The 115,343-nt window shown below is 74.3% G+C and carries 97 protein-coding genes and 2 pseudogenes (1 of these 99 running past the window's edge); 76 read left to right on the top strand and 23 right to left on the bottom strand.

Going from position 1 to position 115,343, the window contains the following annotated elements:
* On the bottom strand, nucleotides 1-577 hold the beginning of the coding sequence (locus AB0302_RS02160; RefSeq protein ID WP_319076170.1) for a DNA topoisomerase (ATP-hydrolyzing). The gene continues 2,039 nt to the left of window position 1, outside the view; 577 of the gene's 2,616 nt are visible here — the first part of the coding sequence; the start codon lies at nucleotides 575-577; its stop codon lies off the left edge, out of view.
* A 48-nt stretch (nucleotides 578-625) separates the two neighbouring features.
* Between AB0302_RS02160 and AB0302_RS02155 the strand changes: the two genes are divergently transcribed.
* Genes AB0302_RS02155 through AB0302_RS02145 form a run of 3 tightly spaced genes read left to right on the top strand, consistent with a single transcriptional unit; the run spans nucleotide 626 to nucleotide 5,293 of the window.
* Complete coding sequence (locus AB0302_RS02155; protein ID WP_366370392.1) at nucleotides 626-3,355, top strand: GNAT family N-acetyltransferase; 2,730 nt, start codon at nucleotides 626-628, stop codon at nucleotides 3,353-3,355.
* Between the two features lie 52 nt (nucleotides 3,356-3,407).
* Nucleotides 3,408-4,079 carry a DUF5998 family protein gene (locus AB0302_RS02150; protein WP_248115656.1) on the top strand — a complete coding sequence of 224 codons (672 nt, stop codon included), beginning with the start codon at nucleotides 3,408-3,410 and terminating at the stop codon, nucleotides 4,077-4,079.
* The gene (locus AB0302_RS02145) at nucleotides 4,076-5,293 is read left to right on the top strand and encodes a nucleotide pyrophosphatase/phosphodiesterase family protein (RefSeq protein ID WP_366370391.1); all 1,218 of its coding nucleotides are present in this window, start codon (nucleotides 4,076-4,078) and stop codon (nucleotides 5,291-5,293) included. The genes AB0302_RS02150 and AB0302_RS02145 overlap by 4 nt, the downstream gene beginning before the upstream one ends.
* A gap of 26 nt (nucleotides 5,294-5,319) precedes the next feature.
* On the opposite strand, the gene sepH is transcribed toward AB0302_RS02145, so the two are convergent.
* Nucleotides 5,320-7,056: a septation protein SepH gene (sepH, locus tag AB0302_RS02140; RefSeq protein WP_366370390.1), complete on the bottom strand. Its 1,737-nt coding sequence runs from the start codon at nucleotides 7,054-7,056 to the stop codon at nucleotides 5,320-5,322.
* Between the two features lie 291 nt (nucleotides 7,057-7,347).
* Here sepH and AB0302_RS02135 point away from each other — a divergent pair, with 291 nt between their 5' ends.
* Nucleotides 7,348-7,647 (top strand): DUF4193 domain-containing protein, encoded by a 300-nt coding sequence (locus AB0302_RS02135; protein ID WP_248115653.1) that lies wholly within the window; start codon nucleotides 7,348-7,350, stop codon nucleotides 7,645-7,647.
* A gap of 4 nt (nucleotides 7,648-7,651) precedes the next feature.
* Here the strand turns inward: AB0302_RS02135 and AB0302_RS02130 are convergent, their stop codons facing one another.
* Entirely contained in the window at nucleotides 7,652-8,179 is a 528-nt protein-coding gene (locus AB0302_RS02130) for a DUF3093 domain-containing protein (protein ID WP_319076176.1), read from the bottom strand.
* Between the two features lie 65 nt (nucleotides 8,180-8,244).
* Here AB0302_RS02130 and dut point away from each other — a divergent pair, with 65 nt between their 5' ends.
* Genes dut through AB0302_RS02110 form a run of 4 tightly spaced genes read left to right on the top strand, consistent with a single transcriptional unit; the run spans nucleotide 8,245 to nucleotide 10,587 of the window.
* On the top strand, nucleotides 8,245-8,751 hold the full coding sequence (gene dut / locus AB0302_RS02125; protein ID WP_248115651.1) for a dUTP diphosphatase: 507 nt from the start codon (nucleotides 8,245-8,247) through the stop codon (nucleotides 8,749-8,751).
* Nucleotides 8,748-9,524 (top strand): DUF3710 domain-containing protein, encoded by a 777-nt coding sequence (locus AB0302_RS02120; protein WP_366370389.1) that lies wholly within the window; start codon nucleotides 8,748-8,750, stop codon nucleotides 9,522-9,524. Before dut ends, AB0302_RS02120 begins: the two co-directional genes overlap by 4 nt.
* Nucleotides 9,521-9,844, top strand: coding sequence for a hypothetical protein (locus AB0302_RS02115; RefSeq protein ID WP_248115649.1), 324 nt, complete (start codon nucleotides 9,521-9,523; stop codon nucleotides 9,842-9,844). The genes AB0302_RS02120 and AB0302_RS02115 overlap by 4 nt, the downstream gene beginning before the upstream one ends.
* 14 nt (nucleotides 9,845-9,858) lie before the next feature.
* Entirely contained in the window at nucleotides 9,859-10,587 is a 729-nt protein-coding gene (locus tag AB0302_RS02110) for a DUF3159 domain-containing protein (protein WP_366370388.1), read from the top strand.
* On the opposite strand, the gene AB0302_RS02105 is transcribed toward AB0302_RS02110, so the two are convergent.
* Nucleotides 10,473-11,255, bottom strand: a complete 783-nt coding sequence (locus AB0302_RS02105; RefSeq protein WP_248115647.1) for a TrkA family potassium uptake protein — start codon at nucleotides 11,253-11,255, stop codon at nucleotides 10,473-10,475. The two genes, AB0302_RS02110 and AB0302_RS02105, sit on opposite strands and share 115 nt — an antisense overlap.
* Nucleotides 11,252-11,944: a TrkA family potassium uptake protein gene (locus AB0302_RS02100; protein WP_248115646.1), complete on the bottom strand. Its 693-nt coding sequence runs from the start codon at nucleotides 11,942-11,944 to the stop codon at nucleotides 11,252-11,254. The genes AB0302_RS02105 and AB0302_RS02100 overlap by 4 nt, the downstream gene beginning before the upstream one ends.
* Nucleotides 11,945-12,068: 124 nt before the next feature.
* Between AB0302_RS02100 and AB0302_RS02095 the strand changes: the two genes are divergently transcribed.
* The 7 genes from AB0302_RS02095 to AB0302_RS02065 all read left to right on the top strand — a co-directional run bounded on the left by AB0302_RS02095 (nucleotide 12,069) and on the right by AB0302_RS02065 (nucleotide 22,809).
* The gene (locus AB0302_RS02095) at nucleotides 12,069-14,051 is read left to right on the top strand and encodes an amino acid permease (RefSeq protein ID WP_366370387.1); all 1,983 of its coding nucleotides are present in this window, start codon (nucleotides 12,069-12,071) and stop codon (nucleotides 14,049-14,051) included.
* Between the two features lie 60 nt (nucleotides 14,052-14,111).
* Nucleotides 14,112-15,596, top strand: coding sequence for a TRAM domain-containing protein (locus AB0302_RS02090; protein ID WP_366370386.1), 1,485 nt, complete (start codon nucleotides 14,112-14,114; stop codon nucleotides 15,594-15,596).
* 254 nt (nucleotides 15,597-15,850) lie between these two features.
* On the top strand, nucleotides 15,851-18,553 hold the full coding sequence (gene acnA / locus AB0302_RS02085) for an aconitate hydratase AcnA (protein ID WP_366370385.1): 2,703 nt from the start codon (nucleotides 15,851-15,853) through the stop codon (nucleotides 18,551-18,553).
* Nucleotides 18,554-18,681: 128 nt separating this feature from the next.
* Nucleotides 18,682-20,748 (top strand): 1-deoxy-D-xylulose-5-phosphate synthase, encoded by a 2,067-nt coding sequence (gene dxs / locus AB0302_RS02080; RefSeq protein WP_366370384.1) that lies wholly within the window; start codon nucleotides 18,682-18,684, stop codon nucleotides 20,746-20,748.
* Nucleotides 20,749-20,806: 58 nt separating this feature from the next.
* Nucleotides 20,807-21,406, top strand: a complete 600-nt coding sequence (locus AB0302_RS02075) for a hypothetical protein (RefSeq protein WP_319074186.1) — start codon at nucleotides 20,807-20,809, stop codon at nucleotides 21,404-21,406.
* A gap of 3 nt (nucleotides 21,407-21,409) precedes the next feature.
* Nucleotides 21,410-22,384 (top strand): aldo/keto reductase, encoded by a 975-nt coding sequence (locus AB0302_RS02070; RefSeq protein ID WP_366370383.1) that lies wholly within the window; start codon nucleotides 21,410-21,412, stop codon nucleotides 22,382-22,384.
* A complete protein-coding gene (locus AB0302_RS02065) occupies nucleotides 22,384-22,809 on the top strand; it encodes a PLD nuclease N-terminal domain-containing protein (RefSeq protein WP_248115639.1) in 426 nt (141 codons plus the stop codon). Before AB0302_RS02070 ends, AB0302_RS02065 begins: the two co-directional genes overlap by 1 nt.
* A 45-nt stretch (nucleotides 22,810-22,854) precedes the next feature.
* Here the strand turns inward: AB0302_RS02065 and AB0302_RS02060 are convergent, their stop codons facing one another.
* Nucleotides 22,855-23,385: a Rieske (2Fe-2S) protein gene (locus tag AB0302_RS02060; protein ID WP_248115638.1), complete on the bottom strand. Its 531-nt coding sequence runs from the start codon at nucleotides 23,383-23,385 to the stop codon at nucleotides 22,855-22,857.
* A gap of 136 nt (nucleotides 23,386-23,521) precedes the next feature.
* Here AB0302_RS02060 and AB0302_RS02055 point away from each other — a divergent pair, with 136 nt between their 5' ends.
* Nucleotides 23,522-24,175, top strand: coding sequence for a hypothetical protein (locus AB0302_RS02055; RefSeq protein ID WP_366370382.1), 654 nt, complete (start codon nucleotides 23,522-23,524; stop codon nucleotides 24,173-24,175).
* A gap of 166 nt (nucleotides 24,176-24,341) precedes the next feature.
* Here AB0302_RS02055 and AB0302_RS02050 read toward each other — a convergent pair whose 3' ends face one another.
* Genes AB0302_RS02050 through msrB form a run of 5 tightly spaced genes read right to left on the bottom strand, consistent with a single transcriptional unit; the run spans nucleotide 24,342 to nucleotide 30,167 of the window.
* Nucleotides 24,342-26,525 (bottom strand): 3-hydroxyacyl-CoA dehydrogenase NAD-binding domain-containing protein, encoded by a 2,184-nt coding sequence (locus tag AB0302_RS02050; RefSeq protein ID WP_366370381.1) that lies wholly within the window; start codon nucleotides 26,523-26,525, stop codon nucleotides 24,342-24,344.
* 42 nt (nucleotides 26,526-26,567) lie between these two features.
* Entirely contained in the window at nucleotides 26,568-27,845 is a 1,278-nt protein-coding gene (locus AB0302_RS02045; protein WP_366370380.1) for a ribonuclease D, read from the bottom strand.
* Between the two features lie 23 nt (nucleotides 27,846-27,868).
* Complete coding sequence (locus AB0302_RS02040) at nucleotides 27,869-28,468, bottom strand: DUF3000 domain-containing protein (protein ID WP_319074197.1); 600 nt, start codon at nucleotides 28,466-28,468, stop codon at nucleotides 27,869-27,871.
* Between the two features lie 59 nt (nucleotides 28,469-28,527).
* Nucleotides 28,528-29,667 (bottom strand): beta-eliminating lyase-related protein, encoded by a 1,140-nt coding sequence (locus AB0302_RS02035; RefSeq protein ID WP_298711165.1) that lies wholly within the window; start codon nucleotides 29,665-29,667, stop codon nucleotides 28,528-28,530.
* Nucleotides 29,664-30,167 (bottom strand): peptide-methionine (R)-S-oxide reductase MsrB, encoded by a 504-nt coding sequence (msrB, locus tag AB0302_RS02030; protein ID WP_366370379.1) that lies wholly within the window; start codon nucleotides 30,165-30,167, stop codon nucleotides 29,664-29,666. Before msrB ends, AB0302_RS02035 begins: the two co-directional genes overlap by 4 nt.
* Nucleotides 30,168-30,266: 99 nt before the next feature.
* On the opposite strand from msrB, the gene AB0302_RS02025 reads away from it, so the two are divergent.
* Nucleotides 30,267-31,610: an alpha/beta fold hydrolase gene (locus AB0302_RS02025; RefSeq protein WP_298711161.1), complete on the top strand. Its 1,344-nt coding sequence runs from the start codon at nucleotides 30,267-30,269 to the stop codon at nucleotides 31,608-31,610.
* Between the two features lie 140 nt (nucleotides 31,611-31,750).
* Entirely contained in the window at nucleotides 31,751-32,110 is a 360-nt protein-coding gene (locus AB0302_RS02020) for a hypothetical protein (RefSeq protein ID WP_366370378.1), read from the top strand.
* 150 nt (nucleotides 32,111-32,260) lie between these two features.
* On the opposite strand, the gene AB0302_RS02015 is transcribed toward AB0302_RS02020, so the two are convergent.
* Nucleotides 32,261-34,345, bottom strand: a complete 2,085-nt coding sequence (locus AB0302_RS02015) for a M3 family metallopeptidase (RefSeq protein ID WP_366370377.1) — start codon at nucleotides 34,343-34,345, stop codon at nucleotides 32,261-32,263.
* Nucleotides 34,346-34,438: 93 nt separating this feature from the next.
* Here AB0302_RS02015 and AB0302_RS02010 point away from each other — a divergent pair, with 93 nt between their 5' ends.
* From AB0302_RS02010 to AB0302_RS01975, 8 genes are all read left to right on the top strand, one after another.
* Nucleotides 34,439-35,203, top strand: coding sequence for a YebC/PmpR family DNA-binding transcriptional regulator (locus AB0302_RS02010; RefSeq protein ID WP_366370376.1), 765 nt, complete (start codon nucleotides 34,439-34,441; stop codon nucleotides 35,201-35,203).
* 11 nt (nucleotides 35,204-35,214) lie between these two features.
* Complete coding sequence (gene ruvC / locus AB0302_RS02005; RefSeq protein WP_366370375.1) at nucleotides 35,215-35,880, top strand: crossover junction endodeoxyribonuclease RuvC; 666 nt, start codon at nucleotides 35,215-35,217, stop codon at nucleotides 35,878-35,880.
* A gap of 95 nt (nucleotides 35,881-35,975) precedes the next feature.
* A complete protein-coding gene (gene ruvA / locus AB0302_RS02000) occupies nucleotides 35,976-36,617 on the top strand; it encodes a Holliday junction branch migration protein RuvA (protein WP_366370374.1) in 642 nt (213 codons plus the stop codon).
* Nucleotides 36,618-36,619: 2 nt separating this feature from the next.
* Nucleotides 36,620-37,636, top strand: a complete 1,017-nt coding sequence (gene ruvB / locus AB0302_RS01995; RefSeq protein WP_248115625.1) for a Holliday junction branch migration DNA helicase RuvB — start codon at nucleotides 36,620-36,622, stop codon at nucleotides 37,634-37,636.
* Between the two features lie 66 nt (nucleotides 37,637-37,702).
* A complete protein-coding gene (yajC, locus tag AB0302_RS01990) occupies nucleotides 37,703-38,194 on the top strand; it encodes a preprotein translocase subunit YajC (protein ID WP_248115624.1) in 492 nt (163 codons plus the stop codon).
* A gap of 58 nt (nucleotides 38,195-38,252) precedes the next feature.
* Nucleotides 38,253-40,037 carry a protein translocase subunit SecD gene (secD, locus tag AB0302_RS01985; RefSeq protein WP_298711144.1) on the top strand — a complete coding sequence of 595 codons (1,785 nt, stop codon included), beginning with the start codon at nucleotides 38,253-38,255 and terminating at the stop codon, nucleotides 40,035-40,037.
* On the top strand, nucleotides 40,034-41,056 hold the full coding sequence (gene secF / locus AB0302_RS01980; RefSeq protein ID WP_366370373.1) for a protein translocase subunit SecF: 1,023 nt from the start codon (nucleotides 40,034-40,036) through the stop codon (nucleotides 41,054-41,056). The genes secD and secF overlap by 4 nt, the downstream gene beginning before the upstream one ends.
* A gap of 215 nt (nucleotides 41,057-41,271) precedes the next feature.
* Nucleotides 41,272-43,509, top strand: a complete 2,238-nt coding sequence (locus tag AB0302_RS01975) for a bifunctional (p)ppGpp synthetase/guanosine-3',5'-bis(diphosphate) 3'-pyrophosphohydrolase (RefSeq protein ID WP_366370436.1) — start codon at nucleotides 41,272-41,274, stop codon at nucleotides 43,507-43,509.
* 7 nt (nucleotides 43,510-43,516) lie between these two features.
* Here AB0302_RS01975 and AB0302_RS01970 read toward each other — a convergent pair whose 3' ends face one another.
* On the bottom strand, nucleotides 43,517-44,191 hold the full coding sequence (locus AB0302_RS01970; protein ID WP_366370372.1) for a hypothetical protein: 675 nt from the start codon (nucleotides 44,189-44,191) through the stop codon (nucleotides 43,517-43,519).
* Between the two features lie 102 nt (nucleotides 44,192-44,293).
* On the bottom strand, nucleotides 44,294-45,967 hold the full coding sequence (locus AB0302_RS01965) for a DUF349 domain-containing protein (RefSeq protein WP_366370371.1): 1,674 nt from the start codon (nucleotides 45,965-45,967) through the stop codon (nucleotides 44,294-44,296).
* A gap of 175 nt (nucleotides 45,968-46,142) precedes the next feature.
* Here AB0302_RS01965 and hisS point away from each other — a divergent pair, with 175 nt between their 5' ends.
* Together hisS and AB0302_RS01955 are read left to right on the top strand one after the other, a co-directional pair.
* Nucleotides 46,143-47,519, top strand: a complete 1,377-nt coding sequence (gene hisS, locus AB0302_RS01960; RefSeq protein ID WP_366370370.1) for a histidine--tRNA ligase — start codon at nucleotides 46,143-46,145, stop codon at nucleotides 47,517-47,519.
* A gap of 62 nt (nucleotides 47,520-47,581) precedes the next feature.
* Complete coding sequence (locus tag AB0302_RS01955; RefSeq protein WP_366370369.1) at nucleotides 47,582-47,755, top strand: hypothetical protein; 174 nt, start codon at nucleotides 47,582-47,584, stop codon at nucleotides 47,753-47,755.
* A 12-nt stretch (nucleotides 47,756-47,767) separates the two neighbouring features.
* On the opposite strand, the gene AB0302_RS01950 is transcribed toward AB0302_RS01955, so the two are convergent.
* Complete coding sequence (locus AB0302_RS01950) at nucleotides 47,768-49,060, bottom strand: APC family permease (protein WP_366370368.1); 1,293 nt, start codon at nucleotides 49,058-49,060, stop codon at nucleotides 47,768-47,770.
* A 165-nt stretch (nucleotides 49,061-49,225) separates the two neighbouring features.
* Here AB0302_RS01950 and aspS point away from each other — a divergent pair, with 165 nt between their 5' ends.
* A complete protein-coding gene (gene aspS / locus AB0302_RS01945) occupies nucleotides 49,226-51,052 on the top strand; it encodes an aspartate--tRNA ligase (RefSeq protein WP_366370367.1) in 1,827 nt (608 codons plus the stop codon).
* Between the two features lie 25 nt (nucleotides 51,053-51,077).
* Here the strand turns inward: aspS and dtd are convergent, their stop codons facing one another.
* Together dtd and AB0302_RS01935 are read right to left on the bottom strand one after the other, a co-directional pair.
* Nucleotides 51,078-51,548 carry a D-aminoacyl-tRNA deacylase gene (gene dtd / locus AB0302_RS01940; protein WP_248115616.1) on the bottom strand — a complete coding sequence of 157 codons (471 nt, stop codon included), beginning with the start codon at nucleotides 51,546-51,548 and terminating at the stop codon, nucleotides 51,078-51,080.
* A gap of 73 nt (nucleotides 51,549-51,621) precedes the next feature.
* Nucleotides 51,622-53,367: a choice-of-anchor I family protein gene (locus AB0302_RS01935; RefSeq protein WP_366370366.1), complete on the bottom strand. Its 1,746-nt coding sequence runs from the start codon at nucleotides 53,365-53,367 to the stop codon at nucleotides 51,622-51,624.
* Nucleotides 53,368-53,496: 129 nt separating this feature from the next.
* Between AB0302_RS01935 and AB0302_RS01930 the strand changes: the two genes are divergently transcribed.
* The 25 genes from AB0302_RS01930 to AB0302_RS01810 all read left to right on the top strand — a co-directional run bounded on the left by AB0302_RS01930 (nucleotide 53,497) and on the right by AB0302_RS01810 (nucleotide 82,044).
* Nucleotides 53,497-54,963: a replication-associated recombination protein A gene (locus AB0302_RS01930; RefSeq protein WP_366370365.1), complete on the top strand. Its 1,467-nt coding sequence runs from the start codon at nucleotides 53,497-53,499 to the stop codon at nucleotides 54,961-54,963.
* A gap of 252 nt (nucleotides 54,964-55,215) precedes the next feature.
* The gene (gene rpsD, locus AB0302_RS01925) at nucleotides 55,216-55,866 is read left to right on the top strand and encodes a 30S ribosomal protein S4 (protein ID WP_319074221.1); all 651 of its coding nucleotides are present in this window, start codon (nucleotides 55,216-55,218) and stop codon (nucleotides 55,864-55,866) included.
* 158 nt (nucleotides 55,867-56,024) lie between these two features.
* Complete coding sequence (locus tag AB0302_RS01920) at nucleotides 56,025-56,438, top strand: hypothetical protein (protein ID WP_319074222.1); 414 nt, start codon at nucleotides 56,025-56,027, stop codon at nucleotides 56,436-56,438.
* Complete coding sequence (gene alaS / locus AB0302_RS01915; protein ID WP_366370364.1) at nucleotides 56,435-59,146, top strand: alanine--tRNA ligase; 2,712 nt, start codon at nucleotides 56,435-56,437, stop codon at nucleotides 59,144-59,146. Before AB0302_RS01920 ends, alaS begins: the two co-directional genes overlap by 4 nt.
* Complete coding sequence (gene ruvX, locus AB0302_RS01910; RefSeq protein WP_248115610.1) at nucleotides 59,143-59,643, top strand: Holliday junction resolvase RuvX; 501 nt, start codon at nucleotides 59,143-59,145, stop codon at nucleotides 59,641-59,643. The genes alaS and ruvX overlap by 4 nt, the downstream gene beginning before the upstream one ends.
* Nucleotides 59,640-61,004 carry an endolytic transglycosylase MltG gene (locus AB0302_RS01905; RefSeq protein ID WP_366370363.1) on the top strand — a complete coding sequence of 455 codons (1,365 nt, stop codon included), beginning with the start codon at nucleotides 59,640-59,642 and terminating at the stop codon, nucleotides 61,002-61,004. The genes ruvX and AB0302_RS01905 overlap by 4 nt, the downstream gene beginning before the upstream one ends.
* Entirely contained in the window at nucleotides 61,001-61,945 is a 945-nt protein-coding gene (locus AB0302_RS01900; protein WP_366370362.1) for a shikimate dehydrogenase, read from the top strand. The genes AB0302_RS01905 and AB0302_RS01900 overlap by 4 nt, the downstream gene beginning before the upstream one ends.
* 81 nt (nucleotides 61,946-62,026) lie before the next feature.
* A complete protein-coding gene (gene aroC, locus AB0302_RS01895; protein WP_366370361.1) occupies nucleotides 62,027-63,262 on the top strand; it encodes a chorismate synthase in 1,236 nt (411 codons plus the stop codon).
* A gap of 76 nt (nucleotides 63,263-63,338) precedes the next feature.
* Entirely contained in the window at nucleotides 63,339-63,911 is a 573-nt protein-coding gene (locus tag AB0302_RS01890) for a shikimate kinase (RefSeq protein WP_366370360.1), read from the top strand.
* 17 nt (nucleotides 63,912-63,928) lie between these two features.
* Nucleotides 63,929-65,104 (top strand): 3-dehydroquinate synthase, encoded by a 1,176-nt coding sequence (gene aroB / locus AB0302_RS01885; protein ID WP_248115605.1) that lies wholly within the window; start codon nucleotides 63,929-63,931, stop codon nucleotides 65,102-65,104.
* 123 nt (nucleotides 65,105-65,227) lie between these two features.
* Nucleotides 65,228-65,791, top strand: a complete 564-nt coding sequence (gene efp / locus AB0302_RS01880) for an elongation factor P (protein ID WP_248115604.1) — start codon at nucleotides 65,228-65,230, stop codon at nucleotides 65,789-65,791.
* Entirely contained in the window at nucleotides 65,784-66,233 is a 450-nt protein-coding gene (nusB, locus tag AB0302_RS01875) for a transcription antitermination factor NusB (RefSeq protein ID WP_248115603.1), read from the top strand. The genes efp and nusB overlap by 8 nt, the downstream gene beginning before the upstream one ends.
* Nucleotides 66,234-66,404: 171 nt before the next feature.
* Nucleotides 66,405-67,022: a bifunctional pyr operon transcriptional regulator/uracil phosphoribosyltransferase PyrR gene (pyrR, locus tag AB0302_RS01870; RefSeq protein ID WP_319074232.1), complete on the top strand. Its 618-nt coding sequence runs from the start codon at nucleotides 66,405-66,407 to the stop codon at nucleotides 67,020-67,022.
* Nucleotides 67,023-67,025: 3 nt separating this feature from the next.
* Complete coding sequence (locus AB0302_RS01865) at nucleotides 67,026-68,048, top strand: aspartate carbamoyltransferase catalytic subunit (protein WP_366370359.1); 1,023 nt, start codon at nucleotides 67,026-67,028, stop codon at nucleotides 68,046-68,048.
* Entirely contained in the window at nucleotides 68,045-69,427 is a 1,383-nt protein-coding gene (locus AB0302_RS01860; RefSeq protein ID WP_366370358.1) for a dihydroorotase, read from the top strand. Before AB0302_RS01865 ends, AB0302_RS01860 begins: the two co-directional genes overlap by 4 nt.
* Nucleotides 69,424-70,068, top strand: coding sequence for a hypothetical protein (locus AB0302_RS01855; protein ID WP_366370357.1), 645 nt, complete (start codon nucleotides 69,424-69,426; stop codon nucleotides 70,066-70,068). Before AB0302_RS01860 ends, AB0302_RS01855 begins: the two co-directional genes overlap by 4 nt.
* A complete protein-coding gene (carA, locus tag AB0302_RS01850; RefSeq protein ID WP_298711088.1) occupies nucleotides 70,065-71,291 on the top strand; it encodes a glutamine-hydrolyzing carbamoyl-phosphate synthase small subunit in 1,227 nt (408 codons plus the stop codon). The genes AB0302_RS01855 and carA overlap by 4 nt, the downstream gene beginning before the upstream one ends.
* Before the next feature lie 3 nt (nucleotides 71,292-71,294).
* Nucleotides 71,295-74,597, top strand: a complete 3,303-nt coding sequence (carB, locus tag AB0302_RS01845) for a carbamoyl-phosphate synthase large subunit (protein WP_248115597.1) — start codon at nucleotides 71,295-71,297, stop codon at nucleotides 74,595-74,597.
* Nucleotides 74,594-75,481 carry an orotidine-5'-phosphate decarboxylase gene (pyrF, locus tag AB0302_RS01840; protein ID WP_366370356.1) on the top strand — a complete coding sequence of 296 codons (888 nt, stop codon included), beginning with the start codon at nucleotides 74,594-74,596 and terminating at the stop codon, nucleotides 75,479-75,481. Before carB ends, pyrF begins: the two co-directional genes overlap by 4 nt.
* A 136-nt stretch (nucleotides 75,482-75,617) precedes the next feature.
* Complete coding sequence (mihF, locus tag AB0302_RS01835; protein WP_248115596.1) at nucleotides 75,618-75,932, top strand: integration host factor, actinobacterial type; 315 nt, start codon at nucleotides 75,618-75,620, stop codon at nucleotides 75,930-75,932.
* 69 nt (nucleotides 75,933-76,001) lie between these two features.
* Nucleotides 76,002-76,646 (top strand): guanylate kinase, encoded by a 645-nt coding sequence (gene gmk, locus AB0302_RS01830; RefSeq protein ID WP_248115595.1) that lies wholly within the window; start codon nucleotides 76,002-76,004, stop codon nucleotides 76,644-76,646.
* Between the two features lie 62 nt (nucleotides 76,647-76,708).
* The gene (rpoZ, locus tag AB0302_RS01825; RefSeq protein ID WP_366370355.1) at nucleotides 76,709-77,179 is read left to right on the top strand and encodes a DNA-directed RNA polymerase subunit omega; all 471 of its coding nucleotides are present in this window, start codon (nucleotides 76,709-76,711) and stop codon (nucleotides 77,177-77,179) included.
* A 7-nt stretch (nucleotides 77,180-77,186) separates the two neighbouring features.
* Entirely contained in the window at nucleotides 77,187-78,479 is a 1,293-nt protein-coding gene (locus AB0302_RS01820; protein ID WP_366370354.1) for a bifunctional phosphopantothenoylcysteine decarboxylase/phosphopantothenate synthase, read from the top strand.
* A gap of 107 nt (nucleotides 78,480-78,586) precedes the next feature.
* Nucleotides 78,587-79,849 (top strand): methionine adenosyltransferase, encoded by a 1,263-nt coding sequence (metK, locus tag AB0302_RS01815; protein ID WP_366370353.1) that lies wholly within the window; start codon nucleotides 78,587-78,589, stop codon nucleotides 79,847-79,849.
* Nucleotides 79,850-79,947: 98 nt separating this feature from the next.
* Nucleotides 79,948-82,044: a primosomal protein N' gene (locus tag AB0302_RS01810; protein ID WP_366370352.1), complete on the top strand. Its 2,097-nt coding sequence runs from the start codon at nucleotides 79,948-79,950 to the stop codon at nucleotides 82,042-82,044.
* Nucleotides 82,045-82,089: 45 nt separating this feature from the next.
* On the opposite strand, the gene AB0302_RS01805 is transcribed toward AB0302_RS01810, so the two are convergent.
* Entirely contained in the window at nucleotides 82,090-83,145 is a 1,056-nt protein-coding gene (locus tag AB0302_RS01805) for an alpha/beta hydrolase (protein WP_366370351.1), read from the bottom strand.
* 165 nt (nucleotides 83,146-83,310) lie between these two features.
* Between AB0302_RS01805 and AB0302_RS01800 the strand changes: the two are divergent.
* The 8 genes and pseudogenes from AB0302_RS01800 to holA form a co-directional block, all read left to right on the top strand.
* Nucleotides 83,311-83,793: pseudogene (locus tag AB0302_RS01800) on the top strand (alkaline phosphatase PhoX); the annotation flags it as partial.
* Between the two features lie 22 nt (nucleotides 83,794-83,815).
* Nucleotides 83,816-84,487: an alkaline phosphatase PhoX gene (locus AB0302_RS01795; RefSeq protein WP_366370350.1), complete on the top strand. Its 672-nt coding sequence runs from the start codon at nucleotides 83,816-83,818 to the stop codon at nucleotides 84,485-84,487.
* A 65-nt stretch (nucleotides 84,488-84,552) separates the two neighbouring features.
* Nucleotides 84,553-86,052 (top strand): annotated as a pseudogene (glpK, locus tag AB0302_RS01790) (glycerol kinase GlpK); the annotation flags it as partial.
* A 1,563-nt stretch (nucleotides 86,053-87,615) separates the two neighbouring features.
* Nucleotides 87,616-90,120, top strand: coding sequence for a leucine--tRNA ligase (leuS, locus tag AB0302_RS01785; protein WP_366370349.1), 2,505 nt, complete (start codon nucleotides 87,616-87,618; stop codon nucleotides 90,118-90,120).
* A 54-nt stretch (nucleotides 90,121-90,174) separates the two neighbouring features.
* A complete protein-coding gene (locus tag AB0302_RS01780; protein WP_343281951.1) occupies nucleotides 90,175-91,137 on the top strand; it encodes a DegV family protein in 963 nt (320 codons plus the stop codon).
* 138 nt (nucleotides 91,138-91,275) lie between these two features.
* Entirely contained in the window at nucleotides 91,276-92,220 is a 945-nt protein-coding gene (locus AB0302_RS01775; RefSeq protein ID WP_366370348.1) for a ComEA family DNA-binding protein, read from the top strand.
* 4 nt (nucleotides 92,221-92,224) lie between these two features.
* Entirely contained in the window at nucleotides 92,225-94,822 is a 2,598-nt protein-coding gene (locus AB0302_RS01770) for a ComEC/Rec2 family competence protein (protein WP_366370347.1), read from the top strand.
* A 10-nt stretch (nucleotides 94,823-94,832) separates the two neighbouring features.
* Entirely contained in the window at nucleotides 94,833-95,852 is a 1,020-nt protein-coding gene (holA, locus tag AB0302_RS01765) for a DNA polymerase III subunit delta (RefSeq protein ID WP_366370346.1), read from the top strand.
* 86 nt (nucleotides 95,853-95,938) lie between these two features.
* On the opposite strand, the gene rpsT is transcribed toward holA, so the two are convergent.
* Entirely contained in the window at nucleotides 95,939-96,205 is a 267-nt protein-coding gene (rpsT, locus tag AB0302_RS01760) for a 30S ribosomal protein S20 (protein ID WP_248115583.1), read from the bottom strand.
* Between the two features lie 213 nt (nucleotides 96,206-96,418).
* On the bottom strand, nucleotides 96,419-97,186 hold the full coding sequence (locus tag AB0302_RS01755; RefSeq protein WP_366370345.1) for a type II toxin-antitoxin system PemK/MazF family toxin: 768 nt from the start codon (nucleotides 97,184-97,186) through the stop codon (nucleotides 96,419-96,421).
* Nucleotides 97,187-97,276: 90 nt separating this feature from the next.
* Between AB0302_RS01755 and lepA the strand changes: the two genes are divergently transcribed.
* Nucleotides 97,277-99,127 (top strand): translation elongation factor 4, encoded by a 1,851-nt coding sequence (lepA, locus tag AB0302_RS01750; protein ID WP_248115582.1) that lies wholly within the window; start codon nucleotides 97,277-97,279, stop codon nucleotides 99,125-99,127.
* A complete protein-coding gene (hemW, locus tag AB0302_RS01745) occupies nucleotides 99,128-100,417 on the top strand; it encodes a radical SAM family heme chaperone HemW (RefSeq protein ID WP_298985558.1) in 1,290 nt (429 codons plus the stop codon).
* A gap of 18 nt (nucleotides 100,418-100,435) precedes the next feature.
* On the opposite strand, the gene AB0302_RS01740 is transcribed toward hemW, so the two are convergent.
* Both AB0302_RS01740 and AB0302_RS01735 read right to left on the bottom strand, forming a co-directional pair.
* The gene (locus tag AB0302_RS01740; protein ID WP_298711033.1) at nucleotides 100,436-100,846 is read right to left on the bottom strand and encodes a DUF4870 domain-containing protein; all 411 of its coding nucleotides are present in this window, start codon (nucleotides 100,844-100,846) and stop codon (nucleotides 100,436-100,438) included.
* Between the two features lie 105 nt (nucleotides 100,847-100,951).
* Nucleotides 100,952-101,812, bottom strand: coding sequence for a DUF3097 domain-containing protein (locus AB0302_RS01735; RefSeq protein WP_319074257.1), 861 nt, complete (start codon nucleotides 101,810-101,812; stop codon nucleotides 100,952-100,954).
* Between the two features lie 78 nt (nucleotides 101,813-101,890).
* Between AB0302_RS01735 and hrcA the strand changes: the two genes are divergently transcribed.
* From hrcA to AB0302_RS01680, 11 genes are all read left to right on the top strand, one after another.
* A complete protein-coding gene (gene hrcA, locus AB0302_RS01730) occupies nucleotides 101,891-102,904 on the top strand; it encodes a heat-inducible transcriptional repressor HrcA (RefSeq protein WP_319074259.1) in 1,014 nt (337 codons plus the stop codon).
* 49 nt (nucleotides 102,905-102,953) lie between these two features.
* Nucleotides 102,954-104,081, top strand: coding sequence for a molecular chaperone DnaJ (dnaJ, locus tag AB0302_RS01725; protein ID WP_248115577.1), 1,128 nt, complete (start codon nucleotides 102,954-102,956; stop codon nucleotides 104,079-104,081).
* Complete coding sequence (locus AB0302_RS01720) at nucleotides 104,078-104,830, top strand: 16S rRNA (uracil(1498)-N(3))-methyltransferase (protein WP_248115576.1); 753 nt, start codon at nucleotides 104,078-104,080, stop codon at nucleotides 104,828-104,830. The genes dnaJ and AB0302_RS01720 overlap by 4 nt, the downstream gene beginning before the upstream one ends.
* A gap of 80 nt (nucleotides 104,831-104,910) precedes the next feature.
* Nucleotides 104,911-105,933 carry a PhoH family protein gene (locus AB0302_RS01715; RefSeq protein WP_366370343.1) on the top strand — a complete coding sequence of 341 codons (1,023 nt, stop codon included), beginning with the start codon at nucleotides 104,911-104,913 and terminating at the stop codon, nucleotides 105,931-105,933.
* A complete protein-coding gene (gene ybeY, locus AB0302_RS01710) occupies nucleotides 105,923-106,396 on the top strand; it encodes an rRNA maturation RNase YbeY (protein WP_298711020.1) in 474 nt (157 codons plus the stop codon). The genes AB0302_RS01715 and ybeY overlap by 11 nt, the downstream gene beginning before the upstream one ends.
* Before the next feature lie 11 nt (nucleotides 106,397-106,407).
* Nucleotides 106,408-107,742, top strand: a complete 1,335-nt coding sequence (locus tag AB0302_RS01705) for a hemolysin family protein (RefSeq protein WP_366370342.1) — start codon at nucleotides 106,408-106,410, stop codon at nucleotides 107,740-107,742.
* A gap of 72 nt (nucleotides 107,743-107,814) precedes the next feature.
* Nucleotides 107,815-108,777: a GTPase Era gene (era, locus tag AB0302_RS01700; protein WP_366370341.1), complete on the top strand. Its 963-nt coding sequence runs from the start codon at nucleotides 107,815-107,817 to the stop codon at nucleotides 108,775-108,777.
* 170 nt (nucleotides 108,778-108,947) lie between these two features.
* Nucleotides 108,948-109,340 (top strand): hypothetical protein, encoded by a 393-nt coding sequence (locus AB0302_RS01695; RefSeq protein WP_366370340.1) that lies wholly within the window; start codon nucleotides 108,948-108,950, stop codon nucleotides 109,338-109,340.
* A 145-nt stretch (nucleotides 109,341-109,485) separates the two neighbouring features.
* On the top strand, nucleotides 109,486-111,216 hold the full coding sequence (gene leuA, locus AB0302_RS01690) for a 2-isopropylmalate synthase (protein ID WP_366370339.1): 1,731 nt from the start codon (nucleotides 109,486-109,488) through the stop codon (nucleotides 111,214-111,216).
* 7 nt (nucleotides 111,217-111,223) lie between these two features.
* Nucleotides 111,224-112,063 (top strand): DNA repair protein RecO, encoded by an 840-nt coding sequence (gene recO / locus AB0302_RS01685; protein WP_366370338.1) that lies wholly within the window; start codon nucleotides 111,224-111,226, stop codon nucleotides 112,061-112,063.
* Nucleotides 112,060-112,881 carry an isoprenyl transferase gene (locus AB0302_RS01680; RefSeq protein ID WP_366370337.1) on the top strand — a complete coding sequence of 274 codons (822 nt, stop codon included), beginning with the start codon at nucleotides 112,060-112,062 and terminating at the stop codon, nucleotides 112,879-112,881. The genes recO and AB0302_RS01680 overlap by 4 nt, the downstream gene beginning before the upstream one ends.
* A gap of 10 nt (nucleotides 112,882-112,891) precedes the next feature.
* Here the strand turns inward: AB0302_RS01680 and AB0302_RS01675 are convergent, their stop codons facing one another.
* Nucleotides 112,892-113,956 carry an alpha/beta hydrolase gene (locus AB0302_RS01675; RefSeq protein ID WP_366370336.1) on the bottom strand — a complete coding sequence of 355 codons (1,065 nt, stop codon included), beginning with the start codon at nucleotides 113,954-113,956 and terminating at the stop codon, nucleotides 112,892-112,894.
* Between the two features lie 79 nt (nucleotides 113,957-114,035).
* On the opposite strand from AB0302_RS01675, the gene AB0302_RS01670 reads away from it, so the two are divergent.
* On the top strand, nucleotides 114,036-115,163 hold the full coding sequence (locus AB0302_RS01670) for a quinone-dependent dihydroorotate dehydrogenase (protein WP_366370335.1): 1,128 nt from the start codon (nucleotides 114,036-114,038) through the stop codon (nucleotides 115,161-115,163).
* The last annotated feature ends 180 nt before the right edge of the window (nucleotides 115,164-115,343 follow it).

Here is a 115,343-nt window from a genome sequence, read left to right as displayed (position 1 = left end):
CCACGGCGATGCCGGCCGCGCCGTTGACCAGCAGGTTCGGGTAGGCCGCGGGCAGCACCGCGGGCTGCTGGAACTGGTTGTCGTAGTTGGGGACGAAGTCCACGGTGTCCTCGTCGAGGTCCGCGGTGAGCGCGAGCGCCGCCGGGGCCATGCGGGCCTCCGTGTAGCGCGGCGCCGCGGGGCCGTCGTCGAGGGAGCCGAAGTTGCCGTGCCCGTCCACCACGGGCAGGCGCAGGGAGAACGGCTGCGCCAGGCGAACCATCGCGTCGTAGATGGCGGTGTCGCCGTGGGGGTGGAGCTTGCCCATCACCTCGCCCACCACGCGCGCGGACTTCACGTGCCCCTTCTCCGGGCGCAGGCCCATCTGGGACATCATGAAGAGGATGCGCCGCTGCACCGGCTTGAGGCCGTCGCGGGCGTCGGGGAGCGCGCGCGAGTAGATCACGGAGTACGCGTACTCGAGGAACGAGCTCTCCATCTCCTGCGCCACGTCGACGTCGACGATGTTCTCCTGCTCCAGCGGGAGGGGACGCGCGGCGTCCGGGTCGGCGGGACGGGAGCGGGACGAACGGGCCATGGCGGTGGGGGGATCCTCACGGGGTCGGTGATTGTCTACCCTGATCCTATGGGTGACACCGAGTCCGTCCGCGGATACCCGAGCCACTGGGAGGCCGACGTCGTGCTGCGCGACGGAGCCACGGCGCGACTGCGCCCCATCACGCCCGACGACGCCGCCGGGCTGCAGGACATGCACGCCCACCAGTCCGAGGCCTCCATCTACCTGCGGTACTTCACGTACAAGTCCGAGCTGTCGCGCAAGGACCTGGAGCGCTTCACGACGGTGGACCACCGGGACCGCGTGGCCTTCGTGATCACGCGCGGAGGGCAGATCCTGGGCATCGGCCGCTACGACCGCTTCCCGGGCACGGACGCCGCCGAGGTGGCGTTCAACATCTCCGACGCCGCCCAGGGCCGCGGCCTCGGCTCCATCCTCATGGAGCACCTGGCCGTCGCGGCCCGCGAGTTCGGCATCCGCCGCTTCACGGCGGAGGTCCTGCCGGAGAACCGCAAGATGCTCTCCGTCTTCCAGGAGTCCGGCTTCGAGGTGGCCCGCCACTTCGAGGACGGCGTGGTGGCCGTCGAGTTCCCCATCAACCCGACCGCCCGGTGGCGCGCCGTGGTGGAGTCCCGGGAGCACCGTGCCGAGGCCCGCAGCCTCGCCGAGCTCGTCGCGCCCGAGTCCGTGGCCGTCGTCGGGGCCTCCCGCGACCCGCAGTCCGTGGGCTCGATCGTGCTGCGTCACATCCTCGAGGCCGGCTACACGGGCACGGTGCACGCGGTGAACCACGCGGCGGAGCAGGTGCAGGGCATCGAGGCGCACGCCGCGCTCGCGGACGTCGGCGAGCCCGTCGAGCTCGTGGTCGTGGCCGTGCCCGCGGACGCGGTGGACGACGTCGTCGCCGACGCCGCCGCGATCGGCGCGAAGGGCCTGCTCGTGCTCACCTCCGGGTACGCCGACGCCGGCGCGGCCGGCCTGGAGGCGCAGCGCCGCCTCGTCTCCCGCGCTCGCGCCGAGGGCATGCGCGTGATCGGCCCCGCCTCCGCCGGGCTCGTCTGCACCGATCCGGCCGTGCGCCTCAACGCCTCGCCGTCGCCGGGGCTGGCGAGCCGTGGCCCGGTGGGCCTGTTCAGCCAGTCCGGCGCCGTGGGGGCCATGGTCTCGGCGGGCGTCAAGCGGCGCGGGATCGGCGTGTCCACCTCCCTGAGCGCGGGCAATCGGGCGGACGTCTCCGGCAATGACGCGATGCAGTTCTTCGAGGACGACCCGCACACCGCCGCCGTGGGCGTCTACCTGGAGTCCTTCGGCAACCCGCGCAAGTTCTCGCGGATCGCGCGGCGGCTCTCACGCACCAAGCCCGTGGTGGTGGTCCGCTCGGACGTGACCGGCCGATTCCTGCCCCCGGGCCATGAGACGCGCACCACGCAGGCGCCCGCGGGCGCCGTGGACTCGATGCTGGACCAGACCGGCGTCCTCGAGGCCTCCACCCACGACGACATGCTGGACGTGCTCATGGCCGTGGCCTCGCAGCCGCTGCCGACGGGCCGCCGGGTGGTGCTCGTGGCCGACTCCCTGGCCCTGGACCGCCTCACCCGCGACGCGGCCGCCGAGGCCGGGCTCGACGTGATCGAGACCCTGGGCCTGGGCGACCGCGAGAACGGCATCGCCCCGCTCGAGGAGCAGCTCGTCGCCTCGGTGGGCGCGGCCGTCGCCCACCCGGAGGCGGACGCCGTCGTGGTCGTCGGCCGCCTCGGGCTGCACCAGGGCGAGGACGAGCCCGAGGAGCTGGCCCGCGCCCTCGCGGAGATGACCGCGGGCGCGGCCGTGCCGGTGGCGGTGTGCCTCACGGACGTGGTCTCCCCGCGCTACTCCGCCGCCACCCTCGGTGCGTCCGGGCCGCTGCCCGACGACGCCGAGCCGGGCTCCCTCCAGGCCGGCGTGCCGTTCTACCCCTCGCCGCAGAAGGCCATGGCCGTGCTCGGCCGGCTGGCCGACTACGTGGACTGGCGGCGCGAGGAGGCGGGGGAGCCCCTCGAGCCCGCCGGCACGGACCTGCACGCGGCCGAGTCGCTCGTGGAGGCCGCGGCTGCCCGCGCGGCGGGCACGGAGCTCGTGCGCCTCACCCCGGAGGAGACGCAGGAGCTGCTGGGCCACTACGGGATCGACGTCCTGCCCTCCGTGCGCTTCTCCACTGCGGAGGAGGCCGTGGCCGCGGCCGAGGAGCTGGGCTTCCCCGTGGCGGTGAAGGCCGTGGACCCGCACCTGCGCCACCGCCTGGACCTCGGCGGCGTGCGCCTGAACGTGGTGGACGCGGACTCCCTGCGCCGCAACGTCCAGCAGATGCGCGGCGTCCTCGAGCCCTTCGGCGTCACCGAGCTGGAGGTGCAGTCCATGGCCCCGGCCGGGCAGGCGTGCATGGTCACGGCGCTCGAGGACCCGCTCCTGGGCCCGGTCGTCTCGTTCGGGATCGCCGGAGACGCCACGGACCTGCTGGGGGACTGGGTGCACCGCGTGCCGCCCCTGACGGACCGGGACGTGGCCCGCATGGTGCGCGCTCCCCGCGCGGCCGCCAAGCTGGAGGCCACGGGCGGGGTGCCCGCCGTGGACCTGGCCGCCCTCGAGGACCTCGTGGGGCGAGTCAGCGTGCTCAAGGACGACCTCCCGCAGGTCGCTCGCCTGCGCTTCGCTCCCGTGCTGGCCTCGCCCGAGGGCGTCACCGTGCTCCAGGCGGAGGTGGACGTGGCCAACGCCGCACGGCGCACGGACTCCGCGCGCCGCGCGCTGCGGGGTGACTGAGCGCGGCCCTGCGGACGGCGGCTCCCGCGGGCCTCGCCGTAGCATGGACCCCATGACCCCGCTGCGCAGGAATCACGACTCCGGCCACCAGGACCCCCGCCACGGGGGCCGTCCCGAGGGCCCTGACGCCCGCACCGGGCACCGCACCGTGGACGCGGCCGCCACCCTGGGCGGCTCCCTCGTGCGCGCCGGCTTCTACCCGGAGCTCGTGGCCCACGCGATCGCCCAGGAGCTCGAGGGGCGCGCCGTGCTGGCGCACCTGGTGCACGTGGACACGCACTTCGACTACGACGAGATCCACCGGCACATCACCGTGCTGGTCCTCGCCGCGGACGTGCTGCTCGCCGTCCACCTCGACGACCATGCCGCCGACCCGGAGGGCCAGGCCGTGCTGGCCCAGGTGTCCACCGAGCTGGTCCCGCTGACGGCGATCGCCTCCGTCCTGCTCACCACGGGCCACGCCGATCCGGCCCGCTTCCACCCCTCGGACCCGGTGGCCGAGGTGACGCTGGGCGTGCAGTGGGCCGGAGGCCAGCGCCTGGACCTGCAGCCGGCCGGCTGCGCCGATCCGCAGTGCGAGGAGGACCACGGCTACACCGGGACCGCAGCACGGGAGGACCTCGTGATCCGCGTGGCGGCCGACGCCGAGGGCCAGGCCGCCGTGGACGGCGCCGTCGTCTTCGCCCGCGCCCTGCGCCGCGCCCACCTCCGGGCGGCCGCGTGACGGGGGAGTCGGCCCCCACCTCCCCGCAGGCGCCGGGCGGCCCGGCCGTCCCCGCCGGCGTCGTCCCGCCCGAGCGTGCCCTGCGCTCCGTGCTGGTCTCCGCGGCGGCCGCCCTCGGGGTGGAGGGGATGACCAACGCGCTCGGCCTGCCGTCCACGCGGCGCGTCGTCGTGGCCCTCGTGGACGGGCTGGGCCGTGCCCATCTCCGGCGCTTCGGCGGACACGCGCCCACGCTCCGCGCGGCGATGGCGGACGGCGGACGCGTGCTCCAGGCGGCCGTGCCCACCACCACCGCCGCCTCGCTCACGAGCCTCGGCACGGGCCTGGAGGTCGGGGAGCACGGGATCGCCGGCTACGACGTCCTGGACCCGGAGCGCGGCGTGGTGGTCAACCAGCTCGGCGGCTGGGACGAGGCCACGGACCCGCTGGCCTGGCAGCCGCACGCCACCGTGCTCGAGCGCGCGGCCGCGGCCGGCGTGGACACGGTCACGGTCTCCTTGCCGGCCTTCGAGCACTCGGCGCTGACCCGCGCGGGCCTGCGCGGCGGCCGCTTCGTGGCGGGGAGGGGACTGCTCGCGCGCGCCCAGCACGCCGAGCGCGTCCTGAAGGACGCCCGCGAGCCCACCCTCGTGTACGTCTACGCGAACGAGCTGGACAAGGCCGGCCACCGCCACGGCGTGGGATCGCCGCAGTGGCTGCACGCCCTCGAGGAGGTCGACTCCGCCCTGCGCCGCCTCCTCGCGCGCGTCCCCGCGGGCACCGTGGTCCTCGCCACGGGCGACCACGGCATGGTGGACGTGCCCGCCTCCCGGCGCGTGGACTACGCCGCGCTCGACGACGGGGGCGCGCTGCTCGATCCCGCGCTGCTGGCCGGGGTGGCGCACACCGCGGGGGAGCCGCGTCTCGTGCAGCTGCACTTCCGCCCCGACGCGGACGAGGCGGTGCGCGAAAGCACCCGTGCCGCGTGGTTCGAGCGGTACGGGGCGCACGCCTGGGTGCTCACCCGGGAGGAGGCGGTGGCGGCCGGATGGTTCGGGGAGCGCGTGGAGGAGCGCGTCCGCGGCCGCATCGGGGACCTGCTGATCGCCGTCCACGGGGACCTCGCGCTCTACGACGGTCGCCGCGTGGAGCCGACCGCCTTCGCGATGGTCGGGCAGCACGGGGCGCCCACGCGCGCCGAGCGCGAGGTCCCGCTGCTGACCTGGGTGCCCTGAGCGGACCCGCCTCGGCGAGGCGCGGCTCAGTCGCCCTTGCGGCCGAAGACGATGTCGTCCCAGCTGGGCACCGACGCGCGGCGCGAGGCCGAGCGGGAGCGGGGCCGCGGCGTGGGGGCGGGCATCGCGGGACGGCCCGGGGCAGGGGTCGACTCCGGCGTTCCGGCGCTCGCCTCGGCCTCGATCTCTGCGGTCTCAGGCTCGGCGACCTCCGCGTCATCCCGGTCGTCGGCGACGTCGGCCGTGGCGGCGCGGACCTGGGCGACCTCGTCCTGGGCGCGGCTGACCTCGCGGTCCACCTCGGCCTCGGTCACCTCGGACGACGCGGCGTCGTGCGCCCCCGGTGCGCGGCGGGCGCCCGCCGCCTCCGCCGCGGGATCCGGGAGGGACGGGCGCAGGGGCGTCGGGGCCGCGGTCCGGCGCTCCGCCGCGTCGCGGGCGATCAGGTGGGCCAGGGCGTCGTCCGAGGCGACGTCCGCGCCCACGCGCTGCCCGCGGCGGGCCCGGAGGATCTCCAGGAGGTCGGCGTCGGGGTCGGCCGCGGGGGTGTGGGCGCCCAGCGGGGTCACCGCCGCCTCCGCGTCGTCCACCGGAGCGTCAGGACGGCGGCCCGCCGCCGCGGGGGCGTCCGCATCGGCGGCCTCGGCGTCGGTCTCGGAGGACGGGGTCCGCGGAGCCGGCGGCTCGGGGAACACGTCCCACGCCTCGGCATCGGAGAGCATCCGGGCCCACGCGTTCTGCGGGTCCAGGTGCCGCCCCACCGGGCGGAACGTCCACCGCGCGGGCGGCTCCTCCGTGGTGGGCCGGGTGCGCAGGCCGGTCGCCGCGAACTGCGCGGTCACGGTCCACTCCCCGGAGGGCTCGCGCCATGCGTCCCACTCGAGTCCGCCCGCGGGGGCGCCCAGCTCGCGCAGCCGATGCTCGGCGAGCTCGCCCAGGGTGCTGGGCCCGCCGTCCTCGATCGCATCGGTGTACAGATCGGGGCCGCCGACCCAGATCTCCGTGCCGCGCGCCTGCTGCGCCACGTAGCCGCGCTCCGCGAGGACGGGGAAGCCGTAGCTGCGGATGCGGGCGAAGGGGTTGCCGCTCTCGCGGGCCACCTGCTCCACCGAAGCGCCCGCACGGATGCGCTGCTGGATCTCCCGCGGCGAGAGCGGCGGGGCCTCCTGGGAGGCCGCGGCGCGCACGTCCTCCTGGTCGGCCAGGGGAGCGGTGGGCGTGCCGGACGCGGTGCGGCGCTCGCCCTGCGCGGCGGGGCGGACCGCGGAAGAGCGGGTCATGGAGGGGCGCGGCGCGGCGGGCTCGCCCGGCGTCAGACGCGCTTCCACGGGGGACGCGGCGGGCTCAGGGGAGCCCGTGAGGGCGGACGTGGCGGTGAGCGGGGCCGCAGACGGGGCGCCGGCGGTCGGCGGCAGGGGCGCGTGGGAGGCCGCCTCCGGCTGGAGGGGAGGCGTGATGCGCGGCGCCAGGGGGCTGGGGCCGGTGCGGCGGGGCGGCTGCGCCTCCTCCTCGGAATCGGGGCCGCCGGTGACCTCGTCGCCGGACGCGTCGTCGGGGCTCTGCTCGTCGGTGCCCTGCTCGTCCCCCCGCGGGGCGTCCTGCGCGGGCTGCTCCTGAGGCTCGGCGTCCTCCTGCTCCGTGCCCTCGAGCACGAGGCGGCGCAGGTAGACGGAGAGGGGGAGGGAGTGCTCCTGCCCGTCCGCGTCGGCCAGGCGCAGTGCCCGGCCGTCCTCGGTGGGTCCGGTCAGTCGCAGCTCTGCCATGGCGGTGGTCCCTCCCACATCGTTCTCGACCGGTCCGCGGCGTGTCCGCGGGCGCGGGCGAGGACGGCGCGGCCGGCGTCGGGCCTCTGCTGATCCTAGCGGTCCGGCCGCGGGGAGCCGCGGTGCGAGCGCGGCCCGCGGCCATTTGGTTCCCGGCGGCCCGTGGTGCACAATCTACGCGCAACGGCGCAGGATGACGGCGGGCGCTCCCCTCGGGGGTCCCGATCCGCTGCCCGCACCGGCATCGGTCCCGATGCCGTACCCCCACCAGCGGAGCGTGAGAACCACACCATGGCCACGGACTACGATGCCCCTCGCAAGAACGAGGAAGAGCTCGGCCAGAATTCCATCGAGGAGCTGAAGGCGCGTCGCACCGACACGCAGTCGGCCGTCGTGGACGAGGACGAGACCGAGGCGGCGGAGGGATTCGAGCTGCCGGGGGCGGACCTCTCCGGCGAGGAGCTCATGGTGCGGGTCCTGCCCGCGCAGTCCGACGAGTTCACGTGCGCCTCGTGCTTCCTGGTGCGCCACCGCTCGCAGGCCGCGCGCGAGAAGAACGGCGAGCTCTACTGCACCGACTGCGAGGGCTGAGCCCTCACCCGTCCTCGGCGGCCATGCGGCCGCCGAGGACCGCCACGAGCTCCTCCGGCCGGCGGGTGCTCGTGAGCCAGTACGGCGTCCGGTCCCGCTCGTCCGTGATCTGGACGCGCACGACGGGGGAGATCCACCCGCGCACCGTCACGTAGGCCAGTCCGTGCAGGTGCGGCCCGCGCTGCTGCCGCGCCGACTCGCCGCGATGTCCCGTCACCGCGCCGATGTGACGCCGCTCGATGCTCGCGCGGCCCACCTGCAGCGTCCGCTCGCGCACCGTGATCCGGGGGGTTCCGGTGATCAGCAGGAGTGCCTCGATCCCGAAGAAGACGGCCGCGGCGATCAGCCCCACGACGATGTCGATCGGCGCGAACACCAGGATGGCCAGTCCCGCGAGCATGAGGGCCACGATCCACACGCCCGGTGACGGGGAGAGCCGCTCCTCGTAGACCACCGGGTCCGGGCCGCCGGCCACCGCGGGGGCGGGCTCGGCGGAGAGGGGGCGGGCGGCGTCATCGTGGGGCTCCTGCATGTCCTCCAGCTTCCCACATCCGGCCGCCCGGGGGCCCCGACGCGGCTCGGGTAGAGTCCTGCCACGTGAGTGACCCCGCCGAGCTTCCCGTGCCCCTGCGCGTCCTCGATCCTGACCTGCCGCCCCCCGCGTACGCCCAGGACGGCGACGCCGGCGCGGACCTGCGCACCACGGTGGACGTGACGCTCGCCCCGGGGGAGCGGGCCCTCGTCCCCACCGGCGTGGCGATCGCGCTGCCCCAGGGGTACGCCGGCTTCGTGCACCCCCGCTCCGGCCTGGCGGTCCGCCACGGCCTGGGCGTCGTGAACGCCCCCGGCACCATCGACGCCGGGTACCGCGGCGAGATCATGGTGCCGCTCATCAACCACGATCCGGCGGAGCCCCTCACCCTGCACCGCGGGGACCGGGTGGCCCAGCTCGTGGTCCAGGCGGTGGTCCAGGCACGCTTCGAGCCGGTGGACGCCCTGCCGGACTCCGTGCGCGGCACGGCCGGATTCGGATCCACGGGCGGATTCGGCGCGGGCACCACCGCGCCGGCCGCCGACGTCGACACTCCCGGGAGGACCTCGTGATCTTCGGACGCAACCGCACCGCGCGCCACGAGCAGGTGACCCTGCCCGAGCATCTGCTCGACGAGCGCGACCTCGCCGTGGCCGCGGCCGCCGGCGACGCCGCCCGGGAGGCCGAGCGCGGCCCCCACGACGTGACGGCCCGCCCGTCCGCCATCGGGTACATCGACCTGGGCGCGCTGCGCGTGCGCGCCGTCCAGGGCATGAAGCTGCGGCTCGACCTCGAGGACGCCACGCGGCGCATCGTGGCCGTCACCGTGACCGTGGGCGGCTCCGCGCTGCAGATCCAGGCCTTCTCCGCGCCGCGCGCCGCCGGACTGTGGGACGACCTGCGCGCGGAGCTCGTGGACGCCCTGGGCTCCTCCCCGGGCGCCCACGTGCAGGAGCAGGTCGGCGCCTTCGGCCCCGAGCTGCTCACCCGCATCCCCGCCGAGATGCCGGACGGCTCGCCGGGCTGGAACGTGGCCCGCTTCGTGGGCGTGGACGGCCCCCGCTGGTTCGTGCGCGGCGTGTTCCACGGCGAGGCCGCCTTCCGGCCCGACGCCGCCGGACCGCTCGAGCAGGTCTTCTCCGACCTCGTCGTGGTCCGCGGCGAGGGGCCCCTGCCTCCCCGGGAGCTGCTGCCCCTGCACGCCCCGGCCAACGCCCAGCCCGTGCAGCGCCGCCGCCGTCCGGCCGAGGGCACCGAGACCGCACCGACGGCGCCGTCCGGCGAGCAGCCGGCCGGGGGCGCGCCCCTGCCGGAGCGCGGCCCGGAGATCACGGAGACCCGGTGAGCCCCGCGACCGCGCCGGTGGCGGTCCTGCCGCCTCCCGCCGGGATGGTGGACCGCCTCGGCGTGGTGGTCGCCGTGACCATCCCCGGCGCCGACGACGCCACCGTGTTCCGCGCGGAGCTCGCCACGCGGCTCCCGGAGCCCGGACGGGCCGAGCCGCTCGCCGTCATCCGGCTGGTGTGGCACGGGCGGCGTCGCGTGCCCGGCGTGATGCCGGGGGAGTGGCTGCGCATCCGCGGCCGCGTCGTGGAGATCGACGGCGTTCCCACGCTGCACAATCCCGAGTTCGACCTCGTGGACGGCCCGACGGCCGTCCGATGACGCAGGAGGCACCCATGAACCGGCCCGCGACCCGCCGCGACCCCGGCGCGCCGGACCCCGCCGCCGCCCTCGGCCGCGGCGCGAGGCTCGACGAGCACGGCCGCCTGGACCCCCTGGCCAGCGTCGGCGGCTGGCGGGGGATCGTGGAGGCGTCCCTGCCCACGTTCGTCTTCATGGTCGGGTACGTGCTCACCCAGCAGGTGTGGCCCTCGGGCGTGGCCGCCGCGGGCGTGGCCGTCCTCATGGGCGTGGTCCGGCTCGCGCAGCGCCAGTCGCCCGCGCAGGTCCTGGCCGGGCTCGTCGTCGTCGTGCTCTCGGTGGCGGTGGCCCTGACCACGGGGCAGGCCCGGGACTACTACCTCTGGGGCTTCATCACGAACGCCGGCTACGGCCTCGCGTTCCTCGTCTCGATCCTCGCGGGCTGGCCCGTGGTGGGCCTGATCCTCGGCCTCGTGCGCGGGGAGGGGACCGCTTGGCGTGCGGACCCCCGCCGCCGGCGCGCCTACGCGGCGGCCACGTGGGTGATGGTGGCCGTCTTCGCGCTGCGGCTGGGCGTGCAGGTGCCGCTCTACCTCGCGGACGCGGCGACGGCCCTGGGCGTGGCCCGTCTCGTGATGGGTCTGCCGCTCTACGCGCTGGGGCTCTGGCTGGCCTGGTCCGTGAGCGCGCCCTCGCCGGGCTCGCCCGAGGAGGAGCCCGGTCCGGCCGGCGCCGCCGCCGTCGACCCGGCGTCCTCACGCTGAGGCGCCGCGGCCTCCCCGACCAGGAGACGCCGCAGGGCCGTCTCGGCCGCGGCGGAGACGAGCAGGAACAGCTCGTCTCCGGCCTCGAGGACCTCATCCGGGGTGGCGGCGCGCGGCGTCCGGTCCCGCACGACGGCCACGAGCGGGGCCTCCGCCGGCCAGGACACCGTCCCGACGCGACGGCCGACGAGCCAGTGCGACGCCGGGACGCGGAACTCGGTGAGCGCCGTGCCGCCCGCCTCGAGGCGCAGCAGGCGCACGAGGTCGCCGGTCTCCACGGCCTCCTCCACGAGCGCCGTCATGATGGACGGGGTGGACACGGCCACGTCCACGCCCCAGGACTCGTCGAAGAGCCAGTCGTTGCGGGGGTTGTTCACGCGGGCGACGGTGCGCTGCACCCCGAACTCGCTGCGGCCGAGCAGGGAGACCACGAGGTTGGCGCGGTCGTCGCCCGTGGCGGCCACGAGGACGTCCGCCTCGAGCGCCCCGGCCTCGCCGAGCATGACGAGGTCGGTCGCGTCCCCCACGAGGGAGCGGGCACGGCCGACGTCGGCGCGCCGGACGACCTCCGGGCGCAGGTCCACCACGGTCACGGCGTGCCCGTGGGCGCACAGCTCCCGTGCGACCGAGGCGCCCACGGCGCCGGCCCCTGCGATGACGACCCTCATGACCGCTCCTCCTCGTCCTCGTCCGGCTCACGGGCCTCGCCCTGCAGTGCGGCCTCGACCGCGTCCCGCCGGTCCACGGGGTACACGCCGTGCACGACGTCGCCCTCCTGCAGGCGCTCTACGCCCGCCGGGAGCATCCCCTCGCCGAAGCGGGTCAGGTAGGCCACGCGGATCCCGGTCATCGACTCGACCTCGGCCAGGCGCCGCCCCCACCACGAGGGGTGGGGGACGAGCTCCGTGATGATCAGGCGGCCGGAGGGGTCGCGCTGCTCCGCGTCCGCGGCGCCGGCGGGCAGGAGGCGGTGCAGCACCTGCTCCGCGGTCCACTGGATGGAGGCCACCGTGGGCACGCCGAGGCGCTGGTACACCCGCGCGCGCTCGGCATCGTAGATGCGCGCCACCACGTGGTCCACGTGGAAGGTCTCGCGGGCCACGCGCGCGGCGATGATGTTGGTGCCGTCGTCCGCCGTCACGGCCGCCAGGCCCTGGGCCTTCTCGGTCCCGGCGCGGCGCAGCACGTCGCGGTCGAAGCCGATGCCCGCCACGAACTCGCCCGAGAAGTCCGCGGGGAGGCCGTCCTCCGCGCGGGCGTCCCGGTCCACCACGGCCACGGAGTGGCCCGCGGCGTCCAGGGTGGCCGCGAGGCGTGAACCCACGCGGCCGCCGCCGACGATGACGTAGTGAGCCATGGCCTGTTCGTCCCCTTCCGGATCGGTGCGGGCGGCGCCCGCCCGGGGACCATCCTCGCACCGCCCCGGGCGCCCGCGGGAACGGGCGGGGCATGGCGGTGCGGGGCGGGGGTACCGTGGTGCGGTGACGACGCTGTCAGCGACCCTCCGCCGGGCACTGCTGGGACGACCCGTGGCCTCCACGGACGCCGCCGCCCCGCGCATGCCCCGGTGGCGCGCCCTCCCCGTGACCTCCGCCAACGCGCTCTCCTCCCTGGCCTACGCCCCGGACGAGATCATCCTGACCCTCGTGGCCTCGGGCACCGCCGCCCTCGCGCTCGGGCCCCTCGTGGGCTGGGCCGTCGTCGCGGTCATGGTGCTCATCGTCGCCTCGTTCCGGGCTGCCGTGGTGGCGGTGCCGCACGGGGGCATCTACCGCATGGCGCGCACCAAGCTGGGACCGCGCGCCGGGGTGCTCGCCTCGGCCGCCCTCCTGCTGGACTTCGTCTTCACCGCCGCCGTGTCCCTCGCGGCCTTCGCCCACTACGCCGCCGCCCTCGTGCCCTCGCTCGCGGAGCACCGCATGGCGGTGGCGTGCACGGCCCTGGGCCTCGTGCTGCTCCTGGCCCTGCGCGGATCGGACCGTGGCCGGGGCCGGCGCATCCTGCCGCTCGTGGTGGCCGCCTTCGTGCTCCTGCTGGCGGGCATGGTGGGGGTGGGCCTGTGGCAGGACGCGGGGGGCACCCTGGGCCAGGCCGTGACCGCTGGACACACGGTGGACGGGTCCGGCGCCGGGCCCGTCGGCGCGGTGGCCACGGCCCTGCTGGCCCTGCGCGCCTTCAGCGCGGGCTCGGTCCTGCTCACGGGCGTGGAGGTCCCCGTCTCGGCCGCCCGCACGGTGGCGCATCCGGCCGTGCCCACCGTCCGCTGGCTCCTCACGATGATGGCCGCCGCCGTGGCGGCACTCACGGTCGGCGTCATGCACCTGGCCCACCGCACGGGCACCGTGGTGGCCCTGGACCCGGCCTCCCTGCGCGGCCCGGACGGCGCGCCGCTGCCCGAGGGCGCCGCGGCCCCGCCCGTGATCGCCCAGCTCGCGGCCGCCGTCTTCGGACCGGGGAGCCCGCTGGCCGTGCTCACCATCGCGGCCACCGCGCTCCTGCTGCTCTTCGCCGCGAAGTCCGCGTTCCGCTCCTTCCCGGCCCTGACCTCCCGGCTCGCCGACGACGGCTACCTCCCGCGGCAGATGCGCGTGCGCGGCGACCGCCTGGTCCACACGTGGGGCGTCGTGGCCCTCGGTGCCGCCGCGGCGATCCTGCTGCTCGTCTTCCGCGCCCAGACCGCCCTGCTCGTCCAGCTGTACGTGATCGGCGTCCTGCTGGCCTTCACGCTCGCCCAGACGGGGATGCTGCGGCTGTGGCGCCGCCGGCTCGCGCACACCCCGGGCACGCGCGCCCGCGCCGCGGTGCGCCTGCGCCTCGGCATCACCGCCGTCGCGCTGGGCGTCACCGCGCTCGCCGGCGTCGTCGTGCTCGTGACGCGCTTCACGCAGGGGGCGTGGGTGGCGCTGCTCACGATCGTCGTGGGTGCGCTGGTCATGGGCCGGATCCACCGGCACTACGCCGCGGTGGGCCGCGAGCTCACGCCGGACGCCCACGACGACGCCCGTGCCCTGCCCTCGAGGGTGCACGTCGTCGTCGTGGTCTCCACCCTGAACAGGCCGGCGCTGCGGGCCATCGCGTACGCCCGCGCGACCCGCCCCTCGTCCCTGGAGGCCGTGGTGGTGGACGCGGACCGCGCGGTGACGGAGCGGGTGATCGACGACTGGGACCGCGCCCGCATGCCGCTGCCGCTCACCGTGGTGGCCTCTCCCTATCGCGACACGGTGGTGCCGCTCGTGCGGCACCTGCGCGAGCGCCGGCGCCTCTCCCCGCGGGACCTGACCATGGTGTTCATCCCCGAGTACGTGGTGCGGCCGGGATGGCGGACGCTGCTGCACAACCGCACGGCCACGCGGCAGAAGAACCGCCTGCAGCGGGAGGCGGGAGTGATGGTGGGCTCGGTGCCGTGGCAGATCCGCGAGGGCGAAGAGCCGAGACCGCGTTCCGCGGCGAATCTGCGAGAATGATGGGACCAGTCGACGCCCGGTGCAAGGTCTGCGGCGCGCTGCTTCGCGAGAGGAGTCATCATGGCCGTCACTGACGCCACCACGGACATCACCGAGGTCGGGAGGATCATCGAGGTCGAGGCCGGGCAGATGGCGCACGGCGGCCACTGCGTCGCGCGCCACGAGGGACGTGTCGTGTTCGTCCGGCACGCGATGCCGGGGGAGAAGGTCAGGGTCGCCCTGACCGAGTGCGACCCGGGAGCGCGGTTCTGGCGCGGGGACGCCGTCGAGGTCCTTCGGCCCTCCGAGTTCCGCCGCATCCACCAGTGGAAGCTCGCGGACGTCATGCGCGCGCACGCCTCGGGCCGGCCCCCCGTGGGCGGCGCCGAGTTCGGCCACATCGTGGTGCCGCACCAGCGCCGCCTCAAGGCCCAGGTCTTCCGCGACACGGTCGCCCGGATCGCCGGCGTGACCCTCGACCCCGAGGTCTGCTTCGCGGGCGAGGAGGATGAGCCCACGGGCCAGCACTGGCGCACGCGCACCGCGTTCGCGGTGACCCCGCAGGGCCACATCGCGATGCATGCGCACCGCTCCACCACCCTCCTTCCCGTGCGCAACATGCCGCTGGGCGTGCCGGCCCTGGACGCCCTGGCCCTGTGGGACTGGGACTTCACGGGGGCGGCCCGCGTGGACGTGGCCACCCCGGCCAACGGCTCGCAGCCGCTGGTGCTCGTGACGCCCACCCCGCAGACCGCGGCGGACGAGGCCAAGCTCGGCCGACTGCGCACCCGCATCCGGCAGACCGCGAACGCCTCCGCCGTCCAGGTGTCCACCGGCCTCGCCATGCCCGGTCCCAAGCGCCACTCGCCCGTCACCGTGGAGCGCATCACGGGCCGCACGTGGGTCTCGGAGACCGTGAGGACGGAGCGCGGCGGCGAGCGCCGCTTCCGCGTCACGGGCGACGGCTTCTGGCAGGTCCACCAGCACGCTCCGGCCACCCTCGTGGACGCCGTGCTCGAGGACGCGCAGGCGCAGCCCGGCCAGATGGTGGCCGACCTCTACGCCGGCGCGGGGCTGTTCAGCGCCTTCCTCGCCGACGCGGTGGGCCCCGAGGGCCGCGTCTACTCCGTCGAGGCCTCGCGCGGCGCGTCGAAGGACGCCCGCCGGAACCTGCTCGGCGCCGAGCAGGCGATCGTGCTCAACGGCCCCACGGACAAGGTCCTGGGCAGCTGGCTCAAGCACCCGGAGCGCGCGGTGGCCGACGGCGGCCTGGCCGACGCGGCCGTGGACACCGTGGTGCTCGACCCGCCGCGCTCCGGCGCGGGCCGCAGGGCCGTGGAGCGGATCCTCGCCCTCCGCCCGGGCCGCATCGTGTACGTCTCGTGCGACCCGGCCTCCTTCGCGCGCGACCTCGCGTGGCTGCGCGAGGGCGGCTACGATGTGGAGCGCGCCCGCGTGTTCGACCTCTACCCGGACACCCACCACCTGGAGTCCGTGACCGTGCTGCGCCCGGCCGCGGACCTCGTGGCCGCGCCGGCCGTCGTGGAGACCCCCGCCGCCGAGTGACCCGCCGGACCCCACGGGGGCGTGCGACGACGGACGCCGTCGTCGCACGCCCCCGTCACGTCCGCGGCCGCAGTGTGTCGCCACACAGGGGAAGAGAGCCCCGGGGCGGGGCGGGCACGCGGTAGGCTGGGCGGCAGTGCGGCGCCTGTGATTCAGGTGACGGCCCTGTGAGGACCGTCACGGACGAGGACCCGGCGCCGACCCCCACTGGACGAGTGCCCGGGACGAACCCGGGCGGGAATAGGAGTCCTCCCGTGACCACTGTTGACAGCTTCGGGTCGAAGGGCGTCCTCGACGTCGCCGGCGCCGAGTACGAGATCTTCCGCCTCAACGCGGTGGAGGGCGCTGAGAAGCTGCCCTACTCCCTCAAGGTGCTGCTGGAGAACCTGCTGCGCACCGAGGACGGTGCCAACGTCACCGCCGAGCAGATCAGGGCCCTGGCCTCGTGGGATCCCTCCGCGCAGCCGGACACCGAGATCCAGTTCACCCCCGCCCGCGTCATCATGCAGGACTTCACCGGCGTGCCCTGCGTCGTGGACCTGGCCACCATGCGCGAGGCCATCAAGGACCTCGGCGGCGATCCCGCCCGCGTGAACCCGCTCTCCCCGGCCGAGCTGGTCATCGACCACTCGGTGCAGATCGACGTGTTCGGCAACGACCAGGCGGTCGAGCGCAACATGGAGATCGAGTACGAGCGCAACGGCGAGCGCTACAAGTTCCTGCGCTGGGGCCAGACCGCGTTCGACGACTTCAAGGTCGTCCCCCCGGGCATGGGGATCGTCCACCAGGTCAACATCGAGCACCTGGCCCGCACCGTCATGACCCGCGAGGTCGACGGCGTGCTGCGCGCCTACCCCGACTCCTGCGTCGGCACCGACTCGCACACCACCATGGTCAACGGCCTGGGCGTGCTGGGCTGGGGCGTGGGCGGCATCGAGGCCGAGGCCGCGATGCTCGGCCAGCCGGTCTCCATGCTCATCCCGCGCGTCGTGGGCTTCAAGCTGACCGGCTCCATCCCGGCCGGCGCCACCGCCACCGACGTGGTGCTGACGATCACCGAGATGCTGCGCCAGCACGGCGTGGTGGGCAAGTTCGTGGAGTTCTACGGCGAGGGCGTCGGCTCCGTGCCGCTGGCCAACCGCGCCACCATCGGCAACATGTCCCCGGAGTTCGGCTCCACGGCCGCGATCTTCCCGATCGACGACGTGACGCTCGAGTACCTGCGCCTCACCGGCCGCTCCGAGGAGCAGGTCGCCCTCGTGGAGGCCTACACCAAGGAGCAGGGGATGTGGCACGACCCCTCCACCGAGGTCGCCTACTCGGAGTACCTCGAGCTGGACCTCTCCACGGTGGTCCCCTCGATCTCCGGCCCCAAGCGCCCGCAGGACCGCATCGTCCTCTCCGACTCCAAGGAGACGTTCCGCAAGGACCTGCACAACTACGCCACGGACGACGAGGCAGGCGAGGGCCGTCCCTCCAAGCTCGTGGACGTGTCCATGGAGGACGGCCGCCGGTTCCAGCTGGACCACGGCGCCGTGTCGATCGCCTCGATCACCTCATGCACCAACACCTCGAACCCCTCCGTGATGATGGCCGCGGGCGTGCTGGCCCGCAACGCGCTGGCCAAGGGCCTGACCTCCAAGCCGTGGGTGAAGACCTCCGTGGCCCCGGGCTCCCGCGTCGTGACCGACTACTACGAGAAGTCGGGCCTGCGCGAGTCCCTCAACGGCCTCGGCTTCAACGTGGTCGGCTACGGCTGCACCACCTGCATCGGCAACTCGGGCCCGCTCGAGCAGGAGATCTCCGAGGCGATCCAGGAGAACGACCTCTCCGTGACCGCGGTGCTCTCCGGCAACCGCAACTTCGAGGGCCGCATCAACCCGGACGTGAAGATGAACTACCTCGCGTCCCCGCCGCTCGTGGTGGCCTACGCGCTGGCCGGCACCATGGACTTCGACTTCGAGAACGAGGCCCTGGGCCAGGACGCGGACGGCAACGACGTGTTCCTGAAGGACATCTGGCCGGACCCCACCGAGGTCCAGAAGATCATCGACGAGTCGATCGACACCGAGATGTTCACGAACCAGTACGGCACCATCTTCGACGGCGACGAGCGCTGGCAGTCCCTCGAGACCCCCACCGGCGACACGTTCGCCTGGGACGCGGCCTCCACCTACGTCCGCAAGCCCCCGTACTTCGAGGGCATGCAGGCGCAGCCGGAGCCGGTGGAGGACATCGCCGGTGCCCGCGTGCTGCTGAAGCTGGGCGACTCGGTCACCACCGACCACATCTCCCCGGCGGGCTCGTTCAAGTCGGACACCCCGGCGGGCCGCTACCTGCTGGAGAACGGCGTGGAGCGCAAGGACTTCAACTCGTACGGCTCGCGCCGCGGCAACCACGAGGTGATGATCCGCGGCACCTTCGCGAACATCCGCATCAAGAACCAGCTCCTGGACGGCATCGAGGGCGGCTTCACCCGCGACTTCTCCCAGGACGGCGCCCCGCAGGCCTACGTGTACGACGCGGCGCAGAACTACGCCGCCGCGGGCACCCCGCTGGTGGTGCTGGGCGGCAAGGAGTACGGCTCCGGCTCGTCCCGTGACTGGGCCGCGAAGGGCACCGCGCTCCTGGGCGTGAAGGCCGTCATCGCGGAGTCCTTCGAGCGCATCCACCGCTCGAACCTCATCGGCATGGGCGTGCTCCCGCTGCAGTTCCCGTCCGGCGAGTCCGCGGACTCCCTGGGCCTCTCCGGCACCGAGACCTTCGACATCGCCGGGGTGACGGAGCTCAACGAGGGCCACACGCCGAAGACCCTGAAGGTCACCGCCACCGGCGACGACGGCAAGGTCACCGAGTTCGACGCGGTCCTGCGCATCGACACCCCCGGTGAGGCCGACTACTACCGCAACGGCGGCATCCTGCAGTACGTGCTGCGCCAGATGGTCGCCAAGGCCTGATCCGCGCACGGGCCCCGTTCGCGGGGCCGCCCGACGCCGGCCCGTCGCCTCCCACGCGGAGGCGGCGGGCCGGCGTCGTCCTCGGCCTACGCGCCCGCGCGCGGGGAGCGGAGTACCCTGGACGGACTATGAACGAGCCGTCCCGCGCCAGCCGCCCCCAGGACACCGGTGCACCCCTGCTGCCCCAGATCACGTCTCCGGAGGCCCTCGAGGGCCTCTCCGAGGAGGAGCTGACGCGGCTGGCGGCGGAGATCCGCGCGTTCCTCATCGCCCACGTCTCCCAGACGGGCGGCCACCTCGGCCCCAACCTCGGCGTGGTGGAGCTGACGCTCGCCGTGCACCGCGTGTTCTCCTCCCCGCGGGACGCGGTCATCTTCGACACGGGCCACCAGTCCTACGTGCACAAGCTGCTCACGGGGCGCCAGGACTTCACCACGCTGCGGCAGCAGGGCGGCCTGTCCGGCTACGGCGACCGCGCCGAGTCCGAGCACGACGTCGTCGAGTCCTCGCACGCCTCCTCCTCCCTCTCCTGGGCCGACGGGATCGCCCGTGCGTGGTGGCAGACGGGCCAGCGGGACCGCACCGTGGTCGCGGTGATCGGGGACGGCGCCCTCACCGGCGGCATGGCCTGGGAGGCGATCAACAACATCGCCGGCGATCGCAACCGGCGCGTGGTGATCGTGGTGAACGACAACGGCCGCTCGTACGCCCCCACCGTGGGCGGCCTGGCCGACCACCTCGGCGGGCTGCGCCGCGGAGTGCTGGACAAGGTCCGCACGCACCGGCGCTACGAGCAGACCCTGGACTACATGAAGCGCCGCCTGCAGGAGGGCGGCACGGCGGGCCACCTCCTCTACCGCCCGCTGCACGCGGCGAAGAAGGGCCTCAAGGACCTCTGGGCGCCGCAGGGCCTGTTCGAGGACCTGGGCATGAAGTACATCGGCCCCGTCGACGGGCACGACGTGGAGGCCATGGAGGAGGCCCTCGAGGACGCCCGCGCCTACGGCGGACCCGTGATCGTGCACGCCATGACCGAGAAGGGCCACGGCTATGCGCCGGCCGTGGCGAACGAGGCGGACCAGTTCCACGCGATCGGCCGGATCGACCCGTCCACGGGCGAGCCCGTCACCTCCGACACGGCGCAGTCCTGGACCAACGTGTTCGGCGAGGAGATGGTGGACATCGCCCGCGAGCGCCCGGACGTCGTGGCCATCACGGCCGCCATGATGAACCCGGTGGGCCTGGCGCCCATGGCCCTGGAGTTCCCGGACCGCGTGTTCGACGTCGGCATCGCGGAGCAGCACGCCGTCACCTCCGCGGCGGGCATGGCCTTCGGCGGCCTGCACCCCGTGGTGGCCGTGTACGCCACGTTCCTCAACCGCGCGTTCGACCAGGTGCTCATGGACGTGGGCCTGCACCGCGCCGGGGTGACGTTCGTGCTGGACCGCGCCGGCGTGACCGGCCCGGACGGCCCGAGCCACCACGGCATGTGGGACCTCGCCCTGCTGCAGACCGTGCCGGGGCTGCGGATCGCGGCCCCGCGCGACGCCGAGACCCTGCGCGAGGAGCTGCGCGAGGCCGTGGCGGTGAGCGACGCGCCCACCGTGGTGCGCTTCGCGAAGGGCTCGGTGGGCGAGCCCGTGCGCGCCCTCGAGCGCCTCGAGGACGGCACGGACGTGCTCTCCCGGATCGGCCCGGCCGCCCACGAGGACGACGCCGACCGCGACGTGCTGATCGTGGCCGTCGGCGCGATGGCCGAGCTCGGGCTCGACGTCGCGCAGCGCCTGAGCCGCCAGGGCATCACCGCCACCGTCGTGGATCCCCGGTGGGTCCTGCCGGTGGCCGGGTCCGTGATCCGCCTGGCCGCGCGCCACCGGATCGTGGTGTGCCTCGAGGACGGCGTCCGCGCCGGCGGCGTGGGCTCCCGCATCCGCCAGGAGATGCGTGCCGCGGGCGTGGACACCGCCCTGAACGAGGTCGGCCTGCCCGTCGAGTTCCTCGCCCACGGCACGCGCGCCGAGGTGCTGGACCGCGTCGGCCTGACCGCCCAGCGCATCGCGCAGGACACCGTGGCCCAGGTGCTGGGCGCCAAGGTGCCGTATGCGCGGCCCGTGTCCGGCGCCGTGCCGGAGTCCGGCATGCCCGGCGTGGCCCCGTCCAGCCCCGAGGACGCGCGGCGCACGTCCGATCGCTGAGCGCCGGCCGCCGTCGTCGCCCTCCCCACCCACTGACCCCCGACGCCAGGAGCACCCCATGAGCATCGTCCGCCTGTACCGCGACGTCACCGCCGAGGACGGCACGCGCCGCTTCGAGTACCGCGAGGCGTGGTGCGAGCCCGGCTCCGGGCAGTTCACCGTGCACCACGGCCGCGTCGGCGCGGTCGGCACGGTGGGGGACCAGCCCGTGGCCGACGACGCCGAGGGCGAGGAGCTGCTGGCCGCCTTCGTGGCGCAGGGCCGCGAGGAGGGCTTCGCCGAGCTCGACGACGACGCCCTGACCACGCTGTCCGTGACCTACCGCCTGCGGGGGCGGACGAGCACGCCGATCGAGGCTCAGCACGCGGACGCCCTGCGCTCGGAGATCACCCACCAGCTCGCGTGGCGCGGTCTCGGCGACGTCGAGGACGTCGCGGAGGAGGAGGGCCGGCTCGTGCTCATCGTCCGCACGCCCCACGCCGCCAAGGCCGAGGCGGAGATCCCGGCCGCCGCCAAGCGCGCGCACGGCGTCCAGCCGAACAAGGTGGAGGTGCACCGCGGGGACCTGCGCCCGGCGGACGCCTCGGCCCGTGGTGAGGCGGACGCGGAGGCGGACGCCGACGTCGTGGACGCTGCGGCCGAGACCCGGGAGGCCTGAGCGATGCGCACCGTGCGACTGGGCCGCTCCGGCCTCACCGTCTCCGTGGTCGGGCTGGGCTGCAACAACCTGGGCCGTCCCGGCACCGCCACGATGGAGCAGGCGGGCACCGACGCCGTCGTCGGCGCCGCGCTGGATGCGGGCATCACCTTCTTCGACGTCGCCGACATCTACGGCGCCGAGCCCGGCCTCTCCGAGGAGCGCCTCGGCAGCGCCCTGGGCTCCCGCCGCGACGAGGTGGTGCTGGGCACCAAGTTCGGCATGGAGATGGGCGGGGCGAACGGGCCCGACGGCGGCGCCCGCGGTTCGCGCGCGTACATCGTCAGGGCGGTGGAGGCGTCGCTGCGCCGGCTCGGCACCGAGTGGATCGACCTGTACCAGTTCCACACGCCCGATCCCGGCACGCCGATCGACGAGACGCTGCGGGCGCTCGACGACCTCGTGCGGGCGGGCAAGGTCCGCTACGTCGGGCACTCGAACCGCACCGGCTGGCAGATCGCGCAGGCCGAGTACGTGGCGCGCGAGCTCGGCACCGAGCGGTTCGTCTCAGCGCAGAACCACTACAACCTCCTGGACCGCCGCGCCGAGCTGGAGGTCGTCCCCGCGGCCGCGGAGTTCGGCCTGGGCGTGCTGCCCTACTTCCCGCTGGCCAACGGCCTGCTGACGGGGAAGTACTCGCAGGGTGCGGCGCCCAAGGGCTCACGGCTCTCCCACGTGCGGCAGCACATGGTGGACGAGGCGGACCTGGAGCAGCTGGCCGCGTTCGGGGCGTTCGCGCGCGAGCACGGCATCACCGAGGTGCAGGCGGCCATCGGCTGGCTCGCCGCGCAGGGGCCGGTGGCGTCCGTGATCGCGGGGGCCACGCGTCCCGAGCAGGTCGCCGAGAACGCGAAGGCCTCCGACTGGGAGCCCACGGCCGAGGACCTCGCGGAGCTCGACGCGCTCTTCCCGGGCCCGGAGAAGGTGGCGCTGTTCTGATGCCCCTCGTGCCCTCGCCGGCCGAGATGGCCCTGGGGTGGAGCGTGTCCCTGACCGCGGGGGCGATCTGGGTGGGCGGGCTCGTCTCGCTCGCGCGCGGCCCCCTCGACCACCGGGCCCGCCTGCCGTGGGTCGTGTCCATGCTGATCCTGCCGGTGCTCGGGGCGCTCATCTGGTTCTGGTGGCGGCACCGCTACTACCCGGCGCGGCGGCGTGAGCAGCCCGGCTGGGACCCCAACCGGCGCGAGGTCGCGGCGCTGCCGCCGTCGCGGGGCAGCCGCACGCCCGCGCCCAGCCGGCGGGGCCGGCCCGATCCGTACGCCGGTCACGCCGCCCCGGAGGGACTGCTGCCGCGCCGACGCTTCGGCATGGAGGAGTTCGCCGCGCCGGCAGGCCCCGGGCGGGAGCGCGGCGACGACGTCTGATCTCCCAGGACTCGCCGCGCCGCTCGGTTCCGGGCGTGCGCGTGCTCAGAGCTTGACGACCACCTGGTCGCCGTCGATGGCGGCCTCGTAGTCCATGAGGGGCTGGCGCGCGGGGCCGCCGAAGGGCTTGCCGGTCTCCACGTCGAAGTGGGAGCCGTGGCACGGGCACGCGTAGGCCGTCCCCTCGGGGCGGTCCACCACCTGGAGCAGGCAGCCCTGGTGCGTGCACACGTTCGAGTACGCGGTCACCGTGGACTCGTCCACGCGGTGCATCAGCAGCGTGCGGCCCTCCACCTCCACGGACGTCGTGGCGCCCACGGGCAGCTCCGAGACGGCGAGGGCGGGCGTCCTGGCGGCGCCGACGTAGTGGTCCTGCGCCGTGTCCTCCGCGCGGATCTCATCCGTGCAGCCGGAGAGGACGAGGGAGCCGGCACCCACGGCGGCGACGGCGGCGCCGCGGCCGAGCACGGTGCGGCGGGTGGTGCCGGGCTGGGCGTCCTGGGGGGCGCAGTGGCCGCAGCAGCCGGTCTCGGCGGCGGGGGCGGGCTGGGAAGAGCGGGTGTCCTGCGTGGTCATACCCCCATTGTTCCACTCGGCGGACCGGGCGCCTCCCCGCGTGCGGTGCGCGGGGGAGGGTGAGAGGATCGTGAGTCGACCCGCCGTCGTCGTGCGTGAGAGCGCGGCGAGACCGACCGAGACCAGGAGACCCGCCGTGGCCGAGACCGCCCGCCCCGCCTTCGACCTGACCCCGTTCGAGCGCTGGGAGGCCGTGACCCTGCGCGGGGAGCACGTGGGCTTCCTGTTCCGGCGGCTCGCCGAGGGCGTGCTCACCTCCCGCATGGGCTTCGCCCCCACCGCGGTGCAGCGCGCGGCGACCCCGGACCTGCCGGAGCGGTTCTTCGCGCAGAGCCAGGTGGCCTTCACCGACGACGGGGCGACGTGGGTTTGGACGTCCTATGAGGACTCCGCCACGGAGCAGCGCGTGCGGATCGAGCGCGAGCGCGCGGGGCTGGGGGAGGACGTCGTGCCCTCCTACGCGGAGCACCTGCTGATGGGACCCGCGGCCGAGGCGGCGCTCACGTTCGTGCGGCTCGAGGAGGCATCCCCGCTGCAGGGGCCGGTGCGCATGCCGGAGGCGACGCTGCGGCCGGCCGGCGGCGATGCCGGTGCGGGGGCCGAGGGCGGCGTGCGGGTGGACGTGGTGAGCGAGGGCGTGGTGATCGGCTCGCATCACGTGCGCGAGGGCGCCGTGACGGCCTCGGACTGGGGTGGCGGGACGGCGTCCGCGCCGGTGGCCGGCAGGGACGAGGCGCTCGCCGGGCTGGGCGCGCAGCTGGTGACGTTCGCCGGACTGCCGGTGGAGTGAGGCGGGGCGGGCACCAGCGCCGCCAGGGGCATGACCTGCCACCCGGCCAGCGCCCATCCGACGCCGAACGTGCTCGCCCTCGTGCCGCCGCTGCCGCGGGAGCGGTACGCCGGCGGCCCCGCCACCCTTCCGCGGTGACGGGGCCGCCGGTGCCGGGATGCCGGCCTCAGCCGTGGAAGCGCGTCCCGTTGACCCGCTCGGACGCGCCCGAGTCGTCGAGGTACCGCGTGATGCCGCCCAGGTGCAGCGGCCAGCCGGCGCCCAGGATCATGCACAGGTCCACGTCCTCGGGGGCGGCCACCACCTTCTCCTCCAGCAGCAGGCCGATCTCCTCGGCCAGGGCGTCCTCCACGCGGTGCAGCAGCTCCTCGGCCGTCTGCGGGGCGTCGCCCTGCTCGAGCAGCGCGGCGGTCGCGGCCGGGATCTCCTCGCCCGTCGCGCCGGCGGCCTCCTCGCTCTCGGCGCCGCCGCGCACGTCCTTGGCCCAGATCGCCGTCTTGCCGGCGTCGATGAGGCGCTGGAGGTTCGCGGACACCGGGAAACGATCGGCCCCGAACGCCGTGTTCAAGGACTCCGAGACGTGCTGCGCCACGGGGATGCCCACCATCGCCAGGAGCGTGAACGGGGTCATCGGCAGGGCCAGCTCGTCCAGGGCGTGGTCGGCGGTGTGCGCGTCCGTGCCCGCGTCGAACGAGTTCTGCACCTCGCCCATCATCCGCAGCAGCACGCGGTTGACCACGAAGGCCGCCGCGTCGTTGACGAGCACGCCGGTCTTGCGGAGGCGGCGGGCCAGCTCGAACGCGGTGGCCACGGCCTCGTCCGAGGTCTCGGCCACGCGGACGATCTCGATGAGCGGCATCTGGGCCACCGGGTTGAAGAAGTGGAAGCCCACGAGGCGCTCCGGGTTCTGGAGCACCTCGGCCATCGCGGCCACGGACAGGCTGGAGGTGTTGGTCGCCAGGATCGCGTCCGGGCGCACGATGCCCTCCAGCTCGCGGAACACCGCGCGCTTGACCTCGAGCTCCTCGAACACGGCCTCGATGACGACGTCGGCGTCCGCGTAGACGGACTTGTCCGTGTCCGCGGTGATGAGCCCGGCGAGCGCCTCGCCCTGCTCCGCGCTCATCCGGCCCTTGGCCACCTGCTTCTCGATCTGCCCCTGCACGCCGGCGAGGCCGCGCTCGACGCGCTCGGCGTCCATGTCCGTCATCACGACGGGCACCCCGAGCTGCTGCGCGAACACCAGGGCCAGCTGACCGGCCATCAGGCCCGCACCGACCACGCCGACCTTGCGGACCTCGCGGGCCTGGTCCGCGCCGGGATCGCCCGCCGGCCTCTTCGCACGGCGCTGGACGACGTCCAGGAACGCGTACACGGTGCGGCGGAACTCGGGGGAGCCGATGAGCTCCTGGAGCGCCTCGGCCTCGTGCTCGGCCGACTCCTCGCGCGTGCGCGTGCGGGCACCGACGAACAGCCCCTCGATGTGGCGGCGCGCCGGGAGGTGGCGCCCCGGGCGCGAGGCCTGGAGCTGCTCGAGCGCCGCGAGCGCGCGCTCCCATGCTGCGTCGGAGACGTCGCGGCCGTGGTGCTCGGACTGCGCCTCCTCGGTCTGGCCCTCGCCCGTGAGGATGCGCGCGGCGAACGCCAGGCCGGCCTCCAGCAGGTCGCCCTCGGCCACCGCGTCCATGAGCCCCAGCTCGTACGCGGCCTTCGCGTCCAGGGTCCGGTTGTTGTCCAGCGGGTTCTTCACCAGGACGCCGACGGCGGCCTCGGGGCCGATCAGGTGCGGCACGCGCCACACGCCGGACCAGCCGGGCACGAGGCCCAGCCGGACCTCGGGCAGTCCGAAGCCCTTGGCGCCCGCGGCCACCACGCGGTGCTCGGCCGCGAGGGCGAGCTCGAGCCCGCCGCCGAGCGCCGTCCCGTTGACGAAGGCGAAGGTCCGGGCGGGGAACGCGTCGAGCCGGTCGTAGGCGGCGTGGCCGAGCCGGGCCAGGTCGCGGCCGATGCCCGCCTGCGGGTCCCCGGCGTCCTCGATGCCCGCGATCAGCGAGAGGTCGGCGCCGGCGGCGAAGGTGCCCTCCGTGCCGGTGACCGCCAGGGCCTGGATCTCGCCGGCCTCGGCCCGCGCGGCCTGGGCGTCCAGGGCGCGGGCGAGCCCCAGCAACGAGGCCGGGCCCAGCGTCGCCGGCCGCTTCGGGCCCTGGCCGTTGTCCAGGGTGAGGAGGGCGAGGGTGCCCACGCCGCCGGGCAGCGCGTGGTCGGTGACCTCGATGTGGGTGACGACCTCGTCCGGGGTGATTCCGGGCAGGTGGCCGAAGGCGTCCAGGGGAGCGGGGCGTTGTGTCATGGCTCTCACTCTAACCGTGACGCGCCGTCCCAGGAACGCCGCTCAGTCCTCCACGGGGTCCGGATCCAGCAGGGCCACGGTCAGGACCGCGGCCACGCTCTCCACCTGCCACGGCCGCGCCCCGCGCTCGCGGAGGGCGTCCTCCACGGACTCGGGGGTGAGCGGCGTGGGCGGCTCCCAGCAGATCCGGCGCAGCGTGTCCGGGGTGAGCAGGTTCTCGGTGGGCATGTCGAGCTGCTCCGCGCGGCGGGCCACGCGCGCCTTCGCGGTCTTGAGCCTCCGGTCGGCGAGCGGGTCGCGATCGCGCCACGCCCGCGGCGGCGGCGGGGCGTCCCCGCCGCGCACGTGCAGGGGCGGGGCTGCGCCGTCGGCGGCGTCCTCGAGCCCGGCGCGGATCGCGGCGATCCAGCGGGGCGCCTCCCGGGACGCGGAGCGGCCATGGAAGCCGGAGGTGTCCCGCAGCGCGGGGACTGTGCGGGGCTGCGCGGTGGCGGCGGCCACCAGCGAGCGGTCGGGGATGAGCCGGCCGGGGGCGACGTCCCGGTGTCGGGCCAGCTCCTCGCGGGCCTCCCACAGGCGGCGCAGCACGGCCAGCTGTGCGGGTCGGCGCAGGCTGTGCGAGCCGGAAGTGCGGCGCCACGGGTCCGTGCGCGGGGCGGGCGGGGGCGCCAGCCGGGCGGCCTCGAACTCCTGGCGCGCCCACTCCGTCTTGCCCTGCTCCTCCAGCAGCGCGGCGAGCGCGTCCCTCAGCGGCACGAGCAGCTCGACGTCGAGGGCCGCGTAGGCCAGCCAGCCCTCGGGCAGCGGCCGGGTGGACCAGTCCGCCGCCGAGTGCTCCTTGGCCAGGGTGACCCCGAGCATCGCCTCCAGGACGGCGGCCAGGCCCACGCGGGGCAGCCCGGCCAGGCGGGCGGCCAGCTCCGTGTCGAACAGGGCGTCCGGGCGCAGCCCCTGCTCGGCCAGGCAGGGCAGGTCCTGGCTGGCCGCGTGGAGGACCCACTCGACCCCGCTCAGGGCCTCGGCCAGCGGCTCCAGGCCGTCGAAGGCCTCCGGGTCCACGAGCCAGATGCCCGCGCCCGCGCGCTTGAGCTGCACGAGCATCGCGCGCTGGCCGTAGCGGATGCCGGAGGCGCGCTCGGCGTCCACGGCCACCGGTCCGGTGCCCGCCGCGATGGCGCGGGCGCAGGCCTCGAGCCCGGCGGGGGTGTCGGTCACATGCGGGGTCCCGTCCTCGGGCTCGGTGATGAGCCGGGGCGCGGGGGCCTCCCCGGCGGCCTCGTCGGGGGACGGCTGTCCCGGTGCGGACGCGGCCTGGGTCATGGAGTGCTCCTGCTGGTGGGTCGTCAGTGGGTGGGGTGGGGGAGAGCGGCGGACTCGGGCGGCAGGCCGGCGAAGGCGCAGATCATGTCCGACCACGCCTCCAGATGCGCCCCGAGATCCCGCCCGCTCGGGGTCCAGGAGGCGCGCAGCTCGATGTCCGTCACGTCCGGCTCGCCGGCCAGGGTGCCGAAGCTCTCCGCGAGCTGGCGCGTGGCCACGCCTCCGGCCTCGGTGTGCTCGGCGTGACGGGTCTCCAGGGCCTCCACGAGCCAGGTCCAGGCGACGGCGCCGGCGAGGTGGTCCGTGGCGACGTCGGGCTCCAGGCTCGCCCGGATGTACGTGACCGCGCGGAACCGGCCCCGCCACTGCGGCGAGCCGGCCGGATCGTGCAGGAGCACGAAGCGGCCCGTGGCCAGCACGGGGCCGGCCGGGTTCTCCGCGGCGACGTCCTCGCACACGTCCGCGGCCAGGGCCACGGCGTGCGGGGCGAGACCGGGCGGGGCCGGGATCTCGCGCAGGCGCACGGGGGTGCGGGGCCGGGCGTCGCGCAGTTCCGCGAGCGCCCGGCGGAACTCCGCGGGCACCTCGGCGCGCGCGGCGTGGGGCGCCCCGGTGACGGTCATGCCCGACAGCGTAGGCGGGCCGGTGCGCGTCGCGGCGCAGGGCGCGCCGTCGGCGGTCCTCAGCGCCGGGCCGCCAGGGCCTGGCCGAGCGCGTCCGTGAACCCGGCGACGTCCTCGCGGGAGGTGTCCCACGAGGTCATCCAGCGCACTTCGCCGGTGGCGGGGTTCCAGTCGTAGAACGGGTAACGGGCGCGCACCGCGTCGGCGGCGGCCGGGTCCAGGACGGCGAACACCGCGTTGGCCTCGGGCTGACGGGAGAGCTCCACCCCCTCGAGCGCGGACACGCGCTCGGCCAGCAGGCGGGCCATGGCGTTGGCGTGGTCCGCCAGGCGCACGCCGAGGTCGTCGGTGAGCAGGGCCAGCAGCTGCGCGGAGAGGTAGCGCTGCTTCGAGGCCAGCTGCATCGAGGACTTGCGCAGGTACCCCAGGGACATCTGCGCCGCGGAGTCCGCGTCGCGCTCGCGGCCCGGCACGTCGCGGTCGGTGATCATGGCCGCGGTGGCCACGGCATCCGGGTTCAGCACGACCACGGCCTCCGCGCCCAGCGCACCGTTCTTCGTGCCGCCGAAGGAGACCGCGTCCACGCCGGCGTCGGTGGTGAACTCCCGCAGGGGCACACCCAGGGCGGCGGCCGCGTTGCACAGGCGGGCGCCGTCCATGTAGACGCTCAGCCCGGCGGCGTGGGCGGCGTCGGCGAGCGCCCGCACCTCCTGCGCCGAGTACACGGTGCCGACCTCGGTGGCCTGGGCGATCTCCACCACGGCCGGCTGCACCGCGTGGACGAATCCGAAGGAGCCCAGCACGGGCGTGAGGAGCGCGGGGGTGAGCTTGCCGTCGTCGCCCGTGGGGACCGGGAGCAGGGAGAGCCCGCCGACCTGCACGGGGGCGCCGCCCTCGTCCGTGGCGATGTGCGCGTGGCTAGCGCACACCACCGCTCCCCACGGGGGCGTCAGGGCCCGCAGTGCGACGACGTTCGCGCCCGTGCCGTTGAACACCGGCAGCGCGAAGGCCCGCTCGCCGAAGGTCGCGCGGACGCGCTCCTGCAGCGCCGCCGTCACGGGGTCCTCGCCGTAGGCCCGCGCGTGGCCCGCGTCCGCGTCCAGCATGGCGGCCCACACGTCCGGATGGACGCCCGCGTAGTTGTCGGAGGCGAAGGCGCGCAGGTCGGCGGGCGACGTCGGCGCCCCCGGGGCGCTCACGCCGCGCCGCCCGGCGTGTCGGACGCGTCGGCGGAGGGCACGTCGGACGGGCTGAGGCGCAGCGAGATCGAGTTGATGCAGTAGCGCAGGTCCGTGGGCGTGCCGTAGCCCTCGCCCTGGAACACGTGGCCCATGTGGGAGCCGCACCCGGCGCAGCGCACCTCGATTCGCTGCATGCCGAGGGTCTCGTCCTTGATGTACTCCACGCGGTCCTCGGCCAGGGGTGCGAAGAAGGAGGGCCAGCCGCAGTGGGAGTCGAACTTCTCGTCCGAGCGGAACAGCTCCGCCCCGCACGCGCGGCACGCGTACACGCCCTGCACGTGGGAGTCCCAGTACTCGCCCGTGTAGGGGCGCTCCGTGCCGGCGCGGCGCAGGACCTGGAACTCCTCCGGGGTGAGGCGGCGCGCCCACTCCTCCTCGGTGAGGGCCGCGGTGTGCGGCGTCCCGGGCGGGGCGGCGTGGGGAGGGGTGTCCGGGGATGCGGTCTCGTGGGTGCTCATGGTCCGCACAACGCCCGCGCCGCTCGCCCTGTTCCCCGCCGGGCCGGCCGGATCGGCGCGGATTGGCCCGCCCGCGCGTGCGTGGTCGAGAATGCACTCATGGCCTCCTCCTGCCGCCGTCGCCCCCGCCGCCACCGGTCCCGCGCTCGCGGAGCCGTGCCCCTCGCGCAGCGCCTGGTGCGCCGAGGGGTGAAGGGCACCGTGCGCGGCTCCGTGGCGATCGCCGCGCCCATGGCGCGCTGGTCCCCGGTGGTGGGCAGCGTGGCCCTCTCCGGGGCGTTCGTCGTGGCCGGGGCCAGCTCCGCGCTCGCGGGCGTCTTCGCCCGCACGGTGGTGACGCCCGTCCGCCAGCACGCGGAGTCGACGGCGATCCTGGCCGTCGTGGACGGGGAGGACGGGCCCGAGGTCATCCTGCCGGCCGACGAGTACACCACCGTCCCCGGCACCTACTCGCTGACCTTCGACGGCGGCGCCGGCTGCGCGCGGATCGGTGCCATCACCTCGTTCGACCCGCGCGACGGCACGGTGCAGCGCGTCGTGGAGGAGGTCTACGCCGGCGAGCTGCGGGCCGCCGTGAAGGGGCGCTTCACCGCGTTCGTGTACCCCACCCCGGCCGATGCCGGACTCGAGGCCGCCGAGGTGCTCGTCCCCGTGCCGAACGGCTGCGCCCCGGCCTGGCGCGTGGACCCGGAGGCGGATCAGGACGCCCGGTCCGGCGAGGGGCTGTGGGCCGTGATGGTGCACGGCCGGGGCGCCCGCCGCAACGAGGGCATCCGCGCGGTGCCCACGGCGCAGCGACTCGGCATGACATCCCTGCTGATCTCCTACCGCAACGACGGCGACGCCCCCGACGCCCCGGACGCGCGCTACGGGCTCGGCACCACGGAGTGGGAGGACGTGGAGGCCGCCATCCGGTACGCGATGGAGCAGGGGGCCGAGGACGTCGTGCTGTTCGGCTGGTCGATGGGCGGGGCGGTGGCGCTGCAGTGTGTGGACCGCTCCGCGCTGGCCCCTCATGTGCGGGCCGTGGTGCTCACCGGCCCGGTGGTCGACTGGATGGACGTGCTCGAGCACCAGGCCAAGCTCAACCGCATCCCGGAGGCGATCGGCCTGCTGGGCCAGTGGCTGCTCTCCAATCGGGCCGGCCGGTTCGTCACCGGCCTCGCGGCCCCCGTGGACCTGAAGGCGATGGACTGGGTGACCCGCGCCGAGCAGGTGCGGGTGCCCACCTTGATCCTGCACTCCGAGGACGACGAGTACGTGCCCGTGGGCCCGTCCATGGACCTGGCCGAGCGCAACCCCGAGCTCGTGCGGTTCGTGCGGTTCCAGCGCGCCCGCCACACGCGCGAGCAGAACGTGGACCCCAAGAAGTGGGACACCACCGTGCGCGGCTGGCTGCGCGCGGTGCTCGGCGCGAGCCGGCCCGGCACCCGCCGCGTATGACGTCGTGGTGGAGGCGCCGGGAGCGAGTCGAGGCCCCGCTCGAGGTGTCACGAGGGGGGACGGAGGAGCTGTACGGCCACGCTCGGGAGGTGTGTCGTGGGTCGGCGCGGGTCTCACTCGCTGAACTCGCCGGCTCGGACATGATCGTGCTGGACCTTGTGCCCCACCGGAGGGACGCGGCGGAGATGCAGGTCTGCGGTGACCTCGCCGAGCCGGAGGGGACCGCTGTGATGGGACTGACGATCTCCGTGGACGGGTGTGCACGCTTCGAGATCGGCGTGGACGACGACGACCTGGACTTCGCACGGCAGGTGATCGACGCCGTCGTCGACGGCCGGGTGCGGATCAGGGAGGCGCCCGGGCGGTCGGAGACCACGCTGACACTGCGTGACGGATCGACTGTCGTGTCCCGCAGGTGGTCGCTGCCCGACGGCGGGCTGGTGCCGCGTCCAGGATGGAGGAGCCGTGCCGATGTCCGGGAGTGTGCGCCCTACCGGTGAGACCGGCCCGCGAGGCGACACCCTCCACCTGCGTTCGTGTCACGGCGGCGGTGTCCTGCCGATGGCCGGAGACCGGGCCGGAGACCGGGCCGGAACCGGGCCGGTTCCGGCCATCCTCATGACTGCTCGTCCCCGGTCACGGAGTCGCGCTCAGCCCTCGGTGAGCCCCCGGCGCCGCAGCAGCGGTTCCAGCTCCGCGTCCCGCCCGCGGAAGGCGCGGTAGGACTCGAGCAGGTCCCGCGTGTTGCCGCGCGCGAGCAGCTCCGCTGCGAAGCGCTCGCCGTTCTCCCGCGTGAGGCCGCCGTTCTCCCGGAACCACTCCACGGCGTCCGCGTCCAGCACCTCGGCCCACACGTACGAGTAGTACCCCGCCGCGTAGCCCGAGCCGAAGATGTGCTTGAAGTAGCCGGTGCCGTAGCGCGGGGGCACGAGGTCCGGGTCGATGCCCGCCTCCGTGAGGACCCTGCGCTCGAACGCCGCCGGATCCGCGGTGGCCGCGTCCACGGTCTCCTCCGTGAGGGTGTGCCACGCCCAGTCGATCAGCGTGGCGCCCAGGTACTCCACCGTGCGGTAGCCCTCGCCCCACAGGTCAGCGGCCTCGAGCTTCTCCAGGGTGCCGGCGGGCAGCTCCTCGCCGGTCTCCACGTGGCGCGCGTACGCGGCCAGGATCTGCGGCTCGCGGATCCACATCTCGTTCACCTGGCTCGGGAACTCCACGACGTCCCGCGGCACGGCCGTGCCGGTCAGCGAGGGGTACTCGCCCTCAGCCAGCAGGCCGTGCAGGGCGTGGCCGAACTCGTGGAACAGGGTGGTGGTCTCGTCCAGGGTCAGCAGCGCCGGGCGGCCCTCCGCCGGGGCGGGCACATTCATGGTGGTGAACACCACCGGCTTCTCGCCGAGGGCCTCGGACTTGTCCCGCACCGTGTGCATCCACGCGCCGCCCGACTTCGTGGCCCGGGCGAAGAAGTCGCCCACGAACAGGCCGACGGACTCGCCGCGCTCGCGGGCGACCTCCCAGACCCGCATGCCGGGGCGGTACAGGTGCCGCGCCAGCTCCGGGCGCTCGGTGAACGTGAGCCCGTACAGCACCCCCGCCGCGGCGAACACGCCCTGCGTGAGCACGCGGTCCAGCCCGAAGTACGGGCGCAGGGCCGCGGTGTCCACCGCGAACGCCTCCCGCGCGTGCCGCGCGGACAGGTGCGGCCAGTTCCACGGGGCCACCTCGGCCGCGCCGTCACCCGTGCCCGCGACGACGGCGGCGTCCCGGCGGGCGTTGGCCATGGCCCGCGGAGCCATGGCGGAGAGCAGCCCCTCCACCGCAGCCACGGACGGCGCCGAGCGGTCCTTGAGGGCCTGCTCCGCCCAGCACGAGGCGCCCAGCAGGCGGGCCTTGCGCAGCCGCAGCCGCACGATCTCCATCGCCAACGTCAGGGTCTCGTTCTCCCCCGACGCGCCGCGGCCCACAGAGGCCTCGAACACCTCCCGGCGCAGCGCCTCGTCCTCGAGGTCCGCCAGCCAGGGCTGGGAGGTGAACAGGGAGAGGGTCAGCAGCCACGGGCCCTCGCCCGCGGGGGCGTCCGCCGCGCGGTGCCCGGCCTCCACCGCGGCGGCCGCGGCGGCGTCGACGTCGTCCTGGCCGAGGCCCGCGAGGCGCTCGCGGTCCGTGACGAGCACGGCACGGGCGGCGGTGTCCGCGACGAGGCGGCGCGTGAAGGCGGAGGACGTGGAGGCGAGCTCGCCGTTGATGCGCTGCAGCTCCTCCCGCTCCGCGCCGCCCAGGTGGGCGCCGGCGACGTCGAGCCGCTGGCGGAGCACCTCGAGCAGGCGGGCGTCCTCGCCCGAGAGGGAGCCGGCGTCGATCGCGGCGACCCGCTCGGCCAGCCGCGGATCCAGCAGCAGGGCGTCCTCGTGCGCGGCGAGCTCGGGGGAGAGCTCCTGGGCCAGGGCCTGGCGGGCCTCTGTGCCGTCCGCGCTGACGAGCGTGAAGAACACGGCGGCGACGCGGCGCAGCAGGGCCCTGGAGAGCTCGAGCGCCCGCACGGTGTTCTCGAAGGTCGGGGCATCGGGGGAGGAGAGGATCGCCTCCACCTCGGCGCGCTGCTCCGCCATGCCCTGGCGGATGCCGGCGGCGAGGTCGGCGTCGGAGCACGCGGCGAAGTCGGGCAGCTCGTGGGGGAGGACCGAGGGGCTCAGCAGGGGGTGGCCCTCGGGGAGGGCGTCGGTGGGGGAGGTCATACGGGCACCCTACGACGGCGGCCGACGTCGGCGGGTGCGGGCCCGCTGGCTAGACTGGGCGGTCGAGCCAGCAGTCGAAGCCAGGAGGCGTGCATGTCCGGACATTCCAAGTGGGCCACCACCAAGCACAAGAAGGCCGTGATCGACCAGCGTCGCGCCAAAGCCTTCGCCAAGTACATCAAGGGCATCGAGGTCGCCGCCCGCGCCGGCGGCGCGGACATGTCCGGCAACCCGGCCCTGGACCTGGCCGTCAGCAAGGCCAAGAAGAACTCGGTCCCCAACGACAACATCGACCGCGCCATCAAGCGCGGCGCGGGCCTGACCGGCGAGGTCATCGACTACGTCGAGATCATGTACGAGGTGCGCGGCCCCCAGGGCTCCGCCCTGCTCGTGGAGTGCCTCACGGACAACAAGAACCGCGCCGCCTCCGAGGTGCGCGTGGCCGTGACCCGAAATGGCGGCACGATGGCCGACTCCGGCTCCGTCTCCTTCCTCTTCACGCGCAAGGGCGTCGTGCGCCTGCCGGCCGAGGGCAACACCGAGGACTCGCTCCTCGAGGCCATCCTCGAGGGCGGCGCGGACGCCGAGGAGGTCGTGGAGGCCGGGGAGGACTTCGAGATCGTCTCCGAGCCCTCCGACCTGCGCGCGGTGGCCGAGGCGCTCGACGCCGCCTCGGTCGAGTACGAGACCGACGAGGTCGAGTTCATCCCCACCATGAAGGTGCAGCTGGAGGACGCCAAGGGCGCCGGCACCTTCCTGCGGCTCGTGGACGCGCTCGAGGAGCTCGACGACGTGCAGAACGTCTACTCGAACGTCGACATCGCCCCCGAGATCCTCGCCCAGCTGGACGAGGACTGAGCAGCACCGCCGTGACGCGGCCCGCCGACGTCGTCCGGATCCTGGGGGTGGACCCCGGGCTCACCCGCTGCGGGATCGCCGTCGTGGACGTGGACGCCCGTCGTCGGGCCGCGCTCGTGCACGTGGAGGTCGTGGGCACCCCGCCCGGGACCTCCCTCGACCAGCGGCTGCTGCGGATCGACGAGGCCGTGACCCGCATCCTGGCGTGCCACCGGCCCGACCGCGCCGCCGTGGAGCGCATGTTCGCCAACAACAACACGCCCACCGTGCTCGGCACGGCCCAGGCGGCCGGCGTGGCGATCGCGGCGGCGGCGCGCGCCGGGATCCCGGTGGGGCTGCACACCCCCTCGGAGGTGAAGGCGGCGGTGACCGGCCACGGCGACGCGGGCAAGGAGCAGGTCACCACGATGGTCACCCGCATCCTCCGGCTCGACGCCCCGCCGCGGCCGGCCGACGCCGCCGACGCCCTCGCGCTGGCCATCGCCCACGGCTGGCGCGGCACCGCCCTCGGCCACGCGGCCGGGCAGACCGGCATGGACACGGCCGACATGGCCTCGCGGGCGGGACGATCGCGCTCCGCGGCCCGGGTCCTCCTGCCGACGCGGGCCGGGGAGATGACGGCGGCGCAGCGGGCGTGGCTCGCCGCGGAGCGCTCGACGGGCGGCAGGCGCCGCTGACCCCGCGCCCTCGCCGGGGGCCGGGCGGATGCCGGGATCGCGGGACGTTCGATGATATGTTCGAATGCGTCCCCCTCGACGTCGGAAGGCCCAGCATGATCGCGTCCCTGAGCGGCACCGTGGAGCACGTGGCGCTGGATCGCGCCGTCATCGCGACCGGCGGCGTGGGCGTGCTCTTCCACTCCACCCCGCAGACCCTCGCCACCCTGCACGAGGGCAGCCCCGGCCACGTCCAGACGCACCTCGTGGTCAAGGAGGACGCGCTGACCCTCTACGGCTTCGCCGACCGCCACGAGCGCGAGGTGTTCGAGGTGCTGATCGGCGCCAACGGGGTGGGCCCGCGCCTGGCCCTGGCCATCCTCGCGGTGCACCACCCGGAGGCCGTGCGTCGCGCCGTCACAGAGGAGGACGAGAAGGCCCTCACGCGCGTGCCGGGCATCGGCCCGAAGATGGCGCGGAAGATCATCGTGGAGCTCTCCGGTCGGCTGGCCCCCACGGGGGAGCAGGTCCCGGAGGAGGACGCCCCCGCCGCCGAGGAGGCCGCCGCGACCGCGTGGCACGCCGACGTCGTCGCGGCCATGGCGGGCCTGGGCTGGTCCGAGAAGGAGGCCGAGAAGGCCGTGGCCGCCACCGTCGCCGCCCGGCCGGAGCTCGAGGACTCCCGCGACGTCGCCGCGCTGCTGCGCGCCACCCTGCGCGACGTCGGCACCGCCGGCGCCGCACGCGGGGGCCGGTGAGCATGGCCGAGCGGCCCATGACCGCCCCTGAGGCGGACGCGGAGGAGCGCCGGCTCGAGGCGGCGCTGCGGCCGAAGCACCTCGACGAGTTCGTGGGGCAGATGCGCGTGCGCGAGCAGCTGGACCTCATGCTGGCCTCGGCCCGGCTGCGGGACCGCGCGGCGGACCACGTGCTCCTCTCCGGCCCGCCCGGCCTCGGCAAGACCACGCTGGCCATGATCGTGGCGGCGGAGATGAACGCCCCGCTGCGCCTGTCCTCCGGCCCGGCCATCCAGCACGCCGGCGACCTCGCGGCCATCCTCTCCTCGCTCACCGAGGGGGAGGTGCTCTTCCTCGACGAGATCCATCGGATGTCCCGGCCGGCCGAGGAGATGCTCTACATGGCCATGGAGGACTTCCGCGTGGACATCGTGGTGGGCAAGGGCGCCGGCGCCACCTCGATCCCGCTCGAGCTGCCGCCCTTCACGCTCGTGGGCGCCACCACCCGCGCGGGCCTGCTGCCCAGCCCCCTGCGGGACCGGTTCGGCTTCACCGGCCACCTCGAGTTCTACGCGGAGGAGGAGCTGGAGCGCGTGCTGCGCCGCTCCGCCCTGCTGCTGGACATGCGCGTGGACACGGACGGCTACCGGCAGATCGCCTCCCGCTCGCGCGGCACCCCGCGCATCGCCAACCGGCTGCTGCGCCGCGTGCGGGACTGGGCGCTCGTGAAGGGCCTGGAGTCCGTGGACGCCGAGGCCGCCTCGGCCGCCCTCACCATGTACGAGGTGGACGCCCGCGGGCTGGACCGCCTCGACCGCGCGGTGCTCACCGCGCTGTGCACCACGTTCGGCGGGGGGCCGGTGGGCCTGTCCACCCTGGCCACCGCGGTGGGCGAGGAGATGGAGACCGTGGAGACGGTGGCCGAGCCCTTCCTCATCCGCGAGGGGATGGTGGCCCGCACGCCGCGTGGCCGCGTCGCGCTGGCTGGAGCGTGGGAGCACCTGGGGCTGACGGCGCCGGCAGCCCCCGGCTCCGCCTGAGCGGCCCGGGCGGGGACGGCCCCTAGACTGGCCCGGACCCCGACCTCGACTGACGGAGCCCGACGCATGTCCTCGCTCGACCACGCCCTCCCCGCCCTGGCCCCCGCGGCGGCCGCACAGCCCGCCGGCGGCGGCTCCAGCATGTTCATGCTGCTCATGTTCGCGGCCCTGGCCGTGCTCATGTTCATCTCCATGCGCCGCGCGAAGAAGGTGCAGACGCAGCAGGCGGAGATGCGCCGCGGCCTCACCCCGGGCCAGGAGGTCATGACCACCTCCGGCATCTTCGGCCGCGTGGTGCGCCTCGACGAGTCCGAGCAGCGCGCGACCCTCGAGGTCGCCCCCGGGATCCGCATGGACTTCCACCTCCAGGGCATCGCCAGCGTCGTGGAGCCCACCGGCGTCGATGCCGCGGCCGACGGTCCCGTCCTCGCCGAGCCGACCGCCGCGCCGACCACCGACCCGCGCGTCGCTCCGGAGAGTGCCGCGTCCGGCTCCACGGCGGCCGACGTCGTGGACCCCGGCCACGAGGGCACCGCCCCGCGGACCGACCGCCCCTGAGACCCACCCGGCGGCCCGGTCACGGCCCGCCCCCGACGCGGACGGAAGCACCTGAAGCATGGCGAAGACATCCCCCACCGGCTCAGCTGCGCGCACCCTGGCCTGGCTGGCCGCCCTGGTCGTGGCGCTCACGGCGATCCTCGGCTTCGGCGTGGCCTCCGGCCAGGCGAGCTGGGCCCCGAAGCTGGCCCTGGACCTCGAGGGCGGCACGCAGATGGTGCTGGCCCCGCAGACCGCCTCCGGTGAGGAGGCCACCCCCGAGCAGCTCCAGCAGGCGGTGGAGATCATCCGCCAGCGCGTGGACGGCTCCGGCGTGGCCGAGGCCGAGGTGGCCACCCAGGGCGCCGAGAACGTCGTGGTCTCCCTCCCCGGCGTGCCCGACGACGAGACGCGCCGCCTCATCCAGGCCTCTGCGGACATGGTGTTCCGCCCCGTGCTGCAGGCCGCCCCCGGCGAGGCCACCCCCGAGGACCAGCTCATTCCCGTTGACCAGTTCCCGAAGCCCACCGCGGAGCCGACGGACGCCTACGACCCGAACCGGCTGACGCCCGAGCTCGCCGACGAGTTCCAACGCGCGGACTGCACCGTGCCCCGCGATCCCTCCGCCCCGGCCCAGCCCGCGGACCAGGCGATCGTGGCGTGCCAGCCGGCGGAGGAGACGGACGGCGGCATCGTCTCCCCGTCCGTGAAGTACCTCCTGGGCCCCGTGGTCATCCCCGGCACCCAGATCGACGGCGCCACCAACGGCATGGCCCAGGCGACGGGCGGCGTGTCCACGAACCAGTGGGTCGTGAACATCGACTTCGACGCCGAGGGCGCCAAGACCTTCGCCGAGGTCACGCAGCGCCTGACCCCGTACCCGGAGGGCGACCCGCGCAAGCAGTTCGCCATGGTCCTGGACGGCGAGGTCATCTCCGCGCCGCAGTCCAACGGCGTCATCACCAACGGCAGCGCGCAGATCAGCGGCGGCAGCATGACGGAGGAGTCCACCGCTCAGCTCGCCGAGCAGCTCAGCTACGGCTCGCTGCCCATCTCCTTCTCCATCGAGTCCGAACAGCAGATCTCTGCCACCCTCGGCCAGGACCAGCTGTTCTGGGGCCTGATCGCGGGCCTCATCGGCCTCGCCCTGGTGGCCGTCTACCAGCTCTTCCAGTACCGCGCCCTCGGCCTGCTGACGTTCGCCTCGATCGTGGTGGCCGGACTCCTGACCTACCTCGCCATCGCCATCCTCGGCTGGACGGACAACTACCGCCTCTCCCTGGCCGGCATCGCGGGCCTGATCGTGGCGATCGGCCTCACGGCCGACTCGTTCATCGTCTACTTCGAGCGCATCAAGGACGAGCTGCGCGCGGGCCGCACCGTGGACGTCGCCGTCCACGAGGGCTGGAAGCGCGCGAAGCGCACCATCGCCGCGTCGAAGGCCGTGAACCTGCTCGCCGCCGTCGTGCTCTACTTCGTGGCCGTGGGCAACGTCCGCGGCTTCGCCTTCACCCTGGGCCTGACCGCGATCGCCGACCTCATCGTGGTCTTCTGGTTCACCCACCCGATCATGCAGCTGCTCGCGCAGACCCGCTTCGTCGGCGGCGGGCACCGCATGTCCGGGCTGGACCCCTCGCTGCTGGGGGAGGAGCCGGCGCTGTACCAGGGCGCGGGCCGCCTCCGGGAGCCCCGGGTCGCCGCGCCGGGAACCTCCGCCGAGGAGGACGGCGCCCCCGCCTCGGGCGCGCACGCCGCCGCGTCCGTCCTCGCCGGCCCGTCCCGCGGGCGCCGCGGGGCGGCCCCCATGACCATCGCCGAACGCCGGCGCGCCGAGCGCGCCGCCGCACAGGAGGACACGCCGTGAACCGCTTCGCAGCCTGGGGCAACGACCTCTACTCGGGGCGGACCTCCTACCCCTTCGTCCAGCGCTGGGTACGCTGGTTCGCCCTCGCCGGGATCCTCCTGGCCCTCGCCGCGGGCCTGACCGCGCTGCGCGGCGGGTACAACCTCGGCATCGAGTTCAAGGGCGGCTCGGAGTTCACCGTCTCCTCCGCCCAGTCCACGGACGTGGAGCCCGGACGGCAGGCCGTCGCCGACGTGGTGCCGGACTCGGACCCCACGGTCACCGACATCGCGCCCGGCACCATGCGCGTGCAGACCGAACAGCTCGACGACGCGCAGACCCGCCAGGTGGCCGAGAACCTCCAGGGCGCCTACGGCGTGGGACAGGACCAGGTCACCTCCACGTTCGTCGGCCCGACATGGGGCCAGGCGGTCTCCCAGCAGGCGCTCATCGGCCTGATCGTGTTCGTGGTGCTGGTGACCCTGTTCATGGCCCTGTACTTCCGCACGTGGAAGATGTCGCTCGCCGCCGTGCTGGGCATGCTGTACGTGGTGGCCCTGACCGCCGGGATCTACGGGGCGACGGGGTTCGAGGTGACGCCCTCGGCGATCATCGGCTTCCTCACGATCCTCTCCTACGCGCTCTACGACACCGTGGTGGTCTTCGACAAGATCCGCGAGAACACGGCCACGGACCACGAGGACCCCCGCCGCACGTTCGCGCAGAACGTGAACCTGGCCGTGAACCAGACGCTCGTCCGCTCCATCACCACCTCGATCGTCGGCATCCTGCCCGTGGGCTCCATCCTGTTCATCGGCGCCGGACTGCTCGGGGCCGGCACGTTGCGGGACATCGCCCTGGCCCTGTTCGTGGGCATCATCGTGGGCACGCTCTCCACGCTCTTCATCCAGGCCCCGCTGTACGCGCTCCTGCGCCGCGGCGACGCGGACGTGCGGGCGCACGACGCGCGGGTGGGCGAGCTCTCCGCCGCCCGCGGCGCGGACGGCGAGGACGGCGAGGGGCGCGTCCCGGCGGTCTGATCCGCTGACGACGACCCGGGCGGGGGCGGGCGGGCACGGCGACGTGCCCTCCCGCCCCCGTCCCTCTGCCCGGGGTAGACTCGCCCATCATCCGCGGGCCGGGCCCGGTATCCGAAGGAGTCGCCGCCATGAGCGAGCAGCACCAGCACCCCGCCCCGGCCGGCCCGCCCCCGGCGCCGCAGACACCGCCCGCCGCGGCGCGGCCCCGCGGCCGCATGGCCCGCCTCACCGGCCGCCACGCCACCGAGTACTCGCCGCTGCTCGAGCCGCTCATGCGCACCGTGCGCCAGCGCGCCACCCGCGCCGAGCTCATGGAGATCGTGCGCGCCTTCGAGGTCGCGCAGCGCTGCCATGCGGGGCAGATGCGCCGTTCGGGGGACCCCTACATCACGCACCCCGTGGCCGTGGCCACCATCCTCGCCGAGATCGGCGTCACCGGCCCCACGCTCCTGGCGGCCCTGCTGCACGACACCGTGGAGGACACCGACTACTCGCTCGAGCAGCTGCGCCGGGACTTCGGCCCCGAGGTCGCGCTGCTCGTGGACGGCGTCACGAAGCTGGACAAGGTGACCTACGGGGCCGCCGCGCAGGCCGAGACCGTCCGCAAGATGGTCATCGCCATGGCGCAGGACGTGAACGTGCTGCTCATCAAGCTCGCGGACCGCCTGCACAACGCCCGCACGTGGCGCTATGTCTCACCCGCCTCGAGTGCCAAGAAGGCGCGGGAGACCCTGGACATCTACGCCCCGCTCGCGCACCGGCTCGGCATGAACACGGTGAAGTGGGAGCTCGAGGACCTCGCGTTCGCGGCTCTGAAGCCCAAGGTCTACGCGGAGCTCGTGCGCCTCGTGGGCGACCGCAATCCGGAGCGGGAGAAGCATCTCCAGTCCCTGCGCGGCGTGATCGAGGAGCAGCTGCGCGAGCAGCGCATCCGGGCCACCGTCACCGGGCGCCCCAAGCACTACTACTCGATCTACCAGAAGATGATCACGCGCGGGAAGGACTTCGACCAGATCCACGACCTCACGGGCATCCGCATCATCGTGGACACCGTGCGGGACTGCTACGCGGTGCTGGGCGTGATCCATGCGCGGTGGAACCCGATCCCGGGCCGGTTCAAGGACTACATCGCCGTCCCGAAGCTCAACATGTACCGCTCCCTCCACACCACCGTCATCGGCCCCGACGGCAAGCCCGTGGAGATCCAGATCCGCACGCTGGAGATGCACCGCCAGGCCGAGTACGGCGTGGCCGCGCACTGGCGGTACAAGGCCGGGGCGGCTGCGGCTGCCCAGGCCCCCGCGCAGGCCACGCCCGCGTGGCTGCGCTCCGTCATGGACTGGCAGAAGGACACGCGGGACCCGGACGAGTTCCTCTCCGCGCTGCGCACCCAGATCGGCGCCGACGAGGTCTACGTGTTCACGCCCAAGGGCGAGATCCGCTCCCTCCCGGCCGGGTCCACGCCGGTGGACTTCGCGTACGCCATCCACACCGACGTCGGCCACCGCACCATCGGCGCGCGCGTGAACGGCAAGCTCGTGCCGCTCTCCACCCCGCTCAGCCACGGGGACACCGTGGAGGTGTTCACCTCCAAGGCCGAGGACGCCGGCCCGAGCCGGGACTGGATGGGGTTCGTGGTCTCGCCGCGGGCCAGGTCCAAGATCCGCCACCACTTCGCCACCCAGCGCCGCGACGAGCAGGCCGAGCGCGGCCGCGAGGCCCTCACCCGACGCATGCGCCGGGCCGGCCTTGCCGTGCAGAAGGTGCTCGGCGGCGAGGAGATCGTCGGGGTCGCGGAGGAGATGGGCTACGCCGACCTGGACGGCCTCTTCGCCGCGGTGGGCGACGGGCATGTCTCCGCACAGGCCGTGTGCGAGCGGCTCGAGGAGCGCCTGGCCCCGCCCGCACCCCCCGCCGCGGAGCCGACCGCGGAGCTCCCCGTGGGCGAGGTCGACCTCGCAGCGCTCGTCCCCGCGCAGACGCGCCGCACCCCGCAGCGTGCCACCAACGACGCCGGCGTGCTCGTGGCCGGCGACGGCGGGGTGCTGGCGAAGCTGGCGCGGTGCTGCAACCCCGTTCCGCCGGACGAGGTGGACGGATTCGTCACGCGCGGCTCTGGCGTCTCCGTGCACCGGGCCGACTGCCGCAACCTGGCGACCATGCTGGGGCAGGAGCCCGAGCGCCGCGTGCCCGTGGAGTGGGCGCCTTCGCGGGACACCGTCTACCTCGTGGAGATCCAGGTGGAGGCGCTCGACCGCACGTCCCTGCTCTCGGACGTCACGCGCGTGCTCGCGGAGAACCACGTCAACATCCTCTCGGCGTCCGTGAACACCACGCGCGACCGCGTGGCCATGAGCCGGTTCGTCTTCGAGATGGGCGATCCCATGTACCTGAGCCACGTGGTCAACGCGGTGCGCCGGATCGACGGCGTGTTCGACGTCCACCGCACCTGAGCGCCCCTCACCCGGGCGCCTCCAGCGCAGTGAGCAGCGCCGCGAGGCGGGCCCGGGCGGCGACGACGCCCGCCCGCCGCGTGGGCCGAGCCAGTCGCTCGGTCAGCCCCGCCGTCCCGTGGCGGGCCATCACGTGCGCGGCGCGCCGCGCGTGGTCCGGGTCCCCGGTGAGCAGGAGGTCCTCCACGGTGCGGGCCGGCGTCGTCACGCGCGCCGGCCCGACCCGCATCACGTCCGCCTCGGCCTCGGCGTGCCCCTGCGGCCCCGCGGCCACGTCCGACTGCACGAGCGCCCACGGCAGGACCGTGCCGCCGGCGGGCAGGCGGTGGTAGTGCGCCACGGCCGCGTGGATCCGCGGGGGCGCCGGCCCGCCCGCGAGCACCCACGCCGCTGACGGACCCACCGCCGTCCAGCCGGCCGCCAGGATGGGGCCGGCCAGGAGCCAGAGGGCGGCGGCCCGTGTCTCCGCGTCGCGGGCCGCGCGGGACCGGCAGTAGACGCCCGGGAGGACCCGATCGATGGCGCCGCGGTGCACGAGCGCCTGCAGCTCCGCGTCGGTGAAGTGCTCCCCGGCCACAACGAGGTCCGTCGCGAGCCCGCGGCGGGCCGACGTCGGGAGGGCAGTGGCCGGCGGTGCGGCCGTCGGCGGCGCGGCGGGCGCAGGGGCGGGGGAGGTGCTCATGGCACCGAAGCGTGCCAGAGACGCCGCACCCCCGTTCGGCACCTGTGGACAGGTGCCGAACGGGGGTGCGGGAGCCGGCGTTCGGGGGACGCCGCGGAGGGGTCAGCGCAGCTCGGAGGCCGCGGCCTCGAGGGCCTGCTTCCACTGCAGGCGGGCGTCGAGGGCCTCCTGGGCCTTCGCGATGCCGCGCTGGTCGCCCTTGGCCTTGGCCTTCTCCAGGTCCGCCTCGAGGCCGGCGATGGTCTCCTCGAGCTGCGTCAGGGCCGAGCTGGTGCGGGCCTTGGTCTCCGGATCGGTGCGGCGCCAGTGCTCGGACTCGGCCTCCTTGACGGCGTCCTCGAGCTTGCGGAAGCCCTCCTCCATGCGGCGCATGTCGCCCCGCGGCACCTTGCCGGCCTCCTCCCAGCGGCCCCGCAGCGCATTGAGCGCGGCGCGGCCCGCCTTGAGGTCGGTGACGGGGAGCATCTTCTGGCCGTCGGCCAGGATCTGCTCCTTGACCTTCAGGTTGGCGGCGTATTCACGGTCGACCTCGGCGTCCACGGCCTTGCGGGCCGCGAAGAACACGTCCTGTGCGGCGCGGAAGCGGGCCCACAGGGCGTCGTCCTCCTTGCGGGAGGCGCGGGGGGCCTTCTTCCACTCGTCCATGAGGTCGCGGTACTTGCCGGCCGTCACGCCCCAGTCCGTGGAGGAGGAGAGCTCCTCCGCGCGGGCGATCAGCTTCTCCTTGACCTGCTTGGCCTCGGAGCTCGCCGCGTCGAGGCGCGAGAAGTGGGCGCGGCGGGTCTTGTCGAACGTGGTGCGGGCGGCACGGAAGCGCTTCCACAGGCCGTCCTCCACCGACTTGGACAGGCGCGGGCCGGCCTTCTGCGCGGCCTTCCACTCGTCGAACAGCTCGGCCATGCGCGCGGAGGCCTGCTTCCACGGCATCCGCTCCGCGGCGGTGCCGGCGTAGCCCTCGGCCTCGGCCACGATCGCCTCGCGGGCGGCCAGCTGCTCCGCCTGGGCGGCCTGGCGGGCCTCCTGCTCCGCGGCGCGGTAGTCGCCCAGGAGGGTGTCGAGGGCGGCGAGGCGGGTGCGCAGCGCGGCCATGTCGCCCACCATGTGGCGCTCGTCCACGGCGGAGGTCATCTGGCCCAGGGCCTTGCCCAGCTCGCCCGAGGGGGCCCCGGCGGCGATGCGCTGCTGGAACAGGGCCATCTGCGCGCGCACGTCGTCGTACTTGCGCACGAAGTAGCTGAGCGCTTCCTCGGTGGAGGCCTCCGGCACCTGGCCGACCGCGACCTCGTCCTCGCCGTCCAGCAGCGTGACGTGGCCGTCCTCGCTCACGCGGGCGAAGCGGGCGGCCTCGGCGATCGGCGTGGGGGGCACGGCGGGCGCGACGACGGCCGGGGCCTTGGCGGCGCGCGCCGGCTTCACGGCGGCGGGAGTGGCGGGGGCCTTGGGCGCCGCGGGGCGCATCGCGGCGGGGGAGGCCGGACCGGGGCGGGCGGCGGGCGCGGCCTGCTCGGCGGACGACTCCGCCGGGGCCTCCGCGGTGTCCTCGGCCGGCGCGGTGCCGTGCTCGGAGGCGTCGGGCACCACCACGGCCAGCGGCTGGGCCTCCGCGGGCACGGGGGGCTCCTCGGCGCTGGCTTCCTCGGCAGGAACGGCGTCCTGGTTCGGGGCGTCCTGCTCGGGGGTCTGGGGGGCGTCCTGCTCGGGCAGGGCGGCGGTCGCCTCGGCCTCGTCCTCGAGGGCGGGGGACTGCTGGTCGTCGGGCTGCTGCTGGTGGGTCACCGCTGGAACTCTCCCTGGATGCGCCGACGCGCACGCGGGGCGCGGGCCGGTCGGGATGGACACGAACGTCCCCAGCGTACCGGCCGCGTCGGCGGCCCCGACTAGAATGGGCCGGTGCTCGGGCTCGGTGCTCCGTTCCCGCCACCGCCCCTCACCGTCGTCGCGAAGGATTCCCATGTCCCGCAAGGCCTCCCTCTCCGGTTTCCACGAGTGGCTCCCTGCCGAGCGCCTCGTGGAGCAGCACGTGCTGGACACCCTGCGCCGGACCTTCGAGCTCCACGGGTTCGCCGGCATCGAGACCCGCGCCGTCGAGACCCTGGGCCAGCTGCTGCGCAAGGGCGAGATCGACAAGGAGGTCTACGCCGTCTCCCGCCTCGCCGAGGACGCCGAGGGCACCTCGGCCAAGGATCCGAACGACCCGAAGCGCCTGGCGCTGCACTTCGACCTCACCGTTCCGTTCGCGCGCTACGTGGTGGAGAACGCCGGCCACCTGGCCTTCCCGTTCCGCCGCTTCCAGATGCAGAAGGTCTGGCGCGGCGAGCGCCCCCAGGAGGGTCGCGCCCGCGAGTTCACGCAGGCGGACATCGACGTCGTGGGCGACGGCGAGCTCTCCCCGCGCTACGACGCCGACGTCGCGCTCGTGATGGCCGAGGCGCTCGGGGCCCTGCCGATCGGCGACTTCCTCATCCGCGTGAACAACCGCAAGCTCGCCGAGGGCTTCTACCGCGGCATCGGGCTCACCGACGCCGCGGGCGTGCTCCGCTCCATTGACAAGCTGGAGAAGATCGGCCCCGACGAGGTCGCCCGCCTGCTGCAGGAGGAGCTCGGCGCCACCGAGGAGCAGGCGCGCCAGGCCCTCGAGCTGGCCGCGATCCGTACCGAGGACACCTCCTTCGTCGAGCAGGTCCGCGCCCTCGGCGTGGAGGACGAGCTGCTCGAGGAGGGCCTGGCCGAGCTGGCCGACGTCGTGGGCACGCTGCACCGCCGCGCCCCCGGGCGCGCCGTCGCGGACCTCTCGATCGCGCGCGGCCTCGACTACTACACCGGCACCGTCTACGAGACCGTGCTCGTGGGCCACGAGCAGCTCGGCTCGATCTGCTCGGGCGGCCGCTACGACGCGCTGGCGTCGAAGGGGACCCGCGTCTTCCCGGGCGTGGGCCTCTCCATCGGCGTGACGCGCCTCGTGATGCGCATGCTCTCGCAGGAGATGGCCGTGGCCTCACGCTCCGTGCCGACCGCCGTGTACGTCGCACTCACCCAGGACGCGGACTGGTCGGAGGCGCAGGACGTGGCCGCGCTGCTGCGCGAGCGGGGCATCCCGGCCGAGGTCGCCGTGAGCGCGGAGAAGTTCGGCAAGCAGATCAAGTACGCCGACCGCCGCGGCATCCCCTACGTGTGGTTCATGGGTCGCGACGACGCCGGCACCCGCACCCACGAGGTCAAGGACATCCGCTCCGGCGAGCAGACCGCGGCCGACCCGGCCGACTGGACCCCGTCCGCCGAGGACCTGCTGCCGCAGATCACGCGCGCGGAGGACGTCGACCCCGCCTGACCGATGCCCGTCCGACCCGCCTGTCCGTGAGGCGAGTCACGGCCGGCGCCGAGGATGCCACCATGGAGCTGCCCACCGCCGTCCTGACCCTCCTCACCGCCGGGGAGCCGAACCCGCTGGTCCCGCAGCCGTACGAGATCACCGTGCTGGTGCTCGGCGGGCTGCTGGCGGGCCCGGTGGATGGCATCGCCGCGGCTCGCCAGGAGCGTCGTCGCCGACGGCCCGCATCGGCCTGACGGCCTCCGGCCTCAGCGCGGGGGCCGGTCCCGCCCGGCCAGCACGAAGGCGCGTCCGCCCACGCCGATGAGGAAGACCGCGAGCATCGCCACCACGGACAGAGGCGGCAGGGTGAACGCCAGGACCAGGCACAGCACGAGGCCCAGCACGTTCACGGCCCGCGGGACCCGCAGCGGGCGGGGGAGCGCGGCGTCCCTGCCGTCCTCGCCGCCGCGCAGGGTGAGCGCCGCGAGGTTGGCCACGGCGTAGTAGACCAGCACGCCGAAGGAGCTGAAGCCCACCACGGTGAGGATGTCGGTGGTGAGCACCAGCAGGATCACGGCCATCGCGACGGCCAGCTGGCCGACCCACGGCGTGCCGGTGCGCTCGTGCACGCGGGCCAGCGGCCGCGGCAGGTCGGACTCCCGGGCCATCGCCAGGGCCGTGCGGGAGATGCCGGTGAGCAGGTTGAGCATCGCGCCCGCGCTGGCCAGGCCGGCGGCGACGAGGGCGAGCCAGCCCCATCCGGAGCCCAGGGTGACCTCGAGTGCCTCGCGCACGGGCGCCGGGGAGAGCGCCAGGCCCCTCGGGCCGAGCGCGGCGAGGAGCCCGAGCGTCACGAGCGTGTAGAGGCCGACGGTCAGGCCCAGGGCGATCAGGATGGCCCGCGGGATGGTCTGCCGCGGGTCGATGACCTCCTCTCCCATCGTCGCCACGCGGGCGTAGCCGGCGAACGCGAAGAACAGCACGCCCGCGCCCATGAGCACGCCCGCCATGGGGGCGTCCCCGAGGCCGCCCGCCACGTCGCCCGCGCCGCGATCGTCGAGGGCCAGCCCGGCCGCCGTCGTGAGGGCGAGCACCGCCACCACGGGCACGAGGATGGCCATGGTGGCCTGCGCGGTGCGGGTCACGCCCGCCATGGCCACGCCCGTGAGGACGACGACGGCGGCCACGCCCGCCAGGCGCGCGGCCAGGGGCTGGTCCGGGAAGAGGTAGAGGCCGACCGTCGCCGCCATGGCGGCCACCGAGGCCGTCTTGCCCGTGACGAAGCCCCAGCCGGCGAGGAAGCCGGCGAGGGGGTGCAGCTGCCGGCGGCCGTACACGTAGGTGCCGCCGGACTCGGGGTGCACCGTGGCCAGCTGGGCGGTGGAGAGCGCGTTGCACAGCGCGGTGAGCACGGCCAGGCCGAGTGCCGCGAAGAGCAGCCCCGGATGCCCGCCCGTGAGGGCGGCCGCGAGGCCGATGGCGGTGAAGACGCCCGCACCGATCATGGAGCCGAGGCCGATGGCGATGGCATGGGGCAGGGTCAGGCGGCGCTGCAGCACGGGGCCTCCTGGTCAGAGGGGACGGTGGTGGCCTGGCGCCGGCGGGCGGCCAGTAGACTCGCGTGCGACGGTCCGCGCGCGTGTCCCCCAGGGATACCACGGCGGACCGACCATCACATGAACCCCGCACCTCGTCCGGCGGACACCGGACGGAGAGGACACCCCGTGCTGCGCACCCACCACCTCGGCGAGCTCAACGCCTCGCTCATCGGCCAGACCGTCACCGTCACCGGCTGGGTGGCGAAGCGGCGTGACCACGGCGGCGTGGCCTTCGTGGACCTGCGCGACGCGTCCGGCCGCGCCCAGGTCGTGGTGCGGGACGAGGCCGACTTCGACCCGCTGCGCAACGAGTGGGTCCTGCAGGTCACCGGCACCGTGGAGCGCCGCCCCGAGGGCAACGAGAACGCGAACCTCGCCTCGGGCGAGGTCGAGCTGATCGCCGAGGACGTCACCGTGCTCAACACCGCGGCCGCCCTGCCGTTCCAGGTGGACGAGCACGTGGAGGTCGGCGAGGAGGCGCGCCTGCGCCACCGCTACCTTGACCTGCGCCGCCCGCAGCCGAGCCGCATCATGCGCCTGCGCTCCGAGGCCAACCGCACGGCCCGCGAGCTGCTGCACGGCGAGGGCTTCACCGAGGTGGAGACCCCCACGCTGACCCGCTCGACGCCGGAGGGCGCCCGCGACTTCCTCGTCCCCGCCCGCCTCGCGCCCGGCTCCTGGTACGCCCTGCCCCAGTCCCCGCAGCTGTTCAAGCAGCTGCTGCAGGTCGGCGGGATCGAGAAGTACTACCAGATCGCCCGCTGCTACCGCGACGAGGACTTCCGCGCCGACCGCCAGCCCGAGTTCACCCAGCTGGACATCGAGGCCTCGTTCGTGGAGCAGGACGACGTTATCGCCCTCGGCGAGAAGATCGTGCAGGCCCTGTGGGGCCTCGTGGGCGTCGAGGTCCAGACCCCGATCCGCCGCATGACGTACGCCGAGGCCATGGAGAAGTACGGCTCGGACAAGCCGGACCTGCGCTTCGGCCTCGAGCTGACCGACCTCACCGCGTACTTCAAGGACACGCCCTTCCGCGTGTTCCAGAACGAGTACGTGGGCGCCGTCGTGATGCCCGGCGGCGCCTCCCAGGCCCGCCGCACGCTCGACGCCTGGCAGGAGTGGGCCAAGCAGCGCGGTGCCAAGGGCCTGGCCTACGTGCTCGTCCAGGAGGACGGCTCGCTGACCGGCCCGGTCTCCAAGAACATCACCGACGAGGAGAAGGCCGGCCTTGCCGCCGCCGTCGGGGCCGAGCCCGGCGACTGCGTGTTCTTCGCCGCCGGCTCCGCCAAGGAGGCCCGCGCGCTGCTCGGCGCGGCCCGCGTGGAGATCGGCCGCCGCTGCGAGCTCTTCACGGACGCCGGCAACGGCGTCGAGGCCAAAGACGCCGACTGGGCGTTCGTGTGGGTCGTCGACGCCCCCATGTTCGAGCCCGCCGCCGACGCGGTCGCCTCGGGCGACGTGGCCGTGGGCTCCGGCACGTGGACCGCCGTGCACCACGCCTTCACCTCGCCCAAGCCGGAGTTCGCGGACACGTTCGACACCGACCCGGGCTCGGCCCTGGCCTACGCGTACGACATCGTCTGCAACGGCAACGAGATCGGCGGCGGCTCCATCCGCATCCACCAGCAGGAGATGCAGAAGCGCGTCTTCCAGGTGATGGGCCTGTCCGAGGAGGACGCCCAGGAGAAGTTCGGCTTCCTGCTCGAGGGCTTCAAGTACGGAGCCCCGCCGCACGGCGGCATCGCCTTCGGCTGGGACCGCGTGGTGGCGCTGCTGGCCGGCACCGAGTCGATCCGCGAGGTCATCGCCTTCCCGAAGACCGGTGGCGGCTTCGACCCGCTGACCGCCGCCCCGGCGCCGATCACGCCGCAGCAGCGCAAGGAGGCCGGTGTGGACGCGAAGCCGGAGCCGAAGAAGGCCGAGGGCGAGAAGGCCGAGGCGCCCCAGGCCTGACCCTCGGGCCGCGGCGGGGGCGTCGTCAGCCTCGCCGCGGCCCCGCCAGGTCGTCGGTGTCCACGATCAGCGTGAAGGGCCCGTCGTTCACGAGGGCCACGTCCATCTGCGCGCCGAACACGCCGCGCTCCACGTGCACGCCCTCCGCCTCCAGCCCGGCCAGGAAGCGCTCGTACAGCGGCTCCGCCTGATCGCCGCGCGCCGCCCTCGTCCAGGACGGGCGGCGGCCCTTGCGGACGTCCCCGTGGAGGGTGAACTGGCTGACCACGAGGGCCGGCGCGGCGGCGGACACCAGGGACTCCTCGCCGTCGAGCATGCGCAGGTGCGCCACCTTCGCGGCGAGAGCGTCCGCCTCGGCGGGTCCGTCCTCGGTGCTCACTCCCAGCAGGACCATGAGCCCGGGCGCCGCGAGCCCGCCGACCACCTCGCGGGTGCCGGCCTCGGCGTCGACCACGGTCACGGACGCGGAACGGGCGCGCTGCAGGACGGCTCTCATGGGGCCATTGTGCCCCGTGCCGTTCCGCGGCGCGCCCGTCCGGGTCGCGTCGGGGCCATGCCCCGTCAGCGCATCACTTCACGCGGGTGGGGTTCACCTCGTACACGGTGGTGGAGCCGGAGACCTCGTTGGCCACGATCAGCAGCGCCACGCCCGAGGGGGACTCGTGCGCGGGCACGAAGGTCAGGCCCTCGGCACCCATGTCGCCCAGGCCGGCCTCGGCGTCGTCGCCCTCGGCGTCCCAGTTGCGCTCGTTGACGTAGTCCACGTAGGTGGCCTGCGTCGGGTTCGTGATGTCGAAGACCATCACGCCGCCGATGCGCTCCAGGCCCACGAACGCGTAGGTGCGGCCCTGGATCCGGCCCACGACGACGGACTCGGGCTCGACGCCCTTGTCGTCGGAGCGGGAGTCGAACGAGGGGGTCTCGTCGTTGTTCGCGTTGAACGCCCACTCGGGCAGCTCGCCGGCCTCGATGAGCGCGGCGATCTGCTCCTCGATCATGCCGGCGGAGTCGAAGAGCCGCTCGCCGTCCGCGGTGTAGATGGAGAAGGAGCGGCCGCCGAAGGCGTGCAGCTGGGAGTAGCACTCGCGCTCGGCGTCGTAGCCGAGGTCCGTGATGACGTTGAGGCGGCCCAGGGCGCCCTTCTTCTGCAGGGCCTTCGCGTCCGGGTACTCGGCCTTGCACAGCTCGAGGTCCTTCACCCGCTCGGCGTCCACGAAGTCGCCCCACTCGCGGGAGTCGCCCTCGTTGGCGGAGACCACGAGGTCCTGCCCGCGCCAGCGGTAGGAGTCGATGCCGTCGGGCATCGGCACGCCCATCACGGGCCAGTTCTGCAGGGTGATCGCGTCGTCGTCGTTGGAGACGTCGAGGACGCCGTCCTGGGACCAGTCGGTGAGCTGGAGGGCCCAGAAGTCCTCGATGGACGCGGACTTCAGGTCGATCGCGACGATCGCATTGGCCTCCTGGATCGAGACGTAGGCGGTGCGGCCGGTGTCGCCGATGGTGACGTACTCGGGCTCGAGGTTGCGGGCCACGTAGCCGGCCTCCTCCTGGCCCTCCGGAACCTGCACGTCCGGGCCGAACACGCGGACGCCCTCGGGCAGCGCGGCGCCCTCGTCGTAGGCGCGAAAGTCCACGGTGCGCACGTCGTCCTGGGACAGGCGGGAGAACTGCTGGACGTTCTTCGGCACGGAGATCACGGAGATCGTGCCCTCCGGGTCCACGGAGAAGTCGTCGGCGGGCTCGCCCTCGTTGGCGACCACGGCGTACTCGCCGTTCGGGGAGAAGGCGATGGAGTCCGGCAGGGCGCCCGCGCGGACGCCGCCGAGGTACTCCAGGGTCTCGGTGTCGAAGAACACGACCCAGCCGAGGCCGGTCTTGTCCGTGGCCTCCACGGCCACGGCCATCACGCCGCCGGACACGGCCACGGAGTTCACCGTGGCACCCTCGTCCGTGATGGAGCCGTCGGCGGTGGCCAGGCCCTCGGCGGAGAGGACGGTCTCCGCGGTCGGGGCGCCGTCGGCGCCGACGCGCAGCACGTCGATCGCGCCCTTCTCCGCGTTGACCACGAACAGGCGGCCGGTGGTGGGGTCGAAGGCCGGGATCTCGGCGGCGGACTCGCCGAACACACCGGTCTCGTGCGTGCCGGCGGGGGTCAGCTCGACGGACCTGCCGGCCGCGTCGCCGGACGCGACGGCCGCGGAGCGCCCGTGGGCCTTCGCGTGGGCGGGCGGGGCGGCGGCGGTCATCGGGGCGACGACGGCGGCGGACAGGGCGACGACGGAGGTCGCCGCGGCGAGGCGGTGCAGGGTGCGCATGGGGCTCCTGTGCTGGGGTGCGGGGGTGCCCCTGAGATCTATGCCATGCGGGTGAACCGCGGGTGACCCCGCGCTGACGCCCACCTCTCCACGGGGTGACCGGCACGGGGGAGGCCTACGCTGGAGGGGATGGACGACCTCTTCTCCGCCGCGCTCACCCCCGACGACGACCCCGGCCCCGCCGGGACGGTCGCCGGGACGCACCCGTCCGCGCCGCTGGCGGTGCGCATGCGGCCGCGCTCCCTCGACGAGGTCCTGGGCCAGCGTCACCTGCTCCACGCCGGCTCGCCGCTGCGCAAGCTCGCCCAGCCGGACCCCGCCTCGCAGGCCGCGGGCCCGAGCTCGGTGATCCTGTACGGGCCGCCCGGGATCGGGAAGACGACGCTCGCGCACGTGATCGCGCGCGGCGAGGGGCGCACCTTCACGGAGCTCTCCGCCATCACCGCGGGCGTGAAGGACGTGCGCCAGGTGATGGAGCAGGCCCTGCGCGAGCGCGACCTCTACGGCCGCACCACCGTCCTGTTCCTGGACGAGATCCACCGGTTCACGAAGGCGCAGCAGGACGCGCTGCTGCCCGGTGTGGAGAACCGCTGGGTCGTGCTCGTGGCCGCCACCACGGAGAACCCGAGCTTCTCGGTGATCGCGCCGCTGCTCTCGCGGTCGCTCCTGCTGACGCTGCGGCCGCTCACCGCGGAGGACATCGTGGGGCTCGTGGACCGGGCGGTGGCGGACGAGCGCGGGCTCAACGGCGCGGTCGCCCTCACGGACGAGGCCCGGGAGTACATCGTGCGCATGGCCGCCGGCGACGCCCGACGGGCCCTCACGGTGCTGGAGGCGGCCGCCGGCGTCGGACTGGACCGGGCGCGCGACGACCGCCCTGCGGCCGAGGGGGCGGATCCCGCGGAGGCGGACGGCGAACCGTCCACCGGGGGAGAGGGCGCCGAGGCCGGGACGCCCGTGACCGTGACCGCGGAGGACGCCGCGCAGGCGATGGACCACTCGGTCCAGCGCTATGACAAGGACGGCGACCAGCACTACGACGTGATCTCCGCGTTCATCAAGTCGATCCGCGGCTCGGACGTGGACGCGGCGCTGCACTACCTCGCGCGGATGCTCGAGGCGGGGGAGGACCCGCGGTTCATCGCCCGGCGGCTCGTGATCTCTGCCTCCGAGGACGTCGGGATGGCCGACCCCACCGCGCTGCAGACCGCCGTGGCCGCCGCCCAGGCGGTGCAGCTGATCGGCATGCCGGAGGGGCGGATCATCCTCGCGCAGGCCGTGACGCACCTGGCCACGGCGCCGAAGTCGAACGCCTCCTACACGGCGATCAACGAGGCGATCGCGGACGTGCGCGCGGGCCACGGCGGGCTCGTTCCGCCGCCGCTGCGGGACGCCCACTACGCCGGCGCGGCGGACCTCGGCCACGGGAAGGGGTACGTGTACAGCCACGATGAGCCGCACGCCGTCGCCCGCCAGCAGTACCCGCCGGACCCGCTCGTGGGCAAGGACTACTACCGGCCCAAGCCCATCGGCCATGAGAAGCGGCTCGTGGACCAGGTGGCGGCCCTGCGGCGCATCGTCCGCGGGCAGGACTGAGCCCACGGCTCTGGTAGGGTTGACCGGTCTGGCAGGCGCTGCGCCGCAGACTGATCCCCCCGCGCCGATCGGCGGGCACCCCGTGTGCCTGCGCTCCGGCGCGGACCGCGCAGCGCATCAGTGGATGACGGGCGGCGGCACGCCCCTCAGCTCTCCGGAGGATCACGCGGAGGCCAGGTTCCACGCCCTCACCGTCGCCCGCGCCCGCGCGGGTGCTTGACGGGGCGCGGAGACAAACCCGAACCGTGTCGCATGTCAAGGAAAGAAGGGACCACCATGAGTGGCAACCTGCGCACCCGCCGCACCGTGCGGCACTCCCGCGCTCTGGGCATCGCCCTGACCCCCAAGGCCGAGAAGTACATGGAGCGCCGTCCGTACGGCCCCGGTCAGCACGGCCGCGCCCGCAAGAAGCAGGACTCCGACTACGCGGTGCGTCTGAAGGAGAAGCAGCGTCTGCGCGCGCAGTACAACATCCGCGAGGCCCAGATGCGCCGCTACTTCGAGGAGGCCAAGCGCACCGCCGGCCTGACCGGTGAGAACCTGGTCGAGCTCCTCGAGATGCGCCTCGACGCCCTCGTGCTGCGCTCCGGCTTCGCCCGCACCATCCAGGCCGCCCGCCAGCTCGTCGTGCACCGCCACATCATGGTGGACGGCAAGCGCGTCGACATCCCCTCCTTCCGCGTGAAGCCGGGCCAGATGATCCACGTGCACGAGCGCTCCGAGAAGATGGTCCCCTTCCAGCTGGCCGCCGCCGGCGCCCACCAGCAGGTCCTGCCCACCACCCCGGGCTACCTGACCGTGGAGATCGAGAAGCTCCAGGCCACCCTCTCCCGTCGCCCCAAGCGCTCCGAGGTCCCCGTGACCTGCGAGGAGCAGCTCGTGGTCGAGTACTACGCGCGCTGATCCCTCTCCTCCGGGACCCGTCCCGGACGACGACGCCGCGCGCGTCCCGCAGGCCCGGTCACCTCGTCGAGGTGCCGGGCCTGCGACGTCCCCGGCTCCGTCCGCGCGTCCCGGTAGGGTGAACCCGGTATCCGCACGCTCCCGAAGGAGGGCCAGCCATGCTCCGCTCGCTGCTGCTGTTGACCGCCGGCTCCGCCGCGGGGTGGTACGCCCACCGCGCGTTCGGCCCGCTCGTCGAGCCCGACGCCGCCCGCCCCTCCGCCGCGCACGGCGCCCCCGACCTGGGGCGCCGCTTCGCCCAGCGCGCCGGGATCGACCCGGACACGATCGCCCAGGACCTCGGCCAGGCGGCCGGCGACGCCGCGGCCACGGCCCTCGCCGAGGGCGTGAACCGCTTCACCGAGCGCCTCAAGACGGACGCCCCGCCGTGGGTCTCCGCCCTCGCCACGCGCGCCACCGTCATCGCGGGGGAGACGCTGGACACGCCGTCGTCGTCCGCGCCGCCCGCACGTGCGCCCCGCACCACCGCCTCCCCGTCCACCACCACCATCTCGAAGGACCCCACCGCATGAAGTCGCAGGAGATCGCACGCCGCTGGACGGCCTACTTCGAGCAGCAGGGCCACCGCCCGGTGCCCTCGGCCTCGCTGGTGTCCCCGGACCCGTCGCTGCTCTTCACCGTGGCTGGCATGGTGCCCTTCATCCCCTACTTCCTGGGCGAGCAGACCCCGCCGGCGCCGCGCGCCGTGTCCGTGCAGAAGTGCATCCGCACCGCGGACATCGAGGAGGTCGGCAAGACCGTCCGCCACGGCACGTTCTTCCAGATGTGCGGCAACTTCTCCTTCGGCGACTACTTCAAGGAGAAGGCCATCCCCCTGGCCTGGGAGCTCCTGACGTCCTCCGTGGACGAGGGCGGCTTCGGCCTGGACCCGGACCGGCTGTGGGTCACGGTGTACGAGGAGGACGACGAGGCCGCCCGTATCTGGCGCGAGGAGGTCGGCGTGCCCGCCGAGCGCATCCAGCGCATGGGCAAGGACGACAACTACTGGAACACGGGCCAGCCCGGCCCCGGCGGCCCGTGCTCCGAGATCTTCTACGACCGCGGCCCCGCGTACGGCGCCGAGGGCGGCCCGGAGGCGGACGACACCCGCTACATCGAGATCTGGAACCTCGTGTTCATGCAGTACCGGCTCTCCGCGGTGCGCTCGAAGGACGACTTCGACGTGGCCGGCGAGCTGCAGAACAAGAACATCGACACCGGCCTCGGCCTCGAGCGCCTCGCGATGATCCTCCAGGGCGTGGAGAACATGTACGAGACGGACCAGGTCCGCCCCGTTCTCGACCGCGCCGCGCAGCTGGCCGGCCGGGACTACACCTCCACCGAGGATCCCGCGGACCCGCACTACGAGGACGACGTGCGCCTGCGCATGGTGGCCGACCACGTGCGCTCCTCCCTCATGCTGATCGGCGACGGCGTTCGCCCAGGCAATGAGGGCCGTGGCTACGTGCTGCGCCGCCTCATCCGCCGCGTGGTCCGCGCCCTGCGCCTGATGGGCGTCACCGAGCCCGTGTTCCCCGAGCTGCTGCCCGTCTCCCGCGATGCCATGAAGGGCGTCTACCCGGTGGTGGCGGACGAGTTCGACCGCATCTCCCGCATCGCCTATGCCGAGGAGAAGGCGTTCCTGCGCACCATCGCCGCGGGCACCGCGCGCCTGGACGCCGCCGTCGGCGCCGCGAAGACGGGCGGGACGGGCATCGGGGGCGCGGACGCCTTCGAGCTGCACGACACCTACGGCTTCCCGATCGAGCTGACCCTCGAGATCGCCGAGGAGGCCGGCGTCGCCGTCGACGAGGCGGGCTTCCGCACCCTGATGACCGAGCAGCGCGACCGCGCCCGCGCGGACGCCAAGGCCAAGAAGTCCGGCCACACGGACACCGCCGTGTACCAGCGCCTGCGCTCCGAGGGCCAGACCCACTTCACGGGCTACACCGAGCACACCACCGAGTCCGTGATCCGCGGGCTGCTCTCCGACGGGGCCGAGGTCCCCTCGGCGGCAGCGGGCACCGAGCTCGAGCTGGTCCTGGACGCCACCCCGTTCTACGCCGAGTCCGGCGGCCAGGCGGCCGACACCGGCCTCATCACCGGCGACGGCTTCCGCCTCGAGGTCCTCGACGTCCAGGCGCCCGTCAAGGGCCTCTCGGTGCACAGGGTCAGGGTGCTCGAGGGCGAGGTGCCCGTGGGCGCCGAGGCGCTCGGCCAGATCGACCTGCAGCGCCGCCTCGACGGCGAGAAGGCGCACTCGGGCACGCACCTCGTGCACGCCGCCCTGCACCAGGTCCTGGGCCCCGACGCCACGCAGTCCGGCTCCTTCAACAAGGAGGGCTACCTGCGCTTCGACTTCCGCTGGGCGGAGTCCGTCTCGGCGGGCGCACGCTCGGAGATCGAGGACGTCGTCAACATCGCCATCCGGGACGACCACCAGGTCCTCACCCAGGAGATGGGCATCGAGGAGGCCCGCGCGCTCGGCGCCATGAGCCTCTTCGGCGAGAAGTACGGGGACCGCGTGCGTGTCGTCGAGATCGACGGCGCCTGGTCCCGCGAGCTGTGCGGCGGCACCCACGTGGGCCGCACCGCGCAGATCGGCTCTCTGACCCTGCTCGGCGAGCAGTCGGTCGGCTCGGGCAACCGCCGCGTCGAGGCGCTCGTGGGCCTGGACTCCTTCCGCCACCTGGCCACCGAGCGCACCCTCGTCTCGGACCTCTCGGAGATGTTCAAGGCCCCGGCCGACCAGCTCAAGGACCGCATCTCCGCCACGATGGACCGCCTCAAGGCGGCCGAGAAGCAGATCGCCGACCTCCAGGCGAAGCAGCTGCAGGCGCAGGCGGGCCAGCTCGCCGCGGGCGCGCAGGACGTCACGACGACGGCCGGCACGGCGGTGCGGGTCCTCACCCACCACGCCGGCGAGGTGGCGGGCGACCAGCTGCGCACCCTCGTGCTCGACCTGCGCTCGCGCATCGAGTCCGCCGGCGGCAACGCGGCCGGCACCCCCGTGCTCGTCGCGCTCACCGGTGAGGCGAAGGGACGCCCGCTCGTCGTCGTCGCCACCAACGAGGCCGCCCGCGCGGCGGGCCTCAAGGCCGGCGCCATGGTCAAGACCGCCACGCGCGTGCTCGGCGGCGGGGGCGGCGGCAAGGACGACGTGGCCCAGGGTGGCGGTCAGGACGCCTCCGCCGTGGCCGCGGCCCTCGACGCTGTGCGGGCGGCGGTGGCCGCGGCGTGAGCTCGTGGGAGGTGCGCCGCGGGCGCGCGATCGGGGTGGACGTCGGCCGCGCGCGCGTCGGCGTCGCCTCGTCCGACCCGGACGGCCTCCTCGCCACCCCCGTGGCCACGCTGCGGCGGGACGCGAGGCACGGCCGTGACCTCGGCGAGCTCGTGCGCCACGTGGACGAGCACGAGGCCGTGGTGGTGTACGTGGGGCTGCCGGTCAACCTGCGCGGGGAGCACACGCCGTCCACGCAGGACGCCCTCGACTACGCGGCGCGCCTCGAGCGCGCCCTCGGCGCCGCGGGCCGTCCGGTCCCCGTCCACCTCGTGGACGAGCGCCTCTCCACGGTCACAGCCCAGGCGGGCCTGCGCAGCGCCGGCCGCACCGTGAAGGACAGCCGGTCGGTGATCGACCAGGCGGCGGCCGTCGCCATCCTGCAGGCGGCCATCGACGAGCAGCGCCGCACGGGCGCCTGGGCCGGGCAGCCGGCCACGACGGAGGAGACGCCGTGAACGAGACACGCCGGGGCTACGACCACGACCCGGAGGACGACGATCTCGACGTGTTCGGCTTCGTGGAGCACGAGGACCTCACCGCGGACCTCTCGGACGCCGAGGAGCCCGGCGAGCCGGAGCCCGCGCCCGCCCCGCCGCCGGTCCGCGGGGGCGCCCTCGCGGGCACACTGGGACGGCTGCGCGCCGGACGCTCCCCGCGCCGGGCTGGAGCCGTGGATCGCGGGCGGGGGTCGCGCGCCGCGGGCCCGTCCGTCGTCGGCGGCACCGCACGGCGCCCCGTCATGAACGGCTCGGCCCGCGCGGCCGGCACGGGACGGGGGGACCGGCGGCGCCGCGGCCGGGTGGTCCTGCTCGCCGTGGCGGCGGCCCTCGTGGTCGTGGCCGCACTGGCGCTGCGCTCCATGCTCGCCGGGGCGGACCACGCCGAGGCCTCGGGCGAGGAGGTCACGTTCACCGTCCGCCCGGGGGAGTCCCTGCAGTCCGTGGCGGAGCGCCTGGACGAGAAGGGCATCGTCGGCTCGGCCTCGGCGCTGCGGCGCGAGGCCGAGGAGTCGGGCGAACGGCCCATCGGTGCCGGCGACTTCGTGCTGCGCGAGCGCATGCCCGCCGCCGACGCCCTCGCCGTGCTGCAGGGCCGGGACCAGGGCGCCGTGCACTACGTGCTCGTCAACCGCGGCCAGTGGCTCACGGAGACGCTGGACGCCCTCGTGGAGTCCACGGGCCACTCCCGCGAGGAGTTCGACGCCGCGGCCAGCGATCCGCAGCGGTACGGCGTCCCCGAGGGGGCCGACTCGCTCGAGGGGTGGCTCGACCCGGGGGAGTACCGGATCTCCGTGGACTCGACCCCGGAGCAGATTCTGGACAGGCTCGTGCGCCCGCGCCTCGAGTTCCTCGACGAGCAGGGGGTGAGCGACGCCGACGAGCGGATGCGCGTGGTCACCCTGGCCTCCCTCCTCGAGGCCGAGGCCCTGCCACGGGACTACGCGCGGGTCGCGGGCATCATCGAGAACCGGCTCGCGCCGGACAACACGGAGACCCACGGCCTGCTGCAGATCGACTCGGCCGTCAACTACGGGCTTGAGGCGCGCAGCCTCCAGTTCACCAAGGCCCAGCGCGCCGACTCGTCCAACCCCTACAACACCTACCAGCACCGGGGTCTGCCGCCGGGGCCGATCGGCATGCCCTCCGACGCCGCGGTGGAGGCCGCCGTGCACCCCGAGCCGTCCGAGGACTACTACTGGGTGACCACCGACATCGCCACGGGGCACACCGAGTTCTCGAAGACGTACGAGGAGCACCGCGCCCACCAGCGCGAGTTCCAGAAGTACTGCGCCTCCAACCCGGACGTGTGCGGGTGAGCGCCGCCCCGGCGCCCCCGGGGGTCCGCCTGCGCGCCGGCGTGATCGGCCGCCCGATCGCGCACTCGCTCTCCCCGACGCTGCACGGGGCCGCCTACGCGGCCCTCGGCCTGCCCGTGGTCTACGACCGCCACGACCTCGGCCCGGACGAGCTGCCCGCCTTCGTGCGGGACCGCCTCGGGAGGGCCTCCGGGGCGACGGGATCCGGCGCCGCCGACCCCGGGGAGGACTGGCTGGGCGTCTCCGTCACCATGCCGCTCAAGACGGCGGTGGTCTCCGAGGCCGACGTCCTGACGGACCGGGTGCGCCTGCTGGGCGTGGCGAACACGCTCGTGCGCGACCACCCGGACCATCCGGGCGCCCTGCTGGCCCACAACACGGACGTCGACGGGGTGGTCGGTGCCCTGCGCACCGCAGGGCTGGACCCCGCCGCCCGCGGCGGTGCCATGGGTGTGCTCGGCAACGGCGGCACCGCGGCCGCCGCGGTGCTGGCCGCGTGGCAGCTCGGCGCCGACGCCGTCGCGTTCGGCGTGCGGGAACCGTCCCGCGCCGCGGACGTCGCAGACCTCGCGGCCGGGCTCGGGCTCCGGGTGGAGGTCATGGCACAGGCCGAGCTCCTGGCCCTGGCCCCGGACCTGCGCGCGCTCGTCGCCACCCTGCCGCCCCGCGCCGCCGACCCCCTCGCCCCGTGCCTCCCCGAGGGCGGGGCGCTGCCGCCCCTGCTGGACGCCGCGTACGACCCGTGGCCCTCCGCCCTCGCCCACGCGTGGTCCGGCCACGGAGGGGCGGTCGTGTCCGGCGTCGCGATGCTGCTGCACCAGGGCGTGGAGCAGGTGCGCCTCTTCACCGCTCGGCCCCGCCGGGAGGCCGGTGCGCCGGAGCCGGACTGGGCCGCGGTCACGGCCGCGGCCGCCCGGGCACTCGGCGTGGCCGGGGCCTGACCCGCCGCCGGCACGGCCCGCGGGCGACGCCGCCGGTCACATCCGGCGGCGGCGCCCCGCCTGCGTGAGAGGATCGTCGGCATGGTGCGCTGGTTGACAGCGGGAGAGTCTCACGGCCCCGCCCTGACAGGAATCCTCGAAGGTCTCCCCGCCGGGATCCCGGTGACGACGGAGGCGATCGCGGACGCGCTCGCGCGCCGTCGCCTCGGCTACGGCCGCGGCGCGCGGATGTCGTTCGAGCAGGACGCCGTCACCGTGCTCGGCGGCGTGCGGCACGGCCTGACGCTGGGCTCGCCCGTGGCGATCCAGGTGGCCAACACCGAGTGGCCCAAGTGGGAGAAGGTGATGGCGGCCGATCCCGTGCCGGCCGAGGAGCTCGCGGGGCTCGCGCGCAACGCGAAGCTGACCCGCCCGCGTCCCGGCCACGCCGACCTCACCGGCATGCAGAAGTACGGCTTCGACGACGCCCGCCCCCTGCTGGAGCGCGCCTCGGCCCGCGAGACCGCCGCGCGCGTGGCCCTCGGCACCGTGGCCCGCTCGTTCCTCGCCGAGCTCGGCGTGCGGATCGTCTCGCACACCGTCGCGTTCGGAGCGGCCACCCTGCCCGCGGACCACGCCTTCCCCGTGCCCGAGGACGAGGCCCGGCTCGACGCCGACCCCGTCCGCTGCCTCGACCCGGAGACCTCGGCCGCGATGGTGGCCGAGGTGGACGCGGCGCACAAGGAGGGGGAGACCCTCGGCGGCGTCGTGGAGGTCCTGGCCTATGGCGTGCCGATCGGCCTCGGCTCGCACGTGCACGGGGACCGTCGGCTCGACGCGCGTCTGGCCGGCGCCCTCATGGGCATCCAGGCCATCAAGGGCGTCCAGGTGGGCGACGGCTTCGCCACCGCCTCCCGCCGCGGCTCGGCGGCCCATGACGGGATCGCCCGCGGCGACGGCGGCCGACCGCGTCGCACGAGCGACCGCGCCGGCGGCATCGAGGCCGGCATGTCCACGGGCGAGGTGCTGCGCGTGAGCGCGGCGATGAAGCCCATCGCCACCGTCCCGCGCGCGCTGCCGACCGTGGACGTGGCCACCGGCGCCGAGACCACGGCGCACCACCAGCGCTCGGACGTCGCGGCGGTGCCCGCCGCGGGCATCGTCGCCGAGGCCATGGTCGCGCTCGTGCTGGCCGATGCCGTGATGGAGAAGTTCGGCGGCGACTCGCTCGGGGAGACCCGGCGCAACCTGGAGGCCTTCACGGCCGCGATCCCCGCGCTGCCCGAGCCTGCGGGGGACGCCCCCGCCGACGGCCCCATGGGCGACCCCCTCCCGTGAGGCCCGCGCCGTGACGGCCGCCTGCCCGGCGACCCACCCCGTCCCGGGGCCCTGCACGGCTCGGCCGTGGGACGCGATGGCCGGCGCCCTCGAGGCGCGGCTCGCCGCGTCGGCCAGGGCGGGGGAGGACGCCGGCACGCGGCGCGGCCTCGTGCTCGTGGGGCCCATGGGCGCGGGGAAGACCACCGTCGGGCGCGCCCTGGCCGAGGCCACGGGGCTGGCGTTCGTGGACTCCGACGACCTCCTCGTGCAGGTCCACGGACCCATCCCCGCCTTCTTCGCCGAGCACGGCGAGCGGGCGTTCCGGGCCGAGGAGGCACGGGTGATCGAGCACGTCCTGAGCCGCGCCGTGCCGTGCGTCCTGGCCAGCGGCGGCGGCGCCGTGCTCTCGCCCGGGACGCGGTCGCTGCTCTCCCGCCCCGAGGTCGCGGTCGTGTACCTGCGCGTGACGGAGGCCGAGGCGCTGCGCCGGCTCGACAGCGGTGCCGGGCGCCCCGTGCTCGCGGGGGACCCGGCCGGCACGTGGAGCCGGGTCCTGGCGGAGCGCGATCCCCTCTACCACGAGGTCGCCGACCTCGTGGTGGACACCACGTCAGATCCGGCCCGCGAGCTCGCCTGGCGTATCGTGGAGGGGATCTGCCCCCGCTGAAGGAATGAGACCCACCCATGACCGAGCGACATCCGGACCCGTCCGAGCTCGATCCCGCCGGTGAGCCGGGAGCCGACGCGCCCGGCGCCGACCGCCCCGAGGACGCCACCGTCATCCCGGTGGGCGGCGGCCACGAGAACGCCGCCCAGGGGGGCTACGACGTCGTCGTGGGCCGTGGCCTGCTCGCTCGCCTGCCCGACATCCTGGGCCCCGGCGTGCAGCGGGTGCTGGTGGTCCACCCCCGCGCCCTGCGGGCGACGGGCGACGTCGTGAAGACGGACCTCGAGGCCAGCGGCCTCACGGCCCTGACCGCCGAGATCCCGGACGCCGAGGAGGGCAAGCACCTCCAGGTGGCGGGCTTCTGCTGGCAGGTCCTGGGCCAGAACGACTTCACCCGCTCGGACGCGATCGTCTCCGTGGGCGGCGGCGCCGTCTCCGACCTGGCGGGCTTCGTGGCCGCGACGTGGCTGCGCGGCGTGCGCGTGGTGCACATGCCCACCACCCTGCTGGGCATGGTGGACGCCGCCGTGGGCGGCAAGACCGGCATCAACACCGCCGAGGGCAAGAACCTCGTCGGCGCGTTCCACTCGCCCGCCGGCGTGCTGGCGGACCTCGACACCCTCCTGACGCTGCCGGCCAACGAGCTCATCTCGGGCCTGGCGGAGGTGGTCAAGTGCGGGTTCATCGCGGACCCGGCGATCCTCGAGCTGATCGAGGAGGACCCGGCCCAGGCGCAGAACCCCCACTCGCCGCGCCTGCGGGAGCTGATCGAGCGCGCCATCCGGGTCAAGGCCGAGGTGGTCTCCCGGGACCTGCGCGAGTCCGGTCCGCGGGAGGCCCTCAACTACGGGCACACCATGGGCCACGCGATCGAGCACGCCGAGCGCTACCAGTGGCGCCACGGCGCAGCCGTGTCCGTCGGCCTCGTGTTCGCGGCCGAGCTGGCCCGCTCCCTGGGCCGGCTGGACGACGCCACCGCGGACCGCCACTGGGCCGTGCTGCAGTCCCTGGGCCTGCCGGTGTCCTACCGCGGCGACCGCTGGCAGACCCTCCTCGAGGGCATCCGCCGGGACAAGAAGAACCGCGGGGACCAGCTGCGCTTCGTCCTGCTCGACGGGCTGGCCAGCCCCGTGACGGTGGACGTCCCGGACGCCTCGCTGCTCTTCGCGGCGTACCAGGAGATCGCGGAGTGAGGCGGCCCCGCCCCTCCTGCAGGACGGGCCGGGGGCGTGCACTGCGTAGACTGGCACGCGCAATCAACGACTGAGAAGACCGGCGGGCCGCTGCGCGCCCGCCCCAGGCACCGGGAGACCTTCGTGGCAACGACCAATGACATCAAGAACGGCTCCGTCCTGAAGCTGGAGGGCCAGCTCTGGAACGTCATCGAGTTCCAGCACGTGAAGCCCGGCAAGGGCGGGGCGTTCGTGCGCACCAAGATGCGCAACATCACCAGCGGCAAGGTCGTGGACAAGACCTTCAACGCGGGCACCAAGGTGGAGTTCGCCATCGTGGACCGCTCGGACTACCAGTACCTGTACCAGGACGGCGCGGACTACGTGTTCATGGACACGAAGACCTACGACCAGATCACCGTCCCGGCCGCCGTGGTGGGCGACGCCGCGAAGTACATGCTCGAGAACACCCAGGTGGTCATCGCCCTCAACGAGGGCACCCCGCTGTACCTCGAGATGCCGGCGTCCGTGGTCCTGGAGATCACCTACACCGAGCCGGGCCTGCAGGGCGACCGCTCCTCCGCGGGCACCAAGCCCGCCACCGTGGAGACCGGTGCCGAGATCCAGGTCCCGCTGTTCGTGGAGCAGGGCACCCGCGTCAAGGTGGACACCCGCAACGGCGACTACCTGGGCCGCGTCAATGACTGATGCCGCCTCCGCCCCCGGCGCCAAGCGGGGGACCACGGCGCGCAGCCGCTCCCGGCAGCGGGCGGTGGAGATCCTCTTCGAGGCCGAGCAGCGCGGGACCACCGTGCTCCAGGGCATCGAGACCCGGCGCTCCCAGACCGACCTGCAGGTGAACGCCTACACGCAGCTGCTCGTCGAGGGCGTCATCGCCGACCAGGAGCGCCTGGACGAGGCCCTGACCTCGTACTCCCGCGGCTGGAGCCTGGACCGCATGCCCGCCGTGGACCGCGCGATCCTGCGCGTGGGCGCGTGGGAGCTGCTGTTCCAGGACGACGTGCCGGACGCCGTCGCCGTGTCCGAGGCCGTGGCCCTGGCCGCGCAGCTCTCCACGGACGACTCCCCGGAGTTCGTCAACGGCCTCCTCGGCCGTCTCCAGCAGGTGAAGCCGACGCTGCTCGCCTGAGCGGGACGCGGATCACACCCGACGCGAGGCCCGCGCGGGACGTCATCGGGCGTCCCGCGCAGGCCCCACTGGTAGAGTCGGACTCGCCCGCGGACGGTGCCCCCGACCGTCGGACACACCCCTTTCGCATCCTTTAACGACCGTCCTGTGAGGCGGGGAAGGAGGCGCCGGATGGGACGAGCTCCCACCGCACCTCGTGCTGCCCGGACCGTGCTGACCGCGGCCGAGATCGACCGGGCCCTGACCCGGATCGCCCATGAGATCCTCGAGTCCAACAAGGGCGCGGACTCCCTCGTGCTGATGGGGATCCCGCGCCGCGGCGTCCCGCTGGCGCACCGCCTGGGCACCGTGCTGCACCGCATCGACCCGGGCTTCGACCCCGAGGCCTGCGTCGGCGAGGTGGACGTCACCCTGTACCGGGACGACCTGCGCCGCAGCGCAGCCCGCACCCCGGCCCCCACGCGCCTGCCCGCCCACCCCCTCGACGACGCCGTCGTCGTGCTCGTGGACGACGTCCTCTTCTCCGGGCGCACCGTCCGCGCCGCGCTCGACGCGATCGCCGACCTGGGCCGCCCCGCCGCCGTCCGGCTCGCCGTCCTCGTGGACCGCGGGCACCGCGAGCTGCCGATCCGGGCAGACTTCGTGGGAAAGAACCTTCCGACCTCCACCGCCGAGCGCGTGCAGGTCCGCCTCACGGAGGTGGACGGCCCCGCGGGCACCGGGGAGGTCGTCGAAGACACCGTGAGCATCGCCGACGCCCCGTCCGCGCCCGCCGGCAAGGAGGCCTGAGCCGTGCGCCACCTGCTCTCCACCGCCGACCTCAGCCGCGAAGACGCCCTCGCCGTGCTGGACACCGCCGAGGAGATGGCGGCCGTCAACGAGCGCGAGGTCAAGAAGCTGCCCGCCCTGCGCGGCCGCACCGTGGTGAACCTCTTCTTCGAGGACTCCACCCGGACGCGCATCTCCTTCGAGGCGGCCGCCAAGCGCCTCTCGGCGGACGTGATCAACTTCTCCGCGAAGGGCTCCTCCGTCTCCAAGGGCGAGTCCCTCAAGGACACCGTCCAGACGCTCGAGGCGATCGGCGCGGACGCGATCGTCATGCGCCACTGGTCCTCCGGCGCGGCCCGTCAGCTGGCCGACTCCGGCTGGGTCGGCTCGGCCGTGGTGAACGCCGGCGACGGCACCCACGAGCACCCCACGCAGGCGCTGCTGGACGCCTTCACGCTGCGCCGCCACCTGGCCGCCGAGACCGGCGCGGCGCCCACGGGCACCGACCTGGCCGGCATGCACGTGGTGATCGTGGGGGACATCCTGCACTCCCGCGTGGCCCGCTCCAACGTCTGGCTCCTGACGACGCTGGGGGCGGAGGTCACCCTCGCCGCGCCGCCCACCCTCCTGCCCGTCGGCGTGGACGCGTGGCCGTGCCGCGTCACCTACTCGCTGGACGAGGCCCTCGCCGCCGCCCCCGACGCCGTCATGATGCTGCGCGTGCAGGCCGAGCGCATGGGCGGCGCGTTCTTCCCGTCCGCGGGGGAGTACACCCGTTCGTGGGGCCTGACCGCGGACCGGTTCGCGCGGCTCTCCGCCCAGCGCGGCGGCCGCCTCGCGCAGCCGCTCGTGATGCACCCGGGGCCGATGAACCGGGGCCTCGAGATCTGCCCCGCGGCGGCCGACTCGCCCCGCAACACGGCCCTCGAGCAGGTGGCCAACGGCGTGTCCGTGCGCATGGCCGTCCTGCACCTGGTCCTCAACCACGACGATCCCGGCCGGCCCTCCGCCGCGCCCGCCCAGCCCCTCCAGGAGGTCCGCCCGTGAGCGCTCCCGTCACCCGCCCCGCCCCCGTGCTGCTGCGCGGCGCCGCCCTCGCCTCCGGAGAGAGCGCCGACGTCCTCGTGGTGGACGGCCTGGTCGCCGCCGTCGGCCCGGACGTGTCCGCCCACCCGGCCGCCGGCGCCGCCGAGGTGCTCGACTGCACCGGCCTGATCGTCCTGCCCGGGCTCGTGGACCTCCACACCCACCTGCGTCAGCCCGGCAAGGAGGACGCGGAGACCGTGGAGACCGGCACCCGCGCCGCCGCGATGGGCGGCTTCACCTCCGTGCACGCCATGGCCAACTCGACCCCCACCGCGGACACCGCGGGCGTCGTCGAGCAGGTCTGGCGCCTGGGCCGCGACGCCGGCTGGTGCGACGTGCACCCCGTGGGCGCCGTGACCGTGGGCCTGGCCGGCGAGGCCCTCGCCGACCTCGGCGCGATGGCCGACTCCCAGGCCCGCGTGCGGATGTTCTCCGACGACGGCATGTGCGTGCACGACGCCGTGCTCATGCGCCGCGCGCTCGAGTACGTGAAGTCCTTCGGCGGGTTCGTGGCCCAGCACGCCCAGGAGCCCAAGCTCACCGCCGGCGCCCAGATGAACGAGTCCGAGCTCTCCGGGATCCTCGGCCTGCCCGGCTGGCCCGCCGTGGCCGAGGAGGCGATCATCGCCCGCGACGTGCTGCTCGCCCAGCACGTGGACTCCCGCCTGCACGTCTGCCACGTCTCCACCGAGGGCTCCGTGCGCCTCATCCGCTGGGCCAAGGAGCAGGGCGTGCGTGTCACCGCGGAGGTCACCCCGCACCACCTCCTCCTCACCGAGGAGCTCGTGCGCTCGTACGACCCGGTGTACAAGGTGAACCCGCCGCTGCGCCGCGAGGCCGACGTCATGGCGCTGCGCGAGGCCCTGGCCGACGGCACGATCGACACCGTCGGCACCGACCACGCCCCGCACACGCCCGAGACGAAGCAGTGCGAGTGGACGGTCGCCGCGATGGGCATGACGGGCCTGGAGACCGCCCTGCCCGTGGTGCAGCAGGCCATGGTGGAGACGGGGCTGCTCGACTGGGCCGGCGTGGCCCGCGTGCTCTCCGTGAACCCGGCCCGCATCGCGGGCCTCACCGACCAGGGCCAGGCCGAGGACGACGGCGCCCCGCGCGTCGGCGCGGTCGCGAACCTGGTGGTGTGGGACCCCTCGGTGCGCCGCACCGTGGACCCCGAGGCCCACCTGACGCGCTCGCGCAACAGCCCGTACCGCGGCATGGAGCTCCCGGGCGCCACCGTGCACACCCTCTACCGCGGGCACCGCGTGGTCGCCGACGGCGCCCCCGCCACGCCCTACCGCCATCCCGCGGCCGCCGAGACCGGCGAGGCGAGCCGGTGACCGGGCCGCGCTTCGACGCCCTCGCGCGCCTGGAGGGTGTGCTCGCCGCGCGTCCCGTTCCCCCGACGGCCCCGGGGAAGGACTACAGCGGCGTGTGGCTGCCCATCGTCGTGGCGACGCTCCTGACGATCGCCGTGATCCTCGCGCTGCTGGCATGGGGGTGGCGCTCCCGGCGCCGCGCCCAGTCCGGCATCCCCGCTCCGGCCGCCGCCCCCGCCGCGCTGTACGAGCAGGAGCCGGCCCTCGCCGTCGAGGGGATGTACGTGGGCACGGTGCGGGAGGAGAGCCGCCTGGACCGCGTGGCCGTGCACGGCCTCGGCCTGCGCTCGAGGGCCCGCCTCGAGGTGCACGCCGCCGGCGCCCACCCCGGCCTGCTGGTCCTGCGCCCCGGGATGGACGCCCTGTTCGTGCCGGCCTCCGATCTCACCGCCGTCGGGCACTCCGCCGGGATCGCCGGCAAGTTCACCGAGCCGGGCGGGCTCGCCGCGTGGGGCTGGCGCCTCGGCGACGCCGCCCTCACCTCGGCCTTCCGCCCGCAGCGCACCGAGGACCGCCACCGCGTCGTCGACGCGCTCCAGACCATCATCGACCGCGCCCGGACCGCCACCGCGGACCCCGCAGGACAGGAGAACCCCCGATGAGCACCCCGACCCCCGGCACCGCCGCCGGCACCGACGACCGCGCCCTCCTCGTCCTCGAGGACGGCTCCGTGCACCGGGGCCGGGCCTACGGCGCGCGCGGCACCACCCTCGGCGAGGCCGTCTTCACCACCGGCATGACCGGCTACCAGGAGACCCTGACCGACCCCTCCTACGCCCGCCAGATCGTGGTCCAGACCGCTCCGCACATCGGCAACACCGGCGTCAACGACGAGGACCGCGAGTCCCGCGCCATGTGGGTGGCCGGCTACGTGGTGCGCGACGCCGCCCGCCGCCCCTCCAACTGGCGTGCCGAGCGCTCCCTCGACGAGGAGCTCACGGCGCAGGGGATCGTCGGCATCCAGGGCGTGGACACCCGGGCGATCACGCGCCTGCTGCGCAGTTCGGGCGCCATGCGCGCCGGCATCTTCTCCGGTGCGGACGCGCAGCGCCCCGAGGCGGAGCTGCTCGCCGAGGTCCGCGCTGCCCCGGCCATGGAGGGCGCGCGCCTCGCCGAGACGGTCACGGCGGAGTCCGGCTACGTCGTCGAGCCCGCCGACCACGGCTGGGAGGGGGAGCCGATCGCCACGGTCGCCGCCCTCGACCTCGGCATCAAGGCCGCCACCCCTCGCCACCTGGCCGCTCGCGGCATCCGCGTGCACGTGCTGCCCGCCACCGCCGGCTTCGCCGAGATCCAGGCGGTCGAGCCGGACGGCGTGTTCCTCTCCAACGGTCCCGGCGACCCCGCCACCGCCGACGCGCAGGTGGAGACCCTGCGCCGGGTGCTGGACGCGGAGCTGCCCTACTTCGGCATCTGCTTCGGCAACCAGATCTTCGGCCGCGCCCTGGGCTTCGGCACCTACAAGCTGCCGTTCGGCCACCGCGGCCCCAACCAGCCCGTCATGGACAAGGCCACCGGCCGCGTGGAGATCACCTCGCAGAACCACGGCTTCGCCGTCGACGCGCCCATCGGCGAGGTCGTTCAGGCCCCCGAGGCCCGCTACGGCCGCGTCGAGGTCTCCCACTGGTCCCTCAACGACGACGTCGTGGAGGGGCTGCGCCTCGTCGACCGGCCCGCGTTCTCCGTGCAGTTCCACCCCGAGGCCGCCGCGGGTCCGCACGACTCGCTGGGCCTGTTCGACCGCTTCGCCGCCATGCTCGCCGAGCGCCGCTCCGCCGGCGCGCCGGCCGCGGCCACCCCGTCCGCCACCCCCGAAGGAGCCTGATCCATGCCCAAGCGCACCGACCTGAAGTCCGTCCTGGTCATCGGCTCCGGCCCCATCGTGATCGGCCAGGCCGCGGAGTTCGACTACTCCGGCACGCAGGCCATCCGCGTGCTCAAGGAGGAGGGGATCCGCGTGGTCCTCGTCAACTCCAACCCGGCCACGATCATGACCGACCCCGAGCTGGCCGACGCCACCTACGTCGAGCCCATCACGCCCGAGGTGGTCGCCAAGATCATCGAGAAGGAGCGTCCGGACGCCGTCCTGCCCACCCTGGGCGGGCAGACCGCGCTGAACACCGCGATCGCCCTCGACAGGGACGGCGTGCTGGAGCGGTACGGCGTGGAGCTCATCGGCGCCAACATCGCCGCGATCGAGCTCGGCGAGAACCGCGAGAAGTTCAAGGGCGTCGTGGAGCGCTCCGGCGGCGAATCCGCGCGCTCGCACATCGTGCACACGATGGAGGAGGCCCTCGCCGCCGTCGAGGACCTGAAGTACCCCGTGGTGGTGCGCCCGTCCTTCACGATGGGCGGGCTCGGCTCCGGCATGGCCTACGACGAGGCCGACCTGCACCGCATCTGCGGGCAGGGCCTGCAGTACAGCCCGACCTCCGAGGTGCTCCTCGAGGAGTCGATCCTCGGCTGGAAGGAGTACGAGCTCGAGATGATGCGCGACCGCAACGACAACGTCGTGGTGGTCTGCTCGATCGAGAACGTCGACCCCGTGGGCGTGCACACCGGCGACTCGATCACCGTGGCCCCGGCCATGACGCTCACGGACCGCGAGTACCAGAAGCTGCGCGACATCTCCATCAACGTCATCCGCGAGGTCGGCGTGGACACGGGCGGCTGCAACATCCAGTTCGCCGTGAACCCGGAGGACGGCCGCGTCGTCGTCATCGAGATGAACCCCCGCGTGTCCCGCTCCTCCGCGCTGGCCTCGAAGGCCACCGGCTTCGCGATCGCCAAGATCGCCACGAAGCTGGCCCTGGGCTACACGATGGACGAGATCCCCAACGACATCACCCGCAAGACGCCCGCCTCCTTCGAGCCGGTGCTCGACTACGTGGTGGTGAAGGTCCCGCGCTTCGCGTTCGAGAAGTTCCCCGCCGCGGACCCCACGCTCACCACCACCATGAAGTCCGTGGGCGAGGCCATGGCCATAGGCCGCAACTTCACGGAGGCGCTCCAGAAGGCGCTGCGCTCCCTCGAGCAGAAGGGCTCCGAGCTCGCCTTCGACCGGGACGCGGATCCGAAGGCCCTCCTCGAGCGGGCCCGCACCGCCACCACGCAGCGCCTCGCCCAGACCCAGCAGGCCCTGTACGCCGGCGCCACGCTCGAGGAGGCCTTCGAGGCCACCGCGATCGACCCGTGGTTCCTGGACCAGTTCATGCTGGTCAACGAGGTCGCCGACGAGGTCCGCACCGCGGAGCAGCTCACGGAGGACCTGCTGCGCCGCGCGAAGCGGCACGGCTTCTCGGACGAGCAGATCGGCCGCCTGCGCCACATGGACCCCGACGTGGTCCGCGGCGTCCGCCACGCCCTCGGCGTCCGGCCCGTGTTCAAGACCGTGGACACGTGCGCCGCCGAGTTCGAGGCGTTCACGCCCTACCGCTACTCGTCCTACGACCTCGAGACCGAGGTGACCCCGCACGAGGGGAAGTCCGTGGTCATCCTCGGCTCGGGCCCCAACCGCATCGGCCAGGGCATCGAGTTCGACTACTCGTGCGTGCACGCCACCATGGCGCTGCGTGAGGCCGGGTACGAGACCGTCATGGTCAACTGCAACCCCGAGACCGTCTCCACGGACTACGACATCTCGGACCGCCTGTACTTCGAGCCGCTCACCCTCGAGGACGTCCTCGAGGTCATCGCGGCGGAGGAGGCCTCCGGCGGCGTGTTGGGCGTCTTCGTCCAGCTCGGCGGCCAGACCCCGCTCAAGCTCGCCCAGCAGCTCGCCGACGCCGGCGTGCCGGTCCTCGGCACCTCCCCGGCGGCGATCGACCTCGCCGAGCACCGCGGGGAGTTCGCCCGCGTGCTCGACGCGGCCGGGCTGATCTCCCCGAAGAACGGCACCGCGGTGTCCTTCGAGGACGCCAAGCGCGTGGCGGACGAGATCGGCTACCCCGTGCTGGTCCGCCCGTCCTACGTGCTCGGCGGCCGCGGCATGGAGATCGTCTACACGGAGGAGGCGCTGGCGCACTACGTGACGCACGCGACCGAGATCACCCCGGACAAGCCGATGCTCGTGGACCGCTTCCTCGAGGACGCGATCGAGATCGACGTCGACGCGCTGTTCGACGGCACGGAGCTCTACCTCGGCGGCGTCATGGAGCACATCGAGGAGGCCGGCATCCACTCCGGCGACTCGGCGTGCGTGCTCCCGCCCGTGACCCTCGGCCCGGACGTGGTGGAGCGCGTGCACCGCGCCACCCGGCTGATCGCCGAGGGCGTGGGCGTGCGCGGCCTCATCAACATCCAGTTCGCGCTGGCCTCGGACGTCCTCTACGTCATCGAGGCGAACCCCCGCGCGTCCCGTACGGTGCCGTTCGTGTCCAAGGCCACGGGCGTGCAGCTGGCCAAGGCCGCCGCGCTCATCGGCGTGGGCCGCTCGATCGCGGACCTCCAGGACGCGGGCGTCCTGCCCACGGCCTACGACGGCGGCTCGCTCCCCCTGGGCGCGTCCGTCGCGGTCAAGGAGGCCGTCCTGCCCTTCACCCGCTTCCGGACCAGGGAGGGGCGCGTCGTCGACTCGCTGCTCGGCCCGGAGATGCGCTCGACCGGCGAGGTCATGGGCATCGACAAGTACTTCGACACGGCCTTCGCCAAGTCCCAGGCAGCCGCGGGCGGCCCGCTGCCCACCCAGGGCCGCGTGTTCGTCTCGGTGGCCAACCGGGACAAGCGGGCCGTCGTCGGGCAGGCCAAGCGCCTCGTGGACCTGGGCTTCCAGGTCGTGTCCACGGGCGGCACCGCCGAGGTGCTGCGCCGCAACGGGATCCCCGCGGAGACCGTGGCGAAGATCGCCGAGGCCGGACGCGAGGACGGCGTGGGCACGGTGCTCGAGCAGCTGCACGCCGGGACCGTGGACCTGGTGCTCAACACGCCCTCGGGCGGCGACGCCCGCACGGACGGCTACGAGATCCGCGCGGCCGCGACCTCGCTGGGCGTGCCGGTGATCACGACCGTCGCCGAGTTCGCTGCGTGCCTGCAGGCGATCGAGGCGATGCGCACCTACGAGTGGAGCGTGACCTCCCTCCAGGAGCACGACGAGCGCCTCCAGCAGGCCGTGCGCGCCGGGGCGTCCGCGTGAGCGAAGAGTGCGCCGCACGGGCCTCGCGCACGCCGTTCGGGCGGCGCCTCGCCGACGCCATGGCGGCGGCCGGGCCGCTGTGCCTGGGCGTGGACCCGCATCCCGTCCTGCTGCGGGCGTGGGGGCTGCCGGACACGGCCGCGGGCCTGGAGTCCTTCTCCCTCACCGCCCTCGAGGCCGCCGCGGGCGGTGAGTGCCCGCGCGTCGCGGCCCTGAAGCCCCAGGTGGCCCTGTACGAGCGCCACGGATCGGCCGGCTTCGCGGCCCTCGAGCGGCTCCTCTCCGAGGCCCGGGCCGCGGGCGTGCTCACCATCGCGGACGCCAAGCGGGGGGATATCGGCTCCACGATGGCGGGCTACGCCGCCGCGTGGCTCGAGGACGCCTCCCCGCTGGCCGCCGACGCGGTGACCCTGAGCCCGTATCTGGGCTTCGGGACGCTGACCGCCGCCGCGGAGACCGCGCACGCCGCCGGACGCGGCGTGTTCGTGCTCGCGCTCACCTCGAACCCCGAGGGTCGCGACGTGCAGCACGTGGGCGTGGGGGAGGAGGGCGGCGCCGTCGCACGACGGATCACGGAGGCCGCCGCCGAGCTCAACGCCCGGCTGGCCGCACCCGGCGAGTGGGGGCCCGTGGGGCTCGTCGTCGGGGCGACCGTCGCCGAGGAGGCCGCGCGACTGGGCATGCGGCTCGAGGACGCGGGCGGCCCGTTGCTGGCGCCCGGCTTCGGCGCCCAGGGCGCCACGGCCGCGGGCATGCGCGCGGGCTTCGGCCCGGCGTGGCCGCAGGTGCTGGCGACGTCCTCCCGCGGCATCCTCGCGGCGGGGCCGACCCTGGCGGGCCTGATCGCCTCCCTCGAGCAGAGTCGCGCTGACCTGGGTGGATGACATGACTCCTGCGCGCCAAGTGACCGACGGCACACGAAGTGGTATCTTCCCCTCTCAGATCGGTGATTCTCCGATCCGTTGAACATCGAACGGTTCGGTGACGCCGCGCATCGCGCGACAGAGAAGGGGGCGGCCCATGGCACTGCGGGAACTCAGCACGGCCGAGCGGGCCGAGGCGCGCTCGAAGGCACTCGAGGCGCGGCAGGCGCGTGCCGCGCTGAAGGCCTCGTTCGCGGAGGGCGAGGTCACCCTCCACGATGTCTTCGAGCGCGCGGACGCCGATCCGGCGATCGCCCGGCTGCGCACCGTGGACCTGCTCCAGGCGCTCCCCGGCGTGGGGGAGGTCCGCGCCCAGGCCGTCATGGAGGCGTGCGAGATCTCCGCGCCGCGGCGCCTCAGGGGACTGGGCCGGCGCCAGCGCGAGGCGCTGATCGCCTATATTGGCCGGTGACCCCCACCCCCGTCGCGGACCGGTGAGCGCCGTATCGCGGTGAGCCCGGCCGCCGTCCCAGGAGCGCGCGTGACCGAGCTGAACGACCAGGGCCCGGTGCCCGCCATCCCCGCCGCGCGGACCGCCGTCGTCGCCCCCGGCCCCGGCGTGACCGTGCTGGCCGGGCCCACCGCCGTGGGCAAGGGCACCGTCTCCGCCTACGTCCGGGACCACTTCCCCCAGGCCTGGCTCTCGGTCTCCGCCACCACCCGCCCGGCCCGGCCGGGCGAGCAGGACGGGGTGCACTACTTCTTCACCTCGCCCGAGGAGTTCGACGAGCTGGTGGAGCGGGACCAGATGCTCGAGTGGGCCGTGGTGCACGGGCTCAACCGCTACGGCACGCGGCGGGACCGCGTCGAGGAGGCCGTGGCGGCCGGACGCCACGTGCTCCTCGAGATCGACCTCCAGGGTGCCCGCCAGGTGCGGCGGTCGATGCCGGACGCCACCTTCGTGTTCCTCGCCCCGCCGAGCTGGGACGAGCTGGTGTCCCGGCTCGTCGGGCGCGGCACCGAGGGACCCGAGGAACAGCGGCGCCGTCTGGATACGGCTAGACTGGAGCTCGCCGCGGAACCCGAGTTCGACGCCGTCGTCGTGAACGACACCGTCGAGCGGGCCGCCGATGAACTGGTGAGACTCATGGGGCTGGACCCCGAGCGCCGTTCGCCCCAGGCCTAGGACCTGGCCGCCGCCCGGCGGGAACCGGGCCAGTGAAGACAGCGACAGACTCTGGAGAACTCGTGACCGAACAGTACGACGGCATCGTCAACCCGCCCATCGACTCCCTCCTGGAGCGGGTGGACTCGAAGTACGCCCTGGTGCTCTTCGCCGCCAAGCGCGCTCGCCAGATCAACGCCTACTACTCGCAGCTCCACGAGGGCCTCTTCGAGTACGTGGGCCCCCTCGTGGACACCTCCCTGAACGAGAAGTCCCTCTCCATCTCGCTGCGCGAGATCGAGTCGGACCTGCTGGTCTCCCGCGAGGAGCAGGAGCCCACCCCCGCGGCCGACCTCGCCGCCGAGGACTTCGGCGACTTCTCCCTCCCGGGCGACGACGACCCCTTCTCGCTCCTCGAGCACTCGGACGCCGGCCAGCCCGTGGGCGACCCCGCCGAGATCGCCGAGGCGGGCGAGGCCGTGCGCGCCGAGGAGGGCGAGCAGGCGGAGCCCGAGGCCGGCGCGCCGGCCGACGAGGACGCGCAGGAGTCCTGATCCCGCCATGGAGATCGTGCTGGGGGTCGGCGGCGGCATCGCCGCGTACAAGTCCGCCCTCCTGCTGCGTCTCATGACGGAGGCGGGCCACGGCGTCACCGTGGTCCCCACGCCCAGCGCGCTGAAGTTCGTGGGCGCCCCCACGTGGGAGGCCCTCTCGGGGCGACCCGTGCGGACGGACACGTTCGAGGCCGTGGACGAGGTGAACCACGTCCGGGTGGGCCGTTCGGCCGACCTGGTGGTGGTGGCCCCGGCCACGGCCGACCTGCTCGCGCGCACCGCGGCCGGGCTCGCGCCGGACCTGCTGGGGAATGTGCTGCTCACGGCCACCTGCCCCGTCGTGCTGGCCCCGGCCATGCACACGGAGATGTGGCACCACCCCGCCACGCGGGCCAACACGGCACTGCTGCGCGAGCGCGGCGTGACCGTGGTGGAGCCGGCGTCCGGCCGGCTCACCGGCCGGGACTCCGGCCCCGGCCGCCTGCCCGAGCCCGAGGACATCTGGGCCGCCGCCCAGGCCGCGGCCATCGCCGCGCCCGCCAGGGACCGTGAGGCGGCCGTGACCGCCCCGTCGGCGTCGACGTCCGCCGCGTCGGGCGAGTCAGTCCCGCACGGCCCCCTGGCCGGGCGCACCGTCGTGATCACGGCCGGCGGCACCCGCGAGCCGCTCGATCCCGTGCGCTATCTCGGGAACCGCTCCTCCGGCAAGCAGGGCGTGGCCCTCGCCGAGGCCGCCCTGGCCGCGGGGGCGCGCGTGCGCTTCATCGGCGCCGCCATGTCCGTCGAGCCGCCTGCGGGCGCCGACGTCACCCGGGTGGAGTCCACGCAGGAGCTGCTCGACGCCGTCCTGTCCCAGGCCGCGGACACCGACGTGCTCATCATGGCCGCCGCCGTCGCGGACTTCCGTCCGGCGCAGGTGGCCCAGGCCAAGATCAAGAAGACGGACGACGGCGGCGCTCCGACCATCGTCCTGGAGCGCACCCCGGACGTGCTCGCCACGGCCGTCCGCACGCGCGCCGCAGGGGAGTCCATGGCCCCCGTGATCGTGGGCTTCGCCGCGGAGACCGGGGACGCCACGTCGTCCGTGCTCGACTACGGCCGCGCGAAGCTGGCCCGCAAGGGTTGCGAGATGCTCGTGGTCAACGAGGTCGGGACGGACAAGGTGTTCGGCCAGGACCTCACGGAGGTCACGGTGCTCTTCGCGGACGGGCGCGCGCCGCTGCACCGCGCGGGGACCAAGGCGGAGGCGGCCGGAGTCGTCATCGAGGCCGTGGCAGCCGAGGTGGCCGCGGGCCCCTGACCCGCTCCCTCGACGTCGGCCGTGACGCGGCGGCGGCCGCGGCCCGCGCGCCGCGCGGCTGTGGACGACGCCGTGCCCCGCCCGCCCGCTGTTCTAGAGTGGGACGCATGACCGATGCCGCCCAGCAGAGCCCCTCCCGACCCACCGAGCCGTACCGCGGGGTGAGCGGCGGTGAGCTCCGCCTCTTCACCTCCGAGTCCGTCACGGCCGGGCACCCGGACAAGATCTGCGACCAGATCTCGGACGCCATCCTGGACGCCATCCTCGCCGCGGACCCGTCCGCGAAGGTGGCCGTAGAGACGCTCACCACCACGGGGCTCGTCCAGGTGGCCGGCGAGGTCAACACGTCCGCGTACGTGGAGATCCCGAAGCTCGTGCGCGAGACCATCCTGGACATCGGCTACGACTCCTCGGCCAACGGCTTCGACGGCGCCCAGTGCGGCGTCAGCATCTCCATCGGCCAGCAGTCCTCGGACATCTTCGCCGGGGTCTCCCGCTCGCTCGAGGCGCGCGAGTACGGCTCCGCGGACGTCGACGACGAGCAGGGCGCGGGAGACCAGGGCATCATGTTCGGCTACGCCACGGACGAGACCCCCACGCTCATGCCGATGCCCATCCACCTCGCGCACCGCCTCTCCGAGCGGCTGACGAAGGTGCGCCAGCAGGAGCACTCGCCCATGCCGTACCTGCTGCCCGACGGGAAGACGCAGGTCACCGTGGGGTACGACGCGCAGCACGTGCCCCGCACGGTCGAGACCGTGGTGGTCTCCACCCAGCACCACGACGTGGTCTCCCAGGAGCAGCTGCGCCGCGACGTCGAGGAGCACGTGATCCGACCGATCATCGACCTCTCCGGCCTCGACGCCTCGGACACGCGCATCATCGTGAACCCCGGCGGCAAGTTCGTCATCGGCGGGCCCGTGGGCGACGCCGGCCTGACCGGCCGCAAGATCATCGTCGACACCTACGGCGGCATGGCCCGCCACGGCGGCGGGGCCTTCTCGGGCAAGGACCCGTCGAAGGTGGACCGCTCCGCGGCCTACGCGCTGCGCTGGGTGGCCAAGAACGTGGTGGCCGCAGGGCTCGCGAAGCGCGCCGAGTTCCAGGTGGCCTATGCCATCGGCTCCGCCCGTCCCGTGGGGCTCTACGTGGAGACCTTCGGCACGGGCGCCGTCTCCGACGAGACGATCATCGACGCCGTGAACGCGGTCTTCGACCTGCGACCCTCGGCCATCGTGAAGCATCTCAACCTGCTGCGCCCCATCTACCGCCGCACGGCGGCGCACGGCCACTTCGGCCGCGAAGAGGCGGACTTCACGTGGGAGCGCACGGACCGGGTGGAAGAGCTGCGCCGCGCCGCCGGCGTCTGAGCGGGGTGTGAGCCATCACGGACGCGCTGTTCGCCCTTCCCGCCTCTGAGGCGCGGCCCCGCCTGCCCGAGAGCGCGGAGGGCTGGCCGGAGGACCCGGTGGCCCGCGTCCTGCTGGACACGCCCGTCCCGCACCTGGACCGAGAGTTCGACTACCTCGTCCCGGCCGAGCTCGACGCGCGGGCCGTTCCCGGCTCCCGGGTCGGCGTGCGCTTCGGCGGCCGGGAGATGACCGGCTGGCTCGTCTCCCGGGAGGCCGAGCCGGTCACGGGGGCCCAACTGACGGCGCTCACCTCCGTGCTCACGGCGGTCCCGCCGTTGACAGAGGAGGTCCTCGCGGTGGCGCGGGCCGTGGCCGCCCGGCAGGCGGGCATCGCCACGGACGTGCTGCGCGCGGCGGTGCCCCCGCGGGTCGTGCAGGTCGAGAAGGAGATCCTCGCGGCACGCACGGCGGAGCCGACGGCGGACCACCCGGTCGCCCGGGTCGAGACCCCTGACGACGACGCCCCGGGCGGTGACGGCGCCCCGGCGGCGGCCGAGCCCACCGTCTGGGAGTCGCTCCAGGGCGGCGCCGCCTTCGTCGCCGCCGCGTGCGCGGGGGACGGGGTCCGGGCCGCCGCCGCCGTCCCGAGCCGCGTGGGGGAGTGGGACGAGGCCGAGGCCCTCGCCGCGCTGGCCCGCACCGTGGCAGCCTCCGGCGGGAGCGTCCTGCTGCTGGTGCCCGACCACCGCGACCTCGACCGGCTGTGTGCCGCCCTCGACCGCGCCGTGGGCGGGGAGGCCTACGCCCGCATCGGCTCCGAGGACGGGAACACCCCGCGGTACCGTGCGCACCTGCACTCCCTCGAGGGCACCGTGCGGATCGTCGCGGGCACACGCGCCGCCGCCTGGGCGCCGCTGAAGGATCTCCGACTGGTGGTGATGTGGGACGACGGCGACGACGCCTACGCCGAGCCGCGCAGCCCCTACTTCCACGTGCGCGAGGTCGTGCTCGAGCGGGCCCGGGCCTCGGGCTGCGCGCTCCTCTTCGCCGGCCCCTCCCGCTCTGTGCCGGTCCAGCGCCTCGTGGAGGCCGGCTGGCTGCTGCACCTCGGTCCCGGCCGCGAGCTCCAGCGGGCGATCGGCCCGCGCGTGGTCGCCACGGCGGACGCGTGGGAGAGCGCGCGCGACCCGTTCGCCCGGCGCGCCCGCCTGCCGCACGCCGCGTGGGCCGCCGCGCGCGAGGCCCTGACCGGTGCCCGTCCCGGGCCGGTGCTCGTCCAGGTGGCCCGCGCCGGGTTCATCCCCGCGCTCGTCTGCGAGCGGTGCCGCACCCCCGCCCGGTGCCGGGAGTGCTCCGGCCCGCTCGCGTTCCGCGACCGGCACGCCGCCGAACGCGGTGAGCTCGCGTGCCGCTGGTGCGGCACCCGCGAGCGGGCATTCCGCTGCACCGAGTGCGGCGGCACGCACGTCCGCGCCGGCGCGCGCGGTGTGGACCGGACCGCCGACGAGCTCGGCCGCTCCTTCCCCGGAGTCCCCGTCCACGCCTCCTCCGGCCAGCACCGCCTCGGCTCCGTGGCGGACGCGCCGGCCGTCGTCGTGGCCACCGTGGGTGCCGAGCCCACCGCTCCCGGCGGCTACGCGGCGGCGCTGCTCCTCGACGGCGACGCCCAGCTCCAGCGCGAGGGGCTCGACGTGCCCTCTCGGGTGCTCGCCCGCTGGCTGGCAGCGGCGTGCCTGGTCCGCCCGGCGTCCGAAGGGGGCACCGTGGTGGTGACCGCCGAGCACGACGGGGTCGTCGGCGCCCTCGTGCGGCGCGATCCCGCGGGCTTCGCGAGCCACCAGGTCGCGGAGCGTCGGGAGCTGCGCCTGCCGCCCGCCGGGCGGCTCGCCGAGGTGACGGGGGACGCCGCCGCCGTGAAGGAGTACCTGGGCCTGGTCGAGGCCGCGCGACGCGAGAGGCGGCGGGTGGGGCCCGACGCCGAGCCCTCCCTCGACCTCGAGCCGGGCGCCCGTCCCGGCGACGCGGCCCCGCTGCCGTGGATCGGCCCCGTGCCGGACCCTGTGGACGAGACCCAGCACCGCGCGCTGCTCCTCTTCCCCTACGCCGCCGCGGACGAGACGGTCGCGGTGCTGCGCACGGCCCGCTCCGCGGCGAGCGCGCGCCGCGAGCAGAAGGCCGTGCGCGTGCGGCTGGACCCGCCGGGGGTGCTCTAGCCGGGCGGCCCCGCACGGCCTCCGTCCAGGACCCGCCACGGCCGGTCACCTCGGGTGCGCGGCCTCCCGGATGAGCCTCGCGCACGCGAGCGGCCGCTCGTAGTGCAGCAGGTGGCCCACGCCGGGCAGCACCTGCAGGTCGGCCGTCCCTCCCGCCGCGGCGATCGCGGCGGCGAGGCGCTCCTGTGCGGCCACGGATCCCAGCGGATCCTCGGCACCCGCCGCGAGGACCACGGGCAGCGCGAGCCCCGCGGCGGCGTCGAGGGCCGTGGACGTCGTGGAGGCCCGGTAGGACTCGGAGAGCATGCGCCGTGAGGCGAAGAGGGAGAAGTACCGGCGGTGCTGATCATGGGTGTAGGCCAGGACGCGCCTGTCCGTGGTTCGACTCATGACGACGGTGGTGGCCCACACCACGGGCGCCGCGCCCAGCAGGGCGCGCCCGGCGCGCTCGGGCAGACGCGCCGCGACCTCGTAGTACCCCTGCGCGACGGCGGCCGCCGCCGCCGCCGTCCACGACCCCGACGCGTCCAGGGCGGGCTCGGCGATCGGGTTGAGCAGCACGAGCCGGTGCCACGCGGAGGGGTCCCGGGCCACGAGGTGGGACGCGACGATCGACCCGTACGAGTGGGCGACGAGCAGGGGAGGCTCCGCGAGCGCCAGCGCGTGGACGACGGCGGCCACCGCATCCGCGTGGTGCGCCACCGAGTGCTCGGCCGCGGGGAAGGCCCCGGACGCGCCGAAGCCGGGCAGATCGATCGAGGAGATCGCGAACTCGGGCAGCGCGTCGGCGATGAGCGCGAGCCCGTGGTGGTCACCGCGGAATCCGTGCACGAAGACCAGGCGGGGGGCGGCATCGGGATCGACGCCCCTGGACCCGTCCGCCGGGCCCACCGGTGCGTACTCCCACACCGCCACGTCGACGCCGGACCCGGCCACGGGGTCGGGGACGGTCACCTCGCGCCGTCGGGGGATCCGCGCGGGGCATCCGGTCAGCGAGCCAGGCCCGTCGTCCGGGCGCGGGATCCGGACCCGGTCCCAGAGTCTCACCCGGTGCCCGGGCGGCACGGGGGCGCCGCTGCCGGCGTCGTCGTTCTGCTTCACGCCCCCAGCCTAGTGAGCACGCTCCGCAGGGGGGCCCGCACGTGTTCACCGGTGCGTGTGGCGGGGTTCAGCACGTGGACGCGGGATCGCCACCTCGCTGACCTGCACTGATCCCGTCGCCCTCCGAGCACGGGGTGACATCCCTCCCTGTGGAAAGGTCCACCCATGAGCCTCTCCCGCCGCTCCTTCTTCGCCGGATCCGCCGCCGCCGGCCTCACCGTGGCCGGTGCGCAGACCGCCGCCGCCAAGCCCCGCCACATCAGCTCCGCCGTCGCCGCCGGCGCCCAGCTGCCCGCCCTCTCCGAGGACGGCATGGGCGCCTTCGACCGCGCCGGCGTGACCCGCCTCGTGCGCAACCACGAGTGCCGCGCGAACGCCAAGGTCCCGGTGCCACTGGTCCCCGGCACCGTCTACGACGCGGGCTGCCCCACCGGCATGGGCGGCAACACCGTCGTCGAGGTCTCCCGCTCGGGCGAGCTCGCCCAGCAGCGGGTCGGCCTCTCCGGCACCATCCGCAACTGCGCCGGCGGCACCACCCCGTGGGGCTCCTGGCTGGCCTGTGAGGAGACCACCGAGCGCGTCGGGCAGACCGTCACCAGCTCCGTGAACGGCCAGGCCTCCACCCTGCAGAAGGACCACGGCTACGTCTTCGAGGTGTTCCCCCGAGCCGGTGGCCCAGCAGATCCCGCTGCCCATCAAAGCCTGGGGCCGCGCCGTGTGGGAGGGTGCCGAGATCGGCGCCGACCTCTCGAGCGCCTACCTCACCGAGGACACCAAGGGCGGCCTGTTCTACCGCTGGACCGCACCGCAGGGCGTCACCCTGCGTCCGGGCATCGCCACCCAGCTGGGCGAGGGCGGCGCCGACCGCCAGGCGCAGACCACCGACCTGCGCCAGCAGTTCCCGGGCGCGACCACGCACCGCAAGATCGAGGGCGTCTGGAGCGACGACGCCGGCGAGGGCCTGTGGTTCACCCACTCCATCGTCAAGGACGGCGAGCACCCCGAGGCCGTCGCCAACCAGGGCATGATCATGTACTACTCCTTCGCGGAGCAGACCATGACCCTCAAGGAGTCCTGGGCCGTGGGCAGTGACTTCGACGCCCCGGACAACATCACCGTCTCCCCGTGGGGCGGCGTCGTGATCGCCGAGGACGGCTCGGACCCGAACCACCTCGCCGCGTTCACCGAGCGTGCCGGCTCCTCGGCCCTGGCCAAGGACCTCGCCGAGCGCGGCGAGTGGGCCGGCCCCTGCTTCGGCGGCGGTCGCGCCCTGTTCGCCAACATCCAGAGCGACTGCACCTACATGATCACCGGCCCGATGGCCAAGCAGCTCCACCGCTGACCGGCCCGCGCGACGGCGCCCCCCGCCTCGATGAGGCGGGGGCGCCGCCCGTGAGGGCCACTCCCATGAGCCGCACCGCCGTCGTCGCGATCGACCAGGGGACCACCTCGACCCGGGTGGCGGTGGTGGGCGCCGACGGGCACGTGGTGGCGAGTGCGCAGCGCGAGCACGTCCAGCACTTCCCGCACGCGGGGTGGGTCGAGCACGATCCGACGGAGCTGTGGGAGGCCGTCCGGGAGCTCACCGCGCTCGCCCTGGCGCGCGCGCACCGGGGCCCGCGTGACATCGCCGCAGTGGGGATCACGAATCAGCGCGAGACCACCGTGGCGTGGGACGCGGCCACCGGCCGGCCCGTGCACCGGGCCATCGTGTGGCAGGACACGCGCACCGCCGACGCCGTCGCCCGCCTGCGCGCCGACGGCCATGAGGACGCGGCCCGCGCCCGCACCGGCCTGCCCCTGGCCTCCTACTTCTCCGCGTCCAAGATCCGCTGGATCCTGGACGAGGTCCCGGAGGCCCGCGCGCTGTCGGCCGCGGGGCGGCTGCGGGTCGGAACCGTGGACTCGTGGCTCGTGTGGAACCTCACGGGCGGCGTCCACGGCGGGGTCCACGTCACCGACGTGACGAACGCCTCGCGCACCCTCCTGATGGACCTCGAGACGGGGCGATGGAGCGCCCCCATGCTCGAGCTCTTCGGGCTCGACCCCGAGGAGTGGGAGGCGATGGCGCCGCGCATCGTGCCCTCGGTGGGCGTGCTCGGCGAGGTCACCGGCCACGAGACGCTGGCGGGCGTCCCCGTGGCCGGGGTGCTGGGGGACCAGCAGGCCGCGTGCTTCGGCCAGGCGCTCTTCCGCCCCGGGGACACGAAGAACACCTACGGGACTGGCTGCTTCCTGCTCCAGCACACGGGGACGCAGCGGCCGACGTCGGCGCACGGCCTCGTCTCCACGGTCGCCTACCAGCGGGCGGGGGAGCCGATGCGCTACGCCCTCGAGGGGTCCGTGGCCGTGGCCGGGGCGCTCGTGCAGTGGCTTCGCGACGGCCTCGGGATCATCTCCACGTCCGAGGAGGTCGAGGCGGCCGCGGCCACGGTGCCGGACAACGGCGGCGTGGTGATCGTCCCCGCCTTCGCGGGCCTCTTCGCGCCGCACTGGCGGGCCGACGCCCGCGGGCTCATCGCCGGCCTGACCGGATTCGCCAATCGCGGCCACCTCGCCCGGGCCGCGGTGGAGGCGACGGCCTACCAGAGCCGGGACCTGCTCGAGGCCCTGACGGCGGACACGGGGACGCGCATCCGGGAGCTGCGCGTGGACGGCGGGATGACCGCCGACGCGGGCCTCCTCCAGTTCCAGGCGGACATCCTGGACCTGCCGGTCGTGCGCCCCGCGGTGGCCGAGACCACCGTCATGGGGGCGGCGTGGGCGGCCGGACTCGCCGTCGGCGTCTGGCCGGACGAGGCCGCCCTGTGCTCCCTGTGGCGCGAAGACCGCCGGTGGGAGCCGGCCATGGCGGCGAGCGTGCGCGAGCGCCTGCTGGATCGGTGGCGCCGGGCGGTGGAGGCCTCCTCGGCAGGGCGTGAGACCGTGCACAGGGCGGCGCCCAGCGCCCATGCTTCCTGGGCGGACCCCCGGGCCCGCCACTACCCTTGCGGAGGCCGCACCGGGGAATCGACCTCGGTGTGCCGCGCCCTGCCCCCGAGGATAAGGAACCCCATGCAGAGCTCCGCCGTGTTCAGATCGGCCAAGATCGCACTCGCCTTCGTCGGCCTCGTCGTCGGGGCGGGCTTCGCCACCGGCGCCGAGGTGATCCAGTACTTCGTCGGGTTCGGCGAGATCGGCATCTGGGGGGCGATCCTCGCCGGCGTCCTCGTGGCCGTGGGCGGCGCGGTGATCCTTCAGCTCGGCAGCGCCTTCCTGGCCAACGAGCACAAGGCCGTGTTCCGCAGCGTGACCCACCCGGTGATCGCCCGCATCCTGGACGTCAGCGTCTCCATCACGCTCTTCGCGATCGGCTTCGTGATGCTGGCCGGTGCCGGCGCGACCATGCACCAGCAGCTCGGGTGGCCGACCTGGGCGGGTGCCGCCATCATGACGGCGCTCGTGATCGTCACCGGCCTGCTGGACGTGGAGAAGGTCTCCTCCATCATCTCCGGGCTCACGCCGTTCGTCGTGGTCGCCGTCGTGGGAGCGTTCCTCGCCACGGTGCTCACCCTGGACGGCTCCTTCACCGCCAACGAGGCGATGGCGGCCCAGACCGCCACCCCCATCAACCCGTGGTGGCTCTCGGCCCTGAACTACACCGGACTCGTCCTCGTGATGGCCGTGTCCATGTGCCTCGTCATCGGCGGCTCCATCACCAACCCGCGCGAGGCGTTCTTCGGTGGGCTCGCCGGCGGACTGCTCTACACGGTCCTCATGGTCATGGCGGGCGTGCTGCTCTACCTGAACTTCGACCGGATCGGGCACGCCTCCGTGCCCATGCTCGAGCTCTTCGGCGCGATCCACCCCGTGCTGGGGTGGGCCATGCTGGCGGTCATCTACGCCATGATCTACAACTCGGCCATCGGCATGTTCTACGCCCTGGGCCGGCGCATCTCGGCGGACCGCCCCGACCGCTACCGCCCCGCGTTCATCGCCGTCACCCTGGTGGGCTTCGCGGTGAGCTTCCTCGGCTTCGGCACCCTGATGAACGTGGTCTACCCGTTCCTGGGCTACCTCGGCCTGCTCCTGGCCGTGGTCCTGGTGGCCTGGTGGCTGACCCACCGCGGGGAGCTCTCCGCCGAGCGGACCCTGCGCCTGCGCCTCTCCTCCCTCATCCGCCTGCAGCGGCACCCGGAGAAGCGCTTCACGACCGCGCACGCGGACGCCCTCGAGGAGGCGGCCGCCCACTCCGTCGCCGAGCCCGCGGCGGTGACGGGCGCGATCGAGCGCCAGGTCGCCCGGGACCTGGACGCGGAGCTCGAGGACGACCCGGGCCGGGCCGAGGGATCCCACCGCGCCTGAGCCGACGCCGTAGGATGGACCCGCCCCGCACACGCGCGGGCGGGTCCGCCGTCATGCCGTCGCGCGAACGTCCCGCCCCCGCCGCCACCGCTCCTCCACCCCGACCGCGTTAGGACACGAACCGCCGTGAGCCAGACCTCCGAGACCCCCGCCCCCGCCACTCCCGAGGTCCCCGCGGACGCAGAGTACTCGTTCCGAGAGGTGGAGGCGCGCTGGGCCGGGTACTGGGAGCAGGCGGGCACGTTCACCCCGCGGGAGGACGGCGCCGAGCGGCGCACCGTGGTGGACATGTTCCCCTACCCCTCGGGCGATCTGCACATGGGCCACGCGGAGGCGTTCGCGATGGGCGACGTCGTGGCCCGCTACTGGCTGCAGCGCGGCTACGACGTGCTGCACCCCATCGGCTGGGACTCGTTCGGTCTCCCGGCCGAGAACGCGGCCATCAAGCGCGACGCGCACCCGGCCGCGTGGACCTATGCCAACATCGAGACCCAGAAGCGTTCGTTCCAGCGCTATGGGATCGCCGTGGACTGGACCCGCGAGCTGCACACCTCCGACCCCGAGTACTACCGCTGGACGCAGTGGCTCTTCCAGGAGCTCCACAAGGAGGGCCTCGCCTATCGCAAGGACTCGCCCGTCAACTGGTGCCCGAAGGACCAGACCGTGCTCGCCAACGAGCAGGTCGTGGACGGCACGTGCGAGCGCTGCGGCACCGAGGTCACCAAGCGCACGCTGAACCAGTGGTACTTCCGCATCACGCGGTTCGCGGACGCGCTCCTGGACGACATGGACCAGCTCACCGGTCACTGGCCCGAGCGGGTCCTCGCGATGCAGCGCAACTGGATCGGCCGCTCCGAGGGCGCGCACGTGGACTTCCAGGTGGAGGACGGCCCCTCCGTCACCGTGTTCACCACCCGCCCGGACACCCTGTTCGGGGCCACCTTCATGGTGGTGGCCGCAGACGCCCCGCTGGCCCTCGAGCTCGTCTCCGACGACGCCCGGGCCGACCTCGAGGCCTACCGCGAGGACCTCAAGAAGGTCTCCGACATCGATCGCCAGGCCACGGACCGCCCCAAGACCGGCGTGTTCCTCGGCCGCCACGCGGTCAACCCGCTGACGGGGGAGCGCCTGCCCGTGTGGGCCTCGGACTACGTGCTCGCCGACTACGGCACCGGAGCGATCATGGCCGTGCCCGCCCACGACCAGCGCGACCTCGACTTCGCCCGCGCCATGGGCCTGCCGGTGCGCGCTGTCGTGGACACGGGCGAGGAGGACCCGGCCGTGTCCGGGGTGGCCACCACCGGTGAGGGCGTCCTGGTCAACTCCGGCGAGCTCGACGGCCTGGACAAGACGGCGGCCATCGCCCGCGCGATCGAGGTCGTCGAGGCCAAGGGCACCGGGCGCGGCACCACCACCTACCGCCTGCGCGACTGGCTGCTCTCCCGCCAGCGCTTCTGGGGCACCCCGATCCCCGTGATCCACTGCGCCGACTGCGGCGAGGTCCTCGTCCCCGAGGACCAGCTGCCCGTCACCCTGCCGACCGACCTCAAGGGCGAGCAGCTCGCGCCCAAGGGCCAGTCCCCGCTCGCCTCCGCCGAAGACTGGGTCAACGTGCACTGCCCGCGATGCGGCGGCCCGGCGAAGCGCGACACGGACACCATGGACACCTTCGTGGACTCGTCCTGGTACTTCCTGCGCTACGCCTCCCCGTGGGACGAGACGCAGGTGTTCGACCCCCAGGCGGTGCGCGACTGGCTGCCCGTGGACCAGTACGTGGGCGGCGTCGAGCACGCGATCCTGCACCTGCTCTACGCGCGCTTCTTCACGAAGGCGCTGCACGGCATGGGCCTCGTGCCGTTCACGGAGCCCTTCCGCGCCCTGCTCAACCAGGGCCAGGTGCTCAACGGCGGCAAGGCGATGTCCAAGTCCCTCGGCAACGGCGTGGACCTGGGACAGCAGCTCGACGAGTTCGGCGTGGACGCCGTCCGCCTCACCATGGTCTTCGCGTCTCCGCCGGAGGACGACGTGGACTGGGCCGACGTCGCCACCGGCGCCGCGGGCAAGTTCCTCGCCCGTGCCTGGCGCCTGGCCCGGGACGTCCGCGAGGCGGGCCCGGCGACGGGCGCCGCCGAGGGCGGCTCCGCGGCCCTGCGCCGCGTGACCCACCGGACGGTGCACGAGGCCGCCCAGCTGCTGGACGACGGCAAGTTCAACGTGGTGATCGCCAGGACCATGGAGCTCGTGAACGCCACCCGCAAGGTGATCGACAACGGGGCCGGCGCCGCGGATCCCGCGGTGCGCGAGGCCGCCGAGGCCGTCGCCAAGCTGCTCTCGCTCGTCGCGCCCTACGCGGCCGAGGACATGTGGGTGCTGCTGGGCCACGAGCCCTCGGTGGTGCGCTCCGGCTGGCCCGAGGTCGACGAGTCCCTCCTCGTGGAGGACGCGGTCACCGCCGTCGTGCAGGTCAAGGGCAAGGTGCGCGACAGCTTCGAGGTGCCCGCGGACATCACCGCCGAGGAGCTCGAGGCGCGCGCCCGGACGTCCGAGAAGGTCAAGGCGTTCATCGGGGACGCCCAGATCGTCAAGGCGATCGTCCGCGAGCCCAAGCTCGTCAACCTCGTCATCCGCTGATCGGCGAGCCGGACTGAGCCGGGCCGCCCCGTCGGCCCGGAGGAGGAGGGGAGCATGGCGACGCTGGACCAGTGGCGCGACGACGTCCTGGAGCGCCTGCGCGCCCGCCGACCCCACCTGGTGGGCCGGGCCCGCTACGGGCTGAAGCCGCCCCGGCGGGACCGGACCGCGATCGTGACCGACTCCGCCGCGGCCCTGCCGCCGGCCCTGCTCGCCCACCCCCTGGCGGCGGGCATCCGCCAGGTCACCCTCCCCGTGATGGTGGGGGAGCAGATCCACACGGAGGGGACGGAGGACCTGCGGTTCGAGCTGCCCGTCGCCCTCGCCTCCGGCACCCCCGTGAAGACCTCCCGGCCGTCTCCGGGGGCGTTCCGGGCCGTCTACGCCGACCTCGCGCAGGCCGGGTACGCGCGGGTGCTCTCCCTGCACCTCTCGAGTCGGCTCTCCGGCACCGTGGAGGCGGCGCGGCTCGCCGCGGCGGACGCCCCGCGCCCCGTCACGGTCCTCGACTCGGGCACGGCCGGCTTCGCGCTCGGCCTCACGGTGCTGGACGCGGCGATCGACGCCGGCGTGGGGCTGCCGGTGGAGCAGATCACCGCGCGGGCGGAGGCCACCGCACAGGCGGGCGCCGTGCTGTTCTCCGTCCCGAGCCTCGAACAGCTGCGCCGCGGCGGCCGGATCGGCGCCGTGGCCTCCCTGCTGGGCACCCTGCTCCACGTTCGCCCCGTGCTGGCCCTCGACGACGGCGCGGTCACCCTGGTGGACCGCCCGCGCTCGGCGGCCCGCGCGATGGACCGGATCGTCGAGCTCGCCCTGGAGCGTGCCGCCGGGACGCCGAGCCGGATCGTGGTGCACGGCTTCGGCGACCCGGCGGGGAGCGAGGAGCTGGTGGCGCGCCTGCAGCCGCACTCGGCCACGCCCGTTCCCGTCGTCGAGCTGCCGGCGGTCCTCGCCGCGCACCTGGGACTCGGCGCGCTGGGCGTGGTGGTGACCCCGCTCGAGGTGGAGGTCGACTGAGGCCGAGTCGAGCCGGGGCGGACCGGGCGTGTGTGGACCGGGCAGTCCGCTCCTGCACAGGCGTCGGGTCGCTCCTCGCCATCCCCGAGGCCGCGGCGGGCGCCTCTCCTGACCCGCCGGGCCGGCCACAGTGGCTCCATGCACACGCGAGCCCCGGACGTCCCCTCCGAGCAGCCCGGCCCCGTCCACGGTCAGGACCCCCGCGGTTGCGGCCCCGGTGAGGACTGGGAGGCCGTCCCGCCGCGCCCCCCGATCGTCCGGTGGCGCGCCGCAGGCACGGCCGCGCTCGTGCTGCTGGTGGCGGCCATCGCGTGGTGGGCCGTGACCTGGTTGACCGCCCCGGCTCCGCCCGCCCCGGCCTCCGCGGCGGCATCGGTCGCGTCCGTGTCGGGTGTCCCGGCGCCGCCCTCGGGCGATGCCGCCGGCGCGGCCCCGGGCGCGAGCGTCCCGGATCCTGGCCCCGGGGCGACCGTGAGGCCTGCCGGAGAGGCCCCCGGCGCGTCCTCGGGGACACCGTCCGGCGGTTCTTCCGGGGACTCCGGGGGCGCGGGCGAAGGCTCCGCACCGGCGGAGGTGCGCGTGCACGTGGTGGGCGAGGTCCGTCGGCCCGGCGTCGTGACCCTGGCGGCCGGGTCCCGGGTCACGGACGCGATCCGGGCCGCCGGCGGGGCCGCGTCCCAGGCGCGCACCGAGCGGATCAATCTCGCTGCGACGCTCTCGGACGGCCAGCAGGTCCTGGTCCCGTCCGCTCGCCCGCCGGACGCAGAGCTGGCCGCGGCGGCCGGGGGTGGGGCGCCGCCAGCGGGGTCGGCGGCTCCCAGCGGGCGAGCGGGGGCCGCGGTGGCGGGGCCCGGCAGCTCGGGGGCGCAGTCTCCCGACGGTGCGGGCGCGGTGCCGGTGGACCTGAACACGGCCGACGCGGCCGCCCTCGAGACGCTCCCGGGCGTGGGTCCGGCGACGGCGGAGAAGATCATCGCGCACCGGGAGTCGGTGGGCCCGTTCGGCGGGCTGCAGGACCTGGACGCGGTGCCCGGGATCGGCCCGGCCGCCCTCGCGCGGCTGCGTGACCACGTGAGCTGGTGACCCCGTGAGCGCCGGCGCCGTCCCCGGACCGCTGGACGGCCGATGGGTTCCGGCGCTGCTGCTGTGCCTGGCCCTCGGGAACGTGCTCCCGAGCCGGCCCGCGCACGAGGCCGTCCTCGCGTCCGGGGCGTGTGGGCTCCTCGCCCTGTGCGGGGCCGCCGCACTGGTCGTGGGCGGCCGATCCGCCGGAGCACGACGCACCGAGCGCCCTCGGCGAGGCGTGGCCACCGCCGTCGTGCTGGCCGGCGTGGCGGGAGCGCTGATGGCCCAGCACGTGGCCCTCCACCAGTCCGCGCGTGAGCGCGTCGGCTGGGATGACGCCGTGACTGCGGAAGAGGCCGTGCGGGTCGAGGTGGTGCTGGACGCCCCACCCCAGGCCACCGGGTCGCCCTTCGGACCGCGGTGGGGCGCCCCGGCCACGGCCACGCGGTTCGGCCACCCCTCTCGAGCGTTCGAGCGGCCCGAGGCGGTCCGCCTCACGGGGGAGGGGGAGCCGCCCCTCGGGCTCGGCACGGCGGACGGCGGTGTCGCGGCGGGCGGGAAGGCCTGTGTCGTGGCCGCTCCCCGGCGCGAGGGGGACACGGTGTTCCTCACCGCACGCGCGGCACCGATCCCGGGGCCCTGTCCGGCACAGGGAGGAGCAGCACTCCCGCCGGACGTGGCGGGACCCTCCGGGCGTGAGGTGCTGCGCTCGGCGTTCCGGGCCGCGGCCTCTCCCCTGATCGGCACGGCGCCCCAGCTGATCCCCGGGCTCGTGCTGGGGGACCGCACGGCCCAGAGCCCCGAGCTCGGGGACGCCATGAAGGATGCCGGGCTGAGCCACCTCAGCGCCGTCTCCGGGGCGAACTGCGCGCTGCTCCTGGGCACGGTCGCCGTGGTCCTGCGCTCGCTGCGCGTGCACCGGCACGCGGTGCTGGCCGCGGCGCTCGCCACGCTCGGGGTGTTCGTGGTCGTCGTCGGACCGGAGCCCTCCGTGCTCCGGGCGGCTGTGATGGGCGCGCTGGGGGCGCTGGCCCTCTTCCTCGGCCGCGGCCGGCAGGCGTTCTCCCTGCTCGCGGTGGGCGGCACCGGGCTGCTCGTGGTCGCGCCGACTCTCGCGACGGAGGTCGCGTTCCACCTCTCCCTGGCCGCGACGGCGGGGATCGTGCTCGTCGCCGCCCCCGCGGACCGGTGGCTGCATCCGCGGATGGCGCGCGTGCTGCCCGACTCCGCCGCGCGCTGGCTCTCCGCGTCCCTGTCCGTCACCGTGGCTGCGCACCTCGCGTGTCAGCCGATCCTCCTGGCCATGACCGGCACGGTGAGTGCCTACGCCGTGCTCACCAACATCGCTGCCGCCCCCGCGGTCGCACCGGTGACCGTCCTCGGCACGCTCGCCGCCGCGCTGGTCCTGCCCGCCCCGCCGATCGCGGCCGCCCTCGTCTGGATCGCGCAGTGGCCGGCCGCGGCCATCGGCTGGACCGCGACCACGGCCGCCACGTTGCCGGGCGCCCTGCGGCCATGGCCGGGCGGCGGCCTCGGGCTCGCCCTCGGCGCCCTCCTCACGGTCGCCACGCTCGCGGGCTTCCGTGCGGTCCTGGTGCTGGAACGGGAGTCGCCTCCCCGCGTGCGGCGCGTGGGTCGCTCGGCGCCGGACCGCGTCCGGCGGGTGTCCGCCGCCGCGGTCCTGACGGCCGCGCTGATCGCCGCGGCCACGGGCGGCGTGGGCGCGGTGCTGACCCCCCGACCGGCCGGCGACGTCCCAGCGGGCTGGGTCGCGGCGTTCTGCGACGTGGGGCAGGGGGACATGACGGTCCTCCGCACGGGCGTGGACTCTGCCCTCGCCGTCGACGTCGGACCGGATCCCGACGCCGCCCGACGATGCCTCGCGGACCTGCGCGTGGAGAGGGTGGACGCGGTGCTGCTCACCCACCTCCACGCGGATCATGCCGGAGGGCTGGCCGGGCTCACGGGGCAGCTCGCCCCTGGCGCGGTCCACTACGCCACCCGCTCGGCCGACAGCTCGCCGCTCGGCGACCCCGCCGCGGGCACACCCCTCGAACGAGGGAGGAGCCGCGCCAGCACGGGGGAGGACCCCGCGATGCCGCCGCCCTCCGGAGCGACGCCGCTCCACACGGGCCAGGAGGGGGAGAGCGGATCGGTGCGGTGGAGCGTCCTCCTCGCCGATCGCGCCGCGCCCGAGGAGAACGACGCCTCCGCACAGCTCCTGCTCACTGTGCGCGGCGCCGTGGGCCCGCTGACCGTGCTCGTCACGGGGGACATGGAGCAGGCGGCAAGCGCCGCCTGGGCGGCCGGACTGCGCTCGGACGCACCCCCGCCGCCCTCCGCGGACGTGCTGAAGGTGGCCCACCACGGTGCGCGCAACGGCGGCACGGACGTCCCCGCGGCGGTCCGCGCCCGGCTCCAGGTCGTCTCGGTGGGCGCAGAGAACACGTACGGACACCCCCACCCCGCCACCGTGGCCGCCCTCGAGCGGCTCGGCCCGGTGGCCCGCACTGACCGGCACGGCACCCTCGCGCTCACCCTGGAGTCGGGCTCGGACGGGGATCCCGGGATCGCCGTGCACACCGTCCGCCCTCCCGCCGTCCCCGTCTCCACACCCTAGGATGGTGCCCATGTCCGCCGCCCGCAGCCCCCGCTCCGGCCGCGCCCCGCGCACGGATCCGCTGGCCTGGCGCCGCACGGAGCCCGGCCCGCTCATGCTGCTCAAGGGCCCCGAGGACTACGTGGCCCGCTGGGTCAGGGACCGGGTGACGGCCGCGCTGCGTGCCCGGCACGAGAGCCTCGAGGTGCACGACCTGCGCGCCGGGGAGTACCAGGCGGGGCAGCTGGCCATGGCCGCCAGCCCCTCGCTCTTCGCCGAGCCCACCCTCATCCGCGTGGACGGGCTCGAGTCCATGAACGACGCCTTCCTCGCCGACGCCCTGCGACTCGTCGAGCAGGGCCCCGGAGCGGACGAGGTCACCCTCGTGCTGCGCCACACGGGCGGCAGCCGGGGCAAACGGCTGCTCGACGCCGTCGCGAAGGCCGGCACCGTGGTGGACTGCGCGCCCCTCAAGCGGGACGAGGACCGCCTGGCGCTCGTCCAGGCGGAGTTCCGCGACGCACGCCGCCGCGTGGACGAGGACGCCGCCCGCGCCCTCGTGCGCGCCACCGGCGCCTCCCTCACGGAGCTCGCCGCCGCGTGCCGTCAGCTGATCGACGACACCACCGGCACGGTCACCGCCGAGATGGTGGACACCTACCACGGCGGCCGCGTCGAGGCCACGAGCTTCGCCGTCGCGGACGCCGCCCTCGAGGGTCAGGCCGCCCGCGCCGTGTCCCTCGTCCGCCACGCGCTGGCCACCGGCGTGCACCCCGTGATGATCACCTCGGCGCTCACGCTGAAGGCCCGCCAGGTCGCGCGCATCATCGACGCCGGCCGGGAGCAGGGCGAGCTCGCCTCCCTCCTGGGGGTGGCCCCGTTCCAGGTGCGCTACGTGCAGCAGGCCGCCCGACACTGGACGCCCGCCGGGATTGCGCAGGCCGTCGAGTGGATCGCCCAGGCCGACGCCGAGGTCAAGGGCGCCTCCCGCAACCCCGACTTCGCGGTCGAGCGAGCGGTCATCCGGATCGCCACGGCCGTGCGTCGCTGACCACGCCGCGGACCCCCTCCCCGGACGCACCACGGCCCCCGTCCGAGGGTCTCGGAGCGGGGGCCGTGGCGGTGTGGCGCTGCGGATCAGGCGAAGAGGGCCTTCACGCGGTTCGCGATGCCCGACTTGCGGTTCGCGGCCTGGTTCTTGTGGATGACGCCCTTGGAGGCTGCCTTGTCCAGCTTGCGGTTCGCGGTGCGCAGCGCGGCGGCGGCGGCCTCGGCCTCGCCGGCGGCCACGGCCTTGTCCACGGCGCGGATGGCGGTGCGCAGCTCGGACTTCACAGCGATGTTGCGCTGGCGCGCCTTCTCGTTGGTGAGGATGCGCTTCTTCTGAGACTTGATGTTGGCCAACTCTGGTCCTTACGTCGTCGGCGCGGGACGGGTGGTCCGCACGCCGCGTGAACAGGGGGGTCGTGGAGGGTTCCCGGATCCGTGGATTTCAGTGGCGTGGGGACACCGTGGCGATCCCGGTCCGGGGGTGCCCGTCGACCGGCGGACACAATGCCCACAATCCTATCATCTGCGTGTCCCGGACATGGCCGGGGGGTGCCTCGGCGTGGCGCGTCAGCGCTCCCAGCCCTGGTGGCGGCGCAGCGCGTCGCCCACGGCCTCGAACCGCACGGGGTCCAGGACCCCGCCCTCCCGGCGCACGGCGTCCGGGTCCACGCGCAGCACGCGGTCCACCTTCGCCTCGGACGCCCGGCCGCGCCGGTCCCACGGCCCGGCGCCGACGTCCACGTAGTCCTCGTCGCGCAGGTCCGCGTTGTTGCGGTCCCGGCTCGTGAGCATGAGGCCGAGCAGGCACGCGCCGTCGCGGCCGACGAGGAGGACGGGGCGGTCCTTGCCCCGGCCGTCCATCTCCTCGAACGGGACCCAGGTCCACACCACCTCGCCCGGGCCCGCCGCGGGGCCGGGCACGGGGTCGTACTCCACGCGCGCGCGGCCGGTGAAGTCGGGGAGCAGCTCGGCGGGGGACCGCCGGTCCGGCCGGCCCGCCGCGCGCCCCGACGCCGCCGGTCCCTCGGCACGGTCCGCGTCCCGGGCGCGGCGCAGCACCTCGTCCACACGGCGCCGGTCCGGCCGGCGCGCACCGCCGGCCGGGGGAGTGGGCCAGTCGTCGGTGCGCCGGGTCGGGTCGAAGGCCGGGGCCCCCGGATCCCGGGGCGGGACGCCCAGGTCGAAGACGGGCCCGGCGCCGCCGCCCGTCCCCGAGCCGGAGGCGCGGCGGGACGAGCCGCGGCGTGGGCCGGCGTCGGAGGAGGAGCTGAGCGTCTCCAGGAGGCGGGCGGCCTGCCGGCCGAGGGAGAGGGCGCGCTGGAAGTCGAAGGCCATGGGCCCGAATCTATCCGGCCGGGCGGGCATGGAAGAATGGGCGGTCAGTGTTCCACCCCACCCGTCCCCGAGACTTCCAAGGATGTGCCCGTGTCGCCCCAGGCGTCCCACCCCCCGGCGCCCGCCGCCACCGACCCCTCGGTGATCCGCAACTTCTGCATCATCGCCCACATCGACCACGGGAAGTCGACGCTGGCGGACCGCATGCTGCAGTCCACGGGCGTGGTGCAGCCGCGTGACATGAAGGCCCAGTACCTGGACCGCATGGACATCGAGCGCGAGCGAGGCATCACCATCAAGTCCCAGGCGGTGCGCATGCCGTGGGCGCTGGACGGGACCGACTACGCCCTGAACATGATCGACACGCCCGGCCACGTGGACTTCACGTACGAGGTCTCCCGCTCGCTCGCCGCGTGCGAGGGCGCGATCCTGCTGGTGGACGCCGCGCAGGGCATCGAGGCGCAGACCCTGGCCAACCTGTACCTGGCCATGGAGAACGAGCTCGAGATCATCCCCGTGCTCAACAAGATCGACCTGCCCGCCGCGGATCCGGACCGCTACGCCGCCGAGATCGCCACCCTGATCGGGTGCGAGCCGGAGGACGTGCTGCGGGTCTCCGGCAAGACGGGCATGGGCGTCGAGGCGCTGCTGGACCGCGTCGTCGAGCGGATCCCCGCCCCCACGGGCGACGCCGACGCCCCGGCCCGCGCCATGATCTTCGACTCCGTGTACGACACCTACCGCGGCGTCGTGACCTACGTGCGCGTCATGGACGGCCGGCTCTCCCCGCGGGAGAAGATCCGGATGATGTCCACGGGCGCGGCCCACGAGCTCCTGGAGATCGGCGTGTCCTCGCCGGAGCCCCACCCCTCCCAGGGCCTGTCCGTGGGCGAGGTGGGCTACCTCATCACGGGCGTGAAGGACGTGCGCCAGTCGAAGGTGGGCGACACGGTGACGAATCACGCCAAGCCCGCCGCCGCGGAGATCGGCGGCTACGAGGACCCCAAGCCCATGGTGTTCTCCGGCCTCTACCCGATCGACGGCTCCGACTACCCGGTGCTGCGCGACGCCCTCGACAAGCTCAAGCTCAACGACGCCGCGCTCGTCTACGAGCCGGAGACGTCCGTGGCGCTGGGCTTCGGCTTCCGCGTGGGCTTCCTGGGCCTGCTGCACCTGGAGATCATCCGGGAGCGCCTCGAGCGCGAGTTCAACCTGGACCTGATCTCCACCGCGCCCAACGTGGTCTACGAGGTCACGAAGGAGGACAAGGAGGTCATCACCGTGACCAACCCCTCCGAGTACCCCGAGGGCAAAGTCCTGGCGGTGCGGGAGCCGATGGCCTCGGCGACGGTCATCGTGCCGAGCGAGTTCATCGGCGCCGTCATGGAGCTGTGCCAGGCCAAGCGCGGCAATCTCAAGGGCATGGACTACCTCTCCGAGGAGCGCGTGGAGATCCGCTACTGGATCCCGCTCGCGGAGATCGTGTTCGACTTCTTCGACCAGCTCAAGTCCCGCACCAAGGGCTACGCCTCCCTGGACTGGAAGGCCGACGGCGACCAGGTCGCCGACCTCGTCAAGGTGGACATCCTCCTGCAGGGCGAGCAGGTGGACGCGTTCTCCTCGATCACCCACCGGGACAACGCCTACGCGTACGGCGTGATGATGACGGGCAAGCTCAAGGAGCTCATCCCGCGTCAGCAGTTCGAGGTGCCGATCCAGGCGGCGATCGGCGCGCGCATCATCGCGCGCGAGAACATCCGGGCCATCCGCAAGGACGTGCTCTCCAAGTGCTACGGCGGCGACATCTCCCGCAAGCGCAAGCTGCTGGAGAAGCAGAAGGAGGGCAAGAAGCGCATGAAGATGGTGGGCCGAGTCGAGGTCCCGCAGGAGGCCTTCATCGCCGCACTGTCCTCGGACGGTGCCGAGCAGGCCAAGAAGTAAGTGCCCGCCCTTCCCCTGGGCATGCCGGTGCCCGACGACGGCGCCCTGCCCGCCGACGTCGGCGCGCGGGTCCGCGCGGCCGCGGCCGCCGGCGCGCCGCGGACGTTCAGCCTGTACGTGCACGTGCCGTTCTGCACCGTTCGTTGCGGCTACTGCGACTTCAACACGTACACGGCCGTGGACCTCGGCCCGGGCGCGGCCCGCGGCGACTACGCCGAGACGGCCATCGCGGAGCTCACCTTCGCCGAGCGCGCCCTCGAGGCCTCCGGCGTGCCCGCCCGCCCGCTGCACACCGTGTTCTTCGGCGGCGGCACGCCCACGCTGCTGCCGGCCTCCCACCTCGTGCGGATCCTCGCCGCGGCGCGGGAGCGGTTCGGGATCGTGCCTGGCGCGGAGGTCACCACCGAGGCGAATCCGGACACGATCACCCCGGAGTACGCCGCCACGCTCGCCGCGGGCGGATTCACCCGGCTCTCGGTCGGCATGCAGTCGGCCGTGCCACACGTGCTGGCCACACTGGACCGCACGCACCGTCCCGCGTCGGTGCCCGCCGCCGTCGCCGCGGCCCGCGCGGCCGGCCTCGAGGTCTCCCTGGACCTCATCTACGGCACGCCGGGGGAGTCGCTCGAGGACTGGCGCGCCACGCTCGAGACGGCCGTCGCCCTCGCGCCGGACCATGTGAGCGCGTACTCCCTGATCGTGGAGGAGGGCACGAAGTTCGGGGCCCGGGTGGCCCGCGGCGAGGTGGACGACGTCGACCCGGACGACCAGGCCGACAAGTACGTCCTGGCCGACCGGATGCTCGCCACGGCTGGCTACCGCTGGTACGAGGTCTCCAACTGGGCGCGGGACCCGGAGGGGACGGGCGTCCACCGGGCGCGGCACAACGTGGCCTACTGGGAGGACCAGGACTGGTGGGGCGTGGGGCCCGGCGCGCACTCGCACCTGGCGGGCGTGCGCTTCTGGAACGCGAAGCACCCCGCCGCGTACGCGCAGCGCCTGGCCACGGGCGTGACCCCGGCTGTGGGCCGGGAGATCCCCGATGCGCCGGCGCGCCGGCTCGAGCGGGTGATGCTCGCCGCCCGCACGTCCACGGGACTGGGCCTCGCCGAGGTGGAGGACGGGTTCGCCGCGGCCGGCGACGACGGCGCCCGGCTGCGGGACCTCGTGGCCGCCCTCATCGCGGACGGGCTCGTGGACGGCCGTGCCGCCCAGTCCGGGCGGATCGTGCCGACCCTCGAGGGGCGGCTGCGCAACGACCGGATCGTCCGGGACCTGGCCGGCTTCTGACGCCGAGCGCGGTGCGGCTCAGCGCAGGACGCGCAGGTTGAACGGGTAGCGGAAGGGGCGGCCCTTCGACACGTTCGCGGCCCCCATGACGCCGTAGCAGGACATGGCCACCCAGGTGAGGGCGCCGAGGATCGCGAGAATCGGCCCGATGACCGGGAGGGCGCCCAGGAGCAGGAAGAGCACCACCAGCAGCGTGGGCGGCACGGAGAAGTTCAGCGCCTCCTTGGCCTCCTGAGCGGTGAACGGTCCGCGGTCACGGTAGCGCAGCCACACGAGCAGCGGTCCGAGACATCCCAGCGCCACGCTCAGGTGCCCGAAGGCGGCGCGGTCTCGGTCCTGCTTCGCGCTGAGGGGTCCGCCCTCGGTGCCGGCGGAAGCCACCCAGGCCGCGGCACGGGGCTGGCCGGTCTGCGGCGGGGTGGTGTTCACGGCGGATCCTCCTGAGGGGCGGCAAGGTCCCGGCCGCACGGGGCGGGCGCGGGGCCCGATCAGTGTAGCGCGGCGACGGGAGGCGGAGCCGGCGCCCCGGCGTGCTCAGCCACGGTCCTCCGCGGTGAGGAAGTCGATGAGCTCCTCGACCCGGCCCAGCAGGGACGGCTCGAGGTCCGCGTACGTGGTGACGTGGGAGAGCAGCCGCTTCCAGCCCAGTCCGGTGGCCTCCTTCGTGCCGTGGGGCCAGCCCAGGCCCTTCAGCACGCCGGTCTTCCAGTCCTGGCCGCGCGGGACCACGGGCCAGGCCTCGATGCCGAGCACGGCGGGCTTGACGACCTGCCAGACGTCCACGTAGGGGTGGCCCAGGATGAGCACGTTGCCGGCCGCTCCGGGCACCCGCATCGCCTCCGCGGCGATCCGCTCCTCCTTCGAGCCCGTCACGAGGTGGTCCACGAGGATGCCCAGGCGGCGCCGGGGGCCGGGGGAGAACTCACGGATCGCCCCGGCCAGGTCGTCCACGCCGTGCAGCGGCTCCACGACGATCCCCTCGAGGCGCAGGTCCTCGCCCCAGACCTTCTCGACGAGCTCGGCGTCGTGCACGCCCTCCACCCAGATCCGCGACGCGCGGGCGGTGCGCGCCCGGACCCCCTCCACGCGGCGGGATCCCGACGCCGTCCGGGCGGGCGCGCGCGACGCCGTCGTCGTCGCAGGGGTGAGGGTGACGGGCTCGCCGTCGATCCAGAATCCGCCGCCCAGGGGGAAGGAGCGGCGGACGCCGCGGCGATCCTCCAGGACCACCACGTGCACGCCGCCGGAGCGCTCCGTGCGCACGACGGCGCCGGTGAACCCCGAGCCGACGTCCTCCACCACGACGCCGGGGGAGGCCGGCACCTCGGGGGTGCGCCGCGCCGGCGGTCGGGTCAGGGAATCGTGGCCCGCGGGGCCCCACGTGCTCCAGTCCATGTCGGGCACGGTACCAAGGGCGGTAGGATTGGCACTTGGATGTGGCGAGTGCCAGACATCGGAGGGAAGGAGACCGTCATGACGGAGCAGCCGCGCCGACTGCAGGTGCTCCAGGCCATCGTGGAGGACTACGTGGCCCTCAGCGAGCCCGTGGGCTCCAAGGCCATCGTCGAGCGTCACGCGCTGGGCGTCTCCTCGGCCACGGTGCGCAACGACATGGCCGCCCTCGAGGAGGAGGGCCTGATCGTGGCCCCCCACACCTCCGCGGGGCGGGTGCCCACGGACAAGGGCTACCGCGTGTTCGTGGACCGCATCTCCGAGGTCAAGCCCCTCTCTCCGGCCGAGCGCCGAGCCGTGCAGGCACTGCTGGACTCGGAGCAGGACACGGAGCACATGATGGAGGCCACCGTGCGCCTCCTCGCCCAGCTGACCCACCAGGTGGCCGTCGCCCAGTTCCCGCACGAGGACGGCTCGACCGTGCGCCACCTCGAGCTCGTCTCCCTGACGCCCACGCGCGTGCTCGCCGTGCTCATCCTCTCCACCGGCCGGGTGGACCAGCGGGTGGTCCCACTCGAGCGTCTCGTGGCGGAGGAGGACCTCGCCGCGCTGCGCCTGCTCCTGCTCCAGGCGATGATCGGCCGAGGGGCTGGGCAGGCCGCCGCCCTGCTGGACGCAGCCGTCACGGGTGTGCCGCCGGAGCAGCGTCCCACGGCGGACGCGCTCGTCAGCGCGGTGCGCAGCCTCCTGGAGGCGGGCCGACAGGACCGGATCGTCATGGCGGGCACCGCCAACCTGGCCCGCTCCACGGGGGACTTCGGCGCCTCGATCGGACCGATCCTGGAGGCCCTCGAGGAGCAGGTGGTGCTGCTGCGCCTGCTCACGGAGATGGAGCAGGACGCGCACGGGGTGTCCGTGCGGATCGGCTCCGAGAACGCCGGCTCGCTCGCGGACACCTCCGTGGTGGCCGCCGCCTATGGGCCGGGCGCCGTCGCCAAGGTGGGCGTGGTGGGCCCCACGCGCATGGACTACCCCGGCACCATGGCCTCCGTCCGCGCGATCGCCCGCTACCTCTCCCGCATCCTCACCCCCTGACCTCGACGCCCGCGTCGACCCCGACCCCCGCGAAGGAAGTGCCCCCACCGTGTCCGACCACTACGAGACCCTCGGCGTCAGCCGCGACGCCAGCACCGAGGAGATCCGCCGCGCGTACCGCAAGCTGGCGCGCACCCACCACCCGGACGTGAACCCCAGCCCGGAGGCCGCGGAGCAGTTCAAGCGCATCTCCCACGCCTACGAGGTCCTCTCGGACGAGGACAAGCGCCGCAGCTACGACACCACCGGCAACGAGAACGGCTCCGCCGGGTTCGGCGGCGGCTTCGGCGGCTTTGGCGGTGGCGGCTTCGCCGACATCTTCGAGACCTTCATGTCCGCGGCGGGCGGCGCCGGCCGGGGCCCCGCGAGCCGGACGCGCCGGGGCCAGGACGCGCTCGTCACCGCGCAGATCGACCTCAAGGACGCCGTGTTCGGCAGCGAGCAGACCCTCCACCTGGACACGGCCGTGCGCTGCGAGCGATGCGAGGGCTCGTGCTGCGAGCCCGGCACCGACCCCGAGACCTGCGAGACCTGCCACGGCCGCGGCATGGTGCAGCGGCCGATGCGCTCGATGCTCGGCACCGTGATGGCCACCGAGGCGTGCCCGGCGTGCCGCGGCTTCGGCACCGTGATCCCCACCCCCTGCACCGAGTGCTCGGGCCAGGGACGAGTGCGCACGGAGCGCCCCCTCACCCTGCGCATCCCCGCCGGCGTGGACGACGGCACCCGCATCCACCTCGCCGGCCGCGGAGAGGCCGGCCCCGCCGGCGGCCCGAACGGCGACCTCTACGTGGAGATCGCCGTGCGCCCGGACCCCGTCTTCCGCCGCGAGGGCGACCACCTGGCCACCACCGTGACGGTCCCGATGGCCGCCGCCGCCCTCGGGACGAGCATCACCCTCGACACCCTGGACGGCAAGCAGAGCGTGACCCTGGAGCCGGGCACCCAGTCCGGGCACGTGGAGACGCTGCACGGCCTCGGCGTGGGCCGGCTGCGCGGCTCCGGTCGCGGCGACCTCAAGGTGGACGTGGTCGTCACCACCCCCACGGACATCACCGGCGAGGAGCGCGAGCTCCTCACGCGCCTGGCCGAGATCCGCGGCGAGGACGTGGTCCACGGCGCCCCGCAGCAGCGGGGCGTGTTCGCCCGCCTGCGGGAGAACCTGAAGAACCTGTGACCGCGCCGCTGTTCCACCTGGCGGCGGGGGCGCTCGAGGGAGCGGCCGCCGGGGCCACCGTGACCCTCACGGGCTCCGAGGCCCGGCACGCCGCCGCCGCGATGCGCCTTGCCCCGGGGGAGTCCGTGCTCGTGGCGGACGGCTCCGGCCGCCGCGGCCACGGGACGGTGCTGGCCGCCTCCCCCGACGCCGTCGACGTGCGGCTCGACGAGGTGGACGAGGAGCCCGATCCCGCGCCGCGCCTCGTTCTCGTCCAGGCCCTGGCCAAGGGTGACCGCGACCTCATGGCGGTCCAGGCGGCCGTGGAGCTCGGGGTCCACGCCGTGGTCCCGTGGGAGGCGGAGCGCTCGATCGTGCGGTGGAAGGGTCCCAAGGCCGCCAAGGCCCGGCAGAAGTGGGCCGACACCGCCCACGCCGCGGCCAAGCAGGCCCGCCGGGCGCGGGTGCCCGAGGTGCGCGAGCCCGTCTCCGGCACGGGCGCGGCGTCCCTGGCGCGGGAGGGACGCGTGCTCCTCGTGCTCCACGAGGACGCCGCGGACGGGCTGGGTGCCCTTCCGGAGGCCGCGTGGGCCGGGGCCGAGGAGATCGCCGTGCTGGTCGGCCCGGAGGGCGGGATCTCGCCCGCCGAGCTGGACGCGTGCCGGGACGCCGGGGCGCACCCGGTGCGGCTCGGACCCCACGTGCTGCGCGCCTCGACGGCCGGCCCCGCCGCACTGGCCGTACTCGAGCACCGGCTCGGCCGCTGGTGAGGGGCCCGTCCCGCGCCCGGCCGTCCGCCTAGACTGGACCCGAGCATCCCGCCCCCGACCGAACAGGTGATCCGCCCCTCGTGACCGTTCCCGCCGTCCTCCCCCCGGACTCCGCAGAGGAGTCCGTCCAGTTCGAGACCGCCGACCTCATGGTCCGCGCCTTCGGTCCCCAGGACGCCCTGCTGCGCATCCTCGGCGGCGTGTTCCCGGCGGTGGGCCTGTCCGTGCGGGACCAGCGGCTCGACCTCTCCGGTCCCGCGCCGGACGTCGCCGCGGTGCGCCGCGTCGTGGAGGACCTGCGCTCCATCGCACGCCGTGACGCCGCCGTCACCCCCGAGGTGATGGAGCAGGTGGTGAACCTCGTCCGCGGAGGCCGCGTGGGCGCCGGCGCCCTGCACCTGGACTCGATCCTCTCCGGCCGCGGCCGCAAGATCCGCGCCAAGACGCTCCACCAGCAGGACTACGTCGAGGCGATCGACCGCTCCACCGTGGTGTTCGGGCTCGGCCCGGCCGGCACCGGCAAGACCTACCTGGCCATGGCCAAGGCCGTGCAGGCCCTCCAGGCCAAGGAGGTCACGCGGATCATCCTGACCCGCCCGGCCGTCGAGGCCGGGGAGCGGCTCGGCTTCCTGCCGGGCGGACTCAACGAGAAGATCGACCCCTACCTGCGCCCGCTCTACGACGCGCTGCACGACATGATCGAGCCGGAGTCGATTCCGCGGCTCATGGAGTCCGGCGTGATCGAGGTGGCCCCGCTGGCGTACATGCGCGGCCGCACCCTGAACGACGCGTTCGTGATCCTCGACGAGGCGCAGAACACCACGGGCGAGCAGATGAAGATGTTCCTCACCCGCCTGGGCTTCGGCGCCCGGATGGTGATCACGGGGGACACCTCCCAGGTGGACCTGCCCCGGGGTGTCACCTCCGGCCTGGCCGAGGCCGTGGACGTGCTCGAGGGGGTGGACGGGATCGAGATGGTCCGGTTCGACTCCTCCGACGTCGTGCGCCACGCCCTCGTCAGCGCGATCGTGGACGCCTACGACCACCAGGGAGCCGCCGACGCGCGGACCACGACGAAGGGACGCCGCGGCCGTGGCCATTGAGATCGTCAACGAGTCCGGGATCGACGTCCCGGAGCGGGACCTGCTGGGCATGGCCCGCCACGTCTACGCGCGGCTGCACGTCCACGAGCTGGCCGAGACCGCCGTGACCGTGGTGGACGCGGACCGGATGGCCCAGCTCCACGAGGAGTGGATGGACCTGCCCGGGCCCACGGACGTCATGAGCCTGCCGATGGACGAGATCACCCCCGGCGCCCCCGAGGCGCCGAGCGAGGGCGTGCTCGGCGACGTCGTGCTGTGCCCCGAGGTGGCGGCCGAGCAGGCCGCGCGCGGCGGGCACACCCGCGACGACGAGCTGATGCTGCTGCTGACGCACGGCATGCTCCACCTGCTGGGCTACGACCACATGGACGAGGAGGACCGCGTCGAGATGTTCGAGCTCCAGGACCGGCTCGTGAGCGAGTTCCTCGGCCGCCCCGCCCCGGCCCCCACCATCGAGGACTGATCCCGCCCGCCATGTTCACCCCCGTCGCACTCGCCGCGCTCTTCGTCGTCTTCATCGCCTTCACGTGGGTGCTCGCCCTCGCCGACTCCGCCCTCACGTACATCTCGCGCCGCGAGGCCGAGGAGGTCCTCCGCGAGCATCCCCGGTCCCGCATCCTCGAGGTGACGGCGGAACGGGACGCGCACCTCGGCGCCCTGCGCGTGTGGCGGTTCATCACCGAGGCGCTCGGCGCCGTGTGCCTGACGGCCGCTGCCGTGTGGGTGCTGGAGGGCGTGTGGGCCGCCGTCGGGGTGGCCGCCCTCGTGCTCGTGGCGACGGCCGCCCTGCTGGGCGTGTGGAGCCCGCGGCCGATCGGCTCCCGCAACGAGACCGCCGTCGCCCGCCGCACCGCAGGCCTCGTGTGGGGTCTGCGGCGCGCCCTCGGTCCGATCGGCACGCGGCTCGGCCAGGACCGCCGCCGGGGGGACGACGAGGTGAACGAGGAGGACGACTTCGAGGAGCGTCACCTCCGGGAAGTCGTGGCGCGCGCTCACGACGCGGACGTGCTGGCCGACTCCGAGGCCGAGCTCATCCAGTCCGTGTTCTCCATGAACGACACGATCGTCCGCTCCGTCATGGTGCCGCGCACCGACGTCGTCACGATCGACGACGACCACACCCTCGCCCAGTCCATGGACCTCTTCCTGCGCTCGGGCTGCTCCCGCGTGCCGGTGATCGGCGAGGACGCCGACGACGTGCGGGGCATGCTCTACCTCAAGGACGTCACCCGGGCCCTCCACCACGAGGGCGCGGCCTCGGGCGATCCCGTGACCGGATGGATGCGGGACGTGCGCTTCGTCCCGGACTCCAAGTCGGTGGCCGGCCTGCTGCAGGAGCTGCAGCGCGAGTCGACACATGTGGCCATCGTGGTGGACGAGTACGGCGGCACCGCCGGGCTCGTGACCCTGGAGGACCTCATCGAGGAGATCGTCGGCGAGATCTACGACGAGGACGACCTCCCGGACCGCCCCGAGGTCGAGGTGATCGAGCCCGGCGTGTACTCGGTGGACGCCCGCATGGGCATCGGGGACTTCCGCGAGGAGTTCGACCTCCCCGAGCCGGAGGATCACGAGGACGACGACGTCGACACCGTGGGCGGCCTCCTGGCCAAGGAGCTCGGCCGCGTGCCGATCCGCGGCTCCCAGGTCACCGTCCAGGGTCTCGTCATCGTCGCCGCCGCGCTCGAGCCGCGCCGCAACCGCGTGGACCGGCTGCGCGTGATCGAGACCGAGGGCCGCCCCCCGCGTGTACGTCGCCGTGACGAGGAGCCGCACGGCTCCACCGCGGTGGACCCTGCCGCCCACTGAACCCCTCGGCCTCGCGTGACGGGGCCGAGCGCCATGGCCGGGCGACCGCGCGGCCCGACCCGAAGGATCCCCATGACCTCCCTGCTGCCCCCGCTCGTCCCGGAGGGCCACCGCTCCGGCTTCGCCTGCCTCGTGGGGCGGCCGAACGCCGGCAAGTCCACGCTCACCAACGCGCTCGTGGGGGAGAAGGTGGCCATCACCTCCTCCAAGCCGCAGACGACGCGGCACACCATCCGCGGGATCGTGCACCGGCCGGACTTCCAGCTCGTGTTGGTGGACACCCCCGGCCTGCACCGCCCTCGGACCCTGCTGGGCGAGCGGCTCAACGCCCTGGTGCAGGAGACGCTCTCCGAGGTGGACGTGGTGGGCTTCTGCCTGCCCGCCGACGAGAAGATCGGCCCGGGGGACCGCTTCATCGCCCAGCAGCTGGCCGCCCTGCGCCGGACGCCCGTGGTGGCGATCGTGACCAAGACGGACAAGACCGACCCGGCGCAGGTGGCCGAGCAGCTGCTGGCCGTCACCGCGCTGGGCGACGAGGTGCTCGGCCCGGAGAACGGCGGGAAGGGCTTCGCCGCGGTGGTGCCGGTCTCCGCGGTGGCGGGCCGCCAGGTGGAGGACGTGGAGACCGTCCTGGCGGAGCTGCTGCCCGAGGGGCCGCCGCTGTACCCCGACGGCGAGCTGACGGACGAGCCCGAGGTGATCATGGTGGCCGAGCTGATCCGCGAGGCGGCCCTGGAGGACGTCCGGGACGAGCTGCCGCACTCGGTGGCCGTGGTGGTGGAGGAGATGAACCCCCGCGAGGGGAGGCCAGCGGACCGGCCACTGCTGGACGTCTACGCGAACGTGTACGTGGAGCGCGACTCGCAGAAGGGGATCATCATCGGCAAGGGCGGCTCCCGACTGCGGCAGATCGGCTCCGACGCCCGCAAGGGGATCGAGAAGATGCTGGGCACGCCGGTGCACCTGGACCTGAGGGTGAAGGTCGCGAAGGATTGGCAGAGGGATCCCAAGCATCTCCATCGTCTGGGCATGTGACAGTCACAGACTCCCGTTGGGTGTGGGTTACCCGCTGGTAGTACCGTAGTTGTTCAACAATCCACCGAGGCGTCCCGCCTTCTCACCGTCGTGCTCCTGTGCGTGGCGTGGGTCCGTGGGGCATCGAGCTCTCAGCCCAGTCCCGATGGCGTCGTCGACCAGAGGACCCCATGGCTTCTGCCGAGAGCACCCACACCCTGTCCGCAGCCCCCGTCTCCCGTCGCAACGTCACCAAGGGCCTGGCCTGGTCCGTGCCATCGGCGGCCATGGTCGCCGCGGCGCCTTCGTACGCGATCTCCGGCACCGCGTGCACGTACGCGGTGCCCACCCAGACGAGCCTGATCTCCACCGACGGCACAAAGGCCACGTTCCGCGCCACCTCGACAACCGGGAAGACCTATACCGTCACGGTGACCACCCAGGGTGTCGTGAATGGGCAGACCTACGGGAACCCCTCGGCCCCGAGCGATGTCGCGCGGTCCTACAACATGACCGTGGGAAGCATCGCCATCAATGGCGGGAAATCTGCAACCGGTGTCGTAACCTCCGCGCCCACCAGGTGAGACGCATCGGGTCACCTGACCGCCCCGCGCGTCGGGAGGGTATGGAATAGGGGAGAAGCCCGGTCCATCCTGGACACCCCGGCCCGGACAGTCGACGCGTCGGCGGCTCCATCCCCGCCGTCGCACAGGAAGAGGTGACGCGCCCATGCGCAATCTGCAGCAGCCCTCGGGCATGAAGCACGGCAAGTACGTGCCGTACCACGAGCAGATCCAGGTGCACCTGCCGGACCGCACGTGGCCGGACAAGGTCATCACCGAGGCGCCCCGCTGGTGCGCCGTGGACCTGCGCGACGGCAACCAGGCGCTCATCGACCCCATGGGCCCGGACCGCAAGCTGCGGATGTTCCAGCTCCTCGTGCAGATGGGCTACAAGGAGATCGAGGTCGGCTTCCCCTCCGCGTCCCAGACCGACTACGACTTCGTGCGCCGCCTGATCGAGGGCGACCACATCCCGGACGACGTCACCATCCAGGTCCTCACGCAGGCCCGCGAGCACCTGATCGAGCGCACCTTCGAGTCGCTCGAGGGTGCCGACCGGGCCATCGTGCACCTCTACAACTCCACCTCCGTGCTGCAGCGGCGCGTCGTCTTCCGCCAGGACGAGGACGGCATCGTGGACATCGCCACCTCCGGCGCGCGCCTGGTGAAGAAGTTCGAGGAGCAGCTCTCCGGCACCGAGATCACCTACGAGTACTCGCCGGAGTCCTACACGGGCACCGAGCTGGAGTTCGCCCGGCGCATCTCGGACGAGGTCGCCACCGTCCTCGAGGTGTCCACGGATCGCAAGATGATCCTCAACCTGCCCGCCACCGTGGAGATGGCCACCCCCAACGTGTACGCGGACTCCATCGAGTGGATGCACCGGAATCTCGAGCACCGGGACGCCGTCATCCTCTCCCTGCACCCCCACAACGACCGCGGAACCGGCGTCGCCGCCGCCGAGCTGGGCTACCTGGCCGGCGCGGACCGGATCGAGGGCTGCCTCTTCGGCAACGGCGAGCGCACGGGCAACGTGGACCTCGTGACCCTGGGCATGAACCTCTTCTCCCAGGGGATCGACCCGATGATCGACTTCTCGGACATGGACCACATCCGCCGCACCGTGGAGTACTGCAACCAGCTCCCCGTCCCCGAGCGTGCCCCCTGGGGCGGCGACCTCGTGTTCACCGCCTTCTCCGGCTCCCACCAGGACGCCATCAAGAAGGGCTTCGAGGACATGGAGCGCCGCGCCGCCGAGGCCGGGACCCACGTGGACGAGCTCGAGTGGGGCGTCCCGTACCTGCCGATCGACCCGCGGGACATCGGCCGCTCCTACGAGGCCGTGATCCGCGTGAACTCGCAGTCCGGCAAGGGCGGCGTGGCCTACCTGCTCAAGTCCGAGCACAAGCTGGACCTGCCGCGCCGGGCGCAGATCGAGTTCTCCCACGTCATCCAGGAGCTCGCCGACGCCCAGGGCGGCGAGGTCTCGGGCGCCGACCTCTGGAAGGTCTTCCAGGACGAGTACCTGCCCGCCGAGGACGCCGCGGACCGCTGGGGCCGCTACCGGATCGGCTCCGTGGAGTCCGCCTCGGACGAGGACGGCGGCTTCCGCATGACCGTCGAGCTCGCCGTCGACGGCCGGGTGGAGACCCGCACTGCCACGGGCAACGGCCCGATCGACGCCTTCCTCGCCATCCTCGCCCAGGACGGCACGGACGTCCGGGTGCTCGACTACACCGAGCACGCCCTCTCCGAAGGCGGTTCCGCCATGGCCGCCGCGTACGTCGAGGCGGCGGTCGGCGACCGCGTCCTGTGGGGCGTCGGCCTGGACCACAACACGACGACGGCCTCCCTCAAGGCCCTCGTCTCGGCGGTCAACCGCGCCATGCGGGCATGATGATCGGGTGACCGGCTCCACCCGGCGCTCCTCGGGGGCGCGGCACGGCGGCTTCGCGGCGAACTCGTATCGCACCGAGGCCATCGTGCTGCGCACCCGGGACCTGGGGGAGGCCGACCGGATCGTCGAGGCCCTCACCCCCGAGCACGGGATCGTGCGCGCCGTCGCCAAGGGCGTGCGGAAGGCGTCGTCGCGCTTCGGCTCCGTGGTGGAGCCCTTCATGCACTCCACCCTCCAGATGGCGCGCGGCCGGGGCGAGCTGCAGACGATCACACAGGCGCAGCTGCTCCACCCCTACGGCAGCGCGCTCGCCGCGGACTACGACGCCTTCACCGCCGCCGCCGCGCTCGCTGAGACGGTCCAGCGGATCGCCGCGGTCGACGACGTCGGGCGGGCGGCCCAGTACCGCCTCTTCCACGGGGCCGTGGCGGCGCTGGCACGCCGGGCCCACGCCCCGCGGATGATCCTCCACTCGTTCGTGCTGCGGTCCCTCGCCCAGGCCGGCTGGGCGCCGTCGTTCTCGGCGTGCGCGCGCTGCGGCCGGCCCGGCCCCCACGCCGCGGTGAACGTCGGCCTCGGCGGGGCGGTGTGCCTGCACTGCCGGCCTCCCGGCTCCACCCACCCGGCTCCGGAGACGCTGGCCCTGCTCGGCGCGCTCGCGCAGGGGGACTGGGACGTCGTGGACGCCGCGGGGGAGACCGCGCAGCAGGAGGCGGCCGGTATCGTGTCCGCTTACCTGCAGTACCACGCCGAGCGGCGGCTCGTCTCCCTGTCCGTCCTGGACCAGGGCATCACAGGCCCGACGCCGCCCCGTCCCGCCCGGCCTCCAGCCGAGAGGAGCGCATGACCGTCTCGCCCAGCCCCTGCCTCACGCCCCCGCCGCATCCGTCGGGCGCCACGGCCCCGCGGATCGACCCGCGCTTCATCCCGCGCCACGTGGCGATCGTGATGGACGGCAACGGTCGCTGGGCCAACCAGCGCGGCCTGCCGCGCACCGATGGCCACCGCGCCGGCGAGGCGGCGTTGCTCGACGTCGTCGCCGGGGCTGTGGACCTCGGGATCGGCCACGTCTCCGCCTATGCGTTCTCCACCGAGAACTGGAAGCGCTCCCCGGACGAGGTGCGCTTCCTCATGGGGTTCTCGCGGGACGTGCTGCGTCGGCAGCGGGACACGCTGCACTCATGGAACGTGCGGATCCGGTGGAACGGACGTGCGCCACGGCTGTGGACCTCCGTGATCAAGGAGCTGCGCGAGGCCGAGGAGCTCACGCGGCACAACACGGGCACCACGCTGCACATGTGCGTCAACTACGGCTCACGCGCGGAGATCACCGACGCCGTCCAGGCCCTGGCCGAGGAGGTCGCCGCTGGCCGGATGCGCCCCGGCGACATCCGCGAGGACACCATCACGCGCTGGCTCGACCGGGCCTACCGCGCGGGGGAGCGGGGGATCGACGTCACCCCGGACGTGGACCTCTTCCTGCGCACCTCCGGGGAGCAGCGGCTCTCCAACTACCTCCTGTGGCAGTCGGCCTACGCCGAGCTGCTCTTCCTGGACGTGCTCTGGCCCGACGTCGACCGGCGCACCCTGTGGGACGCCGTCGAGGCCTACGCCCGACGCGACCGGCGGTACGGCGGTGCGGTGGACGCGCCCGGCGCGGGCTGAGCCCGGGGCCTCACGCGCGCGGCGGCGCGTAGGCCGACAGCCAGCGCAGGGTCTCCGCCGCGGCGGCCCGCCGGACGGGAGCGGGGGAGGCGAAGACGTCGTGCAGCGCGTCCGGGTGGCGCTGCACCATGACCCGGTCGCCCAGCCGCAGGGCCCGGCGCGCCATGCTCACCGGATTGAGCACGATGTCCGCCGAGCGCATGGCCTCCCCGTAGCGCGTGCCGCGATGTCCCCGCCCGGCCACGTGCACGAGGACCGGCTCCCGGACGTCGAGCCCTGCGGCAACCGTCCGGTGGCCGGCGAGGACGGCGCCCAGCCAGGCCGCCGGCACGTCGAAGGCCCACCGGGGCCGCCAGAGCGGATGCAGGTCCCACTCGCCGTCCGCCGCGTCCGAGAGAGTGCGCCAGTAGTGGTCTATTCGGGGGAGCTTGAGCATGGCGTACGGCTGCAGGGCCGAGACGGGGTCCACCACCGCCCTGGCCATGAGGCGCACGCCCGTGCTGCCCTGCATCTCGAGCCACGGGCTGTTGAGCACGAGGGCGGCGGCCCGGCCGGGGTGCCGGTCCGCCCAGAGCGCGGCGATCAGCCCGCCCGTGGAGTGGGCCAGGAGCACGGGCGGCAGCGGGTGGTCCTCGGCGAGCACCGCGAGAGCGGCGTCGAGGTCGGCGTCATAGCGGGCGAGGTCATCCGTCCAGCCGGGGGTCTGCCCCGGTCGCAGGGATCGGCCGTAGTGGCGCAGGTCCACCGCGTGGAAGGCGTACCCGGCCTCCTCGAACGCGTGGGCCAGCGGGGCGTTGTAGAAGTAGTCGCTCCAGCCGTGCACGGCGAGGACGGCGCGGCGCCCGTCCCCCCGAGAGCCCCCCGGGCGGACCACTGTGACAAGGTTCTGGCCTTGTTCGTCCACCTCCAGCCCCAGGGTCCGGCGTTCGAAGCCCTCCATCAGGTCCGGCACCCATCCGCCGCCCGGGGCATCCTCGAGCAGGGCTGCTTCCGGGCGGGTCGCGTCCGGGCCGGCGGCGGGGAGGGCGACGTCGTCCGACGTGGGAGGGGCGGAGTCGGGGTCGCCGGGGGACATGGCTCCACTCTAGGCAGGGGGGGCCGGCGGGGATGTCGGTGCCGCTCCGGGGGGAGCCGCCCGTGCGATCATGGGCGGCATGCAGCTGCCCGACCCGAAGACCGGAATCGACGCCCTCCTGACCTCCCGCGCGCCGCGCCTCTACCCGCGGTTCTTCCGCGCCGTGTTCGCCGGCATGGACGCGGAGGACGCCCACCACCGCGGCTTCCAAGCGATCCGCGCCGCCGAGCGGACCGGCGCCTCGGCCGCCCTCCGCTCCGCGTTCCGGCCGGATCCGCTGCTCGCCCGCACCGTCATGGGGCTGCGGTTCCCCACGCCCTTCGGCCTCGCCGCCGGGTTCGACAAGGAGGGGCGCGGCACGGCGGCCCTCGCGGACCTCGGCTTCGGCCACGTCGAGGTCGGCACCATCACGGCGCAGCCGCAGCCGGGCAATCCCCGTCCCCGCCTCTTCCGCCTGCCCGAGGACCGGGCGCTCGTGAACCGCATGGGGTTCAACAACGACGGCGCGGCCGCCGTCGCGCCCCGCCTCGCGCGCACGCGGGCCACGCTGGAGCATCGCTTCGGCGAGGCGCGCCCCGTCCTGGGCGTGAACATCGGCAAGTCCAAGGTGGTGCCGCTCGAGGACGCCGCCGAGGACTACCGTGCCTCCACGCGGCTGCTCGCCCCCCATGCGGACTACCTCGCGGTGAACGTCTCCTCGCCCAACACACCCGGCCTGCGGCAGCTGCAGGAGATCTCGGCGCTCGAGCCGCTGCTGGCCGCCGTGCGGGACGAGGCGGACCGCGCCGTCGCCGGGCGCCGCGTGCCGCTCGCCGTGAAGATCGCCCCGGACCTCGCCGACGAGGACGTGCGCGAGGTGGCCGCCATGGCCGCCCGGCTGGGCCTCGACGGCGTGATCGCCACCAACACCACGATCACGCGCGACGGACTCACCGCGGACGCGGCGCACGTGGAGTCGCTCGGGGCGGGCGGCCTCTCCGGGGCCCCGCTCACGGCGCGCTCCGTCGAGGTGTTGCGGGTCCTGCGCGCGGCCCTGCCCGCGGCGACGGCGGTCATCAGCGTGGGCGGTGTGACCGACGCCGACGACGTCCTCGAACGCCTGGACGCCGGGGCGCAGCTCGTGCAGGGCTACACCGCGTTCCTCTACGAGGGGCCGTTCTGGGCCGGTCGGATCACCGCCGGTCTCGGCCGGTCGCTGCGCGCCTGATCCCTCCGGCTCGAGGCCGGCACCGCTGCAGCCCGGGGGTGCCCCGGCCTGTGCGAGACCCGGACGACGACGGCGCCGCGCCCCTCTGAACTGCTCCCCGGAAGTTGGACTGGTTTCTACAGCGTAGCCAGGGCCGTGGCCCCGAGGGCCTGACACCGATACTGCATCGGGGTCAGGCCC

The sequence above is a fragment of the Micrococcus sp. NPDC078436 genome (assembly GCF_040702705.1).
Classification (GTDB): domain Bacteria; phylum Actinomycetota; class Actinomycetes; order Actinomycetales; family Micrococcaceae; genus Micrococcus.
Note: the sequence above shows the minus strand (reverse complement) of the source record. Positions and strands in the feature narration are given on the sequence as shown.

Coding starts and splice junctions, on each gene's coding strand:
- AB0302_RS02155 (WP_366370392.1), top strand. CDS start 626: ATGGGTGACACCGAGTCCGTCCGCGGATACCCGAGCCACTGGGAGGCC.
- AB0302_RS02150 (WP_248115656.1), top strand. CDS start 3,408: ATGACCCCGCTGCGCAGGAATCACGACTCCGGCCACCAGGACCCCCGC.
- sepH (WP_366370390.1), bottom strand. CDS start 7,056: ATGGCAGAGCTGCGACTGACCGGACCCACCGAGGACGGCCGGGCACTG.
- AB0302_RS02135 (WP_248115653.1), top strand. CDS start 7,348: ATGGCCACGGACTACGATGCCCCTCGCAAGAACGAGGAAGAGCTCGGC.
- AB0302_RS02130 (WP_319076176.1), bottom strand. CDS start 8,179: ATGCAGGAGCCCCACGATGACGCCGCCCGCCCCCTCTCCGCCGAGCCC.
- AB0302_RS02110 (WP_366370388.1), top strand. CDS start 9,859: ATGAACCGGCCCGCGACCCGCCGCGACCCCGGCGCGCCGGACCCCGCC.
- AB0302_RS02105 (WP_248115647.1), bottom strand. CDS start 11,255: ATGAGGGTCGTCATCGCAGGGGCCGGCGCCGTGGGCGCCTCGGTCGCA.
- AB0302_RS02100 (WP_248115646.1), bottom strand. CDS start 11,944: ATGGCTCACTACGTCATCGTCGGCGGCGGCCGCGTGGGTTCACGCCTC.
- AB0302_RS02090 (WP_366370386.1), top strand. CDS start 14,112: ATGGCCGTCACTGACGCCACCACGGACATCACCGAGGTCGGGAGGATC.
- dxs (WP_366370384.1), top strand. CDS start 18,682: ATGAACGAGCCGTCCCGCGCCAGCCGCCCCCAGGACACCGGTGCACCC.
- AB0302_RS02075 (WP_319074186.1), top strand. CDS start 20,807: ATGAGCATCGTCCGCCTGTACCGCGACGTCACCGCCGAGGACGGCACG.
- AB0302_RS02070 (WP_366370383.1), top strand. CDS start 21,410: ATGCGCACCGTGCGACTGGGCCGCTCCGGCCTCACCGTCTCCGTGGTC.
- AB0302_RS02065 (WP_248115639.1), top strand. CDS start 22,384: ATGCCCCTCGTGCCCTCGCCGGCCGAGATGGCCCTGGGGTGGAGCGTG.
- AB0302_RS02060 (WP_248115638.1), bottom strand. CDS start 23,385: ATGACCACGCAGGACACCCGCTCTTCCCAGCCCGCCCCCGCCGCCGAG.
- AB0302_RS02050 (WP_366370381.1), bottom strand. CDS start 26,525: ATGACACAACGCCCCGCTCCCCTGGACGCCTTCGGCCACCTGCCCGGA.
- AB0302_RS02045 (WP_366370380.1), bottom strand. CDS start 27,845: ATGACCCAGGCCGCGTCCGCACCGGGACAGCCGTCCCCCGACGAGGCC.
- AB0302_RS02040 (WP_319074197.1), bottom strand. CDS start 28,468: ATGACCGTCACCGGGGCGCCCCACGCCGCGCGCGCCGAGGTGCCCGCG.
- msrB (WP_366370379.1), bottom strand. CDS start 30,167: ATGAGCACCCACGAGACCGCATCCCCGGACACCCCTCCCCACGCCGCC.
- AB0302_RS02025 (WP_298711161.1), top strand. CDS start 30,267: ATGGCCTCCTCCTGCCGCCGTCGCCCCCGCCGCCACCGGTCCCGCGCT.
- AB0302_RS02020 (WP_366370378.1), top strand. CDS start 31,751: ATGATCGTGCTGGACCTTGTGCCCCACCGGAGGGACGCGGCGGAGATG.
- AB0302_RS02015 (WP_366370377.1), bottom strand. CDS start 34,345: ATGACCTCCCCCACCGACGCCCTCCCCGAGGGCCACCCCCTGCTGAGC.
- AB0302_RS02010 (WP_366370376.1), top strand. CDS start 34,439: ATGTCCGGACATTCCAAGTGGGCCACCACCAAGCACAAGAAGGCCGTG.
- ruvA (WP_366370374.1), top strand. CDS start 35,976: ATGATCGCGTCCCTGAGCGGCACCGTGGAGCACGTGGCGCTGGATCGC.
- ruvB (WP_248115625.1), top strand. CDS start 36,620: ATGGCCGAGCGGCCCATGACCGCCCCTGAGGCGGACGCGGAGGAGCGC.
- yajC (WP_248115624.1), top strand. CDS start 37,703: ATGTCCTCGCTCGACCACGCCCTCCCCGCCCTGGCCCCCGCGGCGGCC.
- secD (WP_298711144.1), top strand. CDS start 38,253: ATGGCGAAGACATCCCCCACCGGCTCAGCTGCGCGCACCCTGGCCTGG.
- AB0302_RS01975 (WP_366370436.1), top strand. CDS start 41,272: ATGGCCCGCCTCACCGGCCGCCACGCCACCGAGTACTCGCCGCTGCTC.
- AB0302_RS01970 (WP_366370372.1), bottom strand. CDS start 44,191: ATGAGCACCTCCCCCGCCCCTGCGCCCGCCGCGCCGCCGACGGCCGCA.
- hisS (WP_366370370.1), top strand. CDS start 46,143: ATGTCCCGCAAGGCCTCCCTCTCCGGTTTCCACGAGTGGCTCCCTGCC.
- AB0302_RS01955 (WP_366370369.1), top strand. CDS start 47,582: ATGGAGCTGCCCACCGCCGTCCTGACCCTCCTCACCGCCGGGGAGCCG.
- dtd (WP_248115616.1), bottom strand. CDS start 51,548: ATGAGAGCCGTCCTGCAGCGCGCCCGTTCCGCGTCCGTGACCGTGGTC.
- AB0302_RS01935 (WP_366370366.1), bottom strand. CDS start 53,367: ATGCGCACCCTGCACCGCCTCGCCGCGGCGACCTCCGTCGTCGCCCTG.
- AB0302_RS01930 (WP_366370365.1), top strand. CDS start 53,497: ATGGACGACCTCTTCTCCGCCGCGCTCACCCCCGACGACGACCCCGGC.
- rpsD (WP_319074221.1), top strand. CDS start 55,216: ATGTCAAGGAAAGAAGGGACCACCATGAGTGGCAACCTGCGCACCCGC.
- AB0302_RS01920 (WP_319074222.1), top strand. CDS start 56,025: ATGCTCCGCTCGCTGCTGCTGTTGACCGCCGGCTCCGCCGCGGGGTGG.
- alaS (WP_366370364.1), top strand. CDS start 56,435: ATGAAGTCGCAGGAGATCGCACGCCGCTGGACGGCCTACTTCGAGCAG.
- aroC (WP_366370361.1), top strand. CDS start 62,027: ATGGTGCGCTGGTTGACAGCGGGAGAGTCTCACGGCCCCGCCCTGACA.
- AB0302_RS01890 (WP_366370360.1), top strand. CDS start 63,339: ATGGCCGGCGCCCTCGAGGCGCGGCTCGCCGCGTCGGCCAGGGCGGGG.
- aroB (WP_248115605.1), top strand. CDS start 63,929: ATGACCGAGCGACATCCGGACCCGTCCGAGCTCGATCCCGCCGGTGAG.
- nusB (WP_248115603.1), top strand. CDS start 65,784: ATGACTGATGCCGCCTCCGCCCCCGGCGCCAAGCGGGGGACCACGGCG.
- pyrR (WP_319074232.1), top strand. CDS start 66,405: ATGGGACGAGCTCCCACCGCACCTCGTGCTGCCCGGACCGTGCTGACC.
- carA (WP_298711088.1), top strand. CDS start 70,065: ATGAGCACCCCGACCCCCGGCACCGCCGCCGGCACCGACGACCGCGCC.
- carB (WP_248115597.1), top strand. CDS start 71,295: ATGCCCAAGCGCACCGACCTGAAGTCCGTCCTGGTCATCGGCTCCGGC.
- mihF (WP_248115596.1), top strand. CDS start 75,618: ATGGCACTGCGGGAACTCAGCACGGCCGAGCGGGCCGAGGCGCGCTCG.
- AB0302_RS01820 (WP_366370354.1), top strand. CDS start 77,187: ATGGAGATCGTGCTGGGGGTCGGCGGCGGCATCGCCGCGTACAAGTCC.
- metK (WP_366370353.1), top strand. CDS start 78,587: ATGACCGATGCCGCCCAGCAGAGCCCCTCCCGACCCACCGAGCCGTAC.
- AB0302_RS01780 (WP_343281951.1), top strand. CDS start 90,175: ATGGCGACGCTGGACCAGTGGCGCGACGACGTCCTGGAGCGCCTGCGC.
- AB0302_RS01775 (WP_366370348.1), top strand. CDS start 91,276: ATGCACACGCGAGCCCCGGACGTCCCCTCCGAGCAGCCCGGCCCCGTC.
- holA (WP_366370346.1), top strand. CDS start 94,833: ATGTCCGCCGCCCGCAGCCCCCGCTCCGGCCGCGCCCCGCGCACGGAT.
- AB0302_RS01755 (WP_366370345.1), bottom strand. CDS start 97,186: ATGGCCTTCGACTTCCAGCGCGCCCTCTCCCTCGGCCGGCAGGCCGCC.
- AB0302_RS01735 (WP_319074257.1), bottom strand. CDS start 101,812: ATGGACTGGAGCACGTGGGGCCCCGCGGGCCACGATTCCCTGACCCGA.
- hrcA (WP_319074259.1), top strand. CDS start 101,891: ATGACGGAGCAGCCGCGCCGACTGCAGGTGCTCCAGGCCATCGTGGAG.
- AB0302_RS01705 (WP_366370342.1), top strand. CDS start 106,408: ATGTTCACCCCCGTCGCACTCGCCGCGCTCTTCGTCGTCTTCATCGCC.
- era (WP_366370341.1), top strand. CDS start 107,815: ATGACCTCCCTGCTGCCCCCGCTCGTCCCGGAGGGCCACCGCTCCGGC.
- AB0302_RS01695 (WP_366370340.1), top strand. CDS start 108,948: ATGGCTTCTGCCGAGAGCACCCACACCCTGTCCGCAGCCCCCGTCTCC.
- leuA (WP_366370339.1), top strand. CDS start 109,486: ATGCGCAATCTGCAGCAGCCCTCGGGCATGAAGCACGGCAAGTACGTG.
- AB0302_RS01680 (WP_366370337.1), top strand. CDS start 112,060: ATGACCGTCTCGCCCAGCCCCTGCCTCACGCCCCCGCCGCATCCGTCG.
- AB0302_RS01675 (WP_366370336.1), bottom strand. CDS start 113,956: ATGTCCCCCGGCGACCCCGACTCCGCCCCTCCCACGTCGGACGACGTC.
- AB0302_RS01670 (WP_366370335.1), top strand. CDS start 114,036: ATGCAGCTGCCCGACCCGAAGACCGGAATCGACGCCCTCCTGACCTCC.